The organism is Lentzea indica (genome assembly GCF_012184385.1).
Classification (GTDB): Bacteria; Actinomycetota; Actinomycetes; order Mycobacteriales; family Pseudonocardiaceae; genus Lentzea; species Lentzea indica.
In genome coordinates this window covers 1-104,735 of record NZ_VSRL01000004.1, presented here as the reverse complement: position 1 = coordinate 104,735, position 104,735 = coordinate 1, and the positions used below count along the sequence as shown (strand labels likewise).

Here is a 104,735-nt window from a genome sequence, read left to right as displayed (position 1 = left end):
ACGCAACCCGCGCAGGACCGCGATCACCGCGGCCGCGCTGATGGTCGGCATCTCGCTGATCACCGGCGTGAGCGTGGTGCTGACGTCGGCGACCAAGTCCACCGTCGCGGCGCGGCCGGTCCTCGCGCGGGCGCACCTCCGGGATCTCCTCCTCGTCCGCGGCGGCACCGGAGGCCTCGTGGGCGAGCTTCACCGCCGCCAGGGCGATGTCCATGACGTCGAACTCGTCGGCCAGGGTCTCGACCACGACGCGGAACCGGGAGAGGTCGTCCTCCATCAGCGACTCCTCCAGCGACGAGCGGGTCAGCTCCAGCTGCCTCGCGCGCAGGTCGGCGACCGTCGGCACCTTCTCCATCGGGATCTTGGTCTTGGTGACGCGCTCGATGGTCTTGAGCATCGAGTTCTCGCGCGGCTCGACCAGGGTGATCGCGACGCCCTCACGGCCGGCACGGCCCACGCGGCCGATGCGGTGCGTGTAGGCCTCCGGCGCGGACGGCACGTTGTAGTTGACGACGTGGGTGAGCTGCTCGATGTCGAGGCCTCGGGCGGCGACGTCGGTGGCCACCAGCAGGTCGGCGGTGCCGCCGCGCAGGCGGGCCATCACGCGGTCGCGCTGCTCCTGGCTGATGCCGCCGTGCAGCGACTCGGCGCGGTAGCCGCGGCCGTTCAGGGTCTCGGTGAGCTGGTCGACCTCGTCGCGCGTGCGGCAGAAGACACCGCGGCGGTCGGCGACTCGACGTCCAGCACGCGCCGAGGGCGGCGGGGCTTGTGCTCGCGGCGCACCAGGTACGCGGTCTGCCGGACGCGCGGGGCCTCGCCGGGCTCGGTCTTCTCGCGCTCGATCTGGATCAGCACCGGCGTGCGCAGGTGGCTCTTGGCCATGCGGTCGATGCGCGGCGGCATCGTGGCCGAGAACAGCACGGTCTGCCGTTCGGACGGCGTCTCGCTGAGGATCGCGTCGATGTCCTCCGCGAAGCCCATGTCGAGCATCTCGTCGGCTTCGTCCAGCACGACGACCTGCAGGTCGCTGAGCTGCAGCGTGCCGCGTTGCAGGTGGTCGATCGCGCGGCCCGGGGTCGCGACCACCACGTCGACGCCGCGGGACAGCTCGCGCAGCTGGCGGCCGATCGGCTGGCCACCGTAGATCGGCAGCACGCGCGCGCCATGTGGCGGCCGTAGCGGTGCACCGCCTCGGAGACCTGCACGGCAAGCTCACGGGTCGGGGCGAGCACGAGGGCGAGCGGTTTCTCACCCTTGCCGATCCGGTCGGCGATGCGTTCCAGCAGGGGCAACGCGAACGCCGCCGTCTTGCCCGTGCCCGTGGCGGCCTGCCCCAGCAGGTCGTTGCCGGCGAGCAGCGGCGGGATCGCTTCACTCTGGATCGGCGTCGGCTCCTCGTAGCCCAGGGTGGTGAGTGCGTTGAGGATGTCGGGCCGCAGCCCCAGGTCGGCGAAACCGTTGTCGGCGGTGGTCATGACGAGTATCTTCCCCCACCGCCCGACATCGCACTCACTCAGACCAGGTCAGGCGGCCTCCTGGAGGCTGACCCGCACGTCCGCGCTGCTCGTCGCCCCGTTCACGGTGGCCGAGATCTTGACCTGACCAGGCCTTATCGCGGTGAGGAGCCCGGTGCCGGGATCGAGCCACGCGACGTGCCACGGCCTCACCCCGGACAGGTCGCCCACGTGCAGACCGGGTGACCCTTCCCACACCGCGCCCATCGGATACTTCACCGGCAACGTCCGGGAACCTTGTTTCAAAGTCGCCGCAACCGTTTCCGGTTTGCCGAAACGCAGGTTCGCCGGTGCCTGGACGTGGAGGGAGTCCACGTGCGGCCGGATCTCGGCTTTCACGCCGCGGTCGGTGATGCCGACGAGCGTCCAGCCGGTGAACCCGCCCGCCTCGGCAGGTGCCTTGCCGGAGTTGCCGTTGATCACGTACGGCACACCGTCCACAGTGGAGGCGAAGAAACCGCCGACGTGCCCGCCGATGAACGCCGTGGGTTTGTCGCGTTCGGACAGCAGTTTTTCCAGGTAGGCCGCTTCCATCCGGTCGGAGAGCTGGCTCGTGCGCGCGGGCGTGGGATCGCGCGGTGGGTGGTGCATCATCACGACGGCCTGGCCTTCGGCGGTGTGGAGCGCGTTTCTCAGCATCTCCATCTGGTCGAAGCCGCCGCCTCTGAGCGTTCCGGTCGACGAGTCGAGCAGCACGAACCTCGTGCCCTTGTGGTCGAACGTCCGGTTGGTCGCCCCGAACTCGCGGCGGAAGTTGTCGATCGTGCCCGGTCCCATGATCTCGTGGTTGCCCGGCACGTAGTACCAGGGGAAGTCGCCGAGCTCCTCGGTCAGCACTCTTCTCGCCAGTTTCAGGTCGTCAGGAGACGCCTCGTCGACGAAGTCGCCGTTGATCACGACGAACTCGGCATCGGAAGCCTTGATCTCCCTCAGCGTGCGGCGGGCGGACTTCACCAGATCGCTGTCCGGGTTGCGCGCCACGAACTGGGCGTCCGACATGACCGCGAACTTCCAGCCCTCCGCTCGGCCGATCACGTTCTCGCGCAGGTCCGGCGCGGGTGGCAGGGTGACCGCGGGCGGGACTCGTGCGGTGATGTCGTCGACGATCACCTCGCCCTTGTACGAGCGGTCAGCCTTCGTCTCGATCGTGTAGAACCTGTTGACCTGGATGGGGAACTTGAGTTCCGGCGGCACCGCGACTTCGAGCTGCTTCCAGCCGTGCCACGTGATGTACGGGCCGTAGAGCGACCGCGACTGGCCGGTCGAGTCCGTCACGGTGAACGCCGTCCACTCGCCCTTGCCGCTGCCGTGGACCCAGGCCGCGAGCGAGAGTGGTTGCCCGTCGACCTGGAGCGGCTTCGGCGGCACGGCGTACGCGGTGCGCGTGCCGGTCGACTGGGTGAAGTCGTAGCTCAGCTTCAGCCCGCCGCCGGTGTGGCCATTGGGTTCCGGTGCCACTGAGCCGGTCGCGCGGGCCGACCCGAAAGTCCATTGTGGAGCGTCGTCGAAGGTGGCGATCGGCTGGTCGTTCACGCCGACCGTGACCGCGAGCTGGGTCTCTTTGCCCTGCGCCCTCGCCTTGACCGTGGTCGCGCCGGTCTTGAGAGCTCTGACCTGCAAATCCGGGGTGACCTCGATGATCGAACGGTCGTAGCTGAGGTCGAGGTCGGCCCGCTCGATCGGCGCGCTGAAGCCCTTGGCGTCGAACCCGTTGATCTGCAACGGCTTGCGCTCGTCCAGGCTCAGGCTGATCCGGGAACTGGCCGGCGCGAGTCGCGCGAGCTTGCCCAGCACTGTCAGTGTGGTCGTGTTGGTGGTGCGGCCGCGGAACGCGGTGAACGACGCCGGTCCCGAGTGCGGTGCCGCGTGGAAGGTGTCGCCGATCGCCCAACCACCGGTCGCGCGCGTGACGTGCTCGTTGTTGCTGGCCGGTCCGAACGTCTCGTCGTAGCCGCGCACGGTCATCCTGCGGGTCATGCCGGGGAAGACGCGCTTGTCCTTGGTGCCGACGTTGAATCCCACGAGTTTGCCGGTGCCGCTGGGTGCGTAGAGGGCGAGGCCGTTGGGAATGGGGCGCTCACCGCCGTCCGACGGCGTGTTGACGACCTTGAGCTCGGTCGTGCCGGGTTCGCGGGCGAGCATGGTCGACGAACCGCCGCCGTCGAGGTTGAGCGCGTTGTGCGCGCCGAGCTCGATCATGGCGTCGGCGAGGTCCTTGAGGTTCAGCCCGAGCAGGTACGCGCCCTGCCGTCCGTCGACGGTCAGCATGACCATCTTCTTGCCGTCCGCGGAGAACCCGACCGCCGTGCGCGGATGCAGCGGGTCTGCCGGCGCGACGTTCTTACCGTCCTTGACGAGCAGATGCCGCCCACCGATGGCCGTCTTCGGCTCGCTGCCGTTGCTGGTGCGGCTCTGGTAGGTGACGTTGACCTTGTCGCCGGGCTTGAGTGCTTTGAGCACGTCCGCGCCCTTGTCCCTGCCCACGAGTGCGTAGCCCTGGACGGGGTCGGCGCTCGGGCTACCGACTGTTTGCACGACGTCGTCGCGCACGATCACTTCGGCCGTGTTGGTCGCACCCTGCACAGCGCGCGCCCTGCTGTAGGTGCCCCACAACGGGTTGAAGACGCCGATCCCGTCCACGTCGATCCGCGAGCTGTTGAGCTGCGTCAGCTTGTGCGTGCCGTCGAGCGTGCCTTCGAAGAAGGTCTCCATGACGCTGCCGACACCTGCCGCGTCGATGCCCACCGCACGTCCCTGACCGGACTTTCTGAGCTGCCCGTCCTGGATGCCAACGCCTTCGGGTGCGTTGGAGTTGTTGATGTCGAAGAAATCACCGTTGATCGCCGCTACGGCTCTTGAAGCCTGCTGGGAGAGGGGCGCGGCCTGCGCGACGGTGCCGGGATCGACGTACCCGACCTGCGTTCTGGTGAGGTCGACGGCGAGCGCGTCACCGCGGATCCAGCCACCGGACCCGCCGGGCTCGTACCAGTCGAAGGAGCTGAGCGTGACGCCGGGAGCGACGGGTCTCTCGGTCCGTTCGGTCTCGATCCGTCTTGAGATGTCGGCGTGAGCAGGGGAAACGGGTGCAAGCAGGGTAGCGGTGATGATCACCGCAAGTGCACGTCTCATCACAGCGCGGAACCTAGACTGGCCCGGTGAAGAATCGCCTAACGGTCTGTGCCTCGCACCTGATCACCTTGCCAAGCGCACCCCACGGCCCGGTCCGCGAGGCGATCGCCACCGCCCGCGAGGCTGTTCTGGCCTTCGACCCGGAGCTCGTCGTCTTCTTCGGCACGGACCACCGCCGCGCCTTCCGCGAAGTGGTCCCCACCTTCGCGGTGGTTCTGGAGGCCACGGCTCAGGGCGACGTCGCCGGCCCCACTGGTTCGTACGACGTGCCGGCCGAGCTGGGACGAGCATTGGTGGCAGATCTTGTCGCGCACGACTTCGACATCGCCACGGCCTACCGCGCGGCGCTGGATCACGCGTTCGGCCACACGACCCGCGACCTGCTGGGCGCTGTCGATGCCAAGCCCGTGCTGCCGATCTTCATCAACTGCGCCAGCCCGCCGCACGCGTCCTTCCGCCGCGCGGCGTCGCTGGGACGCCGCGTCGGCGAGTTCTTCGCTGATAAGCGCATGTTGTACGTCGGATCCGGCGGTCTGGCGCACGACCTGCCGGGCTTCCGCGAGCCCGAGACCGGTGTGATGCTGACGGAGGAGGAGCGCCAGGCGTGGATCAAGTCGGTCAACGAGAAGGCGCGGACCGAGGGCACGATCCGCGAGCTGGTGCGCACGTGGGACGAGGCCTTCCTGGCTGGAATCGGTGGCACGTCAGGGGAGTGGCTCGACGAGATCGGCGTTGACCTGGTCGAGCGCGGCGGCAACGGCGCCGCCGAATGCCTCACCTGGACGGCTGCCTGGGCCGCCGGTGGTCAGGCCCTGACTGTTCTGGCGCACGAGTTCGACACCAACGGCCGTGCGGTCGTGATGTCTTAGCCCTTCAAGTCGGCGGTGCCTCCACGGTGCTGAGCACGTCGGCCTCGGCCAGGTACAGGCGGCCGAGGTCGATGAGAAGCGTGCCGAGCTCCCTGTAGTGCTCCGCGCGCTCGACATCGGGAATCAGACCGCACGTGCGCAACATGTTTTGCGCGAGCATCTCGCCGAACTGTGGATAAGTCTTCACCACCTCACGCGAGAGGCGTTGAAGGGATATGCGTAGAAGGTCCTCCGTCAGGATTTCCGCGGCCATGGCAGGATCCCCTCGTTCTCGCGCCAGACGCCGTCGCAGTCCCAGCAGGTCGGCCAGACGTTCTTCTCGCGCCAGAGGCTGAATTGTTGCGGCGCAACAGGGTCGCCGCATAGTGTCTCGACGAGCTGCCCCCTGGTCAACTCGTCGGGGATGGCGTGACGCCGCCCCTTGTGGGGCATCCAACGAAACTTCACAGAATTATTGTGTAGCTTGGAAGGCCTCCAAGCTAACGCCCTTTTGGGTTATGTTGCCGCCAAACGTTCTGAGACCATTGAGAATGGGTCTACCGTCCTCGCCATGCCGAAAAGATTCTCCACTGCAAGGGGTCGTGAGTTCGGGGACGGCCTCCGCGCGGCCATCGCCAGCACCGGTATGACCTCACGTGCGGTCGCCGAGCTCCTGGACTGGCAGGAAGCCAAGCTTTCGGACCTCGTCAACGGCAAGGGCGGGTCGACCGAGCTGGAGCTGGCTCTGCTGCTGGGCGTGTGCCGGACGCCGCCGCGTGAACGCGACCACCTGTTGTCGCTCTTCAACGAGGCCAATCTCAAGGGCTGGTGGCAGGACCACGGGGCATGCACGCCGATCCGGCCGCGCACGTTGATCGAGCACGAGCGCGCCGCGAAGAAACTGATCAGCTGGCAGGTTTCGCTGGTGCACGCGCTGATCCAGCTGCCGGAGTACGCGCGGGCCGTCATCGCGTCGTGTGCGAACGTTCCCGAGGACGAAGTCAATGAGCGCGTGCAGGCCCGCACCGAGCGTCAGATCGTGCTGGGCAAGGGATTGAAATGCCTCTTCTACATCCACGAATCGGCGCTGCTGTCACCGATCGGCGGACACGAGGCCATGGAAGCGCAGCTGCAGCATCTGCTGAAGATGGCGGCGCGCTCGTACGTCGAGATCCGGATCGTGCCGTTCTCGGTCGGCGCTCATGCGGGGCTCGCGGGGTCGTTCGACATGTTGACGTTCGACAAGTACGAGCCGGTTGTGTTCCTGGACAGCGAGAACTCGAGCCTGATCATCGAGGCGCCGTTCGCCGTGAAGTCGTACGAGCGGGTGTTGGAGGCGCTCGATGAGATCGCCTTGGATGCGGAACAATCGAAAGGGCTGATCAAGCGGCTGCTGACATGAGGAGACACCGATGGCCGAGTGGCGCAGGAGTGCCCGGAGCGGAAACGCAGGTAATTGCGTGGAAGTCGCCACCGGCATCGGCATCCGGGACAGCAAGGCGCCCGCCGCTCACATCGAGGTGGGCGCCGTTGCGTGGACCGCGTTCCTCGCGAACGTCACACGAGAGCGCTGAGAGGCGCAAAGGGACCTGCCCCGGCACGCTGGCGACCAGGCCCCGGACCCCAGCCGTGGCCTGGTCGTTACCATCCGAACCATGACCATGCCCGCAGCGATCGATGCCGTCCGCGAAGCGTTCGTCGGGCTCACCGCGGGGGAGTTCGACCTACCGCCGCGGCAGGCGTTCAGCGAGAGCCGGTCGCTCGTCATGGCGGTGCACCACCGGCCGACGAGGTCCACGGCGGTCAAGGTGGTCAGCATCGAGATCGAGCGGGATCCGGTGATCACCGGCACGGTCGTCTACTCGCACCCCGACGGGCAGTTCGTCACGGACGCGGTGCCGCTCACGACGTTGCGCACGGGCGCTGTCGTCGGTGTGGCAACGGATCTGCTGGCCGACGAGGACGCCTCACACCTCGCGCTGCTCGGGGCCGGCGCACAGGCGGCGGACCAGGTGCGTGCGGTGCACGCCGTGCGGCCGTTGAAGAAGCTCGTCGTGTTCAACCGGAACGCCGAGAAAGCCGAGGCGTTGCTGGAGGGCCTGAAGGACGAGCTGCCGGACACGGTCATGGACGTGGCGATAAACGCGGAGGAGGCCGTTCAGAGCGCGGACGTCGTGTGCTGTGCGACGGCGTCGACCGTGCCGCTGTTCGCCTGCGACGCGCTCAAGGAACGGGTGCACGTCAACGCCATCGGCTCGTATCGGCCGGTGATGCGGGAGCTCCCCGAGGAGTTGCTCGCGACCGCGGAAGTCGTTGTGGTGGACCAGGTCGAGGCGGCGCTGAGCGAGGCCGGCGAGATCATCCGGGCGGTGCGAAGCGGCGTGCTCAGGCTGGAGTCGCTCGTCGAACTCGGTGCGGCGCTGGGGAATCCGCCGCTGCGCGAGGGCCGGACCGTGTTCAAGTCCGTCGGCGTCGCCGTGCAGGACTGGGCCGTGGCAAGGCTTTTGGCATAGCTGGTCAGGTCTCTTCGTGGTTCGCGTCTTGCTTGTCACGCTCCTGAAAGTAGATACCGCCGTTGATGCTGTGTGCCTGGATCACGGGCCCATCGGGGCTCCCGTGGAACTCGTTCTGACCTCCCATGTCCTGCCAGGCGGTCACAAAACGTTCCACAAGTCGCACGATCGGAATCAAGTGCGACAACAACAGGCCGCCGAGCACCAGCGTGATTGCGATGCGCACGAGGTGGAAGACGTCCTGGTAGAACGCGACGTTGCTCAGCACGAGCTGGGTCAGTACAAGCAGCACTGCCTGGATCAGGAATGGCCGGACGTGTTCCTTGTCGGCCTTCACTCGTGAGACGTCGCGGCGTTCGAAGACGACGCCGCCCTCGTCGTTCTTCGGGTGGATGCCCTGCCATGCCGCCCAGTCACCACCATCGGAGACGAACTTGAACTGCACGCGCTGGCCTGGTTCGAGCTGGCCGATCCGATAGCGGCGGTTGCCAGGAGGCACGTCCTCGGTGACCTCGGTCACGTCCAACTCCGGTTCGGGGCGCGGGTCCAGGCTGACTTCGAGCATCCGCGCCTTGTCGGGGAAGGCGAACCGCAAGAACTGGTTCATCACCGCGGCGCCGCCGGTGTTGGCGACCTGGAACGTCACGGTGGTCAGGCTTTTGACGGGCTCGCCGGCGTAGTTGACTTGGACCTTCTCCTTGAGCTCGTCCTTGATCGAGACGAGCCGTGAGTTCACGTCCATGTCCCAGGACAGCTGCTTGAGGGTCTTGTTGGACTTCTTGGCTTCCAGACGTGTGCCGGTGATGTACGCAGCCAGCCCGCTGAGGATCGCGGCGAAGACCGCCAAGCCGTATTTGTTGAGGAGCAGGTCGGTCAGCTGTGTGCCCTGTGCCAGCGCCTGCATGGACCGCCTTCCGTCGACCAGGACGACGAACAGGCTATAGGCAAACGGACGCGTGGCGCATGAAAACGCGCTGGACGTGAACCCTTCCGCCGCAGGGGTTCAACGTCCAGCGCGGTGATTCTCCAGGCCCGATCATGCGCTACCAGGCCGGGAGAAGCTTCACACCTGCCACTTCTGGTTGGCCGTGCCCGCACACTCCCAGATCTGGAGTCTTGTGCCGTTGGCCGAGGAGTTCCCGGTGGCGTCCAGGCACTTGTTGGCCTGAGGGTTCACGATGTCCTGTGCACCACTGACGGCCCATTGCTGCGCGCCGGACCCGTTGCAGTCCCACAACTGGACCGCTGTGCCGTTCGCGACGCCACCGCCCGAGACGTCCATGCACTTGCCCAGCGCGCGGATGGTGCCGTCACCGGGACGGCTCCACTTCTGGGCGTTGTTGCCGTTGCAGTCGGTGATCTGGATGGGCGTGCCGTTGGCGGTGTTCGCCCCTGCCACGTCGACGCACTTGCCGCCGATGCCGCGGATCTCCGTGCCACCGGTGGGCGGCGGGCTGTCGTTGGAGACGCGGACCCAGTCGACCACGAGCTGCTGCGGGAACGTCGTGCTGCCGTCCGGGTAACCCGGCCACTCACCACCGACCGCGAGGTTGATGATGATGAAGAACGGCTTGTTGAACACCCACGTCCGGCCACCGAGGTCGGCGGGCGTCTTGCGGCCGTAGACCTGGCCGTCGACGGACCACACGATCTCACCCGGACGCCAGTCGACGGCGAAGTTGTGGAAGCCGTCGGCGAAGTTCGGGCCGTTGTACTGGTGCAGCAGGCCGCCTGAGCCGCTGTAGCCAGGGCCGTGGATCGTGCCGTACACGGTGTTCTGCTGGTGTCCCAGGAACTCCATGATGTCGATCTCGCCGGAACCCGGCCACGGGTTGCCGCTGTTGATGTCCGCGCCCAGCATCCAGAAGGCCGGCCAAATGCCCTTGCCGCGCGGCATCTTCATGCGCGCTTCGAACCGGCCGTAGGTCTGGGTGAACTTGCCGGCGGTGTTGATGCGGGCGCTCGTGTACTCGCAACGGCCGTACCAGCACTGGTAGTTGCCGGGGTTCTCGCGCTTGGCGGTGATCACGAGATTGCCGGCGCCGTCGTGCACCGCGTTCGAGGTGCCCGCCTGGTACCACTGAGACTCTTTGTTGTTGCCGTTGTTGTTACCGACTTCCATTTGCCACTTGCCACCGTCGACACCGGTGCCGGCAGGGGCGTTGAACTCGTCGGCCCAGGTCACCGCCGCGTTGGCAGGGGGAGCTTGGCTGGTGGTGGCGACGGTGAACCCCGCGGCCACCAAAGCGGCGGCAGCGAGGGCCGTCCCGATGCGTCGCTGCATCGAACCGACCTTTCCGGGATTTAGTTGTGCGCCCAGTGGTTCGGAAGTGTTGTCACCTCGTGACTCTCGGTCAATGTGTAAACCTTTTCACTCTTTGGTCACGTGGGAGCGCTCTCAGGGGAGCGCTCCCATTGATCGAGGTCAGCCGCAGCGGACGTCGACGAAAATCGTCTTCTCCTGTCCGATGTTGGACACGCGCACCTGGACCGTGCCCGGTCCGTTCAGGTGCTGGTTCTGCACGTCGACCCTCAGCACGGTGCAGCCGGGCTGGTTCGCCACCGAGATCTGGTGCACGCCCGCTTCGACGGCCTCGACGTGCGCCTCGTGCATGACCCACAGCTCAGGGGCGTAGTAGGACCACTTCTTGTTCGACGCGCCGTTGGTGTCGGTCCACGTCACGGCGTAGCCGTCCAGCGGCCCGGCGCCGTCCCAGCGGTAGAAGCGGGTGTCGATCTCGACGATCACCCGGTCGCCGACCTTGAAGTTGTCGGTCTTGCTGTGCGCCGGCACGAACCCGTGCCGGTTGCCGCCGGTGTTGCCGCAGTCGACGACGTTGAGTCCGTTCTGGACGCCGAACTCGGCGCAGCCGGCGAGGAAGTCCCCGACGGTGGTGACCCAGACCTTGTAGACGCCACCGTTGTTGGGCGTGTCGAGGTAGGGGAAGAGCTGGACGGTGGTGGCGTTGTGGTCCAGATCGGACCCGGTCACGTGTTCGCAGTCGGTGTCCACGACACCGCTGATCACACCGTTCACGACGGTGAACTGGCGGCAGCGCGCCGGATCGGTGGACAGCAGCACCTTGCCGCTGGGGTCGGTCACCTGGAACACATACGTGCCGTCGTCGAGACCGGCGGCCGTCTGCGGTGCACCGGGACCGGGGCCGCCGTCGAGGTAGACGTCCTGTTTGGACGGGAAGTGGTTGAAGTTGACTTCGCTGCCGTCCGGCAACGTCGTGAAAATCGCGCCTGATGGTGCGTGCGCGTTCGCGGTCACGGGTACCAACAGCGCTGCGCCGATGGCGACGGTGGCGACCGCCGCCCAGCGTCTGGCTACTCGCATGCCCAGCCTCCGGGTGATGAACTCCCGGCTCCGACCGGCGCCCCGCCGATCGCCCCGACGCCGCAGGTGATCACCGTACTGGCCACCGGTGCTGCCGCCAATGAGTCGAACGGCCTGCATCCGATAGGGAAATTGGATTGCGCCAGGTGGTGGTAACCGACAGCGTCGCGGCCATGACTCGGGGGATGCTCGCTCTGCCGGCGGTCGCGTGCGGTGTGGCGGTCGGCAACGTCTACTTCCCGCAGGCGATCACGCCGCTGGTCGCGGAAGGGCTGAAAATCCGCGTGGACCGGGCGGCGCTCGTGGTCACCGCCGCCCAGATCGGGTACGCGTGCGGGATCTTCCTGCTGGTGCCGCTGGGGGACCGGGTGCCGTACCGGCCGCTGATCGCCACGTTGTTCGCGGTCACCGGGCTGGGGCTGGCGACAGCGGGGCTCGCGCCGTCGTTCGGGCCGCTGTTCGCCGCTGGGGTCGCGGCAGGCGTGACCACGGTGATCGCGCCGATCATCGGGCCGATGGTGGCCGGGATGGTCGCGCCGGACCGCAGGGGTGCCGCCAGCGGGACGATGCTCGCCGGGTCGATCGGCGGGATGCTGCTCGCCAGGACGTTCGGCGGGGCGCTCGGCGAGCGGCTGGACTGGCGGGCGCCGTACCTGGCCGCGGCGGGACTGGCGTTCGTGATGGCGGTGGCGTTGTGGCGGGCCCTGCCCGCGACGGAACCGCACACCCGGCAGTCCTACCCGAGCCTGTTGCTGGAACCGTTGCGGCTGCTGCGAAATGAACCCGAGCTGCGTCGTTCCTGCTTCTACCAGGCCATGATCTTCGGGGCCTTCAGCGCGGTGTGGGGGAGTGTCGCGTTGCTCCTGTCCGGACCCCGGTACGGCTATGGCGCACAGGCCGTGGGACTGCTGGCACTGGTCAACGCCGCCACGATGGTCGCGACGCCGATCGCGGGGCGGATCGTGGACCGGCGCGGACCGGATCCGGTGAACCTGGTGAGCGTGCTCGCGGTGATCGGTTCGGCGGCGGTGCTGGCGGCCGGGGGTGCGGGTGGGGCCGGCGGACTGGTCGCGCTGGTGATCGGCACGCTCGTGCTCGACGTCGCGATGCAGTGCGGAATGGTCGCGAACTCGATCCGCATGTACGCGTTGAGCGACACCCATCGCGGCCGCCTCAACACCGCCTACATGACGTGTGCGTACCTCGGTGGCGCGCTGGGGTCGTGGTTGGGGGTGCGGGCCTACACCCACGTGGGATGGCGTGGAGTTTGCGGGCTCGTCGCCCTCATGGCGGTCGCGGCTCTGGCACGCCACGCCGTCGCGACCAAGCGTGGCCTTGACGTGCGGGGCTAATGGCATTAGCTTTTGAGCTATGACAGTTCGCCCACGTCTCACCACCACGAAGGTCGTGGACGCCGCACTGGAGCTGGTCGACGAGCAGGGTGTCGAAGGACTGACGCTCGCCGCCGTCGCCGCCCGCACCGGCGTCGCCACGCCCTCGCTGTACAAGCACGTAGCGAGCCTCGGCGAGCTGCGAGGCCACGTCGGCGTGCGGCTGCTGGAGGAGATGACCAGCCGGTTCACGAACGCCGTGCTGGGCCTCTCGGGCGACGAGGCCGTGGCAGCGCTCATGCACGCGTACCGCGCGTACGTCACAGAACACCCGAAGCGCTACGCGGCCATGCCGATGGACCCGTTGCATGACGACCTGCAGCAGGCGGCGGGCATGAAGCTCATGGAGGTCATGCTCGCGACGTTGCGCGGGTACGGCCTGGAGGGCTCGGCCGCGATCCACGCGACGCGGCGGCTGCGGGTGATCGTGCACGGCTTCGCGTCGATCGAGTCCAGTGGCGGGTTCGGCCTGCCGGAGGGGCTCGACGACACCTACGACCAGCTCGTCCGGATGTACCTCGACGATCTCAGGGGACGATCATGAGAATTCCGCTCGCCGCCGCAGGCCTGCTCTTCCTGCTGTATCCCGTGTTCCGGCCGTGGGAGGACGAAACGACCGCCGCCGGTGCCGCCGCCGCGATGGGGTCGTCGGCCTGGGTGTGGTCACACCTGTTCGCCATGATCGGCTTCATCCTCGTGCCGATCGCACTGCTGGAGATCCACCGCACCGCCGCGATCACGTTCTGGGTCGGTGCCGGGCTCACCCTGCCGTACTACGGCGCCGAGGACTTCGGTCTGCACGAGATCGCCGGGCAGCCCAACATCCTCGAGCTCGCCGAGGCCGTGCGCTACAACCCCGTCGCCGTCACGACTTTCACGCTCGGCCTGGTGACCATGGGCGTCGCGGCCGTGATGGTCGCGATCAAACTCCGCACGACCGCGGCGATCCTGTTCGCGACCGGGTTCGCGTTGTTCCTGCCGCAGTTCTTCACCCCGCCCGCCGTCCGCATCGCACACGGCGTGCTCATGGTCGTCGGCTGCGTGTGGCTCGCCTGGGAGTCAGCGCGGCGTGAGGCGAAAGACCCTCAGCTCGCGGCCGCCTGACCGCTCGACGTAGTCCTGGAACGAGGGCCAGGCCGCCACGAGCTTGCGCCAGGCGGCCTCGCGCTCGGCACCTTCCAGCAGCGACGCGCGAACGTCACTGATCCGGCCGCGGACGTTCGCCTGAGCGTCCGGGTTCTTGATGAGGTTCGCGGTCCACGCGGGGTGGTTCGATTTGCCCCAGTTCGAGCCGACGACCAGCATGCCGTCCCCGTCGGCCACGTACTGGACCTGGTTCTCACGCCGCTCTCCGCTGCGAGCGCCCACCGTGATCAGCGTGAGGCCGGTCTGCTTGCTGAACGAGACGGTGGTGACCTTGCCGCCGGTCAGCCGGTACAGGAGGCGATCGGTGCCGATCACGGCCTTCTCCAGCCACGCCTGACGCCCCAACCAGCTGGTCATCGACATTCGGCGATGGTAGCGCAGGGGTGATCCACTCTGGTGCCGACCGGCGATCACTGGAAGCGTGAGGTGCTCACGACGACAGGGAGCACACGCATGGTGCGCAAGATCGCAGGTGTCCCGCGGTGATCACCGGGGCGGCCTCGGGAATCGGCCGCAGCCTCGCGCGACGGCTGTCCCGGCACGGCTCACCGGTGATCATCGCCGACGTCGACGAGAACGGGCTCGAGGAGACCGCCGCATCGCTGAAGGGCCCGGTGCTGAGCCGGGTGCTCGACGTGCGGGACGCGGACGACGTGCAGCGGTTCGCCAAGGAAGTGCAGGCCTGGCTGGACCTGCCGCTCGCAGCGGTGTTCAACAACGCGGGCGTCGCCACGTCCACGACCGTGCTGAACTCAGTGCCCGAGGACGACTCCTGGCTGTTCGACATCAACTACTGGGGTGTGGTCAACGGGACGCGGGCGTTCCTGCCGCAGCTGGTCAAGCAGAACTACGGCGTCATCGTGAACACGTCCAGCGTGTACGGGCTGGTCGGAATGCCGAAGAACAGCGCCTACTGCGCCGCGAAGTTCGCCGTCCGCGGCTTCACCGACTCGCTGCGCCAGGAACTGCGCGGCACCGGTGTCTCCGCGGTCACCGTCCACCCCGGCGGCATCAAGACCAACATCATCCGCAACGCGCGCATCCACTCCGACCCCGACGGCCAGGGCAGGACGCTGGCTCAGATGGCGGCGGACTTCGACAAGATCGCGCTGACCACGCCCGACAAGGCGGCCGAGATCATCCATCGCGGTGTCGAACGGGGCAAGGCGCGGATCCTGGTCGGGCCGGACGCCTACGTGTTCGACGCGCTCGCCCGCATCGCCCCGACGCACTACTTCACCGTGATGGCGCGGCTCTTCGACCGTTGAGGCATGATCCACCGCATGGCTCCGGAGATGCTGGTACGGCGCACCGAACGGTGGTTCGTCCGCCAGGGTGCGCCGACCATGATCGAAGGCTATGGCTTTCGCTCACACGTGCTGCCGCGGATGCTGCCGGCGCTGACGTTCGTCGCGGTCGGCAGCCTCGCGTGGCTCGTGCTGCAACGGTCCGCCGGGTTGTCGAAGTGGGTCCTGCTCGGGGTGATCGTCGCGGTGATGGTGTCCGCGTGGATCCTGCTCTCGCTGTTCGTGCGGCGGCTGCCGAGCTTCTCGCCGCGCACGACCGTGTTGTTGCTGATCGCGTACGCGGCGATGCCGGTGATCGTGCCGGTGCTGCAGCTCGTCATCGACGAGGAGGTCACCACGCCAGGAACCCTGGATCCGCAGAACGAGTGGCTGATCCCGGTGTGGTTCGTCGCCTTCTTCGGGGTGGCGTTCGTGGCGACGATGCTGGCCACCACCTACGGGCTGGGCGCGCTGCTGAAGGCCGCCATCCGGCACGTGATCGCTGACCTGCGCAACAGCGTGCACCTGCTGGGCAGGGCGCTGCCGCCGATGCTGTTCGTGACCCTGTTCCTGTTCTTCACCGGTGAGCTGTGGCAGGCGATGAACGAGCTGCGCTGGCCACGGGTCAGCCTGGTCGTGCTGCTGTTCGCCGCGATCACCGTGCTGGCCGCGGCCGCCCGCCTGCGTGACGAGATCGGCCGCGTCGAGCAGGACCTGCGGCCGGAGGTGCTCACCGTCGCCTGCAAGGGCACGCCGCTGGCCGGGGTGGAGATCACCGAACCGTTGCCGCCCAAGCGGTTGAACGGCCGACAGGTGCGCAACCTGCTGGTGATGCTCGCGATCAGGCAGCTGGTGCAGGCGGCGGTGGTCGGGCTCGCGCTGTTCTCGTTCTTCGTGGTGCTCGGCCTGATCGTCGTCACGCCGCCGATCGCCGAGCAGTGGATCGGGTCGGCGCCGAAGATGTCGCTGATCCCCGGTGTGCCGTCGGCGATGCTGCGCAACGCGACGCTGTTCGCGGCGTTCGGCAGCATGTACTTCTCGGTGATCTCGATGAGCGACGCCGAGCACCGGCGCCAGTTCTTCGCTCCCGTGATCGAGAAGGTCGAGCGGACGCTGGAGGTCCGCGCGGTGTACCTGGACGTCAGAGAACGGGCTCGGGCCTGAACGCCACGTCCCGGCTGGGCGGAGCGCCGAACTGGCGGCGGTACTCGCGGCTGAACTGCGACGGGCTGTCGTAGCCGACCCGGTGGCTCACGCTCGTCACGTCTCTGGTGGTCGCCAGCAGCAGCCTGGCCTCCTGCAGGCGGATCTGCTTCTGGAACTGGATCGGGCTCATCGCCGTGACGGCCTGGAAGTTGCGGTAGAACGCCGACTCGCTCATGCCCGCGATCCGCGCGACGTTCTCGACCTTGAACGACTCGGCGAAGTTCTCACGGATCCATCTGACGGCTTTGGCGATGTGGCTGAGGCTGCTGTCCTGGACCCGAGGTCGCGGACGACGGCGCCCTGCTCGCCGGTCATCACCCGCCAGAGGATCTCCTGCTTGATCAACGGGGCTAGTGGTCGTGCGTCGCGCGGGTTCTCCAGCAGCCGTGCGAGCCTGGTGACGGCGTCGATCAGCTCCGGGGTGGCGTCGCTGACGGCCAGGCCTTGCGGGGTGCCGTTCGCCTTGGGGAGGTCGTTGCTCAGGAGCAGCTCCGCGACCTGGTGCGGGCGGAGGACCAGGCCGATGCCGAGCGCGGGTTCGGACGGGCTGATGCCGACGTAGTTGCCGGTGATCGGCATGTCGATCGAGGCCACCAGGTACTGGCCGGCCCGGTAGTCGTAGACGCGATCGCCCAACGCGATGCGTTTGCGGCCTTGGGCGACGAACGCGAGGATCGTGCCGGTCATCGACGGCGCGGACGGGCCGCCGACGGTGGTCTTGGAGACCAGGACGTCCTCGATGGGCGTGGTCAGGTCGGGCCGGGCGTGCTTGGCCAGCAACGCGCGAAGTTCGTCCACGCCCTCGATGCTCCTGGCGGTGGGACGATCAGGCAAGTCCGTCGGAGAGGGTTCGCTGCTACGGTGCGGGAACGAGGTCGGCGCGGACCCGCCGGCCCAGCGTGAGAAGGGTTGGCTCGATGAGCTTGCTGCGCAGTTACGTGTCGGGCCGGTGGCACACGCCGGACGCCGAGGGCGCGCCGTTGCACGACGCCGTCACGGGCGAGGAGATCGCCAGGATCTCGTCCGCGGGCGTCGACATGGGTGCGGCGCTGCGGTACGGCCGCGAGGTCGGCGGGCCCGCGTTGCGCGAGCTCACGTTCCACCAGCGCGCGCAGCTGCTGAAGGCTCTCGGCCTGTATCTGAAGGAGCACAAGGCCGAGCTGTACGCGCTGTCCGCGCGCTCCGGCGCCACCAGGTCGACTCGTGGATCGACATCGACGGCGGCTTCGGCGTGCTGCTCGGGTACGCGTCCAAGGCCAAGCGAGAGCTGCCGAACGACAAGGTCTACGTCGACGGCCCCGTGGAGCCCCTGGGACGCGGCGGCACGTTCGTGGGCCAGCACATCTGCACGCCGTTGCGCGGTGTCGCCGTTCAGATCAACGCCTTCAACTTCCCCATGTGGGGACCGCTCGAGAAGTTCGCGCCCGCGTTCATCGCCGGTGTTCCGTCACTGATCAAGCCCGCGTCCCAGACGGCGTACGTGACCGAGAAGCTGGTCGAGCTGATGCTCGCGTCCGGTCTGCTGCCGGAGGGGTCGCTGCAGCTGGTCTGCGGTTCCGCCGGCGACCTGCTGGACCACCTGACCCCGCAGGACCTGGTCGGCTTCACCGGGTCCGCGTCGACGGCCCAGCACCTGCGCACCCACCAGGCCGTGATCCGGTCGTCAGTGCGGTTCAACGCGGAGGCCGACTCGCTGAACTGCTCGATCCTGGGACCGGACGCGTCGCCGGGCACGCCCGAGTTCGACCTGTTCGTCGGTCAGCTGGTGTCCGAGATGACGACCAAGGCGGGGCAGAAGTGCACCGCGATCCGGCGTGCGCTGGTGCCCGCCTCGTTGATCGACGCGGTGGCTGAGGCGACCGCGTCGAAGCTGGCCGAGGTCGTGATCGGCAACCCGGCCGACAAGTCCGTGAAGATGGGCGCGCTGGCCGGTCTGGAGCAGCGCGAGGAGGTTCGGCGGTCGCTGAAGGCGTTGCAGGAGAGCGCTTCTGTCGTCCACGGCGACGGTGCTCTGTCTCTTGTGGACGCTGATGCCGAGCGCGGGGCGTTCATGTCGCCGATGTTGCTGCGCGCCGCCGCCGACGCCGTGCAGCCACACGAGGTCGAGGCGTTCGGACCGGTGTCCACGCTGATGCCCTACGACTCGGTGGACGACGCTGTCACGCTGGCGGCTCGCGGTGCCGGTTCGCTGGTCGGGTCGATCGTCTCGGCGGACACCGACTTCGTGCGCGACGTCGTGATCGGCGTGGCGCCGTGGCACGGCCGGTTGCTGGTGCTGGACCGCGAGGACGCCGGCGAGTCGACAGGGCACGGGTCGCCGTTGCCGATGCTGGTGCACGGTGGTCCTGGCCGTGCCGGTGGCGGCGAGGAGATGGGTGGCATGCGCGGCGTGCTGCACCACATGCAGCGCACGGCCGTGCAGGGCAGCCCGCGCACGTTGGCTGCGGTCACGAACCGCTGGTCACCGGGGCGCCTCGTCGTGAGGAGCCGGTGCACCCGTTCCGCAAGACGCTGGCCGAGCTGCGGCTGGGCGACACGGTCGTGGCCGGGCCGCGCGAGGTGACCCTGGCGGACATCGAGCACTTCGCCGAGTTCACCGGCGACACGTTCTACGCGCACATGGACGAGGAAGCCGCCGCGGCCAACCCGTTCTTCGGCGGCCGGGTCGCGCACGGCTACCTCGTGGTGTCGTTCGCGGCGGGTCTGTTCGTCTCGCCGGAGCCCGGTCCGGTGCTCGCGAACTACGGCTTGGAGAACCTGCGGTTCCTCACGCCGACGTTCCCCGGCGACACGCTCACGGTGACGCTGACGGTCAAGCAGATCACGCCGCGCGAGGACCAGGAGTACGGCGAGGTCCGCTGGGACGCCGATGTGGTGAACCAGAAGGGCGAGTCGGTGGCGCGCTACGACGTGCTGACGTTGGTTTCCAAGAGCTAGCGAGGTTTGCGCTTGGGGAGGGGCTTGGTTGCAGGCCCCTCCAGCACCGCGCCGTCGACGTCGAACCGCGAGCCGTGGCACGGGCAGTCCCAGCTGCGTTCGGCGGCGTTGAACCGCACCAGGCAGCCGAGGTGCGTACAGCGCAACGACACCGCGTGCAGCTGCCCGTCGTCGTCCCGGTAGACACCGGTCTTGCCCAGGCCGTCACGGATCACGTGGGCGTGGTCGCGCGGCAGGTTCTCGCTGGAGGTGGCGTCGGCGGGCAGCACGCGGTCGCCGACGAACTCCACCGCCACCTCGGCGTTCTTCTTCACCAGCTCCGGCAACGACTTCACCGACAGCCGATGCGGGCTGAACCGCTCGGCGAGGTCGTTCGGCTTGCCGGTCACCAGGTCCGCGAGCAGTGACGCCGCGAACGTGCCGCTGGTCAGGCCCCACTTCATGTAGCCGGTGGCGGTGAACAGCGTCGTGCTGCCCGGCGTGTAGCTGCCGATCATCGGCAGGTGGTCGTAGGAGGTCGGGTCCTGCGCCGACCAGCGGTGCGTGATCTCCTCGACCTGCCAGTGCTTTCGCGCGAAGTCCTCCAGCCTGCGGAACGGTTCCACGGCGGGCCTGCCGGTCGGGTGGCTCTGGCCGGCGACGATCAGCTTGTCCCCGTGCGCCGCCACCGACCACGACGGGCTGCCGGTGCTGATCGCGAGGGACTGCGGCGGGGTGGCGACTCTGGCCGCGATGCAGTAGGCGCGGGTGAGTTCCATGCGGGCGAAGTACAGACCCCGGTCGAGCGTCGGGTAGTGCGTGGCGATCACGATCTTCTCGGCGTCGACGCGACCGTCCGCTGTGGACAGACGATGTCCTGTCACGTCGATCACGCGGCTGTTCTCGCAGACCCTGCTACCGCCGCCGTCGATCGCCTGGGCGAGGCCCTGCAGGTACTTCACCGGGTGCAGCGCGATCTGGTCGTCCAGCCGGACCGCCGCGTGCACCTCGAACGGCAGGCCGACGTCGACGGTTCCGCGCACCGGCAGGCCGACCTGGCGGGCCGCGATCAGCTCGTGGTCGACCGCCCGCACCTCGGACTCGGTGTAGGCGTAGGTCACGGCAGGGGCGCGGCGCAGGTCGCAGGAGATTTCTTCGAGCTTCACCAGGTCCGCGACCTGGGCCACGGCCGCCAGGGACGCCGTGGCGTAGTCGATGGCGGCGGCCAGGCCGTGGGTGCGCCGGATCATCGAGTACACAGTGGACTGGAGTGCGGTGACCTTGGCGGTGTTGTTGCCGGACACGCCGGACGCCACGTGGCCGGCCTCCAGCACCACGACGTTCAGGCCGCGGCGCTTGAGCAGCAACGCGGTGGTGAGGCCGGTGATGCCACCGCCGACCACGGCCACGTCGTAGGTGTGCTCGCCGGTCAGAGGTGGCCGGGGTGCGTCGAGCGCGGCAAGCCAGAGCGACTGGTCAGCGGTGGTCGTCATGGCGGCCGGATACCCGGCGTCCGGAGTGGGTATGCGACCTGCATGGGCAAGCACCGGGTAGTCGTTGTCGGTGGCGGGTTCGGCGGGCTGGGCGTCGTGCGCGGGCTGAAGCGCGCGGACGCCGAGGTCACGTTGATCGACCGCACGAACCACCACCTGTTCCAGCCGTTGCTCTATCAGGTGGCGACCGCGTTGCTGCCCTCGGGCGACATCGCGCCGGCGTTCCGGGCGATCCTGCGCAAGCAGCGCAACGCCCGTGTGCTCCTCGGCGAGGTGACCGGGTTCGACGCGGCCAACCGGCGAGTCCACGTCACCTGCCGGACGGGACGTCACGCCAGGTCGAGTACGACACGCTGGTCGTGGCGGCAGGAGCACGCGACAGCTACTTCGGGCACGACGACTGGGCGGAGTCGGCGCCGCCGATGAAGACCCTGGAACAGGCGATCGGCCTGCGCTCGAAGCTCCTGCGGGCGTTCGAGACGGCGGTGGCGGCCGACGATCCGAAGCAGTGGCTGTCGTTCGCGGTGGTCGGAGCGGGACCGACCGGTGTCGAGCTGGCGGGGCAGCTCGCGGACCTCGCGCGGCGGGCGTTGAAGGGGCAGTTCCGCGAGATCGATCCGCGGGACATCCGGATCACGCTGCTGGACGCCGTGCCGCACGTGCTGCCGCCGTTCTCGGCGCCACTGCGGGAGCACACGCGGATGAAGCTGGAGCAGCTCGGCGTGACCGTGATGGTCGGTGCCGCGGTCGAGTCGGTGGACGCCGAAGGCCTCACCACCAAGGACGGCGACAGGGTCGAGGCGCGGACGATCATCTGGGCGGCCGGTGTGCAGGCTTCTCCGCTGGCGCGCAAGCTCGCCGAGGCCACCGGCGCTGAGGTCGATCGCAAGGGCCGGATTCTGGTGAATCCCTCGGACTGTTCCGTGACTCGCGAGGTCTACGCGATCGGCGACATGGTGAACCTGAACGACCTGCCGGGGATCGCCGAGCCCGCCATCCAGGAAGGGCACCACGTCGCCAGCGTGATCAAAGCACGCCTGAACGGGCGGGAGACCAAGCCGTTCAAGTACCTCGACCTCGGCACGATGGCGACGATCTCGCCTGGTGACGCCGTCGCCGACATCAAGAAGCTGCGGCTGAAGGGCCTGACCGGCAAGGTGGCGTGGGCCGTCGTGCACATCGCGTTCCTGGTCGGGTGGCGCAACCGGGTCGCGGTGCTGACGCAATGGGCGTGGAACATCGTCACCGGCCGTCGCACGCAGCCGATCATTCTGGAACCGATGCATGCGATAGAGCGGAAATAGCAGGCGCGTCTACCGTCCACGAAAGCCGAAGGCTGGGTCGGTGCTCTCCGTGGTGGACAAGCGGAAGTGGACGTATGTCGAACCTGGTGAACCAACTGCCCGTCGAGGTCGTGCGCTGGCCGGTGGACGCGGCGGCACGGGAGGCGTGCCAGCGCAGCGGGACGTTGTGCCTGCTGGTGCTGGAGAAGAACGTGCCCGCGCCCGTGCTGACGGACATGCGAGAGGACTGGGTCCGCGCGCCCGTGGCGCACCAGGACCTCGCCGTGCGCATCGCGATGTTGCGCGCCCGCGCGGCGCGGTACGCCGTGCCGGAGCTGGACATGTCCGGCATCCTGCGGTTCCGCTCGCGTTCCGTGGTGCTGTCGCCGACCGAACGCGCACTCGTCGCCGAGCTGCTCAGACGTTTCCGCTCGCTGACCACGCGCGAGGACCTGTTGCTGTGCCTGCCCACCAAGGACGGCGACACCAGCAACGCGCTGCACCTGCACATCATGCGGTTGCGGCGGCGGATCGCGCCGATCGGCCTGGTGATCAAAACCCTGTGGAACCAGGGATATCAGCTCGGTCCGGCAGGTTCCTAGTGACGGGGCAGGGGGTAACCAACCGGCGTGAACACGGAGCTGCTGGGCATCTACCTCAACGACCACCTCGCCGGAGCGATGGCGGGCACTGAACTCGCCCGCCGCATCAGCCGCACACACCCCGAACTGCGCGTGCTCGCGGACGACATCGAGGCCGACCGCAAGGAGCTGCTCGACGTCATGCGCTCGTTCGGCGTCGAGCCGCGCCCGCACAAGGCGGCGATCGGCTGGCTCACCGAGAAGGCGGGCAGGCTCAAGTTCAACGGCAGGGTGCTGGGCCGCTCGCCGCTGAGCGACGTGCTGGAGCTCGAGACCCTGCGCATCGGCATCGAGGGCAAGGCCGCGATGTGGCGGACGCTGCAAACGTTGCCTGGTGTCGACGCGGAACGGCTGGACCGGTTGCTGCGCCGCGCCGAGGGCCAGGCGGGTGTCGTCGACCAGCACCGGCTTCGCCTTGCGCCACAGGCCTTCAACGCGCCGCCCATTTCCGGTGTCGACGTCGAGCGCACGTTCACCGTCGCGTCCTCGCCCGAGGGCGTCGTCGAGTACCTGCGCGACTTCGCCCGCGCCGAGCAGTGGGATCCGGGCACCGTGTCGTGCACGCGTCTCGACGAAGGACCGGTGAAGGTCGGCGCGCGGTGGCACAACGTGTCGGCGTTCTTCGGCCGCAAGGCCGAGCTGGTGTACGAACTGACCCGCGACGACCCGGACGGCCTGCGGTTCGTGGGCCGCAACGACACCGCCACCTCCACGGACGACATCTCGATCACCCCGGGTTCGGCACCAGGCACGACCAGGATCAGCTACCACGCCCACGTCGAGTTCAACGGGCTGGCGAAGCTCGGGGCACCGGTGGCCAAGCTGGCGCTGGAAAAGCTCGGCAACGACACCGAGAAGAACCTGATCCGCGTGCTCGGCTCCGTGCGGTAAAGACAAAGGAAAATCGCAGGTCAGACGCGATTCCCCGTTCTGATCGTGATCTCTAGACTCCCTCGCGCCGGTTGGTGAGACAGGCCTTCCTCCTGTTCCCTCCGGCCAGAACACAGAGGGAGAACTGGGGTGTTCGAGAACAACGTCACACGGCGCGGCTTCGTCACGGGCGCGGCGGCCGTCGCCGGTCTCGCCGGTCTGTCCACCATCGCGCCGGGGCTGGCCAGTGCCGACCCGAAGATCAACGATCAGCACACCGAGGCGGAGATCCAGGCCGCCGAGGCCGGTGCGCTGGCCATGATGACGTTCCAGAAGATCGACGGCACGCCCGTCTACTACTGGCGCTCCAACCGCGGCAACACCACCGCGCGCAACTGGCAGGCCACCGACGCGTTCTACAACGCGCTCGTCGCCTGGATCCGGGACCTGCGCTCGCTGTCGTCGGGCTACGGCTCGATCAGCTACATCGTCTCCGCCGGTTTCTACGTCAACAAGCCCGGCCAGCACGGCGCCGGCACCGCGATGGACCTCGACCACGTCCGCTGGTCCGGCGGCAACACCATCTCGCCGCTCGACAAGCACCACGCATCGAGCAACGCCGCGATCCGCAAGCGTTACCTCGCGACGGAGGCCGTGTGCCGCCGCCGGTTCCGCTACGTGCTCGACGGCTGGTACAACGCCGACCACGCCGACCACATCCACTCCGACTTCGGTGGCATGCCGGTCCGCGTGCTCAAGGACTCCGAGTCCGACACCAAGTTCGTCCAGGCCGTGTGCAACAACTTCCGCGCTTCCGGTCTGGTGATCGACGGCGACTGGGGCACGAACACGCAGAACGCGTTCAACGGTCTCAAGTCGAAGCTAGGCGTGACGGGCGACCCGCACACCAGTTCGTCGGTGTGGCAGAGCATGCTGTCGAAGATCGCGACCAAGGGCTTCGCGAACCAGAACATCTGATTTGGCACAGCAGAAGGCCCCTTGGTCTCGTTCGGCAGGAGACCAAGGGGCCTGGCGGCCTTGCCTGGATGCTGTCGACCGTTCCTGCTTGCCTGTTCTTACTTGGGGCACTTCTTCCACGCGAAGTGGTAGATGGTCTCGATCGAGCCGTCAGTCGAGTCCATCGCCATGAAGCTGGTCTTCTTCGGGTCTGACGTGCCCTTGTCCACCCGCAGCTCGGTGTTGATGTTGAAGTTCCGCTTCGCGCCGCAGGGGTGGTAGATGATGGACGCGACGTCGGTCTTGTGCGTGACCTGCCAGTCGTCGCTCAGCGCGCCGTTCCAGGTCTTCGACCGCTGGTCGTTGTCCGACATTCCCTGGAAGTAGTAGCTCGCCTTTTGCGTCCCCTTCGCTCCCCTTTCCAGGTGGGCGAAGCCTCTGTAGTCGGCCTGCGCGATTCCGTAGGTGAACCCGCCCGGCACGTTCACCTTGAGGTTCAGCTGGCAGTTCTTCCTGAAGTCGGTCGGCTTCGACTGAGGACCGACCTGGGCCATGTAGTCGCTGTAGGTGACCGTGAAAGCCTTGTTGTCAGGGGAGACGGCGATGGCCGCCGTGCCGATGCGGCAGCCGGAGCCGTTGACCGTGACGACGTCGATGGTGATCTGGCCCGTCGGGGGCGGATCCGCGACCGGGGGAAAGACGATGGTGGACAGAGCCAAGCCGGCCGCAGCCAACGTGCTAATCATGGGACACCTTTCCGAATGTGCAGGACATGTCGGGCGGCGTGGTACGAGACCGTATCGGAAAGGGTGTTAACGAACGTCCGCCAACCAGAGCAACATTGCCGGGCGTTAGCGCAGGTGAATGCGCATCGACCATTTGTTACCTTTTGTGTTCGATCGGTTACTGCACCAAAGTGCAGTCTGGAGGCGTCGTCGGTTAATTGCCATCCGTACCGAAAGAACGCTATTCAGAAACCTGATGCTCCAGGCCGTGCGCGAATGTAACACGCCTCGAACGGAGTAGTGGGGGTCTGAGATGCGGAACTCAATTGGTGAAGTGTCCACACCTGTGAACCGGCGGACACGACAAGGGCGCATCCACCGATGGATGCGCCCTTGTGGGTGAAACTCGTGCTGGAGCGGTTTACCGCTGGTTGCCGTTGCCCATCGAGCCGCCGAGACCGAAGAGGATGCGCTGGATGAGCTCGGGATCGACGTCCGGCTCGTCGCCCAGCGCCTCGGCGGCGGGGGAGCGGCGCGGCTCACGCCGGGGCAGCGGCACCGCGTTGGCGTTCACGCCGGTCGGCAGCGGGAGCTCACACCAGATCAGCTTGACCCCACCACCGAGCTGCAGCTCGCCGGTGCGCAGATCGGGAGAGGTCGGCGGCATCGTGAACCTGGCCGCCTCCAGCTCGACGACGAGGTAGTCGCCGCTCAACCGCAACCGCAGCGTGATCAACCGCGAGGTCTTGGGATCCGCGGAGTCGATGGCCGCCTCGACGAGCGCACACGCGATGCCGGAGCAGTCCGCGATCATGTTGCGCAGCCGCCACTCGCTGAGCGTGAAGCGCACGAACAGATCCGCGCAGTTCACCGCGGTGGGCAGCGCGATGAGTGTCAGGTCGTCGACCTGGGCGGTCTGGGCGTTCGCCTGCATGCTGCCTCCGTTTCGCGTCCAGCGCGCGATTCCAACGACGGTCACCCGAATGGTCGTCGAGGTGTGCGGGAATCTACATGGGTATACGGAGGAAGCAATCGCCTGGTTGACTCACCCGTCAAAAGTCACGTCCGGGTCACGGTGAGAGGCCCCGGCGCTCACTTTCAGTAGAACGCCGGGCGCGCTCCGTGATCATTTTGGCTCAGCATCGCTTCCAGGCGAACTGGTAGCGGGTGTTGACGCTGCCGTCGGTGGAGTCCATCGACACGAACGCCGGCTGGTTCGAGGAGTTCGTGAACGCGCGGACCTCGGTGTTGACGTTGAGGTGCCGCACCATCCCGCAGGGCGCGAAGACGATCTCCGCGACGTCGGTGGAGTCGGTGAACTGCCAGTTGTCGCTCTTGGGGCCGGGGATGTTGTGCGTGCTCGTGCCCGTCGAGGACGAGCCGGAGAAGTAGTAGCTGGCGCGTTGCATGCCCTTCGCGCCTCTGGGTAAGTGCGCGAACCCGCGGTAGTCGGCCTTCGCGATCCCGAAGGTGAACCCCTGCGGGTAGTGCACGCGCAGGTTCAGCTGGCAGTTCTTGCGGAACTGCGTCGGTGTCGATCCCGCACCGGCCTGTGCCGTGTAGTCGCTGTAGGTGACCGTGAATGCCGTGTTGTCGTCGGCGACAGCGACCGCCGCCGTTCCGGCGGGGCAGCCGGAACCGTTCACCGTGACGACGTCGACCGTGATTTTGCCGGGCGGAACCACATCGGCTGTGCTCGGCGCCTCCGGGGCGACGAGAAGAGACAGTGCCAAACCCGTAGCTGCCATCGCACTGAGCATGAGGCGCCTTTCATTTCGGGGGATGATGGCGGCGTGGCAGGGACGTTATCTTAAATGGACTTAAGCCGTGGACAGCCGACCGGGCGAACTTAAATATATTTAAAACGGATTAATCGTCTGAACGGTGGATTGGCGACGGCGGGCGGTCGGCTAACTTCGTGTCAGGTCGCGAAAAACGATCACACAGACCTCCTGAATACGCCGGTCCCCACACCAGGCGCCGAGAGCCCCGGCTGATCCACCTCTTACACCGGTGTGGGAAGGCAAGCGCGCACTGCTCATCGGGTTCCTTCCTCCTGCTCGGAACTCGGTGGTGCGGCAGCGGTGCGGCGCAGCCGGCCGGTGCCCGCCGGCGGCGTCGGACCCGTCCCACGGTCCGCACGCCGCCGGCGGTGTTCCTTTTTCGGCCCCACAAGGGTCCTAGAGCCTCCGGAGCCTCAATTGCACGCGTGCCCCACCCAGCGGCCCGCGGTCGACGTGGAGAGAGCCACCCGTGCTTTCCGCGGCGCGGCGGGCGATGTCGAGCCCCAGCCCGGTGGAACCACCACCACTGGCGCCGCGCCGCACCGCGCGTTCGGTGTCCGCGATGCCGGAACCGGCGTCCTCGACCACGAGCGCCACCAGATCGGCCTGGTGCACCAGCGTCACGGCGAACCGCGTGCCCTCCGGGGTGTACCGGAAGACGTTGCCCAGCAACGCGTCCAGCGCGGCGGTGAGATCGGTGCGGGCGAGCGGCACGTGCGCGGGCCTGTCGGCGCCCCTGACCGTCCACGGTCGTTCCTGGTCGTCGGCGAGCGCGGACCAGAACACCAGACGATCGCGGACGACTCCCGCCGCGTCGACACCACGGCTGTCGGGCTGCAGGCCGGACCGCGCCGCCTTGATGATCTCGTCGACCTCCCTCTCAAGGCCCTGGACGGCCTCTCGGACGCGGTCAGCGCCGCTGCCCCCTCCGAGAGTGTCCGCGTCCAGGAGAAGGGCCGTGAGAGGCGTTCTGAGGCGATGCGAAAGATCGGCGACCACCTCGCGTTCGGACGCGAGCAGATGCCGGACCCGTTCGGCCATGGTGTTGAACGCCTTGCCGACCTCCGCGAGCTCCGGCGGTCCCTTGACCGGAACGCGGACGGTGAGGTCGCCCTGGCCCATCCTCCGCGCGCCGTCCGCGAGTGCTCGCGTCGCTTTGACGGCCCGCGCGCCCAGCCGGTCCGCGACGAACACCGACACGGCGACGAGGCCGACCGCGACGCCGGCCAGCGCCCACCAGGTGCCCATGACCCCGTGGGTGAGCTGTTCCCTCGGGACGAACGCCTCGACGATCGCGACCTCGTTGACCACCGCGATGGGCTGCAGGTAGGCCACGCCGTCCGGACGTTGGACGGTGGCGGCCTTCGCGAGTCGCTGCGCCTCCTTGAAGTCGTTCGCGGTGATGTGCGAGGTGCCGATCGTGGTCGGCCCGTTGAAGTGCACGGCGAGCCGCTGTTGTGCGCCGTAGCTGGTGCTCATGATCGCCTGGCGGATCACCGGCGCCTTCTTGTCGGCGATCACCAGGGCGGGCGTGAGCGCGTTGGCCTGCTTCTGGGCCTCGTTGATCGCGCGGTCGTACGCCGCCTCCTTGACGACGATCGCGAGCGGGATCAGGAAAGCCAGTGCCACCAAGCTGGTCGCCGCGAGAGCGACCAGCACCAGTGACCGCCTCATCTCGGTGCGACCAGACGCACGCCGACCCCGCGCACCGTGTGCAGATAACGCGGCTGCGCGGCCCGTTCACCGAGCTTGCGGCGCAGCCACGACAGGTGGACGTCGAGCGTCTGGTCATCGCGGGTGGACGGCCACAGGTTCGCGAGGATCTCGGCGCGCGGGACCACCTCGCCCTGACGTGCCGCGAGATAGGAGAGCAGCTCGAACTCCTTGTGCGTCAACGAGAGTTCGCGTCCGTCCACAGTGGCCCTGCGGAGGTTCACGTCGATCTCCAGCCCGCCGACCACGAGCTGCTTGCTGTCACGCGCCCTTCTGAGCACGGCCTGCACACGGGCGCCGAGGTGCTCGCTGGAGAACGGTTTGACGAGGTAGTCGTCCGCGCCCGCGTTGAGCAGCCGGATGATCTCGGCCTCGTCGTCGCGGGCGGTCGCGATCACCACCGGGGTGTTCGTGACGCCGCGGATCATCCGCAGCGCGTCGCCGCCGTCGAGGTCGGGGAGCCCGAGGTCGAGCACCACGACGTCGTAGTTGTGGGCGGTGACTTCGCGCAAAGCCTCGATCGCGAGCGCGACACCGTGCACGATGTGGCCCTGGCCGGTGAGAGCGCGCATGATCGCCGCTCGCACCACCGGGTCGTCCTCGACCAGCAGTACCGATGCCATGTTATGGGAGGGTCGTCGCAGTGAGACGGTCGATCGGATACCTGGTCGCCTGGGCGGTGGTGACCGCCGTCGCCGTCGGACTGTCGTGGTTCGGCATCCGTTCGGCGATGGAACCGGCGCCGGTGGCCGCCGTGGAGTCCACGACGGGGCCAGGTGTGCTGCCGATGCCGACCGTCACCTCGATCAGCGTCGCGGTGCCCGATCCGGGCCCCTCGCTCAGCTCGTCCCCTGTCACGCCCTCGTCCACCAGGCCTCCCGTTGTCAGCTCGTCTGTTCCGGCTCCTCCCAGTAGTACGGATGGGCGTCCCACCTCGGCTCAACTTCCCGCGGGGGAATGGCAGTCGGACGGCTCCTACGTCCACGCGTTCCACCTGCGGGGCGGTGACGCGGTCGTGCGCTACCGCCCAACGGGGGTGGAGGCGCTGTCGGCCACTCCCGCGGACGGGTGGTCGGTGGCCGTGGAACAGCCCGGCGGGCCGCTGGTGGTGAACTTCCGCAACGCCGCGGGGCGCCTCTCCCGCTTGGAGGCGACCTGGAGCAACGGCCCCACGGCGCGCGTGATCGAGAAGTGACTACAGGCCGATGGCCTTGGAGATCTGCGCGGGCTTGAGGACGCGCAGGATCGCCTCGAACAGGTAGTAGTCGCCGTAGGGCAGGGAGACCTCGACGCCGTCCTCGGACGGGCGGTTGCGGGTGCCGCGGGCCATGATCGCCTCCGCGCGCGCCGACTTGGTGGTCAGACACGTGCCGACCAGGCCGTCGAGGATCTTCAGCGCCCGGTCGCGGTAGCGGTCGGAGCCGGTGACCTTGGCCAGGTCGAGCAGACCGCACGCCATGATCGCGCCCGCCGACGAGTCCTTGATGTCGTTGGCGCCCAACGGGGAGCGGTAGTCCCACACCGGCACGTGGTCCGGGGTGAGGGCGCTCAGCGCGAAGTCGGCCATCCTGCGAGCCGTGTCGCGGAACTCGCGCAGGCCCGTGCGGCGGTACATCGTGGTGAAGCCGTAGATGCCCCACGCCTGGCCGCGCGCCCAGCACGAGGTCGGGCTGTAGCCCTGAACGGTGTTCGGGCCGATCGGCGCGCCCGTGTCGGGGTTGAAGTCGAACACGTGCGGCGTCGAACCGTCCGCGCGCAGGAAGTGCTGCTGAGTCGTTCTGGCGTGGGCGATCGCGATGTCGATGAACTTGCGGTCGCCGGTCTGCTCGGTGGCGAACGCGAGCAGGTCCAGGTTCATCATCGTGTCGATGATGACGCGGCCCGCGTTGCCCGGCGTGCCGAGCCTTCCCCACGCGCGGATGTACTTGCCGACGGGGTTCCAGCGCTGGATCAGCGTGTTCGCCGCGTCGACCGCGCCGTCACGCCACTTGGTGGCGCCGGTGAGCCGGTACGCGGTGACCCAGGACGGGTAGAACAGGAACCCCAGGTCGTGGTCGCGGGGCTCGAGCCGGCGCGGCGCCAGCCTGTCGTTCGCGGCCTCGGCCAGCGCGCGGAACCGGGCGTCGCCGCTGTCGAGGTGCGCGAGCCACAGGGTGCCGGGCCAGAAACCACCGATCCAGCCGCCGTCGGCGACGTAGGTCCACTTCTCGAACCGGGTGATCTCCGGGAACGACGTGATGCCCGGTGCGACGGCCCTCAGCTTGGCAAGGCCGTAGTCGAGTGCGCCGCGGAGTGTGGCCGGGGAGGCCGCGGCCTCCCCGGCACCGAATGCGATCCCGGCTCCGGTGAGCAGGGGAGTGGCCGCGGCAGACGCCAGAAGGGTGCGTCGAGACAGATTCACGAGACCGTCCAGTCCCTTTCATGTCCTTGCGCCCGGCGACACCCTGCCAGATCCGATCAAGGACTGTAAAGAGACGTCAAATATTGATTCTTCCACCTTGTCTCAGGCCGCTGACCGGCCAAAAGGGTCAGATATGTGAACTTCCCGCATTCCCACGTTGTAACGCGAATTGTTCACAAGGATGAACGATTTCGCGCTCAGGCCTGCCACATCGCGAAAGGCACGTCGATCTCGTCCCGGCTCAGGCCTCCGTGCTCGAACTTCGCGGAGGGGTCGGGGATCGGGAACCTCGGGGAGGCGGCCACCGCCACGACCGGGCCGGCCTCCGGCTGCGGCAGACCGAGGTCGGTGGCGTGGTGCACGGTCGCCGCGGCGCCCAGAGTCGTTGCCACGCGGTCGAAAACGGCTTCCAAGCGGTCAGGTTTCGGGTAGAGCCACCTGGTGCGCGCCGCGCCGCCGGACGGGATCACGCACTCCTCGCGCACGATCGCGTCCCAGGCCTCGACCAGCTCCGGATCGGGATCGACGGGGACCAGCCCGTGGTCGGAGTGCGCCACGACGGTCCAACCCTGTGCGGCCCAACGGGAAGCGTGCGCGTCGAGGCGCAGCATGGCCTCGTGCACGGACTCGTCGTACCCGTTGCGGTGCACGTGGTCGTCGATGTTGACGTAGGTCCAGAGGAACCTGGCGTCCGGCAGCGCCTTGTCCAGGTCGGCCACCACGTTGGCGACCAGCAGCGGCGGATCTTCCGCCTGGGCGGTGAGTTTGTGCCTCGGGGGCGCGGGTACCCGGTTGCACCCCCGCAGGAGGGCCTGAGCCCAGGTGCCTTCCAGGAGGTCGAGCTCGCGCGCGAGAACGGTGGCGCCGTGCCGTTCCAGAACGGTCGGCAGATCCGGGATCACCGGCGAGCCGTTGATGGCGTGCACGAGGCCGGATCCGTTGCGGTACACCGTTCCTGGCACTCGGTGGACGTCGGCGGGAACGCCGGTCAACGCCGTCAGCCAGGCCGTCGCGGACGTGGACGGCACGGTCGAGGAGAGCGTGGAAACGGAGGCCGACAGCCAGGATTGTTTGGCCACGTCCGATGAGAGACCGTCCACTGCCAGGACGACTACGCCGCGGTCTGCCGTTCTGAGGGCGTGTTCGAGCCGGGAAGGTATCTCCGCCAGTGACATCGGGCGACTGTAACGCATCTCATCAGCCAAGGATTGCCTGATCGGGGGCTAAGTTCCGCACAATTGGCGCCGATGGGGTAAAGAAGACTTGGTAGAAGGAAGGTGGCGGATGTCGGTCGGGGTTCTGGACGTCGGGTGCTTCAGCGCACACCTGGTTGTCGTGGAACGAGACCTGATGCGTCCGCTGGTGTCCCACAAGGTGCGGCTGCGGCTGGACCGGGAGCTGGACTCCGACGGGGTCATCAGCCGGGACGGCATCGAGTCGTTGTGCGCCGCGGTGCTCGCCGCGCGCAAGAAGGCCGGCGATGTCCCCTTCCTGCCCTTCGCCACGTCGTCCGTGCGTGACAGCTCGAACGCCGACGAGGTCATGTGCAAGGTCGCCAGACGCACCGGCGTCGAGCTGAAAGTGTTGTCAGGCAAGGAAGAAGCGCGATTCTCGTACACAGCGGCACGGCACTGGTTCGGCTGGGGCGCCGGGCCGATGGTGGTGCTGGACGTCGGCGGCGGCACCGTCGAGCTGGCGTCGGGGTCGGGCGTCGAGCCCGACTTCGCGTTGTCGTTGCCTTTGGGGGCAAGGACTTTGACCCGGACGGGGCTGAACGTGCAGGACATGCGAGCCGAGGTCGGAGAACGGATTTCCGAGGCTTTCCCGCGCGATGACAGCGCTCGCGCGATCGGGTGCTCGAAGGTGTTCGAACAGCTGGCCAGGCTCGCCGGAGCGCGCAACGGCACGTACGTGGCGCGGCAGTTGCGGCTCAAGGACCTGGAGAAGTGGATTCCACGTCTCGCGAAGCTGTCGGTGCGCGAACGCGCCGCACTGCCGGGGATTTCCCGCCACCGTGCCCAGCAGTCGCTGGCGGGCGCGGTGGTCGCGGAAGCGTTGATGAAGGTGTCAGGACACGACGTCGTGGACATCTCGCCGTGGTCCACCAAGGAAGGTCTGCTGCTCGACCTCGTGGAGCGCTCCCGCTCCAGACGCGAGTCAGCGGCCTAACAGGCGCTGAGCGCGGTGACGGCGTCGTCGACGTCGTTGAACAGGAGCAGCAGCTGGTCGACAGCCGTCATTTCCAAGGGGCGCAACACAACTCTGGAGTCGCTGACGACGCCGAACTTGACGCCGAGCTCGTCGGCCTGTGCCTGAGTCTCCACGAGGGCGCGGATTCCCTCGGATCCGAAGAACCGCACTTCCCGGAGGTCGACCACCAACGCGGGCGGCTTGCGGTCGAGCAGCTCGGCGAGTCTGCTGGTCACCGGCGCGGAGGACATCATGTCGATCTCGCCTGTGAGAGCGACGATCGGGATGGACTGGATGTAGGTCGTTCGCTGTCGAAGTTGGTTCATGTAGGACTCCCGTCCGCACCGAAGGTACGCGCCTTCGAGTGACGACCACAAGCTGAGGCGGTTTTCACCAGGCCACGGCGGGTACACGGCCAGTGACCGCAAAAACCCTGATAGACGAGGAGGAACCGTGTCGACCACGGAAACCGGTCACGTCACGGGTACGAAGGACAAGGACTACAACATCCTGTGGTTCACCGAGGCGTGTCTCGACAACGCGCTGCGTCTCGAGACGTTCATCCAGGACGCGGAACGCGAAGGCGACCGCGAGCTGGCGGAGTTCTTCAAGAAGGCGCAGACCGACAGCCGCAAGGGTGCAGAGCAGGGCAAGCGCCTGCTGGCCACGCGTCTGTCCGGCTGAGCGGGAAGACCTGTTCTGACGCCGGCGGGGTGTCTCTCTCCCGTCGCACCCCGCCACCCGTTCTCAGGACACGAGCTCGGCCCAGACCACCTTGCCGTCCTTGCCCGGTGTCGTGCCCCATCGCACGCTCAACGCCTGCACCAGCTGCATCCCCCGGCCACGCGCCGAACTGGGGTTCACGGGTCTCAGCTGTGGTTGCTTCGGCGACTCGTCGTGCACCTCGACGAGCATGCCGCTCGTCGTCCTGCTCACGGTGAGTGTGATCGGTCCCTCACCGTGGTCGATCCCGTTGGAGACGAGCTCGGTCACCACGAGCTGCGCATCGTCCGCGAGGTCCTCCGGCAGCTCCCACGAGGCAGCGGCCTCGCGCACCACCTGACGTGCGCGAGCGCACGACCCGCCCTCGGCGGACAGGGTCACCCGCACCTCAGCCAGTGGGTCGTTCAACACAAGGCGCATCGTCGCACATCCGGGGTGTCGTTCGGATCTTTCAGCCCCCCGGTGGTCGCATGCTCGGACGCCGTGCTGCACGATTTGGGTCGCACGAGTCGGGCGTGGCGGAAGGAACGGCGACGATGGAGCTCAACGTCGGCAGCGAGGTCCAGCGGGGATGGCGAGTGCTCGCCGTCGCCGGTGAGCTGGACATCGACACCGTCCCTGTGCTGTCCGCACGGCTTGACGCGGACGTCACAGGTGCTCACGCTGTGCTGGATTTGTCCGAGTTGCAGTTCATGGACTCGACAGGGCTGGCGCTGGTGCTGGAGTGGCATCGGCGGCTGGCCGAGGCTGGAGGGCAGCTTCGGATCGCCGCCACCCAGCCGCCGGTCCGGCGGCTGTTCGACCTCGCCGACGTGGCAGAGGTCCTGAGCCTGCACGAGACGGTGGACGCCGCGGTTCAGGCCTCCGCCGACACCCCCAGGTAGTAGGCGATCAGCCTGATCAGGTGTTCGGTGTCGACCGGCTTCGTGACGTAGTCGGTGGCGCCGGACGCCAGCGACTTCTCGCGGTCGCCCTTCATGGCCTTCGCCGTGACGGCGATGACCGGCAGGTCCGCGTAGCGTTCCATGGCGCGGATGGCCGAGATCGTCGCGTTGCCGTCGAGCTCCGGCATCATGATGTCCATCAGGACGATGGCCACGTCGTCGTACTGCTCCAGGGCGCGTACGCCCGTGATGCCGTTGTCGGCGTAGATGGCTTCGAGGCCGTGTAGCTCCAACACACTCGTCAGGGCGAACACGTTGCGCAGGTCGTCGTCCACGACCAGCACCTTCTCGCCGTGGAAGCGGATCGAGCCGGACGCGGCCAGAACCGGGGCCGGGGTGACGATCGGGGTCGGTTCCGGCAGGACGAAGGTCTCGGAGACGACCTTGCCGAGCGGCAGGCAGAGGGTGAACGTCGAGCCGATACCCGGTTCGGAACGCACGCGCAGGGCGCCGTTCAGCAGTTGCGCCAGCTCACGGCTGATGGACAGGCCCAGGCCGGTGCCGCCGTACTTGCGGGACGTGGTGCCGTCCGCCTGCTGGAACGCCTCGAAGATGACGGCGAGCTTCTCGGCCGGGATGCCGATACCCGTGTCGTGCACGTCGAACGCCACTGTGGACGGATCGTCCATGCGCACGTGCAGGCGGATTCCACCGTCGTGGGTGAACTTCACGGCGTTGGACAGCAGGTTGCGCAGGATCTGCTGCAGGCGGTGCTCGTCGGTGTGCAGGGTCTCCGGGACGTTCGGGTCGACCCGCACGGAGAACTCGAGGTTCTTCTCCGCGGTCAGGGGCAGGCAGAGGGTCTCGACGTAGCGGACCAGCTCGTCGAGGCGGACCGGGTCCTCGTGCAACGTCATGTGGCCGGCCTCGACCTTGGTGAGGTCGAGGATGTCGTTGATGAGCTGCAGGAGGTCGGAGCCCGACGAGTGGATCGTGCGGGCGAACTCGACCTGCTTGGGGTTGAGGTTGCCGTCGAGGTTGTCCGCGAGCAGCTTGGCCAGGATCAGCAGCGAGTTCAGCGGCGTCCGCAGCTCGTGGGACATGTTGGCCATGAACTCGGACTTGTACTTCGACGCGGTCTGGAGCTGCCGCGCGCGGTCTTCCAGCTCCTCGGAACCGGCCCTGAGCTCGGTGGTCAGGCGCTGCGACTCGACCAGCAGGGCATCGGTGCGCGAGTTCGCGAGCATCGTGTTCACGTTGACGCCGATGGCCTCCTTGAGCTGGTCGAGGAGGTCGAGGTGGACGTCGGTGAACTCGTTGAGGGACGCGAGCTCGATCACGCCGAGGGTCTCGCCCTGGAACAGGATCGGCAGTATCACCAGGTTGACCGGCGCGGACTCGCCCAGAGCGGACGACACGGTGAGATAGCCGGGGGGCACCTGGGTGACCAGGATCGTCTTCTTCTCCAGCGCGGACTGGCCGACGAGCGACTCGCCCATCGCGACACGGGTCGCGCGAGCGGCGTCCAGCCGGAAGCCGTACGAGGCGGTGAGCTCCAGCGTCTGCTTGGAGTCGTCGTCCTCCTGGATCTGGAAGAACGCGCCGTGGTGGGCGCTGACCAGCGGCGTCAGCTCGCTCATGATCAACGAGGCCAGCGCGCGCAGGTCGCGGTGGCCCTGCATCAGGCCGGACAGCCGGGCCAGGTTGGTCTTGAGCCAGTACTGCTCGCGGTTCGCGCGGGTCGTCTCCTTCAGGTTCGCGATCATCTGGTTGACGTTGTCCTTGAGCTCGGCGAGCTCGCCGGACGCGTCGACGGTGATCTGCCTGGTCAGGTCGCCCGCGGTCACGGCGGTGGCGACGGCGGCGATCGCGCGCACCTGGGTGGTCAGGTTCGAGGCCAGCTGGTTGACGTTGTCGGTCAGCTTCGACCACGTACCGGCCACGCCGTCGACCTCGGCCTGGCCGCCGAGCTTGCCTCGGTGCCGACCTCGCGGGCGACGCGGGTGACCTCGTCGGCGAAGCTCGACAGCTGGTCGACCATCGTGTTGATCGTGGTCTTGAGCTCGAGGATCTCGCCGCGGGCCGAGACGTCGATCTTCTTCGTCAGGTCGCCCTGGGCGACGGCGGTGGTGACCTGGGCGATGTTGCGGACCTGGTTCGTCAGGTTGTCCGCCATGAAGTTCACCGAGTCGGTGAGGTCCTTCCACGTGCCGGCCACACCGGACACGCGCGCCTGACCACCGAGAATGCCCTCGGTGCCGACCTCGCGGGCGACGCGGGTGACCTCGTCGCCGAACGCGCGCAGCGTGTCGACCATGCCGTTCAGGGTCTCGGCGAGCGCCGCGACCTCGCCCTTCGCCTCGACGGTGATCTTCTTCGAGAGGTCGCCGTTCGCGACCGCGGTGGCGACGGCGGCGATGTTGCGGACCTGATTGGTCAGGTTGTCCGCCATCAGGTTGACGTTGTCGGTCAGGTCCTTCCACGTGCCGGCGACGCCCTGCACGCGGGCCTGACCGCCCAGGCGGCCGTCCGTGCCGACCTCGCGGGCGACGCGGGTGACCTCCTCGGCGAACGAGCTGAGCTGGTCGACCATCGTGTTGATCGTGGACTTGAGCTCGAGGATCTCGCCGCGCGCGTCGACTGTGATCTTCTGGGTCAGGTCGCCGTTGGCCACCGCGGTCGCGACCTGGGCGATGTTGCGGACCTGGTTGGTCAGGTTGTTCGCCATGAAGTTGACGTTGTCGGTCAGGTCGCGCCACGTGCCGGCGACGCCGGGCACCTGCGCCTGACCGCCCAGGCGGCCCTCGGTGCCGACCTCGCGTGCGACGCGCGTGGCCTCGTCGGCGAAGCTCGACAGCTGGTCGACCATCGTGTTGATCGTGGTCTTGAGCTCGAGGATCTCGCCGCGCGCGTCGACTGTGATCTTCTGGGTCAGGTCGCCGCGCGCGATGGCGGTGGTGACCTGGGCGATGTTGCGGACCTGGTTCGTCAGGTTGTCCGCCATGAAGTTCACCGAGTCCGTCAGGTCGCGCCACGTGCCGGCGACTCCGGGAACCTGGGCCTGACCGCCCAGCCGTCCGTCCGAACCGACCTCGCGGGCGACGCGGGTGACCTCGTCGGCGAAGGAGGAGAGCTGGTCGACCATCGTGTTGATCGTGGACTTGAGCTCGAGGATCTCGCCGCGCGCGTCGACTGTGATCTTCTGGGTCAGGTCGCCCTGGGCGACGGCGGTGGTGACCTGGGCGATGTTGCGGACCTGAGTGGTCAGGTTCTCCGCCATGAAGTTCACGTTGTCGGTCAGGTCGCGCCACGTGCCGCCGACGCCGGGCACCTTCGCCTGGCCGCCGAGCTTGCCGTCCGTGCCGACCTCACGCGCGACACGCGTGACCTCGTCCGCGAACGAGCTGAGCTGGTCGACCATCGTGTTCAGCGTGTTCTTCAGCTCCAGCATCTCGCCGGAGACGTCGACCGTGATCTTCTGGGTCAGGTCGCCGTTGGCCACCGCGGTCGCGACCTGGGCGATGTTGCGGACCTGGTTGGTCAGGTTGTTCGCCATCGAGTTGACGTTGTCGGTCAGGTCGCGCCAGGTACCGGCGACGCCGGGCACCTTCGCCTGGCCGCCCAGGCGGCCGTCCGTACCGACCTCGCGGGCGACGCGCGTGACCTCGTCCGCGAACGAGCTGAGCTGGTCCACCAGGCCGTTCACCGTCGAACCGAGCGTGGCGAACTCACCACGCAGCGTCTGGTCCGACATGCGCTTGGTCAGGTCGCCCTCGGCGACGGCGGCGAGCACGCGGCTCAGCTCGCTCGTCGGCCGCACCAGGTCCTCGACCAGGCCGTTCACCGAGTCCGCCATCAGCGACCAGCCACCGGCGGTGCCCGCGGGCGCCACCCGTTCGGTCAGCCTGCCCTCCTGGCCGACCGCCTGCCTGACCCTGCCCAGCTCACCGGCGAGCCACTGGTTGCGTTCCGCGATCTCGTTGAAGACGTCCGCGAGCGCCGACAGAGCCCCGTTCCCCGGCACCACCAGCCTGCGGCGGAAGTTGCCGTCACGCAGATCTCTCATCGCCGAGAGAACCCGATCGAGGGTCGCGTCCGTCTCTTCGTTGGCCGTGGTCACTCCAAGCCTCCGTGCCTCGGTGGTCGCAGCCAAGACTGCCACGTTAGGTTGGGAGCGAGGTAACTTGATGCCGCGATGCACGCCAACGACCCGCAGGAGGCCGTGATGACCCGGCCGGCTGCGCAGGACAAAAGCGGATGAGCAGCACCGTGGGCATCGACCTGGACGGCTGGCAGCGCCTGGTGGACGGGCTCCGCGAAGCCGTTCTCGTCGTCGACCCCGCCGGGGTGGTGCGCGTGCGCAACGCCGCGGCCGCCGGCCGGTTCCCCCGGCTGTGCCTCGGCGAGCGCTTCGACGTGCACGTCGCTGGTCGTCAGCTTGACCTCGGCGAGGGCTGGAGTGCCTGGTACTTCACGGACTCCGCACTCGACCACGCCCATCTGCGGCTCGCGGGCGGCACGTCGCGGCAGGACACGCTGAAGACCATCGTGCAGCTCGCCGCGGAACTGCTGGGCGAGCACTGCGTCGCCGTCGTGCCCGCCACGCGTGATCGCCTCGAATGGTGGCGGTGCGGCGGTGGCGAGCCTTCGGTCGCGCGCACGCCGCGCCGGGCCTCGGCGATCACCGAGGTGCTGACGGGTACTTCGACGCTGACCAGGATCACCTCTTTGGGTGAAGGTAGCTGGGGCGTGCCGGAGGACTTCGGCTGCGCTCTGGCCGTGCCGCTGGGCGTCGGCGGCGCGCTGGTCGTGCTGCGGCGGGGTGACTTCGCGCCGAACGACGTCGAGCGCGTGCGGCTGTTCGGCAAGCACGCCGCTGTCGCCCTGGAGTCCGCGTCGAAGCTCACCGAGCAGCAGCGGACGATCGACGTGCTGCGCTCGGCGCTGCTGCCGTTGCCGCTGCCCGAGGTGCGTGGCGTGTCGCTGGCGTCGGTGTTCATCCCGGCCCACCAGCGCGCACTGGTCGGTGGCGACTTCTACGACGTGCATCCGCGCACGGACGGCTCCGCGACGTTCGCGCTGGGTGACGTCTGCGGCCACGGCCTGGAGGCGGCCGTCCACAGTGGACGTGTGCGGCAGTCGCTGCAGGCGCTGTCCCTCGTCGAGACGAACCCGGTGCGGCTGCTGCACCTGCTGAACACCTCGTTGCGTGCCACCGGCTCCAAGCTCTTCACCACGATCGTCGTGGGCGAGCTCGTGCCGCTGGCGGCCGGGGGAGCGCGGCTCTCGCTCGCCTCCGGCGGCCATCCCGCACCGCTGATCCTGCGGGCGGACGGCACCGTGCAGGACGTGAGCGCGCCCGGCGCGATCGTCGGAATCCTGTCCGACGTCCGGTTCCACGGCGAGCAGGTGACGCTGGCGCCGGGGGACACGCTGGTGCTGTATTCCGACGGGTTCACCGAGGCCCGCGCGCACACCGACCGCACTGAGCTGTTCGGGGAACAGCGGCTGCGGGCGGTGCTGAAGGAGTGCAAGGGGTTGTCGGCGGAGGAGATCGCGCGGCACTGCGAGGAGGCCGTGCTCAAGTGGCTCGACCGCGATGATCACGACGATTTGGCGCTGCTCGCCCTGCAGGCGGTGTGAGAGTCCGCGGTGTGAGTGAAATTCCCGGTACAAGGGTTCATTGACCGTTCATTGGTCTCGACAGGTTGACCGGTTGAGATCTGCGCATGTCCCACTCACACGATCACCCGCACGGTGATCACACGCACCACCACCACGAGGTGGAGCCGGTCGAGGGAAGCTGGCTCGACCCCGAGGACGACCGTCCGTCGTCGGTCGAACGCCGCAAGTTCCTCGCCGGCCTGGGCATCGCGGCCGGTGCCGCCGGCGCGGTCGCCGTCGGTGCGGGCAAGGCCGAGGCCCACGTTCCCGTCAACCCGTGGGGTGGTGGTGAGCGCTGGTACGCGGGCGACCACCACATCCACACGCAGTACTCCGACGACGGCCAGTACCCGATCGAGCACCAGGTCCGGAAGGCTCACGAGTTCGGCCTCGACTGGGTCGTGATCACCGACCACGGCGGCCCCGCCCACCAGAAGTTCTCGATCGACCAGGTCACGCCGGACATCGAGCGCGCGCGTCGTGCGCAGCGCGACGTGCTGGTCTACCAGGGGCTGGAGTGGAACATCCCCGGCGCGGAGCACGCCACCGTGTTCCTGCCGCCCGGCAAGCACACCGTGGACATCCTCAAGGCGTTCGAGCTGTCCTACGACGGTCGCGTCGCCAGCAACACCGAGCCTTTGGCTCTGGCCGCGCTGCGGTACCTGGAAGCGCAAGTCCTCTCCGGACGGACCGAGATCGCGCTGATGTTCGCGAACCACCCGGCCCGTCGCGGCCTGGACAGCCCGCACGAGCTGCGCGGCTGGCGGGACGCGGCCCCCGGCGTCGCGGTCGGCATGGAGGGCGCGCCCGGCCACCAGGCGGCGGGCATCCCGAAGTCTCTTGGTGGCCCCGGCAGGGCACGCGGCTACTACGACCTCGCGGCCCCGCTGGCGGACTCGTTCCCCGGCTACCCGATGGAGTCCTACCGCACGCACGGCGGCTTCGACTGGATGACCGCTCGCGTCGGCGGCCTGTGGGACGCGCTGCTCGCCGAGGGCAGGCCGTGGTGGATCACGGCCAACTCGGACGTGCACCAGGTCTTCGGCGACACGCTCACGCCGGGCAAGCAGGACTACGCCACCACGGGTTCGAAGGGCGCGCCGATCGACTCCGGCGTGAAGCAGGCCTACGGTGACTTCTTCCCCGGCCAGTACGGCGCGAACGTCGTTGGCGCCCGTTCGCGGTCCTATGTGGACGTCATGCGCGGCCTGCAGTCCGGCAAGGTGCTGACGGTGCACGGCCGCCTGATCGACGGCCTTTCGTTGCGCGTGCGCTCGCGCGACGACCTGCGTGGCGTCACCTTGGGTGGGCGGACGTTCGTGCGCCGCGGCGGCGACGTCGAGGTGACGATCGAGATCGACCGCGCTTCCGGCCCGAACTGGGCCGGTGCTCTGCCCGTCCTGGCGAAGGTCGACCTGATCTCCGGCCCGGTCACCGGCCCCTCGGCTGATCGCGACCGGTTCGTGGCGCCCGAGACCGTGGTGACGAAGACGTTCGAGGTGCCGCGCAAGGGCAAGATCCGCTTCACGCACACGTTCGCCGGTGTCGAGCGGTCGTTCTACCTGCGGCTGCGGGGCAGCGACGGCAAGCGCCTGACCTCGTCCGGCGACCCGATGATCGACGAGATCGCGAACTCGGACCCGTGGGCGGACCTCTGGTTCTACGCCAACCCGGTGTTCGTCGACGTGATCTGAGTCCACTGAGGACCAGGTGGTCGAGTCCGGCTGCCTGGTCCTCAGCGGACCCCGTGCGGACGGAACTGGATGCTGATCCGCGGCCCGACGACCTTCGAGGTCTTCGGCACGGCGTGCTCCCAGGTGCGTTGGCAGGAACCGCCCATCACGAGCAGATCGCCATGCCCCAGCGCGTATTTGTGCGTTTCACCGCCGCCACGAGGCCGGAGCAGCAGAGCGCGGGGAGTGCCGACGGACAGGATCGCGACCATCGTGTCCTCGGTCTGGCCGCGGCCGATCGTGTCGCCGTGCCACGCCACGCTGTCGCGGCCGTCGCGGTAGTAGCAAAGACCGGCAGTGGTGAACGGTTCGTGCAGCTCGGGCAGGTAGTGCCTCGACAGCGCCTCGCGAGCCGTGGTCAGGACCTCGAACGGCAACGCACCGCTGTAGAAGCAGAGCAGGCGGGGCACGTCGACCACGTTGTCGTACATCTGGCGGCGTTCGGCACGCCACGGCACCTCGTCAACGAGCTGGTCGAACAAGGCATCAGCGCCGGACAGCCAGGCCGGCTGGACGTCGATCCACGCGCCGTCGCCGAGCTCGGTGCGGCGCGGGGCAAGCGGGGCCAGTGCCGGCTCCGCCTCCAGGTCGAACAGTGATCCCTGGCGCATGGACCGCAGCATAATCGAACACGTGTTCTAGGGCTAACGAACTTCAGCCGTAACAGATAATCCCGGTATGACTGGGGAAGATCAGCCTGAAGAAGAGCTGGAAATCGTGCACACCGGGGAGAACGTCACGAACGTCGTCCGAGGCAGGGTGACCGGCACCGTGATGCAGTTCGACACGATCGGTCCTGGCGACGTGGTCGGTGACGGCATCATCATCCGGGCGCGGCCCGCGAAGGAAGAACAGGACTAGGGCTTCAGCACGGCCCAGACGGCGTCCGCGATGATCTCGCGGGCCTCGGCGAGGTCGAAGACCCCGAGCAGGAACCGGCGCACCGACTCGTGCGCCGGTCCCATCACCACGGGCTCCAGCGCCCACGGCGGGATCGGGCGCAGTTCGCCGGACGCCATGCGGTCGAGGAACCACGCCAGCACCGGCGCGAACTCCGCCTGCTTGACCGACGGGTCGGCGTGGCCCGGTGCTGCGTACAGGAACCGTGCGCGGCTGGGGTTCGCCATGACCCAGTCCAGGTAGTGCAGCGTCAGGGCACGCACCGTGTCGCAGGCCGGTCGAGAGTTCAGAGCGGGCAGCATCGCCGCGACGCAGCGGGCGTAGCTGTCGGCGTAGAGCTGCGCGAACACGCCAGCGCGGCTGCCGAAGTGGTGGTAGATGCTGCCGTTCGACATGCCGGAACGCTCGGTCAGCGCCGCGATCGTGACGGCGTCCAGGCCGCCTTCTTCGACGAGTGCGAGTGCCGCGTCGAGGAGAGACTTTCTTCGGTCAGCCACGAGGGTTAGAGTACCGCTCTGGAGCGACGCTCCAGAGAAGGGGGAGCAATGGCGCTGTCGATTCCCGGCCTGCTGCGCGACCGTGTTGCCCGCACGCCCGACGCCGAGGCGATGCGGTACCGCGACAACAGCGGCTGGGTCTCGCTGACGTGGGCTCAGCTGCAGGAACGTGTGGCCAAGGAGGCGTTCGGGCTCCGGGCCGAGGGGCTGCGCAAGGGCGACCGCGTGGCGCTGATGGGGCGCACCTGCATCGAGTGGATCATCACCGACCTGGCCGTGCTCGCCGCAGGTGGCGCCACCACCACGATCTACCCGAACAGCACTGCCGCGGAGGTCGCGCACATCGTCGGCGACTCCGGCAGCCGCATCGTGGTCGTGGAGACCGACGAGCACGCGAGCCTCGTGCCGGACGGCGTCGAGGTGCTGCGGTTCGGGGCGGTTCCTCAAGCCGACGGTGACTACGACGCGCTGATCGACGAGCTCAGGCCCGACGACCTGGCGACGTTGATCTACACCTCGGGCACGACCGGCACGCCCAAGGGCGTCGAACTCACCCACGACAACTGGCTGACGACGTCGGAAGCCATTGCGTCCCTGGGCATTCTCCGGGAAACAGACCTGCACTTCCTGTGGCTGCCGCTGTCGCACGCGTTCGGCAAGGTGCTGACGATGGCGATGATCGCCGCGGGCGTGCCGACCGCCGTCGACGGCTCGGTCGAGCGGATCGTCGACAACCTCGGCGAGCTGCGGCCGTCGATCGTGGCCGCCGCTCCGCGCATCTTCGAGAAGATCCACGGCCGGATCGTCGCGGGTGCTCGCGAGAAGGGCGGCCTGACCGAGAAGATCTTCCGGTGGGCCGACCGCGATCACGGCCCTGCGACGCGCTGGCTCGCGGATCGCTTGGTGTACAGCAAGTTGCGTGCCCGCGTGGGCGGGCGGATCCGGTACTTCGTGTCGGGCTCCGCGCCGCTGGCCGGCGAGATCGCGGAGTTCTTCGAACGGGCCGGCATCACGATCCTGGAGGGCTACGGGCTCACCGAGTCGTCCGCGGGGTCGTTCTTCAACCGGCCGGGCATGATCAAGATCGGCACGGTCGGGCCGCCGATCCCCGGCATGGAGGTCAAGATCGCGGGCGACGGCGAGGTCCTGCTCAGGGGTCCCGGCGTCATGCGCGGCTACCACAACCGGCCGGACGCCACCGCCGAGACGGTGGTCGACGGCTGGCTGCACACCGGTGACATCGGCGAGCTCGACGACGCGGGCCGGTTGAAGATCACCGACCGCAAGAAGGAACTGATCAAGACCTCGGGCGGCAAGTACGTCGCGCCCACGCGGATCGAGAGCATGATCAACGCGGCGTCGCCGTACATCAGCAACGTGATCGTGCACGGCGACCGCCGCAAGTACTGCGTGGCACTCGTGACGCTCGACCCAGACACCGCGCCGGGCATCACCGACGCGGAGTCCGAGGTCGCAAGCGCGATCAAGGCCGTCAACGCCCAGCTCGCGCGGCACGAGACGATCAAGCGGTTCGCCGTGCTGGAGCACGACTTCAGCGTCGAGGACGGGTTGCTGACCGCGTCGCTGAAGCCGCGCCGCCGCGAGATCGAAAAGCGCTACGCCGACGTGCTCGACGGTTTGTACTAAACGATCGGCTCGCCATCGATAGTGTGCGGCGCGTGAACAACGTGTCGCTGATCTCCGCGATCGTGTCGCTGGCGGGGGCGGTGACGACAGCCGTGCTCGGCGGTGTGTTCGAGTGGCGGCGTCGCCGCGCGGACCGCGAGCAGACGCGCCGCGACCTCGTCAGTCGGTTCGGTGAGCCGCTGGTCCAGGCGTCCGTGTTGCTGGCGTGGCGCCTGCGCAACGCGATCGATCTGTTCTCGGGCAAGCCGGTGAAGCAAACCCCGTTGGGCGCGGACCGGCAGGACGACTACAACCTCTACGAGACGCTGTACCGGCTCGCGGCCTTCCTCGGCTGGGTCGAGATCCTGTACCGGGACGCGCACTTCCTCGACCTCGGCAACCGGCGCCGCAACCGCCGCTTCCTGCACCGGCTCGCCGCCGCGGACTCCGCGATCGCCGGCGGGTCCGGCCCGGACGCGCCGTTCGTGCTGCTGAGCGGTGAACGGCGGGCGATCGGCGAGGTGATGGTCGCACCGGACACCGACCCCGCCCGATGCCTCGGCTACGTGGAGTTCCGCCGCAGGTACGAGAGCGACGAGGAGTTCCGCCGGTGGTTCGTGCCGGCGGTCGACCAGCTCAGGATCCTCGTCGAGACGAAGCCGGCCGGCGCGGTGCGACAGCTGACGCACGCGCACAACACGTTGATCGAGCTGGTGGACTTCCTGGACCCGCGCAAGGCGTGGATCAACACGCCGCGCGACAAGCTCGAGCTCACCAAGGGATGACGCCCTCGTCGTCGAAGAAGCCGCCCCGCGGCCCGTCGTCGGGCAGGGTCGCGAGCCGGATCGCGATCGCGGCACCCTCCTCGGGTGTCCGCGGAGAGCTGAAGCCGGTGAAGTCGGTCGCGACGTAGCCGGGGCAGCAGGCGTTCACGATGACGTTCGTGTCGGCGAGCCGGCGGGCGTACTGCGCCGTGACGCTGTTGAGCATCGACTTCGACGGCGCGTAGGCGGCCATGATCGGGCCGGTCTGCAACGTCAGCGAGCCCATGTTGCTCGAGACGTTGACGATGCGCGGTGAGTCCGCGCGGCGGAGCAGCGGGAGCAGTGCGTTCGTCACCCGGACGACACCGAACACGTTCGTGTCGAGGACTGTGCGGACGACGTCGAGGTCGAGCGTCGTCGGGTCCTGCGCGCCACCATCGGTCCGGCCGCCGATGCCGGCGTTGTTGACGAGCACGTCGAGCCGTCCTGCTGTCTGCTCGATGGTCGCCGTTGCCGCGGCGACGCTGTCGTCGGAGGTGACGTCGAGGGCGACCCCGAACGCGTCGACGCCCGCGGCGTGCAGACGTTCGACGGCTTCCTTGCGCCTGACGTCGTCGCGTGCGCCCACAGCGACCGTGAAGCTGAGCGTTCCGAGGCCCTGCGCGATGGCGAAGCCGATTCCCTTGTTGGCGCCGGTGACCAGCGCGGTCTTCGTGTCGTTCACTCGACCCATGCTCGGCGGACGCACGCCCGCTGTCCAAGATCGATTCAGTAAGCTCTGATACTCGCCAGGTATCAGTAGGTAGGCTCGATCTGTGGCCGATCTCGAGACCCGCGAGCTCAGATACTTCGTCGCCGTCGCGGAGGAGCTGCACTTCGGCCGCGCCGCCGATCGGCTCGGGATCGCGCAACCGCCGCTCTCGCGCGCGATCCGCCAGCTGGAGCACCGGCTCGGTGTCCAGCTCCTGGACAGGGACCGTCGAGGAGCGGCGCTCACCGACGCCGGCAGGGTGCTGCTGCGGGAGGCCAGAACGGCCCTCGACGCGGTGGCGGCCGCTGAGCGCCGGACGCGGCGTGCCGGGGATCCGAAACGGCCGCTCGTGCTCGTGACAAAGGCAGGGGCCTCCCACGAGCTGCTGCGCCGGCTCCTCGACGCGCTGGCCGCACCGGTCGAAGTCCTGCTGTGCGAGGTCGGTGAGCAGGCACGGCGGCTGCGCGACGGGCAGGCCGACGTGGCACTCATGCACCGCCCGTTCGACGATCTCGCGGGGTTCGACACCGCTGACCTCTGCGTCGAAGGCCAGGTCGCGATCGTTCCAGCGGAGCATCCGCTGGCGTCACGTGAGCAGCTCACGATGGCGGACGTTCGCGACGTGCCGGACCTGCCGATCGCCCGATGGCCCCGGCTCGACGGGTCCTACCCGGACGGGCCGGGTCCGGAGGTGCGCACCCAGTCGCAGCTCGCCCAGCTCGTGGCGCTCGGCAGGACGCTGCTCGTCATCCCCGCTTCGAGCCGTGCCTGGCAGTGGCCGGAACACGTCGCGGTGCCGGTCGTCGACGCGCCGGACGTCACCACGGTGATCGCGTGGCCGCGGAGCAGTCGGTCGCAGGAGGTTGCCTCGCTCGTCCGCTCCGCGGTCACCGTTCTGGACGGCCTGTGCTGAACGAGTCGTTCTGCTCCGCAATGCCTCGGAAGTCGAGCAGTGCGGTGCTGGCTCGCCAAGCGAGAGCGATGGGAATCAGCAGCGCGGTGTAGGCGACGACCGGGACGGTGATCCAGTACGAAAGGTGCCGGGCCGCTTTCACCAGCATGAGTGCGATGTACGCGAGGTAAATCGCCCCGACACCGGCATACGTGATGATGGTCGCGATGCGCTGTGGCGTCTGAGCGGTGTGCACGTTGGTGGAATGCTCGCTCGCGGTGACGCCGATGTCGCTAACGTTGATCCCGAACGGCGAATTCGCCGTCACAGAGGCGGTCAGCTCCCGTTCGAGCAGCAGGATCGACCGAGCACGCACTGCGGCGATGGTGAGCATGTTCGCGTGGAATGCGGCAATGCACACGAGCGGGAACGGCAGCAGCGCGATCGCCCAGCCGAGCAGATCGAGCTTGTCGTAGAACGCCATGGTTCCCACGAGGTACGTCACCGCGGCTCCCATGGTCGCGAGGCTGACGGTGAGCGTTGTGGACCGGTCGGCGCGATCCGACTGGTAGATCGCGATCAGCACCTGTGACCGATCAGCCACGACATGTCCCCCTGTTGTGCGCGAAACCCCGGCCTCTCCGCCGCTTGATCGATTTGCTCACGACAGGCGTTACCGCATTGGTGCATGCCGTGGTAACACGCGAAGGCGATCACACGACGTTCTGGTCATATCGCAGCAGATCGACGGGGGAGTGAGCGCACACATTGCAACGACTTCGGGACCTCGTCGTGGTCGTTCCCGGCATCGGCGGCAGCGTACTGAGCGGTGCGCACGGAATTATGTGGGAGCCCGCGGGAAGAGGTCTCGCCGCTGCGATGATCCGACCGTCCACACTGGATCTGAACCGCTTTCCGGAACTCGAACCGACCGGCCTCATCCACACGTTCAGCGTGTTCGGGCCCATGGCCACGATTTACGGTTACGACGTTTTGCACCAGCTGCTGACCGACAACTTCCGCGGCGTCGTCACACGCACCTACCGGCAAGGCACACCCGTTCCGGCGGACACCGATGTTCTGCTGTTTCCCTACGACTTCCGGCGGTCGGTCCGTGATGCCGCCGAACAGCTCGTTCGTGCGGTGCGCGCTGCCCTGGGCGACGAGACTCCGTCACGGCGCCGGGTGATCGTGCTCGCCCACTCGATGGGCGGGCTCGTGGCGAGGTACTGGATCGGTCCGCTCGGTGGCTGGCGAGTGTGCCGTGCCCTGCTGACCCTGGGCACGCCGCACCGAGGTGCGCCCAAGGCCTTCGAGTGGTTGTTGCGCGGGCCAGGTGTGGGCCCGCTGCGCCATCCCGGGCTGCGTGCGGTGCTGCGTGAGTGGCCGTCGATGTACGAGTTGCTCCCGCAGTACCCGGCGGTGTGGGACGAGAGCACGGGGCAGGAGATCGAGCTGACCGCTCTTCCCCCGTCCAAGTACGCGGAGAAGTTCTCCGCGATGGCGGCGGACGGACGCCGGACGCACGAGGACATCGCGGCCGCGTGGAGCGACATACCGCCGGACGGACTCCCGGACGTGGTGCCGTACTTCGGGCGGGGACACACCACACCCAACGAGGTGATCCTCAGATCCGACGGCAGCGTGGACGTCAGGAAAACGGATCCACCGTGGCGTGGAAACGTGGGCTGGGCAGGCGACGGCACGGTGCCGGTCCTGTCGGCGATCCCGCGTGAGCTGGGCGAAACCAGATCTGTGTGGCGAGCGGTGCGTGATCGTCACGGACCGATCGCGAACACGCCGTCGCTGGCCGAGCAGCTCAGGTCCTACTCCGGTGAAGCTGTGCCGACCCGCGGCGGTGAGACTCCGGACAGGCCGTGGCTGGGCCTCGACCTCGAAGAGATCGTTCCGGCCGGTGCGGAGTTCGAGATCGGGCTGACCGTCCATCCGGACAACGCCGGCGCGGCCGCGGTGCGTCTGTCACTGACGACCGTGCCACCCTCCGCGCAGCCGGTGTTCGTGGGACCGATGTCCGGTGTGGACAGAACCTGGGCGGCGACGCTTCCGCCGCTGCCGGCAGGGCGCTACCGGGTGGACTTCGAGGCTCAGCGGGTCGTGGGCCCGGAGTCGGTGTTCGCGCGAGCCGACGTCGTCGTGCTCGATGCGGACGCGGAAGCGGTGTTCGCCGAGGCGCCGTCATGACCAGGCCGATGTGGAACCGCGCGCAGGATCCCGGCCAGTTGCTGCGTTACGTCGAAGCCGGCACCGTTGCCGCGTTGCTGCCCGGTGTGCCGCCCCGAAGTGACGGGACCGGTCTTGGCGTCCTGGCACGGGTCGAAGCCCTCTACGCAGCCTTCGCCGACGCCAGAATCCGGTACGCGGACGAGCCGGTGGACAGCGGGGACGGGTGGCAGCGGATCCGCGGGCCGGAGGAGGTGCTGCGGTCCGGCCGGTTGGCGAACTGCGTCGATCTCGCGGTCACGTTCGCAGGAGGATGCCTGGACGCCGGGGTGCACCCGCTCATCCTGGTGCTCGACCAGGTGGCCGGTGGCCCCGCGCACGCGATCGTCGTGGTGTGGCTGGCCGACGGATGGCCCGGCGCGGGTGGCGCCCCCGGCTACCGCGACTTCACACCGGACACCACCACTTCCGCCCTGGTGTGGCCGGGCGACTTGCGGCAGGAACCCGGCGGGCCCGGCACGTTCCTCCCGATCGACGTCGCGCGGGTGACCGGTACGGCGGCGTCGTTCGAGGAAGCGGTGCGGTCAGGTGCGCGGCTGCTCGCGTCCGAGGCGTGGCACACCTCCATCACGCTGGACGTGGGCCTCAACTACGCCAAGCAGGGCGAGTTCACCTCCGCGCCGCGCCGGTTCACCGGCATCCGGACGCACAGCGAGGAGGTCGTCAGCCTCGAAGGCCTGCAGCGGAACCTGCTGGACAGCGAACTGCCGTTCGTGCCGCCGACGGACCCGGACGCGGTGACCGCACCGCGCAAGCTGCTGGAGCGGCTCGCCCAGGACACCGGGCTTCCCGGGATTCTCCTGATCGGTGCGGCAGGAGTCGGCAAGACGAGGACCTGCTTCGAGGTCGCGGCGCAAGCGGTGCGCGACGGCTGGGCGGTCATGCACGTGTCGGACAGCGATGCCGCGGTGACGAGTGCGGACCTGCACGAGGCGATCCTCGCTGAGCGCGCCGACCGCGTGCTGATCGTGCTGGACTACATCAACTACTACCACCGCAACCTCGGCTTGACGACGCTGAGACACCACGTGCTGCGGGATCTTGCCCGCCGCAACACGAAGGTGGCGTTGGTCGCCGCGTGTCGTCCTGGCTGGCACGCCACCACCGACGCGGACCTGGACCAGGTCTTCGAGATGATCGAGCTGGAGCCGGATCAAGCCCAGACGTCGATCGTCCGCGACCGAATCCTGCGTACCGTCGCACCGAACGCCACCACCGACGTCGGTCTGCCGGACATGCGCAAGGTGTGCGGCGACCGGCCGGTGATCGCGATGCTGATCGCCTCGGAAGTCGAGCGCCTGCACGGGCGGGGCACGCTGGACAAGGCGCTCACCGGCATTCGCCCCGCCGATCTGCTCGGCTGGCTCAAGCGCCGGCTGAGCGAGGACGATCTGCTGCCCCAGCGACCGAAGAGCCGATTCACCGACGATGACAGCGAGCCGAGCCGAGCGCTGCAGGCCTGCCTGGCGATGCTCCTGGCGACTCCTCAGCCCGAGTCCGGCCTGCTCGAGGCAGGGCGGGCGCTGACCGGTGCGGACCGCCTTCTCGGTGAGCTGCGGGCGATGAAGTGGATGGTGGCCAGTCCCGCGGGTTTGGTGCCCGCGCACGACCTGGTGACCGACCAGCTGGTCGAGGCGATCCTGCTCGAACCCGTTGGTGACGTGGTCAGACCGGCCGTCACCGACCGCGTGCTGGACGCGAGCCTGACCGCGGGCCGGACGGTGGGTCGCTTCGCGATGAACCTGAGCCGCATCATCCGGGACATGCCGCCGTCCAAAGGCGTTGCGCTCGATGCTCAGTGCACCGACTGGATGGTCAGCAGAGCGGACCGGATGGGTGAGGTGCTGGCCCGCAGTGAGGACGGCGCGTACGCGCTCGGCGCCGTGCTGGACAACCACGCCTGGTCCGCGGTGGCGTTCACCATGTGGGGTCAGGTGGTCGGCCCCTGGCTGCAACGCTTCCCGGAGTCGATCTCGGCCCGCCACCTGCTGTACAAGGGCCTGCGGTCGGAGATCGGCAGGACCGACGAACGCCTGGTGTCCGAGTCCCTGTCCTGGCTCGACGTGCACGACACCAGCCCGGAAGCACACTTCGTGCTCGCCCGGCTCCTCATCTGCGACATCGACGACGAGGCCGTCCGCAAGACGCTTGCCCACGCCAGGAAATGGCTGATTGAGCACGCAGGCACTGTTGGGGCGTACCACGTGTTGCAGGCGATGTTCTCGCACGATCTCAACGCTGATGACGCCGGTGCGACGGCCGGCTTCACCTTGACGTGGCTGCAAATCCACGAACGCACGCCTCCAGCGCGAAACCTGGTGTACAACCTTCTCTCGCGCGACCTCGATGCGGACGTCGCGGCCAAGGCCGTTGATCGGGCTCTAGGCTGGCTCGAGGAACATGGTGCGACGCCGGAGGCCGAGTACGTGCTCGGGCGGTTGCTGCCGATGAAGCTGGACGACCCGATCCGTCAAGCCGTGGTTGACCGGTCGCTCGAGTGGATCGCCGTCAACGGGGTCGGCTCGAACTTCGTGTCCAAGTTCGTCAGTCGCCAGAACGTGCTCACCGAACCGGTTGCCTCAGCGTTCGTGCAGTGGGCCCTGGAGAATCCTGACCACGAGGACGTCAGCTGGCGGTTGGCACGGGTCGCCAAGGGACTGAACCACTGGCCGCACCTGGCACCCCACCTCCTGGACGCGATGGAGGAGGTGATGGTGAGGCTGACGGCTGACCAGCCCGTCGTCAACTCACAGTCCGAGATGGACGGACTCATGCGTTACCTGTGCAAGGCGCGCAGCCTTTCTCCTGGCGTGATCGGAGCCAGGCTGGACGACTTGCTGCTGTCGTGGCTGCGCCATCCGGAAAGCCTGAGTCCGAACTGCTCGGTCGACAGCCACTTCCTCGAACTCGTCTCCCGCGCCACGAGCCTGTTCGTGGTGCCCAGGAGGGTGAACGGCGAGCACGCCGAGATTCTCGACCGTCTGGAAACCTGGATCGGCCACTGGCGGTGGCACGGCCCTGAACGCGACCTCGCGCGCACTTACGTGGCCCACGCCAGAACCTTCGTTCACTAGTCGCAGACGGCTCCACGCGAAGCCGAGCCGACGAGCTTGGCGTACTTCGCGAGCACACCTCGTTCGTAGCGCGGAGGCAGCGGCGCCCAGCCTTCGCGCCGGCTCTCCAGGTCGGCGTTCACGTCGAGCGTGCCCTCGGCGACGTTCAACGTGATCTGGTCGCCGTCGCGGACGAACGCGATGGGACCGCCGTCGACCGCCTCCGGTGCCACGTGCCCGACGCAAAGTCCCGTGGTACCGCCGGAGAACCGGCCGTCGGTGAGCAGCAGGACGTCCTTGCCGAGGCCCGCGCCCTTGATCGCCGCGGTGATGGCGAGCATCTCCCGCATGCCCGGCCCGCCCTTGGGGCCCTCGTAGCGGATCACCACGACGTCGCCCGCGGTGATCGTGCCGTCCTCCAGCGCGTCCATCGCGGCGCGCTCGCGGTCGAACACCCGCGCGGTGCCGGTGAAGACGTCCGAGTCGAAGCCCGCCGACTTGACCACGGCACCGTCCGGGGCCAGCGAGCCTTTCAGGATCGTGATGCCGCCGGTGTGGTGGATGGGCTTGTCGAGCGCACGCAGGACGTTGCCGTCAGGGTCGGGCGGCGCGATGTCGGCGAGGTTCTCGGCGACCGTGCGGCCGGTGACGGTGAGGCAGTCGCCGTGCAGCAGACCGGCGTCCAGCAGCGCCTTCATCACCACGGGCACACCGCCGATGCGGTCGACGTCCGTCATCACGTGCCGTCCGAACGGCTTCACGTCCGCCAGGTGCGGTACGCGGGCGCCGATCCGGCTGAAGTCGTCCAGGGTCAGCTCGACGCCGGCCTCGTGCGCGATCGCGAGCAGGTGCAGCACCGCGTTCGTGGAGCCGCCGAACGCCATCACGACGGCGATCGCGTTCTCGAACGCCTCCCGCGTCATGATCTGCCTGGCGGTGATGCCGCGGCGCAGCATCTCGACCACGGCCTGGCCGGACCGCCTCGCGAACCCGTCACGCCGCCGGTCCGTGGCAGGGGGAGCGGCACTGCCCGGCAGCGACATGCCCAGCGCCTCGGCCGCGCTGGCCATGGTGTTCGCCGTGTACATGCCGCCGCACGCGCCCTCACCGGGACAGATCGCGCGCTCGATCAGGTCGACGTCCTCGCGGCTCATCAGCCCGCGTGCGCAGGCGCCGACGGCCTCGAACGCGTCGATGATCGTGACTTCCTTCTCGGTGCCGTCGGTCAGCGTGACCCTGCCGGGCAGGATCGACCCCGCGTAGAGGAACACGCTCGCCAGGTCGAGCCGCGCCGCCGCCATCAGCATGCCCGGCAACGACTTGTCGCAGCCGGCCAGCAACACCGAGCCGTCCAGTCGCTCTGCCTGCATCACCGTCTCGACGCTGTCGGCGATCACCTCGCGCGAGACCAGCGAGAAGTGCATGCCCTCGTGGCCCATCGAGATGCCGTCCGACACCGAGATCGTGCCGAACTCCAGCGGATACCCGCCGGCCGCGTGCACGCCGTCCTTGGACGCCTTGGCGAGGCGGTCCAGCGACAGGTTGCACGGCGTGATCTCGTTCCACGACGAGGCGACGCCGATCTGCGGCTTCTCCCAGTCCTCGTCACCCATGCCGACGGCGCGGAGCATGCCGCGCGCGGCGGTGCGCTCCAGGCCGTCGGTCACGTCGCGGCTGCGTGGCTTCACGTCCGGTGTGTCGGTCATGAGCGCACGCTAGTCGAATCTAGGCCGGATTCGCTGCGTGAGTCAGGGTCTCCCAGGCGATGAACAGGTTGTCGGTCCCGTGTGGACGGTGTGACTCGGTGTAGAGCTGGGTGTTCGTCATCGCGATGCCCAGCCTGGTGTTCAGCGCGGTGAACGACACCTCCGGCGTCGGCCCGAGCTCGCGGCTGTACGAACCGCCGCACAGCCAGGACGGCACCGGTTCGCCGTTCTGGTACCTGGTGTGCAGGCCCCACGCGTGGCGCATCCGCTCCCGGATCTCGCCCCAGATGTCCTGGCCCTGGTGCCGTGCGGTCTCGGCGAAGTGCGAGGCGGCCGCGAGTCCGTAGCCGGTGTGCGCGAAGTCGCGGCAGGTCTCCTGGGAGAGGCCGTTCACGAAGGTCGACTGGCCGTGCCAGTAGGAAATGATCTCCGCACGCGTGTCGATGCCGCTGCCGGGCGGAGTCTTCGGCAATGCCCCGTCGGTGGTCAGGTAGATGTAGGCCTGGATGCGGGTGCGGAAGATGCCGACGGCCTTGTCGTACGCCGCGCGGTCCTCGAGGAAGACGGCGATGCCCAGAGACGCCTCCATCATGCTGAGTTCCCAGTTGCCGTTGGTGCTGGCGCGGCCGTTCTGGACCTCGGGCAGGTAGACGTTGCGGAGCATGGTGCCGAACCGCCCGCTGTTCGGCCAGTTCCCGTGGACGTGCTTGATGATCTCGGCCGCCCTGGGCCAGCTCGACGCCGACCACGCGGCTTGCAGTGGAGCGTTCGAGTTGGTGTGGTCACGGATGGTGGCCGACCACGCGTCCATGATCTCGATGGCCTTCTGCGCGTACCTGGCGTCGCGGGTCACGTACCAGGCGAGCGAGAGCGTGTAGGCGGCGAGCGCGTCTTGACGTTCGTCGGTGCAGCCGAGGTTGGGGTTGGAGTAGGGGCCACACTCGACGACGGCTCTGGGCTTCGGGAGGCGGGACAGGGAGGCGTACGGCGTCGCCATCATGCGGTCGTAGGCGGCTTTCCACGGCTGCGCGCCCGCGTTCACCTTGGTTCGCATGAAGTCCAGCTGTGGACGGGAGACCAGGACTCCCGGGTGGACGAACGTCGCCGGCGCGCCTGGGAGGCGGGACCGGTGACCGGTACTAGCAGCGTTGCCAGCAGTGCGATCAGCACCGCGCAGGAACGGGTGACCATGCGGCCAGTGTTAGTGGTCTATACCTTTGCGGTCAATGTTTCCGGCACAAGGTTCACGCAGGTGAACAACCCCTCGGTGGCACAACGAAAGTCCCCCGGTGCGAGGGAGGTGCACCGGGGGACTTCGGTTGAGCCGTCAGAGCGTCACTCGCGGCACTTCTTGCCGGTGTTCACGCAGTTGACCAGGCGGTTCATGATCTGCTGCGACATCACGTTCGCGAAGTCGTCGTGGTCGGAGAACGGGTTGTGCTCCTCCTCCGGGAACGAGTCGACCGCGTACTTGCCCTCTTGCTGGATGTTCCTGGGGATGTTGTAGGTCAGGGAGATCCGCAGCTGCGGAACGGCCTTGAAGCCCTGCTTGCACTTGCCGTTCTGGTCCGGGAACACGATGTGGTCGCGGTGGTTCGCGGAGTCGATGTTCTTGCCGTCCCAGCAGCTCGGGAAGTCGTGGATGCGCTTGACCTTCGAGCCCTGCGGGCAGATCGGGTACTTGTTGATCAGCACCTTGTCCTCGAAGCCCGTGCAGGTCCACGAGTCCTTGGCGTTCTTGTTGCCGTTGGCCGTGACCTTGGCGTCGCCGTACAGGACGCGGAGGAACTTCGGCATCGCGACGACCTTGCCGGTGGGCGAGCCGCGGAACTGGAGGTCGACGACCTCCGGACGCTGGATCTCGCCCTCGTTGCCCTCGAGCTCGTTGTTCGCGTTCTCCTCGGGGTTGTTCTGGTTCTTCTTGTCCTCGAGGCCCTCGGCCTGGGCGTTGTCGCTGTTCTCGTCGCCGTTGTCGACGCCGGCGTTGTTCTGGTCCTTGACCTTGCACGCCGCGAGCGGGTTCAGGTCGGGAGCCTGCTTGTTCTGGCGGCTGATGGCCAGCATCATGCGGTCCAGGATCGCGGCGCGCTTGTCCTTCACCGGGCCGACGACAGCGTTGTTGACGTCCTGGGCCTTGGTCTGCTCGAGCTTCTTCTCGGCCTCGGCCGTGACCTTCTCGATGTTCTCGAGCTCGCGGCCGATCTCAGCCTGGGCCTTGTCCGGCACGTCCTCCGGCAGCGCGGAAGCGACGTCGGGGCAGTCGAGGCGGGCCGCGGCCTTGTCGGCCTTGTCCTTGTCCTGCTGCGCCTTGTCGTCCTTCTTCGGCGGCGCCTGCTCTCCGGCCTCTCCGCCCTCGTCCGCACCGTCGTTGATGCGCACGACGGGCCAGAAGTAGGCCGACTTGTCACCGTTCTTGCAGGTGGTGCCGGCTGCCTGGAGCGACTTGTTGTTCGAGTCCGCGTCCGTGGACAGGTTGCCGACGTAGTCGTGCAGGTGCTCGGCACCGTTGCGGACACCGGGCTGCGCGATGAAGTTGTCCGGGTTGAAGTGCCCGTTCTCGTTCCGGCCGCAGTCGACGGTGAACGTACCCGTGGTGGCGTCGTTCTCCGCTTTTGGTTTCTTGACGTTCGGCTTCACCTTGGTGATGTCGACGAACTGCGATTTGTCCGCCCCGTCGGCGAGCGCGGCGCCATCAGAAGAACTGATGGCCACCACCGCGGCACCGCCAGCGACCAGCGCCATCGCCGCGGCGGCGGCGGTCAGCCAGATCGTGGATTTCCTACGGTGAAAAGCCATTTGCCACCTCGTGTAGTCCGATAAAACGGCATGGTGAAGCTGACGGCGGTTAGCCGTGTGTTCGGGTTGAACTGCGGTGTGCGGTTAGTAAGACCGAGATTTACGTCTCGTGTTCTTCTTGGACCGGGATATCATTCGCATTCCGACCAGTGCGAGTGCGAGCACCGCTATGGCGCCGAAGAAGACACCGTTGTTGTCACCGAACACGCCTTGCTCGGCGGTGCGGGTGAACTTGGTGCCCTCCGGCACGGTCGGGATCACGCCCTCGGTCGGGTTGGCCGAAGCGTTCGCGTTGTCCCCGGTCGGTTCCGGTTCCCCGGAAGCCGCCGTGGGGGGTGCGAGCGGCTGGGGGGACTCCAGTCCGGCGAAGTCGACGCGACCGGTCTCCTCGAGCACCTTCATGTGGTCGAAGACGGTGATCATCGCCTGCGTGGAGAGGATGCGGATGAGCTCGTTCTTGGTGCCCGCCCGGATCTGCGCGGAATACGCGTACACCTTCCCGTGCGCCGCGCGGAGCCGGTTGGCGAAGATGGCGTCGAACTCGTCGCCGTTCGCCGCGTCCATCTCGGCGAGCCAGCCCTTCTGCTCCTCGGAGGCCTCCGTGGGCAACGTGTGGCCGAGCAGAACGCCCGCCCGGTTCACCACGTTGTCCAGAAGCGTGTGCCCTTCGATGAGGTGCTTGCAGGCCTCTTGGATCTTGGGCTGGTCCGCCCGCTTGGCCTTGCCCTTCTCTCCCGCGGGTTTCTCCCACAACCCGGCCTGCTTGACCCGGTTCATGAAGTCCCGGTCAGCAGGTCCCAGTGGGCCCCACTGCGTTTGAACGACCTCGTCGCCCGTCCCGCCACTGCCGGGCGGCGGGGTGGAGACAGGGGTTGAAGGGTTCGAAGGCTGGCCGATCGCGCTCCCGGTGTTGAGCAGCAAGGCCAGCGCACAGCCCGCCAACGCGACCATCAGTCGCGTCGGCATCGCCAAGTCCATGGGGAGTCGCACGATCGGGACTACGGCCAGGAAAGGGAGCGCGCCTCAGTTCGAGACCCCAGCGTTATCGAAACGTTATCCAGCCCCGCGCAACCCCGCTCTTATTGCACGACCTAGGGTCGTGAGCATGAGCAAGCGTTTTGTGGCGTTGGGGGACTCGTTCACCGAGGGAGTGGGCGACGACGACGCCAGTCGTCCGAACGGTGTGCGCGGGTGGGCGGACCGCGTCGCCGATGTGCTGGGTGCCGCCGACCCGGAGTTCACCTACGCGAACCTGGCCGTGCGCGGCCGGTTGCTGCCGCAGGTGCTCAACGAACAGCTCGAGCGCGCCCTCGCGATGAAGCCGGACCTCGTCTCGCTCTACGCGGGCGGGAACGACCTCATGCGGCCGAAGGTGGACATCGACGCGTTGATGCGCCGGTATCGCGCGGCCGTCGCGCGCGCGGTCAAAGCTGGAGCCCAGGTCATCCTCTTCACCGGTGTCGACGGCGTGGACGACCCGGTGTTCCGCAAGATGCGTGGTCGCGTGGCCATCTACAACGAGCACGTGCGCGCGATCGCCGCTGAGCACTCGTGCGTGCTCGTCGACATGTGGGCGATGCGGCAGCTGCGCGACCGCCGCATGTGGTCTCCCGACCGGCTGCACCTCAACTCGCTCGGGCACGCCGAGGTCGCGATCTCGGTTCTCGACGGTCTGGGTGTCCCGCACTCGTTGCAGCGCAACGCGCTCGGCGTCGCTCCTATGGTCGACAGGAGGGCCAGGCGTGCGGAGGACCTGAAGTGGGCGCGCGAGCACGTCGTTCCGTGGGTGATGCGGCGGCTGCGCGGTGAGTCGTCCGGGGACGTGATCCGGCCGCGCCGGCCGGAGCTGCTGCCGCCGTCGTGAGTAGAACGTGTTCCTCGGAGCGCCCCAGTCAAACGACGTAACCTTGATTTGGTGACGGCTTTTCGCGCGATTGTTTGCACATAGAACGTGTTCTAGAAATCGTGTCGGCCAGATGGGTGAAACCGCTGATGGGCGCCCCGGACTGGATTGATGCAGTGCCCTAGCGTTCCTCCGCATGCATCGCAGGGCTGCGCTGATCGCTTTGGTGGTCTGCGCGTTGATCGCGGGCTGCGGAAGCAGGCTCACCGACGAGCAACGCGCAGCACTCGTCGTGCCTCAGGGCGGAGGGGGAACCCAGGAGGGCACGGCGCAGGGCGAGGACGGCGCGGTGCCCGGCACCGACGGCACCGCCGGTCAGCCCGGCGCGAACAACCCGCAGCAGCCCAACAAGCAGCCGAACCCTCCCGGAAGCATCGCGGGAGCCTGCCAGGGCACCGGTGGCGCCACCGACAAGGGCGTCACCTCCGGCGAGATCACGATCGCCAACATCTCCGACATCAGCGGCCCGGTGCCCGGCCTGTTCCAGTCGGCGCAGCAGGCGACCAAGGCGTTCGTCGAGTACTTCAACGCCACCCAGGGCTCGGTCTGCGGCCGCAAGCTCAAGCTCGTGTCGTTCGACTCGCGCACCGACAGCGGCGGCGACCAGCAGGCCACCTCGCAGGCCTGTGAGCAGGCGTTCGCCATGGTCGGGTCGATGTCGGCGTTCGACCAGGGCGGTGGACCGGCGGCGACCGCGTGCGGCATCCCGGATCTGCGGGCCTCGACCGTCACCGCACAACGACAGCGCACGCCGGTCAGCTTCGGTGCCGCGTCCAACGTCGTGAACCTCGTGTCGTCCGCCGGTCCCGACCTGGTCAAGTCGAGCTTTCCCGGCGCCATCAACCACGCGGCGTACCTCTACCTCAACGCCGACGCGAGCGCGCAGAACGCCCGCAGCATGCAGAAGGCGGCAGAGGCACGAGGGATCAAGTTCGTCTACTCGCAGGCCATCGACATCACGGACGTCAACTACGCGCCGTACGTGGCGAAGCTCAAGGAGACCGGCGCCAAGATCGTCTACTGGATCGGGTCGGCGCAGTACGCGGTCCGGTTGCAACAGGCGATGAGGCAGCAGGGGTACACGCCGGAAGCCTTCATCACGGACCCGACCGCGTACGACCCGCAGTACATCCGGCAGGGCGGAGCGGCCGTCGACGGCACCGTCGTCTACACGAACGGCGCGCTGTTCGAGGAGAACAACGCTCAGGTCGCGCTGTACAAGCAGTGGCTCGGGCGGGTGGCGCCCGGCGCGGCGCCCTCGTACTTCGGCATGTTCGCGTGGGCGGCGGCCCGGTTGTTCGTCACGACCGCCGCGAAGGTCGGGCCGCAGCTCACCCGCAAGGCGATGCTCGACGCCGTTCGAGGGGTGCACGACTTCACGGCCGAGGGGATGGTCGCGCCGCAGGACGTCGGCGGGAAGCGAACGTCGGCCTGCATGACGCTGGTGCGGTTGAAGGGCAGTACGTGGGGCAGGTTGGCTCCCGCGTCCGGGTACTCGTGCGGAACGTTGATCGACACAGGGGTGGGCGGATGACCGCTCTGCTCGCCTACACGATCTTCGGGCTGGTCACGGGCGGTGCCTACGCGGTCGTCGCCAGTGGCCTGGTGCTGACCTACAGCACCTCCAAGGTGTTCAACGTCGGGCACGGCGCGATCGGCATGGTCATGGCGTTCCTCTACTGGGAGCTCGCCGAGAACCGCGGCCTGCCGCAGTGGCTCGCGCTGCTGATCGTGGTCGGCGGCTGCGCGCCGCTGTTCGGGTTGCTGATCGAACGGTTCGTGATGCGCAGGCTCGCCGGCGCGCCGGTCGGCATCACGCTCGTCGCGGGCGTCGGCGTGCTGGTCGGGCTCATCGGCGCGGCCCAGGCGATCTGGCCACCGCAGGCCCGTCCGGTGCGGCCGTTCCTCGACCAGCTCGGAGTCCACATCGGGCAGTCGTTCGTGAGCGGGCACGACCTGGTGACGCTGGTCTGCGCGGTGCTGGTCGCGGGCGGGCTGTACCTGCTGCTGAACCGGACGCGGACCGGGCTCGCGATGCGGGCGTGCGTGGACGCGCCGGAGCTCGCCGCTTTGTACGGCACCCGCCCCGATCGGCTTTCCGCTCTGAGCTGGGCGATCGGGTCTGCTTTGGCGGCGCTGGGCGGCATCCTGCTCACGCCGGTGGTGCAGCTCGACTACGTGACGATGACTTTGCTCGTGATCACCGCCTACACCGCGGCGCTGGTCGGGCGGCTGCGCAGTCTGCCGTGGACGTTCGTGGGCGCGCTCGGGCTCGGGCTGGTGCAGTCCTACGCGGTCGCGTACCTGCCGTCGTCGCAGTTCTGGATCTCGTTCCGCGCGGCGATTCCTGCGCTGCTGCTGTTCGTCGTGCTGCTCGCGATGCCGCAGTCGCCGTTGCGGATCGGTGGCGTGCGGGGCTCGCGCGGAGTGGCGGTGCCGACGGCTCGCGCGACCGGCGTCGGCGCCGCGCTGTTCCTGGGCGTGGTGGTCGTGCTGGCGCTGCTGGTGGGCTCTGTGGTGGCCGGGCAGCTCGCGCTGGGACTGGTGTTCGGGATCGTGCTGCTGTCGATGGTGCTGCTCACCGGGTACGGCGGGGTGGTGTCGCTGGGGCAGTTCACGTTCGTCGGTGTGGGCGCGGTGACGGTGGCGAGGCTCGGCAGTTCGTCGCCTTTCGCGTTGCTGCTCGGCGCATTGGTCGCGGCAGCGATCGGCGCGCTGATCGCATTGACGGTGCTGCGGGTGAGCGGGCTTTACCTGGCGCTGGCGACGCTGGGGTTCGCGCAGCTGATGGACAAGCTCGTGCTGCAGTCTCCGATCGCGTTCGGGGTGCGGGCAGCCTGCAGGTGCCCAAGCTGGTCGAGTCCGCGACCGCGCAGCTGCTGCTGGCCGCCGGGGTGTTCGCGCTCGTCGGGGTGGGTGTGCTGGCGGTGCGGCGCGGACGGCTCGGGCGCAAGATGATCGCGGTCAAGGACAGCTCGGCGGCGTGCGCGACGCTGGGCATGAACGTGCGCTGGATCCGGGTGGGCGTGTTCGCGCTGTCGGCGGCGATCGCGGGGCTCGCAGGCGGGCTCTTCGCCCAGCTGCGCGAAAACCGTCGCGGCGAGCGACTTCCAGCTGTTCAACAACCTCCCGCTGCTGCTCTTCGCGGTGATCGCCGGTGTGACGTCGGTGTCCGGCGCGGCGCTCGGCGGACTGCTGCTGATGCTGCTTCCTGTGCTGCAGAGCGGGTTCCCTGCGTTCGCCGGCGCGGCGGTCGTGCTGCTCGGTGTCGCGGCGGCCGGGCTCGCCCGTGATCCCAACGGCCTGGTCAGCTGGTTCTTCCGGGCATGGTCCTGGCGGCGCGCATGAGCACGTTGCGGGTGGAGGGTGTGACGGTCCGCTTCGGCGAGGTGACCGCGGTCAACGACGTGTCGCTGGTGGTCGACCCCGGCGTCACCGGGCTGATCGGGCCCAACGGCGCGGGCAAGACGACGTTGTTCGACGTGATCAGCGGGCTGCGCAGGCCTTCCGCCGGGCGGGTGCTGCTGGACGACGCGGACATCACCACGAAGGGGCCGCACCAGCGGTCCAGGATGGGGGTGGCGCGGACGTTCCAGCGGCTCGAGGTGTTCGGGTCGCTGACGGTGTGGGAGAACGTCGTGGTGGCGCTGGAAAGCCGGCACCGGCCGGCCCGGCTCGCCACGGGGCTGCTGGAACGGGTCGGGATCGCGGAATTCGCCTCGAACCAGGCCGACACCGTGCCGACCGGCGCCGCGCGGCTGCTGGAACTGGCCCGCGCGCTGGCCACCGATCCGTGTCTGCTGCTGCTCGACGAGCCGTCGTCCGGGCTGGACCGTGCCGAGACCGACGCGTTCGGCGTGTTGCTGCGCGAGCTGAGCGCGGAGGGCCGCTCGGTCGTGCTGGTCGAGCACGACATGGACCTCGTGATGGGCTACTGCGACAACGTGCACGTGCTGAACCTGGGGCGGCTGCTGGTGTCCGGAACACCGGATGTCGTTCGCGCCCACGAGGGAGTCCGGGAGGCGTATCTCGGATGATCGACCTTACTGACGTCCACGCCGGGTACGGCCGGATCGAGGTGCTGCGCGGCGTCTCGCTGAACGTGCCGCGCGGCACCGTGACCGCGTTGCTGGGCCCGAACGGCGCAGGCAAGTCGACGCTGGTCAAAGTCCTCAGTGGACAGTTGCGGGCTTCCGGCGGGCACGTGCATCTCGGTGGAGTGCACGTCAACGACGCCGCGCCCGACGAGCTGGCTCGCGCCGGCCTGTGCACGATCCCGGAAGGCCGCGCGATCTTCCCGAACCTCACCGTGGCGGAGAACCTGCGGCTCATGCGCGGCGACCCCGCTGTGGTCTACGAGCGGTTCCCGAAGCTGAAGGCGAGACATCGGCAGCTCGCGGGCTCGATGTCCGGCGGTGAACAGCAGATGCTCGCGTTCTCCCGCGCGTTGATCACCGACCCGGCCGTGCTGGTGATCGACGAGCTGTCGATGGGACTCGCACCGGTGATCGTCGCCGAGCTGTACGAGGTCGTGGGGGAGCTGGCCACCTCCGGCGTCACGATGCTGATCGTGGAGCAGTTCGCCGAAACGGCCTCCGCCGTGGCCGATCAGGTCGTCGTGATGAAGCACGGCGAAATCGCTGCCGACAACGATCTGGCTTCCGTCTACTTCGGAGGGACATCATGAGGTACGCGCTCGTCGTGCTGCTGATCCTGCTGTCCCCGGCGTCCCGCGCGGCCGGCCGCCGACATCGGCGGGTTCACGCTGTCCGCCCGTGCGGCACCGGTTTCCGTGCTGCTGCACACCGACCTGATCCCGGTGCCCGCGGAACCGCAGGGCGAGGTGCATCTCTCGTACACCCAGACCGAGCTGGGCTCCGGTCCGATCGGCCGGTCGGTCGCCAGCTCGCTGTGGCCGGGCGCCGCCGTCGGCACCGGGCTGCCGCAGCTGCTCGGTTTCGCCTATCCGGTGCAGGCCAACGCCGCGCACCCCGGCGGCCCGGCGGACGAGTCGAAGTCGGGCATGCGTGCCGCGGCGGGTGCGTCGAAAGCGGAGTCCTACGCGGGTGCCAAGCAGGAGGTGCCGTTCCTGCTCACGACCGACGGCCTGGCGTCGACGAGTGTGAGCTCGGCTTCGGGGTCGGAGGCACGTTCTTCCGCCGTGACGTCCGCGCAGTCGATCTCGCTGCTGGCCGGCATGGTCGTGCTGTCGGGAGTGCGCTTCGAGTCCGTCGCGGTGAGCGACGGCAGCAAGGGGAGCGGCACGAGCACGTTCTCGGTCGCCGAGTTCACCGTGCTCGGCCAGAAGTTCCCGGTCAAGGCGCCGGATGCACCGCCGGACGGCTTGCTGAAGGCGTTGGAGCCACTGGGGATCACGCTGGCCTGGCCATCGGCGGCCACGAAACTCGAAGGGACTCAGGCCACTTCTGCGAGCCGTGGCCTGACGTTGACCGTCGACGTGCTGGCGTTGCGCACCAAGCTGGGTCTCGGCGGGATCCTGGACGGGGTGGTGGCGCCGTTGTTGCCCAAGGAACTGGTGCCGCTGCTGAACCCGTTGCGCAAGATGGTGGTGATCGTCGGCGACACCGAGGCCGTCGCGAACGCCTCTGCGGCAGCGCCTCTCACGCCGCCTGATGTCCCTGCGCCGCAAGCACCTCTGGTACCTCCGCCCGCTGCTGGGGACGCGCCTCCGCTGCCCGGTTCGCCGCCGGTGGCCGGGGTGGCGCCGCCCAAGGCCGTCACGCCGGTGGCGTCGGCTCGCGCGAAGCCCCGCTCGCTGCTCGACTTCCCCGGTGTACCAGCGCTTCTGGTCCTCGCCGGGCTCGGTGTCGCGGCGGCTTCCGCGTTCGGCATGAAGTCGTTCGGCACCTTCCTGCTCGGCGGCGCTCCCTGTCCGTCCGGACACCCGACCGGTGTCCCAGACCTGCGCAACGGGTGAACCATGACCATCCAGGACCGGCGCCGCGCACGAATGCGCAGCGGGCTCGGCTTAGTCGGCACGATGCTGATGACGGCAGGCATCGCCGCGATCCTCTTCGCCTGGTGGGGCGTCGCGCACACCGGGTACGTGTGGGAGCAGATCCCTTACGTGGTCTCGGGCGGGATTCTCGGGGTCGGGCTGATCGGGGTGGGTGGCTTCCTGTACTTCGGTTCCTGGCTGACCAAGCTGGTGGAGGAGCAGCGGCAGACCACTTACGCCTTGCTGCAGTTGCTGGACGAGAGGGTTGCGGAGCGGGTGGATCAGCTGGAGCGGGTGGATCAGCTTTAGCGCGCTGTGAGGGCATAGGCGGGCAACGGCACGTTGCCGCGTTCGCGTGCGGTCTGGCGCAGGAGGTCCTTCGCCAGACCCTCCGGCGCCTGCTGCAGTGCCATGAAGATCTCCCAGTCCGCGTCCTGCAACGCGCCCGTGTCCACGTCCGTGACCTGCTCGACCTGCCAGCCGGCGCGGCCGAGCGCGGCGAGCAGGGTGGCGCGGGTGAGCGGGGCCCGGATGTTGCCGCCGGTCTCGGCCATGCGGTCCTGGGCGAGCACGGCCAGCAGGTGCGGGACCTGGTCAGGGCGCGCGGGTTCCGGGTCCCATTCGGCGAAGCAGAGCCGGGAGCCGAGCTCACGGACCTTCTTCAACGTCCGTTCGAGCAGGTCGGCGGACGCGAAGTACCACGAGCAGTGGGCGAGCACGACGAGGTCGTAACCGGTTCCGACGTCGTCGGCCAGAACGTCCGTCTCGTAGCGCATCTCGATGCGGTCGCCGAGCGGCCCGTCGAGCAGGCGCCGCGCGGACTGGCCGACGGTGACCGGCGTGCCGTAGTCAGGTGGCGCGACGTCGATGCCGACGACCGTCCCGTTCGGACCCACGAGATCCGCGAGCACGGCGGTCATGTCGCCTTGGCCGCAGCCGATCTCCAGCACCCTCGCGCCCTCGGGGATCTGCCAGGTTTCTGCCAGGTCGAGGCGATATCCGGTCTGGGTGACCTGGACGTCCGGATCTGCGGCCCAAGCGGCCATGTGGCGTGCGATCTCCTGAGCGTTCATCGCGTCGGAGGGTAGCGGCGTTCACACCCTTGAACCATTGGTTTAGACCAGTTAACGTGCTCGGCATCACGTTCCCCCTGCACGTGAATGGAGCACCATGAAGAAGTTCCGCTGGCAGATCCTGACCATCGGTCTGGCGATAGCGACAGTGGTCGGAGGCGTTCTCGCCGCTCCCGCGAGCGGCGCGACGGGCGTGACGGCGGCGTTCACCAAGACGTCGGACTGGGGCAGCGGCTACGAGGCCAAGTACACGATCTCCAACAGCGGCGCGTCCGCGCTCACGTCGTGGACCGTCGAGTTCACGCTCCCGAGCGGACAGTCGATCGCGTCGCTGTGGGACGGCAGCTATGCCGCGAACGGGCAGAACATCACTGTCCGCAACACCTGGAACGGCACCGTCCCAGTCGGAGGTTCCGCGAGCTTCGGTTTCACCGTGCGCGGCTCCGGCGGGAGCCCGTCCAACTGCAAGGTCAACGGTGGTTCGTGTGACGGCACCGGGCAGCCGCCCACGACCACGACCACCACTACGACGACGACTTCGAACCCGCCGTTGCCCGGCACCGGCCGCGGCGCGCCCTACCTGTACCTGGGCTGGGGCAACCCGCAGAGCGCCACGCAGGTCATGAGCTCGACCGGCGTCAAGTGGTTCACCCTCGCGTTCGTCCTGTCCGGCGGCGGGTGCACCCCGTCGTGGGACAGCCAGCGCCCGCTCACCGGAGGCGTCGACCAGCAGACGATCAACGCCATCCGCGCGGCCGGCGGTGACATCGTGCCGTCGTTCGGCGGCTGGAGCGGCAACAAGCTCGGCCCGAACTGCTCAACGCCGGAAGCACTGGCCGGCGCATACCAGCAGGTGATCAACGCCTACGGGTTGAAGGCGATCGACATCGACATCGAGAACTCCGACGAGTTCGAGAACACCACGGTCCAGGACCGGATCATCACCGCGCTGAAGATCGTCAAGCAGAACAACCCCGGCATCCAGACGATCGTCACGTTCGGCACCGGCACCACCGGCCCGAACTTCTACGGTGCTCGGCTGATCGACCAGGCCAAGGCGCTGAACGCGAACATCGACGTCTTCACGATCATGCCGTTCGACTTCGGCAGCTCCAACATCCGCACCGACACCATCGGCGCGGCCACGGGGCTGAAGAACAAGCTGAAGTCGACCTTCGGCTGGAGCGACGCCGAGGCGTTCAAGCACGTCGGCATCTCCGGCATGAACGGACTGTCCGACCAGCGCGAGCTGACCACCGTCGACGACTGGACGGCGATCCGCGACTGGTCGAAGTCGAACGGGCTGGGGCGTCTCGCCTTCTGGTCGGTGAACCGCGACCGCGGAGGCTGCGACGGCCAGGTGGCCGCCCACTGCTCGGGCATCCAGCAGACCGAGCTCGCGTTCACCCGCATCACCGCTGGTTTCTAGGTCGTCACTCGCCGTCAGCGCCATTTAATCGGTGGCGCTGGCGGCATAACCTTGTCCCATGCGACGACGACGGTGATCTTCAACTGATCTCTCCCGAACCGCGACGGCGTGGGCGTGGTGTTCGCACCTCATCCCGATCTACGCGCTGTACGCGTTGCTCTTCGCCGACAGCGGGCTGTCGGACACGTCCATCTCCGTGCTGTTCGCGATCTGGTCCACGACCGCGATCGTGTTCGAGGTGCCTTCCGGTGCCATCGCGGACCGGTTCTCGCGGCGGAGCTCCCTGGTCGCAGCCGGTGTGCTGCAGGCATCGGGATATGCCGCCTGGGTGCTGTTCCCGTCGTTCTGGGGCTTCGCGGCCGGCTTCGTGCTGTGGGGCCTCGGCGGAACGCTGACCTCGGGCGCGTTCGAGGCGCTGCTGTACGACGGGCTGGCGGCCAACGGCGACGAGTCGTCGTACGGGCGGCTCAACGCTCGCATCGACACCATCGGTCTGATCGCCCAGGTCCCGATCGCGGTCGTTGCCACCGCGTTGTTCTCGTTCGGCGGCTACCAGCTGGCCGGATGGGTCTCCGTCGCGATGTGCCTGGCGTCGTCAGTGATCGCGTCGCGCTTCCCGGAACCGCCGCGTGGCTCTGACGATGACGAGATCGGGTACTTCGCGACCCTGCGGACCGGCGTGCGCGAGGCCGTGCCGATCAAACGCGCCGTGCTGGCGGTGGCGTTGGTCTACGCGATCGACGCGTTCGAGGAGTACTTCACGCTGCTGGCCCAGGACTGGCGCGTTCCGACGGTGTGGGTGCCCATGGCGACGATCGGCGTGCCGTTGCTGGGTGCGGCCGGTGCGTCTCTCGCCGGTCGGTTGCCGTTCCGCGGCTGGGTTCTGTTCGCGTCGGGTGTGCTGCTGATCGTAGCGGCTGTGCTGGCCGTCCCGTTTGCGATCGTCCTGTTGGGACTGTTCTACGGGCTGTACCGGTTCGTGTTGGTGCACGTGGAAACCGAGTTGCAGCACCGGATCGAGTCCGACGCTCGTGCGACTGTCACGTCTGTTGCCGCCATCGGGTCGGAGATCTTGGCGTTCGCGGTCTACGGCCTGTGGGTGCTCGGATCCGCGGCGGCGGTCGGCGTGCTGATCCTGGTGGTGGCCTTGGTGATCTGGCGGAGGTGATCACCGTGCTCGGCTCAGGATGAGTGTCCACAGGCAGCCTGCCGCGGCCAGCGCGCCTCCGGTGGCGAGGGCGGCCGGGATGCCGGCGTTCGCGATGACGCCGAGCAGGATCGGGCCGCCGCCGAGTCCGATGTCGATGAACGCGCTGGCCGTCCCGGACGCCGCTCCTCGCTGATGTGGTTCAGCGGTGGCGAAGATGGCGGCGAAGAACGCCGGGGTGCTGAACGTGACGCCGGCTCCCAGGACGATGCTGCCCGCGATGAGCGTGTGCGGGGTGGCGGTGAGGATCAGTCCTGTCGCGATGACGGCCAGGGCGATGGCGCCGAGTTTCAGGGGCGGCATGCGGTCTGGCACCTTGGCGAACACCGCTCTGGACACCACGACCGTGGCGCCGTAGAGGAAGAGCGGGAGGCTGGTGTTCTCGAATCCCTCTTCCTGGGCTCGGAGTGCCGCGAACGCGAGGAAGCCGCCGCTCGCCGCCAGCGCCGCGCAGAGGCCGATGCTCGGTGGGATCGCGGGGCGGTGGATCAGCTTGGCGTTCCTCGTCCGTGAGGGTGTGCCGGTTTCGCCGATGAACGCTGCTGCTGCGGTGGCTGCCGCGCAGAGTGCCGCGGCTGTCAGCCAGGCGGTGGGGAACGACCTCTGCGTCAGGACTTCACCGAGTGGCGGGCCCGCGGCCAGGCCCAGGTACAGACCCAGGGAGTTGAGGCTGAGGGCTTCGCCGAGGCGGTCGGGCGGGGCGATGTCCACGAGGGCGGCGAATCCTGCGACGAAGAACGCGGCTTCGGCGACGCCCAGCAGAAGTCGCAGGGCGATGATCGTGGTCAGGTCGGTGGCGAGCGCGGTCAGGGCGAGGCTGGTGGCGGCCAGTGCAGTGCCGGCGAGGAGGAGTGGCCTTCTGCCGATGCGGTCGGTGAGGTGGCCGGCGTAGGGGCGTAGCAGGAGTGCGGAGACCGCGAAGGCGCCGAACGCGAGGCTGCTGCGGCGTTGGTGCTGTGGAGCGGGCCGGTGACGTACAGCGGCAGCGTGTAGACCGCGATGCCCATCGCGGTGAAGTAGCCCAGGTCAGCGGCGGTGAGCAGGGCGAAGCGCGGGGTCAGCAGGCGCGCCATCGCAACAGGGTGCGCCTGGGTCGCGGATTTCGCGACTGGTGGATCGACGCAGCGTGAAGTCTGGAGCGCGTGCGTCATCGCGGCTTCCTCTACCGGTGGTGCGTCAGGTGGCGTGGACGAGCCTGTGTTGCCAGTGGCGCCAGGCGGCGTGGATGAGCTTGCGTTGCCGGTGGTGTCAGGCGGTGTGGGGGAGGTTGCGTTTGCTGGTGGCGTGTCGGGCGGCGTGGATGAGCTTGAGTTGCCGTGGCGCGTCAGACGGCGTGGAGGAGGTTGCGTTGAGGGGTTCGGTTCGGATCCAGCCAGGTGGGCTTGGTGAAGATCGGGATGTTGGCGACCATCGTGACCTGCCAGCCGCTGTGGTGGATCAGGGTGTGGTGGTGGCGGCAGAGCAGGACGGCGTTGTCGACTGAGGTGTCGCCGCCGTCGGCCCAGTGTCTGATGTGGTGGGCGTCGCAGTGTTTGGGCGGTCTGGTGCAGCCGGGGAAGGCGCAGCCCTTGTCCCTGGCGACCAGCAGGCGGCGGATCGCGGCGGGGAAGGTGCGGGACTTGCGCCCGATGTTCGTCTGTTCGGAACGGCTGCCGAGGACGATCGGGATGACGCCGGCGTTGCAGGCCAGTCGGCGGGCTGGTTCGCCGCCGTGCTCCGGCAGCTGGTCGGCGCGGGCCATCATGTCGATCAGGTCGGCGAAGGCGTCGCCCTCGCGTTCGGCGCGGAATCGCAGGTCCGGGCCTTCGTCGGCGGTGTCGGGGCGAGGCTTGGCCAGTGGGTCGATCATGGCTTCGAACTTGGCGCCGGTGACCTTGTCCAGCTTGGCCCACACCTCCAGCTGGTCGTCGGTCCAGCGCAGGCGCAGCTGGTTCGTCGGCCGCTTCGGCTCGGGCTCGCGTGGTTCCGCGTCCTGTTGGTGCAGACGGTAGGCCAGCTCCTTGCCGAAGGAACGGACGGCGCTGGGCTCGTGCTCGCGGGCGAACTCCACCACGGGCTGTTCTGCCTCGGGCGGGAGATCCTTCATCACCTCGGCGACCGCGGTGATGTGCTCGCCGGACAGGGCGCCTTCGGCCACGGCGTCGGCGGTGACGGGCAGCTCGGGGTCGAGCCGAGTGCCGGTCGGGGTGATCTCGCGGCTCAGCAGCCGGGCGCGTTCGTGCCACTGCCGGGCGGTCTTCAGATCCCACCGAACGGCATGTCGCAATACCTGAGGCAGATTCTTGTAACCCAGTTCGGCCGCTGCACCGCGGTGTTCCAGTTCGGCGATCTTGTGCATCATGGCGTTTTCGAGAACGCGAATTTCCAGCACGTCTCCGACGACTGCTGCCAGCAGTTCGTCGGTGGGCAGGAGGCGGAAGTCCGGTTCGTTCACGTGTTCGAACCTACCGCAAGATCACGACGTAACCGCACGTCAAGCACTACACGATCAGGTGAACCGAGTGGTCAAACTTCATAGGGTCCGTTATGTGCCATCTCTCTAGACATACGCAACCACTAGCAACCACGCACGCAACAGGAAGCTTTCTGCACGCACGTTGACCACGACCCGCAACCACCTACGGAAATCGGCCACAGAAATTCGTTCCGGCGCACGCCCGACGAAGGAGGGCATGTGCCGGGTCGGCGAAAGGCGAAGCCGTGCCGCCCTACGCAACCGGAACGGCCCTACGCAACCCGACTCGTCTCCCCAACGCAACGGGACCGGCCACACGCAACCCCGCAACCGGAACGACCGCGCGCTGACGCAGGCGTCCCCCGCGTCGTGGGATCCCCCGCTTTCCAACGATACTCACGGGGTCTGACACTCGACTGCTGCCGCCACCTGGCCGATTCCATCGGGCCCGGCGTAACGCCAGGATCTGCGCAACAGATCAAACTTCACAAGCCGGACATCCGCGGAGGCCGCCGTGCTCGTCGCCCAGATCTTCCTGCCAGTGGCGCTGGCCCTGGTCATGTTCGGCCTCGGCCTCACGCTCACCGTCGCGGACTTCGCCAGGGTCGCGAAGTACCCCAAAGCCGCGGTGATCGCACTGGTCTGCCAGGTCTTCGTCCTGCCGGCGATCTGTCTGGGCCTGGTTCTCGCGTTCGGGCTCAAGGGCGTGCTGGCGGTCGGGATGATGTTGCTGGTCGCCTCGCCCGGCGGCACGTCGGCGAACCTCTTCAGCCACCTCGCGGGTGGTGACGTCGCGCTCAACATCACGCTGACGGCGATCAACTCCGTGCTGGCGGTGTTCACGCTGCCGGTGGTGGTCGGCCTCAGCATGGCGCACTTCATGCAGGACGACGGCGCTGTCGGGTTGCAGCCGGCCAAGTTCGTGCAGGTGTTCGCGATCGTGCTCGTGCCGGTGGCGATCGGCATGTGGGTGCGGAAGCGGTTCGAGGCGTGGGCGCTCAAGATGGAGCGGGCCGTGCGGATCGCGTCGGTGGTCGTGCTGGTGCTGGTGATCCTGGCGGCGATCGCCTCGGCGTTCCAGCAGCTCGTCGACAACATCGGCACGCTCGGGCCGGTGGCGCTGCTCCTGTCGATCCTCAGCCTGCTGATCGGCTACTACGTGCCGAAGGCCTTCAAGGTGGGGGAGAAGGAGTCGATCGCCAGTGCCATGGAGATCGGGATCCACAACGCCACGATCGCGATCACTTTGGCGCTGACGGTGCTGGACAACGAGACGATGGCGATTCCGCCTGCCGTCTACGGGGTTCTCATGTACGTGCCTGCGGCGGTGGCGGCACGGTTGTTGTCGCGCAAGAAGGCTGTGGTCTAAAGCAGTTGCGCGTGCGGCTAGGTTGATCAGCGACATGCGTTCAACCACAACCTTGATAGCGGCCGTTCTCGTTGCCGCAACCGCAGTTCCCGCCCATGCCGCGGGAACGACCGTCCGCACCGACACCGGATTCGTGTCGGGAACCATCACCAACGCCCAGCGCGCCTTCCAGGGCATCCCTTTCGCCGCGCCGCCGACCGGGGACAACCGGTGGCGTGACCCGCAGCCCGTGAAGCCCTGGCAAGGCGTCCTCAAAACTGACGCGCCTGGGCCGAGGTGCGCGCAGGACGAAGGGCTCGGCAGTCCTGCCAGCGACAGCGAAGACTGCCTGTACCTCAACGTCACCGCACCGCTCCAGGCCGCCAACCGGCCGGTCATGGTCTGGATCCACGGTGGCGGCTTCACCAGTGGCGCCGGGTCGGACTACGGCGTGGACCAGTTGGTGCGCAACGGTTCTGTCGTCGTCACGGTCAACTACCGGCTCGGCGCGTTCGGATACTTCGGGTTCCCCGGTCTCGAGGGATCGGGCGCGTTCGGACTGAAGGATCAGCAAAAAGCCCTGGAGTGGGTGCAGCGCAACATCAGGCAGTTCGGCGGCAACCCGCACAACGTCACGTTGTTCGGGGCGTCGGCGGGCGGGTTGTCGACGTGCGCGCAGCTGACCTCGCCACGAACACAAGGCCTCTTCCACCGGGCGATCATCCAGAGCGGACCGTGCCAGCTCGGGATTCCGGCGGGGGAGAACCAGGTCCACCACACCTGGGCGAAACGCGAGGACGTCGAGCAGGCCGGCGTGAAGGCACCACACGGCTGCACGGACCTGAAGTGCCTGCGGCAACTGAACGTCCAGCAGGTCAAAGCGCTGACACCGAAGTTCTCGGCGCCCGCGTACGACACGGAAGCGTTGCCGTACAACCCGATCACGGCACTCCAGCAGGGTCACTTCCACAAGATCCCCGTGCTCGCCGGCACCACGCGCGACGAGCTGACGGTGTTCGTGGCGATGTTCTACCCGCGGCTCGACGCCAACGGGTACGAGCAAGCGCTCACCGACGGCTTCGGTGCGGCCAAGGCCGAGCGGATCCTGGAGCGATACCCGCCGAAGGGCGGCGACGAACGGGTCCAGCTGTCCGCGGCACTGACCGCGATGACCTCGGCCTGCACGACCGGCGAGCTCAGGAACCAGACACGGGCGTTCGGCTACGAGTTCGCTGAACCCGAGCCGCCGATGATCTTCCAGGGCATGCCGGAGTTCCCGTACGGCGCCTACCACGGGTCGGAGCTGCCGTTCCTCCTGAGGTACGGCAACACCAAGCTCACCGACAGGCAGCAGGAGCTGTCGGACGAGATGGTCGAGGTGTGGACCAGGTTCGCGAAGACCGGACATCCCGGCTGGTCACGCCAGGACGTCCGGCTGTTCGCGACCGAGCAGGTCGCACCGGCGGACTACCGGTGCGACCTCTGGTCCTCCTAGGACAAGGAGCGCCCGTGGCGGCACTCGCCCGTCGCACGGCTGGTGGTAACACGGGTCGCAAGCGACACCGGCGGTTCCGCCACGGGCGTTGGTCACCTCGGCAGAGGAGTTCCTTCACTGGCCGATGTGTCGTGTGTTAGACCATTGCCACTGGAGGTGGGTGTTGTTTCCGTTGCTGCAGACCGCCGTCCGCGTCGAACCGCTGGAAGGGGAAGGTCTCACCAACGTCCTGCACCTCGTGACGCTGGCCGACGGGCGCAAGGCCGTGCTGCGGCAACCGAAGGTGGCACGCGACCTGCCGAAGTTCGTCGTGCCCGGCGCACCGGAGGTCCTGGCGCACAACGGCCGCGGTGACGTGCTCGTCGAGTACGTCGAGGGCCGGACGCTCGCGGACGCGCTGCCGGTGTCCGAAGAGGTCTGGCGGAGCATCGGCCGGGCGTTCCGGAAGATCCACCGCATCGGCCTGCTGCACAACGACGTGAACCTCTACAACATCATCGTCGGCGACGGGAAAGCCACGCTGATCGACTGGGACAACCCGGGACAGGGCAACCCGCTCGACGAGCTCGCCGCGTTCGAGGAACACCTCTACCTGCACGGAACCGTGCTGCCCCCTGCGTTCTGGGCCGGCTACGGCCACACGCCGGACCTGAACCTGCTGCGCGTGCACCGGATAGCGGGCTGCATCGGCTGGCTCTCCGGCGAGGACTGGCAGGAGTGGGAGGACGACACGACGCTCAAGCCGGAGATGCTGGCCAGGGTCCGGAACTGGCGGCGGCTCCTCGCGAGCTGGCTCGCCGACCAGTTCCGGACAGCCATCCTGGAATCTGACGGTCTAACGGCTGAGGTTGCGGTACTTCAGCACCGACAGCGGCCAGAAGATCGCCACGAACACCGCAGGCCACAACACAGCCAGTAGCAGCGAGTTCTGCGCCGCCCACGAGTCGCCGCCGACGCCGGGGTTGCCGAACAGCTCACGCGCCGCCGCCACGGTCGACGACAGCGGGTTCCACTCGGACACCGCCCGCAGCCAGCCCGGCATCAGCTCCGGTGAGACGAACGTGTTCGCGAACATCGTCAGCGGGAACAGGAACATCCACGACGCCTGCGCCGCCTCCGGCTTCACCAGCAGGCCGAGGTAGATGCCGACCCAGACCAGCGCGAACCGCAGCCACAGGAACAACGCGAACGCGACCAGCGCGTTGAGCAGCCCGTCGTGGAACGACCAGCCGATCACCAGGCCGCACAGCGCCAGCACCAGCAGCTCCAGCGAGGAGTTCACCAGGTCGGCGATGCTGCGCCCGGCCACCACACCGGTCTGCGACATCGGGGACGCCCGGAACCGGTCCGTCACGCCGCGGTCGGCGTCCATCGACACCATCATCAGCGTGGTGCCGACACCGAACGCGATGGTCTGGCCGAACATGCCCGGCAGCAGGAACTCGATGTAGTCGCCGCCGCCGAACACGTTCATCGCGCTGCCGAACACCAACCCGAAGATCAGCACCGAGATGATCGGGTAGGCCAGGTTCGCGAACACCCTGACCGGCTCGCGCACCCAGTGGATCAGGTCCCGCTTGGCGACGACCCACGAGTCGATCGCTGCAAATCGCACCGCGTTCACGCGCGTTCCTCCGCCTTGTGTCCCGTGATCGCCAGGAAGACCTCGTCCAGAGTGGGCCTGCGCAGTGCGATGTCCTCCGCTTCCACGCCCTTGGCCGCCAGCGCCGACGTCAGCCGGGTCAGCGCCGCCACCCGGTCGGCCACCGCCACGCTCACCCTGAACGCGTCGGGGTCCACCTCGGCGTCCGGCCCGAGCACGTCACGAACGACCGGCAGCTCCTCGGAGGTCCTGACCACGACCTCGATCCGGTCGCCGCCGAGCTTGGACTTGAGCTGGTCCGGCGTGCCCTGCGCGACCACCCGGCCGGTGTCCAGCACCACGATCTGGTCGGCAAGCTGGTCGGCCTCGTCCAGGTACTGGGTGGTGAGCAGCACCGTCGTCCCCTCCGCGACGACCCGCTTCACCTCCCGCCACACCTCGCCGCGGTTGCGCGGGTCGAGGCCGGTCGTGGGCTCGTCCAGGAACAGCACCGACGGCCGCGTGATGAAGCTCGACGCCAGGTCCAGGCGCCGCCGCATGCCGCCCGAGTAGTGCTTGGCCCGTTTGCCCGCCGCGTCGGTGAGCCCGAACTGCTCCAGCAGCTCGTCCGCCCGAGCCTCGGCCTGCCGCTTGGAGAAGTGGTAGAGCCGCCCCCACATCACCAGGTTCTCCCTGCCGGTCAGCACGTCGTCCACGGTGGACTGCTGGCCGTTCAGCGCCACCTGACGGCGCACCGCGGGCGCCTCCCGCACCACGTCGTGGCCCGCCACCTCGGCGCGGCCGCCGTCCAGTCGCAGCAACGTGGCCAGGATGCGCACCGCCGTCGTCTTGCCCGCGCCGTTCGGGCCGAGCAGCCCGCACACCGTTCCCGCCGGCACTGCCAGGTCGAAGCCGTCCAGCGCCGCCTTCTTGTCGAATCTCTTGTGCAGGCCTTCCGCGAGCACCGCGTGTCCCACGTTCACCCCCATGCGCTGTTTACGTCGTACACCAGGTGTACGTTGTACACGGTACTAGGATTCACAGGCAAGCTGGTTGTGAAAGAGGGGGCTGGGTGAAGCAGAGCGACCGGGACCGGAGCGTGCGTCTGCTGTGGGAACCCGACGCCCAGACGGCGAGAGAGCCCAAGGCGGCGCTGACCAGGGCGCGGGTCGTCGACGCGGCCATCAAGGTGGCCGACGCCGAGGGCGTCGACGCGCTCACCATGCGCCGGGTCGCCGAGACGCTGGGCTTCACCACGATGTCGCTGTACCGGCACGTGCCCGGCAAGTCCGAGCTGCTCGACCTGATGGTCGACGCGGTGTGGGGCGAGACCGAGCACGCTCCGGCTGGGCCGTGGCGGGAGGGGCTGGAGTTCTTCGCGCGGCAGATGTGGTCGATGTACCGCGCGCACCCGTGGATGCTGCAGCTGACCACCTCGCGGCGGATGCCCGGCCCGCACGCGATGACGCGTCAGGACGCGGCCTACGCCGCAGTCTCCGAACTGGGGCTGCGGTCGGAGGAGATCGTGGCGGTGGTGACGACGGTTGCCCACTTCGTCGACGGCGTCGGCCGGACGATGGCCGACCGCGTGCGGTCCGAACGGGAGACCGGGGTGTCGGAGGAGGACTGGTGGAACGGCAGGGAGGCGCTCTGGGAGCACTTCACGCCGGATCGCCTGCCGATGATGACGCACATATGGAACTCGGGCGGCTTCGAACGCCCACTGGACGAGTTCGAGTTCGGTCTCGCGCGGGTGCTGGACGGACTCGCGGTGTTCATCGACGCCGAGGACCGACCGCTGGTTCGTCGAGAGACGTGCCTGTAGCCATACAAGACGACTTGAGTCGTCCGATCGAGTGAAAAGCCCAGCTCAGACAGCCCATGAACCGTAGTTGCGCGGTTACGTAATGCCATTGTTATGAGCAATCAGAATGAACTCGTTCTCGGGATGAACCGACCACTCCTATCTGCGCGTTTTCCTTATGACACCGTTTCGCCGCGGGGGTCGAATCGGGACGACGAGGAGGTCGTATGACAGCTGGCGCGCACGACGCGGTCACCCTTGGCTGCTACGCGCTCGGCGTTCTGGACGCGCACGAGAGTCGTGGCGTGGAGCAGCACCTGAGGGGCTGTCCGTCCTGCCGTGCGCAGGTCGCCGACTTCCATCGGATCCGCAAGGTGCTCGACGAGGTGCCCCGTGAGGTGTTCCTGCACGAGCTCGAAGCCGACCTGCCCAAGCCGTCGGATCTGGTGCTGCAGCGTGCGCTGCGGCAGATCCGGAACGAGTCCGTCATCCCGCAGCCGCGGGTGGCGGATCAACGTCCCAGAGCCAGTCCGGTGCCGGTGGAGGACCTTCCCGATCCGCAGCACGCCAAGCCCCGGCGCTGGCCGGGCTACCTCGCCGCCGCGGCTGTAGCCGCGGTGGTGGCGTTCGGTGGCGCTGCGGTGTTCATGCAGAACCAGACGCCGGGAACGTCCATCGCCGGACCTCGCACGGGCGAGGCGACGGCGGGCGGGATCAAGATGGTGGCGGAGATCTCGCCGTCATCGCAGGACCGCTACCTGGTGGCCGCCGACATCGACGGTCTGCCTGCCGCGCAGAAGTGCAAGCTGATCGTGGTCGGCACGGACGGCACGAGGACCGAGGCCCACGCGTGGACCACGACCGAGAAGCAGCGGGTCGACGGCTCCAAGGTGCGGGTCATGGTCAGCGTGCCACCGGACAAGGTGAAGTCGATCTTGGTGGAGAACGCGGAGGGCAAGACGTTCGTGGTGGCGAACCTGTAAGGACGGAAACGGACGAAGGGCCCGCATTCATCAGAATGCGGGCCCTTCTACTTACATTGATGTAATTCAGACGGCCTGCAATGTGAGCCATGCTCCGACGAGGATCACCATCGCGGCTGTGCCGACGGGTGCGTAATGCGAGAGCGCACGGGTGGCACGGCCGTCCAGGATTCTCTCGACGCGTTCACGGGCCTTCACGAGCAGCAGTCCGACCGCGGTGAGAGTGGCGGCCATGCCGAATCCGTAACCGAGGACCAGCAGCACGCCGAACCACGTTCGGCCCAAGGCCATCGCCCCGAGGAGGACGACGAGCGCGGAGGGTGACGGGACCAGGCCGTTGGCCGCGCCCATGCCGATCAGGCTCGCGCGGCTGTACCCGTGGCCGTGCCCATGACCGTGTCCGTGGCCATGACCGTGCCCATGTCCGTGGCCGTGCCCGTGTCCGACGCCGGCGAGCGCGGGTTCACGGGTGACGGCGGAGCGCAGCAGCATCACGCCGATCACCGCGATCAGCACACCGCTGATCAGGCCGAGCCAGCGCAGCACCTGCTCGCCGGCCAGTGCGCTGGAGGCGCTGATGATCAGGCCCAGGACCAGCACGCCACCGGTATGCGTGGCCGTGACCGAGGCACCGACGATGAACGCGTCCTTCGGCGTGCCCTGACGGCCGGCGAGATAAGCGGCGATGAGCGTCTTGCCGTGACCGGGCAACGCCGCGTGCGACGCGCCGAGCACCAACGACAGCAGCAAAGCCAGGAACCCGAGCCACGGCGTGAGGTCGTCGCTGCCCAGGATGTCGTTCAACGCGGCCGCCGTGACGCTCAACGACTGGATGGGGGAGCCGGAGGCCTCCTTCGGCTCTGACCCGCTGCCCGGTTCGGCGTTGAACGTGACCGCCCGGACGTCCATCGGGTTGCTGAGCAGGTCCTCCGGGTACGCGCGGAGCTCGTTGCTGATGCTCTCGGTGGGAACTGACGAGTCCGTCAGCCTGATCCCCGTGCCGGCCGCGGTGATCTCGCGCCAGCCGACCCTGTCGACGTTCGACTCGTCGCGGAACTCCAGCCTGGCCGGCCGGTCGAGGTCGACCTTGGCGGTGAAGTCGCAGACCAGCCTGGTCGTGATGAGGTCGGCCTGGCCGACGGGATGTTCCTTGGTGGCGCTGGAGAGCGACCAGGTGATCCGCCGGCCGTCCACTGTGGACCGATCGGTCCTGGAGACCTCGTCGCACCACTGCTTCGCGTCACGGGTCTTCAGGTTCTCCTGCAGCGTCGGGATCTCCGCCACGTCGACCACGGATCTGAGGTCGATGCGATCCGGGTGCAGGTGCAGCCCGTGGTAGTGGTTGACGCTGAAGTTGCCCAGCGGGTGGCCGAACGCCTCGCCGTTGATGAAGAAGACGCCCGCGAACAGCAGGGCGGCCACCAGGACGGGGCGCACGACCCAGCCGGAAAGACTCACCGGCCGCCTCGCAGCTCGGCGAGCTTGCGACCCGCCTTCAGCGCCTGGAGCGGGGAGAAGTTCGCGTTGAGCCGCAACGCCTGCACCAGCGCCTCCTGAGCCTCCGCTATCCGGCCCAACGCCGCGAGGATCATGCCGCGGTGGTAGGAGAACGTGGCGTTCTGCCAGCCCAGGGCCACAGCACGGTCCGAGTAGCTCAACGCCTCGGCGTCACGGCCGTTCACGTGCAGCGCCCACGCCATCGCGTCGGCCACGAACACGCTCTGACGGCGGTTCCACTCGGCCTCTGCCCTCCGCAGCGCCTGCATGGCGTCACCGCGGTCCGCGGCCACCAGCGCCGCGGCCAGGTCGTCGGAAGCTCCCTGCGACTCCATCAGCCGCTGCTGCTCGGACAGCACGTCGTACTGCTTGGCGGCCTCGTCCTGCTTGCCGCCGGCCTCCAGCAGCTCCGCGTACTCCTGCAGGTACTGGGGCAGGGGCGCGCGAGCCACCAGCCTGCGGTAGGTCTCCAGCGCCACCGGGGTCTCACCCCGTGCCGCCGCGACCTTGGCCTTGCCCTGAGTGAGAGTCATGTCGTCTCCTCTCGCCGCCAGTCCCTGCTCGTAGTGCTGTGCGGCTTCGTCGAGCCGGTTGTGGTCGAACGCGAGTTCGCCCAGCCGGTAGCGGCAGAACGCGACCTCCTCCGGTGTCGCCGCCGCGGTGAGCGCGCGCTGCATCGCGTCGCGGGCGCCGTCGACGTCGCCGTGGAGCTCGAAGTGGAAGGAAGCGCGGGCGAAGGATGCGGTGTTGGGCTTGATGTCCAGCATCTTCTGCACCGCGTCCTGGGCACCCGCGTCGTCGCCGAGCTGCGTCAACGCGTCTGCCAGAACGCCATAAGCCTCCGCTGACCGCGGAAGCTGGGTGAGAGCCTTCGTCGCCCAGTCGCGGGCGGCGTGGAAGTCGTGGCGGGCGTTGGCCAGCGTGCCCATGCCGATGGCGGCGAGGCCCGTGTCGCCCGCGTTCTTCAGCGCGCCCTCGGCCTTGGCGTAGTACGCCGGGTCGGCCGTGACGCGCGCCAGTTCCACATAGGACGCACCGAGCTGCGCCCAGGAAGTCGTGTCCTGGGGAACACTGTGCAGTCGCTGCTGCAGCTGGTGCACCACGCGGTGCATCTGGTTCTGCTGCGCCACAGCCGGAACAGGGGGCTCGCCCCCGGCCCTGCTGTCGGCAGGACCGGAGGCGGCTAGGTAGGCAAGCGCCGCGGTGACCAGGAGAACCACCGCGACGGCCTGCCGTTGTTGGTACTTCACTTCGAGTGCGACCCGTACTTGCGGATCTGCTGCTGACGCTTGCGCCACAAGAAGAAGCCCGCACCGAACACGAACGCGGAGCCGACCGCGGTGGTCATCGCCATCGGGTCCAGGTTGCCGATCTTGCCGACCGGGTTGACCGCGACGTTCGCCGTGTTGCCGGAAGCGTTGACGGCGGTGCCGTTGCGGGGCAGAGCCACGTACGGGAACGCCGCCTCGAACGGCTGGTCGTTCGCGTCGACCTTGTCACCGGTGGCGAGCGCGTCGACGAGCTTGCCGGAGGCCGCGGCACCCTCCATCGCCTGGACGGCGATGTCCACCACGTCGTCGGTGAGGCGGCGGCCGTTGGGGAAGCCCTGTGTGTCACCGGCGAGCAGACCGAGGCGGTTCGGGTTGGCGTTCGGGTTGATCGACATGTTCAGCCGCAGCATCTCCGCCGGGCGGAACCGCTTCTGGTCCACGTCGGCGTTGTTGACCTGCGAGTTCAGATCGGCGTTGATCTGTCCGCCGAGCTTCTTCGTGATACCGGTCAGGAAGATCTCGGCCAGGTCGTCGCGCGGACCCTTCGGAGCCGGGATCTTGTAGATGCCCTCGATCAGCTTCGGCAGCTCGGGGTTGTTGACCCGGTCCACGAGCTCCTTCACGCCGGCGTCCTGGTCGGGGCGCAGGCCGTTGAACGCGTCCTTGAGGCCCGCGGGAGCCACGACCTCGTTGACCAGCGGGTTGCCCAGCCGCGAGACCTGCACGAAGTCGCCCTGCGCCTCCGCCTTGCCCGGCGAGAGCTTGAGCGACCGGCGCTGCGTGGTGCTCCAGATGCCGATGTTCGGGTTGCGGTTCGCGTCGTTCTTCAGCGCGAGCGCCTGCTTGGGCAGCTGGAGCGCGATGGTGTTGACGTTGTAGCCGCGCAGCGTGTCCTGGCCGACCTCGCTCAGGTTGCCGCCGTAGAGCAGGTCGAACACCCTCAGGTCGGCGAAGAACGCGTCCTCGGACGGGCCGACGTAGACCTTGCCGCCGCCGGGGATCTGCACGGTCGCCTGGTCGCGCAGCTTCTTGAAGTCCGGCATCGACGCGGGACCGTTCGGGGACGGCGCCACCGGGGCGTCCTTGACGAGCTGGACCTTCTGGCCGTTCTCGTAGATGGCCTCGATGCTGTAGCGCTGCCGGAACAACAGGTTCTCGTCGTCCAGCGAGTCCACGACACCGTTGGCGTACAGGAACGTGGTGTTCTTGCGCCGGTCGTCGTTGTGGAACTGCCAGCGCAGGACGATGTCCGCCTTCGCGTCACCGTCGTTGTCGATGTTGAAGTCGTACTGCGCGTCCTGGGCCCACGGGAAGAAGTTGGGGCCGCCGTTGGGTTCCTGGAACCCGGACCAGTTGCCGACCAGCGTGACGGTGTCCTTGTGGTCGGGACTCACGAACGCGTAGAGGTCCGTGTTGTCCACGGCCGGATCGCCCGCGATGAGCGGGGCCTCGCGGTGTGACGAGGCGGTGGCGTTGGTACCGCCGAACATGGCCGCGTTGAGCAGTGTGGCGGCCACCAGCGCGGCCGCAGCCACCTGGCCGCGCCGACCGCTGAGGACGTGCGGTGATGACATCTCTGGGCAACCTTTCGGGAAACGTGACATCAGGCGCTGTGCATGAGCAGCGACGGTTCGCTGGCATGGCTCGTGTGGCTTGCGTGGTCTGTCGTCCACCTCGCTTGGGTGAAGTCGCGGATGCCTTCGACAAGGCGGTCGACGTCCTGCTCCGGCCGCACCACCAGGCGCGCGAACCGGCTGCTCATGCCGAGCTTGTTGCCGCATTCGCGGATGAAGACCTGGTGACGGGACAGCAGGTGGTCGCGAAGCTCGCGGCCGTCCATGCCGCCGCCGAGCTTGACCAGCAGGAAGTTGGCCTGCGACGAGTACACGGTCAGATCAGGGATGCGCGACAGCTCCATGCCCATGCGGTAGCGGTCACGGCTGAGCAGTCGCAGGCTCTCGGCGTACTCGCCCTCGTGCTCGGCCAGCATGAACACGACGGATTCCGCGAGAGAGTTGAGATTCCACTTCGGCAGCGTCTGCCGCATCTTGCCGGCGAGCCCCGGATTCGCGACCAGGTAGCCGAACCGGATGCCGTGCAGGCCGAAGTTCTTGCCGAGGCTCTTCAGCACGACCACGTTGGGCCGGATGGACGCCTCGGCTGCGACGGAGGGATTGCGCTCGACCTCGACGAAGTCGATGAACGACTCGTCGATCACGATGAGGTCCAGGTCGGCGAGCTCGTCCATGAACCGGACGATCTCCCGGCGCGGCAGATAGCCGCCGTCGGGATTGTTCGGGTTGCAGATCACGGCCGTCCGCGACCCGCGCGTGCGGATGAACTTGATGTACTCGTCGATGTCGAGCTCGAAGTTGTTGCTCTCCTGGAGCAGGAACATGTCGACGCGCTTGTTGCTCTCCATCGGCTGGTCGGTCCAGCGTCCGAAGGTGGGGATCGGGATGGCGATGCTCTCGTGGATCCACATGTGGTCCATCCACGTGATGAGCTCGGTCGATCCGTTCGACATCGCGATCGTGGCCGGGTTGAGCCCCAGCACGGTGGAAAGCTGCTGCGCGATCTTGGACGCGTCGCTGGGATAGAACTTCAGGACCGATTCCAGGTTCTTCGAGAGCAGCTCGAACATCTCGGGCGTCGGAAAATACGGATTGCACGGGATGCAGAAGTCCACGAGCTCCCCGGCACCGGTCCGCGACAGCTCGAAATAGGACGGGCTGTGCGCGGTCTGCTGGAAGAGACCCGAGTCCACACCATGCCGCACGCGATCACTCCGTCCCTCGGTCAGATTCCGACAACGGGGCATACGTGCAGGTGTCGATCGCGGTTCACGGGTCCGTCTCGGGAAGGTCTCGACCAGGTCACGCGCGCAACCTCGGGCACGCCGGTCCGTCGGGGCTCCGACTGTCCACAACGGACAGATGCGCGGGTGGCCCCTGGCAGGTCCACGGGGTCGTTCACGGTCGAACGGGCGCACGGCTGCCCCGACGCGTGCGTGAGTTTCGCCAACTCGCCGCCGGCCGGCACGACATCGCCCGCCGGTCGCTCTGCGTGCCCGTTTCGGCGGTTTCCGGACGCCGCCGCTGGTCAGCAGGGCCCTGCGCGGTCACTGGACCAGGACTCCAGCGCGTTCGGCAACCGTTCCCGGTGAGATTCACGTGCCGTGACGGCCGCCACGACGGGCATCCTGCAAATAATTGTCGGTGTGTACGGATACCCTGCTGGCAGTCCGCACACGACCTGGGAGAAATACCCGTGACCGCAGAGACCCTGTACGGGGCCGACGACCTTACGCATCTCGAGGGTCTGGAGGCCGTCCGCAAGCGGCCCGGCATGTACATCGGGTCGACCGACAGCCGGGGCATCAACCACCTCTTCAGCGAGATCGTCGACAACTCGACCGACGAGGGTGTGGCGGGCCACGCCTCGAAGGTCGTGGTCACACTGCACGCCGACGGCAGCGTTCAGGTCGACGACAACGGCAGGGGCATCCCGACCGACGTGCACGCGAAGTCCGGTCTGTCCGGTGTGGAGCTCGTCCTCACCAAGCTGCACGCCGGCGGCAAGTTCGGCGGCTCCGGCTACAAGACCTCCGGCGGCCTGCACGGCGTCGGCGCGTCCGCGGTCAACGCACTCTCACACCGTTTCGACGTCACGGTGCGGCGTGGCGGCAAGGTGCACGAGATGTCGTTCGCCCACGGCGTTCCCGGCGTCTTCGACGGCCCCGGCCCCAAGGCGAAGTTCACGCGCCAGGGCGGGTTGAACGTCGTCGGCAAGATGAAGCGCAACGAGTCGACCGGCACCTCGATCCGCTACTGGTACGACGCCCGCTACTTCGAGAACAACGCCGCCCTGGACGTGGAAGCCGTCCGCATGAAGATGCGCAACACGGCGTTCCTCGTGCCCGGCGTGACCTATGTTCTGAAGACCGCGCTGGAAGACTCGATCTCCGAAGAGGTCTTCCACTACCCCCACGGCCTGACCGACATGGTGGAGTTCCTCGCGCCGTCCGGCGACCGGGCCGTCTCGGGGACCTTGGTGATCACCGGTACCGGCACCTACTTCGAGAACGCCGCCGACGAGAACGGCGTGATGCGGTCCAAAGTGGAGCGTCAGGCCGAGGTCGAGGTGGCACTGCGCTGGGGCACCGGCTACGAGCGCACCGTCGAGTGCTTCACCAACACCATCCGCAACATGCACGGCGGTACCCACCGCCGCGGCTTCGACCGCGCGGTGCTGAAGTCCGTGCAGGACGCCATCTCCAAGACCCGCGGGCTGTTGAAGCCCAAGGAGGAGATGCCGACCCTGGACGACGTGCTGGAGGGCATGACCGCCGTCATCCACGTCCGCATCCCCGAGCCGCAGTTCACCTCGCAGACCAAGGACGAGCTGTCGACCGCCGGCATCACCAAGGTGCTGCAGGGCATCGTCGACCAGCAGATCCGCGCGTGGACCGAGGACCGCAAGACCAAGGTCGAGGCCAAGACCGTGCTGCAGAAGGTCGTCGACGCCTCGCGCGTCCGGCTGACGCAGAAACAGCAGAAGGACGCTGCTCGGCGCAAGACCGCGCTTGAGGGTGCGGCGATGCCGGCCAAGCTGGTCGACTGCCGCACGACAGGTGTTTCGCGTAGCGAACTTTTTCTCGTGGAAGGCGACAGCGCACTCGGCTCGGCTCGTATGGCGCGCGTCTCCGAGTACCAGGCGCTGCTTCCGTTGCGCGGCAAGATTCTCAACGTCCAGAAGGCCTCGCTCGCCGACACGCTGCGCAACGCTGAGATCGCTTCCATCGTCCAGGTGCTGGGCGCCGGCACCGGCCGCACGTTCGACATCTCGCAGATGCGGTACGGCCGGGTGATCCTGATGGCCGACGCGGACGTCGACGGCAGCCACATCCGGACGTTGCTGATCACGTTGTTCGCCAAGTACATGCGGCCGGTGATCGAGGACGGGCGCTTGTACGCCGCGATGCCGCCGTTGCACAAGGTGATGACCCGAGGCCGTAACCCGGAGACCCACTTCACCTTCACCCAGCGCCAGATGGAGCAGACCGTCGCGAAGCTGGAGAAGGCGGGCAAGCAGGTCGTCACGCCGGTGCCGCGGTTCAAGGGTCTCGGTGAGATGGACGCGGACGAGTTGTGGGAGACCACGATGAACCCGTCCACGCGCTCGGTCCGCCGCATCACCATGGACGACGTCGACGCCGCCGAGAACGCGCTCGAGCTGCTGATGGGTGAGAAGGTCGAGCCGCGCCGCAACTGGCTCGTCGAGTCCGCCGCACGGGTCGACCAGTCGGCCATCGACCTCTGAGACAGAAAGAGCAACGACAGTCATGGCACGCCGCAAGGGACCCACGACCAAGGTCGACCCCGCCGCGTTCGACCGGGCCGGCGCCCAGGTGCTCGACAACTCGCTGAAGACGGAGATCGAGGACTCGTACCTGGAGTACGCGTACTCGGTCATCCACTCGCGGGCTCTGCCGGACGCGCGGGACGGCCTCAAGCCGGTGCACCGCCGCATCCTCTTCTCGATGCACGAGCAGGGGTACCGGCCGAACCACGCGTACGTGAAGTCGTCGCGTGTGGTCGGCGACTGCTTCGTGAAGGGCGCCCTCGTCTCCACACCGGAGGGGCTGCGGCCGATCGAGGAGATCGAGATCGGTGATCTCGTGCTCGACGGCCACGGCACGCCGGTGCGGGTGAGCGAGGTGTACGAGAACCCGGTTTCCGACCTCGTGCGAGTCACCTGGTCGAACGGCCGCACGATGCTCGTCACGCCGGGGCAGCGGTTCCGGACCGTCGAGTCCGACCTCTCGATCGGCTGGACCGCGGCGACGGACCTGGCCGGCCGACGGACGATCGCGTACGGCGCGGACCGGCAGGCGGTGCTTCCGTCGGATGCCGTTGATGTCGGAGCCTACGTGCAGGGTCTGATCGTTGCCGAGGGGTTCGCCGTCGACCGCAAGCGTGCCGCCGATGGACGGGTGCGCATCCACATGTGCGACGTCGAGCCGCTCGACGTGGCGCACGGGTGGGCGATCCTCAACGGGGTCGACGTCTCGCGTGGAAAACGCGTCGCGAAGAACCCGAAGCACAAGGACCAGCACATCCTCACCTTCGCGCGCCACGAGGCGTTGCTGGAGGTCGCGACGCCGCGCAGCGACCAGAAGGTCGTGCCGCCGAGCGTGCTGGCCGATCGGTCCGCGTGGGCGCCGTTCATCGCCGGGTTCTTCGACGGCGACGGGTACGTGCGCAAGCAGAACCGTGAGATCGTGCTGGTCAGCACGAGTCCGCGGCTCATCGGTCAGCTGCACGGCATGCTGGCGGACTCCGGCATCCACGGACACCACTGGTCACGCGTCAGCAAGACCGGGCACAAGACCCTGCTGGGCCTGTCGATCTCGGGCCGTGACGCCGCCACCCTCGCGCTCGCTCTGCTGCCGTGGACGAAGATCGGTTACAAGCAGGACGGCCTGCGTCAGGTGCTGTCCATCGGCTACCGCTACGGCGGCAAGCAGGGCAACGACCGGCTTCCGTGCGCACCGGTGATGGCGGAGTTCTCCGCGGCACACCAGGGTGGCGGCTGGTTCCGTGACACCGACGGCGTGGCCTTCCGCGCGTCGCTGGGAATGGATGTCCGGTACGGCAAGAACCGGCACGGCAAGACGCTCGCCGAGCGTTCCTTCCCGCTGTGGCGGGCTCAGGAACAAGGCTGGGTCGAGAAGCTGCGCCGGATCGGTTCGCCGCTGGCCGCACGCCTGGAAGCCTTGTCCGGCTTCAGCTTCCTCGAAGTGACGTCGGTCGAGCCGGTCGCGCCGGACACGACCTACGACATCCAGGTCGCGACGGACGAACACGCGTTCGTCGTCGACGGCCAGGTCGTGCACAACTGCATGGGCAAGTACCACCCGCACGGTGACACGGCGATCTACGACGCGTTGGTCCGCCTCGCGCAGGACTTCAGCCTCAACGAGCCGCTGATCGACGGTCACGGCAACTTCGGCAGCCCTGACGACGGCCCTGCGGCGAGCCGGTACACCGAGTGCCGCATGTCGCCGGTCGCGATGCAGCTGGTCAGCGAGCTGAACGAGGAGACGGTCGACTTCCGGCCGAACTACGACGGCTCGCTGCAGGAGCCGGTGGTGCTGCCGGCGGCGTTCCCGAACCTGCTGGTCAACGGCACGTCCGGCATCGCGGTCGGCATGGCAACGAACATGATCCCGCACAACCTCCGCGAGGTGATCGGGGCGGCGCGGTGGCTGATCACGCACCCCGAGGCGAGCCTCGACAAGCTGATGGAGTTCGTGCCGGGGCCCGACCTGCCGACCGGCGGCATTCTGCTCGGCCTCGACGAGGTCAGGAAGGCCTACGAGACCGGCCGCGGCGTCGTCCGGATGCGCGCGAAGGTCGAGATCGGGCCGCTGGAGGGATCCCGCGGCCGGCAGGCCATCACCGTCACGGAGCTGCCGTACGGCGTCGGTTCGGAGCGGATCGTCGAGAAGATCACCGACGAGGTGAACAAGTCCAAGCGCCTCACCGGCATCGCGGACGTCAAGGACCTCACGGACCGCGAGAACGGCATCCGGCTGGTCATCGAGTGCAAGGTGGGTGTGAACCCGCAGGCGTTGCTCGCCGACCTGTACCGGTTGACGCCGATGGAGCAGTCGTTCGGCATCAACAACCTGGTGCTGGTCGACGGGCAGCCGCAGACGCTCGGTCTCAAGGAGCTGCTGGAGGTCTTCCTCAAGCACCGCTACGAGGTCGTCACGCGGCGCACGAAGTTCCGCCGCCGCAAGCGCGAGGAGCGGTTGCACCTGGTCGAGGGTCTGCTTCTGGCGCTGCTCGACATCGACAAGGTCATCAAGCTGATCCGGGGCAGCGAGAACGCCGCTGCCGCCAAGGACGGCCTGATGAAGCAGTTCAAGCTGTCGGAGATCCAGGCGTCCTACATCCTCGACACGCCGCTGCGCCGCCTCACCAAGTACGACAAGCTCGAGCTCGAGAACGAGCAGGACAAGCTCAACCAGGAGATCGCGGAGCTGAGCGCGATCCTGGACGACGAGGGTGTGCTGCGCAAGCTCGTCTCGACCGAGCTGGCCGCCGTCGCGAAGGACCTCGGCGGCGAGCGCAGGACCAGCCTCATCGACGGTGACCTCAAAGAGGTGCTGGCGGCGTCCAAGCCCGCCGGGCCGCTGGAGGTCACGGACGACCCGTGTCAGGTCATCCTCAGCGCCACCGGGCTCGTCGCGCGCACCGCGGCCGAGTCGGAGGAGGTGTCCGAGGGCAAGCGGCGGGCTGGCAGGGTGAAGCACGACGCCGTCGCCGCGACGGTCCACTCCACGGCACGCGGCCAGGTCGTGCTGATCACGAACCTCGGCCGGGCGTTCAAGACCGACGTGCTGCCGTTGCCGGTACTGCCTGAACAGAGCGGGACCGTGAGCCTCAGGGGTGGCATGGCGGCGAGCGAGCTCGTACCGCTGGAGAAGGGCGAGAAGGTCGTCGGCATCGCGCCGCTCGACCCGAAGGACTCTCCCGGCATCGCGCTCGGCACGAAGTTCGGCGCGGTCAAGGTGTGCGTGCCGGAGTGGCCGGTGCGGTCGGACGAGTTCGAGGTCATCACGCTCAAGGACGGCGACGAGATCGTCGGCGCGACCTGGCTCACGGACGGCAGTGAGACGCTCGCGTTCGTCAGCTCGGACTCGTCGCTGCTGCGCTACGACGCGAAGCTGGTGCGGCCGCAGGGGCTGAAGGGCGGCGGCATGGCGGGCATCAACCTGAGCGGTGACGCGTACGTGGTGTTCTTCGGTGCGATCCGCACGGACGACGACGAGCACGGCGAGCCGATGGTCGTCACCTCGTCCGGGCAGAGCGTCAAGGTCACGCCGTTCAGCGAGTATCCGGCGAAGGGGCGCGCCACGGGCGGTGTGCGGTCGCAGCGGTTCCTCAAGGGCGAGTCGCACCTGGTGCTGGCGTGGATCGGCAGCAGGCCGGCGGGTGCGGACGACAAGGGCACTCCGGTCGAGTTGCCGGACATCGATCCGCGGCGCGACGGATCCGGTCACGCGCATCCGGGCCCTGACGTGATCGGGCACCTGATCGAACGGGACTGAGTCCGGCTGGTTCGGCGCCGGCCAGGGATCAGCTGACTCTCTCGCCGGCGCAACCGGACGGTGTCGTTCAGCCTCGGCTGTGCCACCGTGACTCGGTCCTTCGCAGGACGCGGTCGAGCACTTCGGCTTCTTCACGTCGCTCCTCGTCGGAGGACGTGAGTGCGAGCAGGAAGACGATGATCACGCTGAACCCGGCACTGCCGATGATCAGACTCGTGATCAGGTCCTCCGAGTTGCCCACGATGACCGAGGCGCGCTGGTTGACCGTGATGTTCATGGCGTGCATGCCGGTGTAGTGCATGCCGGTGACGGCGAATCCCATCACCAGGGAGGCGCAGAGGACGGCGAGCGGGCCGCTGACCTTCGTCGTGAACCACAGTGCGGCGGTCGCGGCGACCACGGCGATCACGACGGAGAGCACCACGGTGACGGGGTCGTAGGTGACCTCGGCGCTGATCACGATTGCCGACATGCCGGTGTAATGCATCGCGGCGACGCCGACGCCGGTGACGAGTCCGCCTGCCGCGAGTGGCCAGATGCGCTCGTCGTCGCTGTCGCCCTGCCGGAGGACCAGGAACAGTCCAATGCCGACGACCACGATGGCGACCACCATGCTCAGCAATGTGGTGGGGATGTCGTAGGCGACGTTCGCACCCATCCACGTGCCGAGCATCGCGGTGAAATGCATGCCCCAGATGCCGAGCCCGCCGATCGACACCGCGGCCACCGTCAGCCACCAGTTGCGTGACGCGCCGATCGAATTTCGTGCGCGCTCGCTGGACAAAAGGCCGAGGGCGGAGCCAAGGCATGCAACGAGATACGCCGTGATCGGTGTGAACGTCCCCATATCCATACGAGATGAAAACATTTCAAATCTATGGGTGCAAGACCTTTGTGGACGGTCGCCGGTGGCATTCACTCGATAGCACCAAGCGGCGATAAGAGAATCGAATAGGTCATGCGTCGCAACGCACCGAGCACGTTCGTACGGCAAAAGACGGGCTGGATTTTTCGGGAGTTCCAGCCCGGCCTTCACCGCCGAATCGGACGATCTGTCAGGTGAGTCCGGGGAATTGTCTAGTCGATTCCTGCGCCACGCACCCTCGCTTCTGCGATAATGCGTTCCGCTTCGTCCAGGGCGACACTGCGCAGCTCCGCCAGGGCGCGCATGGCCTCGGCGCGACGGGCGGACATGGCGAGCCGGAAGTCCTCGCGGATCGACTCGCGCTTGTCCGCGGCCTCCTCGTCGAGCTTGCGGGCGCGTTGCTCCGCCTCGCCGACGATCATCAAGGCCTTGAGCTGGGCGTCCCTGATGACCTCCCGGCGTTCTTCCTCGGCCAGGGCGACCATGCGGGCGAGCCGTTCCGGCAGGCCCTTCAGGTCGATCGGGGTCAGGCAGATGCGGTGCAGGCCGTCCTGCAGGGCGGCGTTCTCCTCCTGGACCGCGATCAACCTGCTGGCCAGGGCTTCGGCACGGGCTTCTGACGCGTCGCGGTCCGCGGTGACCAAGCGCAGCTCGGCCTCCAGCTCCGCGACGTAGTCGTCCACCTCGTCGCGGTCGTAGCCGCGCCACCGCAGCCCGAACCACGTGCGTAGCGGTACGAGCTCAGTCCTGCTGTCGACACTCACTGCCGTCTCCTCTGCCTCCCGCGAGTCAGTCTTGACTGGGTGTACGTACGTGGTGCGGCATCGGTTCTAACGGGTTCACCAGGCACAATGTGTGCGTGAACAACAAACTGTGCCCCTGTGGTACCGGTCGGTCCTATGTGGACTGTTGCGGTGCGCTGCACTCCGGTGCCCGTACCGCGGCCACCGCCGAGCAGCTGATGCGTTCGCGCTACAGCGCTTTCGCGGTGTCCGATGAGGACTACCTGTTGCGCACGTGGGCCTCGAAACACCGCCCAGCGAGCGCGGGAGTCGACGCCTCCGACCGCTGGCTGAAGCTCGAAATACTGGCAACTGAAAACGGCGGACTGCTTCAGAACGAGGGCGTTGTGGAGTTCCGGGCGCACTATGTCGGGGGCGTCGTGCACGAGCGCAGCAGGTTTGTCAGGGAGAACGGCCAGTGGGTTTACGTGGAGGCGCAGTCGTGAGCACCGTGAAGGTCGAGAGCCGGTTCAACGGCCCGCCGGGGATGGCAACGGCGGTTACTCGGCCGGCCTGCTCGCGGCGCACGTCGACTCGCCGGCGGTCAGTGTCCGATTGCGCAAACCCGTGCCGCTGGATCGCGAGATGGAGGTCCGCGACGGTCAGCTGCTCGACGGCGACCCTGATGGCGAGCACACCGTGATCGCGTCCGCCGAGCCCGCCGTGCTCGACCTCGACGTTCCCGCTGTTCCCACGCTCGACGAGGCGCGGAAGGCCGCCGCGAAGGTGCCGTGGCGCGACAAGCACCCGTTCCCGACGTGTTTCGGTTGCGGTCCCGGTCGTGAGGACGGCATCGCCGCGCTGCTCGGCCCGCTGGACGGAAGGGCCGAATGGGCCGGGGTCTGGCGGCCCACCGGCCTGCTGCCGAACGACGGCACGAACGTGCTGCCGGAGGTCGTCTGGGCGGCGCTCGACTGCCCGTCGGCACAGCCCGTCGCCCCGGACGGCGGGCCGGCGTTCGTTCTCGGCACTTTTGTCGCCCAGGTGGAGCAGCCGGTGGAACTGGGCGTGGACCACGTGCTCCTTGCGTGGGAACTTGGCCGGGACGGACGCAAGGCCTACTCCGCATCAGCCATCATCGGCCCTCACGGTGTGTGCGGACGAGCACGCGCGGTGTGGGTCTCGATCGGATGAAACCAAATAACCCGACTGGGTGACACGGGTGCGCGGCGTCTTGGTAGCGTGCACGACCGTTGCCCGATTAAGCCGAAAGGGCGAGTGAACGGGATGGCACGGAGGTGATCAGGCGCTTGATGGGCCGACGTGCCGCCGCCCATGGCGACCAGCAAACGCAGACTCAGAGTTCAGCGACGACACAGAACACTGAGCTGTACCCCGTCGAGCAGCCCCCGGCAGCAGCGCCGCAGCCGGAGCCATTGCCGCAGAGGACGCCGTTCGCGGCGAACTTCGTCGGCGCGACGCTCGTTGTTTCCGCACCTGAAGGCCCTGGCCAGGCGGCTACGGGCCTCGCGCGCACGCTTCCGGTCGACAGAGGCCGGACCGTGGTCGTGGTCGACTTCCCCGGCGGAGACCAAAGCACGTTCTGGCCGCACGTCGTGACGGCGCTCAGCGGTCGCGGGCCCATCCGGCTCGCGGTCTCGCACGCGGGCACGATGCGCCCGACGGCGCCGGCGCAGTGGCTGGCCGAGCAGCTCCAGGCCGAGGTCGTGGCCCCGGACGGAGTGCTGACCACGGTTCCGGGTGCCGCGTTCGTCGTGGGCACCCAGGGCTACGGCAGCTGGGTGCGGTTCCAGCCGAACGCGTCACCGATGCCGTTCGGCCGCCGCTTCCCGGTGCCGCAGTGGGAGGCGATGGACCCGAACTCGCCGTGGCCGACGGGCGAGATCGGCGTCTCGGAGCCCATTCCCGCCGGACTCTGGCTGCGTGCTCAGCAGCCGCCGTTCGACCCCGCCGCCCAGGACGCGCGCCCGATCGTCGCGCTGCCTTGCCGGGAGAACGTGCTGACCGTCGTCGTCGGTGGCCCCGGCCAGTCGGCGATCCCGACCGACGAGGTGTGCCGTCTGCTGACCGCGCTGCCTCAGGCGGCTCGGTCGCGCGTTCGGCTCGTTCCGTACGGCATCGACACTGCTCTCGGCCGGCTGGTCGCCGATCAGCTCGGCGAGCCGATCGCGATGTTCACCGGTCTACCGGTCGGCAACCTGCGTACCGGCGGGCCCGCGGTGATCGCGGTCGACCCGCGCGGGCAGCAGACGTGGCGGCCGTTCGTGACCGAAGTGCTGTGCATGCCGGACGAGAGCGTTCCCGCTGTCTCCGGCTACCGCGCTCCCGTGCCGGGGCTCGCCGAGGTCTCACCCGGTGTGTTCTCTCTCGGCGACGGCGTTGTGCTCGAAGTCGTGCCGTCAGGTCTGTGGGTGCGCGAGCACGACGAGCCGTACAACGCGGCCGAGGTGCGTTCTCAGCCCGTTGACCCGGAGTGGGCACGTCTGACCGTTGGCACGCCTGGGCGCACCACGCCAGGTGCGGTCGCGGTGCACGGCGCTGCTCTCGTGGAACGGCTTGAGCCCGAGGTGCGCAAGCTGCTGCGTCTCGTGTTCTGCGACGCCACGGTGTCCGCACCTCCGCCGCCCCCGCCACCTGCACCGCCCGCTCCTGCCAGCAGCCCCGCGCAGGTCGCATCGGCTTTGAGCGCGGCCTCGCAGGCTCTGTCGTCGCGTGACTCGGCGGACACCGGCTCCGGCTTCTTCACGCCCGTCATCCCCGCCGAGCCCGAGCCGGAGCGGCCCGCGTTCGCCAGCATCGAACCCGGTCCCGCGATGGCGGCCGTGACCTCGCACGCGCTGGAGGATCCTGACGAGGCCGCGTTCCCGTCGTCGGACCCCGACGCGGCCGCCGTCCGGTTCCGCGTGGACGGCCCGTTGCCCCTCCAGCCGCTGGCCCTGTGGGAGATTCCGGCGCAGAGCAACGGCGAACGCGAGACGGTTCTCCCGGACCACAACAGCTCGGACGTGGAACGCGACGCCGTCCGCCGCGCTCTCGGCGAGCGTTACGGCGTGCACGCGGCAACGGTCTGCCGTCTGCTGGCTCAGCGTCCCGACGCGGAGGAGGACCCTGCCGCGTTCGAGGCCATGGTCACCGACCTGACGGCGCTGCTCGCCTGCGTGTCGCAGGACGAGGAGATGGTCGTCGAGACGCTCCGCATGGGACGCCTCGGCCGCCTGCGCCCCTACGTCGCGTGCATCGTCTCTGGCCTGAACCGCCTGCCCGTGCACAACGGCGTGGCAACGGTGTGGGGTGCCAGCGGCCCGACCGGCCCGCGCCGGTACCGCTCCGGCGACGTCCTGGTGGACCACGGTCTGCTGGACGCCGTCGCGAACCCGGCGCAGCGCATCGAGGGCGCCACCGAGTACCTGCTGTGGTCGGTCACCGGCCGCAGGGTCGAGGTGGCGGACCGGGTCGCGTGGCCACGGAGGAACGGGTGCTCTTCGCGCCCGGCACGCCCTTCCGCGTGCTCGCGGTGGCCGAGGCCGAGGGCGATCACCCGCAGCAGGTGCTGCTGCAGGAGATGGCGGGCGCGGCGGCGGACCAGGAGATCGCGGGGCTGCGGCCGAGCGTGCTCTCGCAGCTGGAACGGGCGGCGGCGAACCTGCGCGTGCTGCCGGTCTCGCACCAGGTGACGGTGCAGGCCTGAACGTCCACCTCGGTATCTCGTACGCCGAACCGCCGATCGGCCCGCTGCGCCTCCACCCACCGATGGACCGCGACGGCGAGCCGGCCGGCGAGTTCGGCGACGCGCACACCCTGAACGTCTGGTCCGTGGCGGATGGGCCGGCGCCGGTGATCCTCTGGATCCACGGCGGAGCGAACACCGTCGGCTCGTCAGCACAACCCGAGTACGCCGGTGACGTGCTCGCTGGTCACGGTGTGGTGTTCGTGAGCTGCAACTACCGGCTGGCGGTCGACGGATACGGTGCGCTGGAAGGGATTCCGCACAACCGCGGGCTGCTCGACGTCGTGTCGGCGCTGCGGTGGATCCAGCGCAACATCGCGCGCTACGGCGGAGATCCCGGGAACGTCACCGTGGCCGGGCAGTCGTCAGGGGCGCAGACGGTCGCGAGCCTGATGGTCATGCCCGCGGCGAAGGGGTTGTTCCACCGGGCGATCGCGCACAGCCTGGCCGGGCGGTTCTTCACGCCAGAGGAAGCCGTCGAGGTCCAGCGCGCCGCAGAGCCGGGAGTCGTGCTGTATCAGCCGATCGTGGACGGCGACACGCTGCCGCGAACGCCGTTGCAAGGCCCGTACGACGTGGATCTGCTGGTGTGCCACACGGCGGACGAGGACGCCGAGCTGTTCCAGCGGCCGACGATGCGACTGGCCGACGAGCACGGGCGCGCGTTCCGGTCGATCTACGCCAGGACACCGGCCCATCACGGCGCCGACGTGCCGGACATGTTCCGCGGCGACATCGCGGAGGCGTGGGCGAGGTTCGCTCGCGACGGCGACCCCGGCTGGCCTTCCGGCGAGCTGAAGCGCTGGGTCAGTTCTCCGTCGTGAGGCCGAGCGAGCGGTCCAGCCGCGGCACGCACGCGCCGTCGCGCTTGTCGGTCGCCAGGAACTCGGTGAGGCACCGGCCGATCTGCTCGTGACCGCGGGCGTTCGGGTGGAAGGACTCCTGCAACGCGTGCGAGGAGCGCTTCTCGTTCTTCAGGCCGTCCCAGTCGACCGTCAGCCGGGTGAACCACTCCGACGACGGATCCGGCCCGCCCGCGCACGCCTCGTGGCCCTCACCGGCGCGGGAGAGGTCCAGGAACCGGGCGTTGACCTTGTCGGCGGCGGTGCGCAGTCCGTTCGAGAGTTCCGGCACCGCTTCCTCTACGACCCATTCCAGGTCGGTGGTGCGCAACGGGCAGCCGGACAGGTTCTGCAGCGAACGGGGCATCTTCGGCGTGACCGGCGCCGCGTAGGACTGCACGACCAGCTGGTAGCTCGAGTCCAGGTAGTTGGAGTCGCGCATGGTCTGGCGGATGCCGTTGAGCGTGTTCTCGACCTTGGGGATCATCCGCCGCACGCGCTTGGACCACTCCGGCGCCGCGGCCGACGTGCAGTCGCTGCGCTTGCCCCACGCCTCGAAGCACTTGTTGAGGATCTCGGAGAACCGCGGGTCGTCGTTCGCCCCGACGGCCACCACGATCGCGACGACCCGGTGCGAACCGGCGATCTTGCGGAGTGCGGGCAGCTGCTCGTTGCGCAGCTTGTCCGAGTTTGCGCCGGAGCACGCCAGGTTGAACTTCTGGTCGGCCTCGATCACGGTCTTCATGATCGACGCCCCGCGCGAACGGTGGCACCAGTTGCCGCCGTCTTCGCCGTTGGTGCCGGGCTCGTAGTCGCCGGCTCCCTCGCCGGACATCGTGCTGTCGCCGAGCGCCACGACCGCGGTCCTGGACTCGCGATCCGGGTCTGACGGCGGCGGAAACGGGTGGTCGCTCACGATCACCAGGATCGCGAGCAGACCGATCACCGCGAGGGGCAGGACTCTGCGCATCGCGCGTCAGTCTACGGGGGTGGCCGAATGCGAGGCAGATATGGCGTTGCCGCCACGACGGGTCATGAGGAAAGTGGAGGTGTGGGGAATCTGAGGGAAATAGTCGTGGTCGGCTACGACCGCACGGCGTTGCTGGATCTGGCGGGACCGATAGAGGTGTTCCAGGCAGCGAACTACGGCGAACAGCGGTACGAGGTCACGGTCGCCACGCTCGGGGGAGCACCGTTCACCGCGACCGCGGGGGTGCGGATCGAGGCCGGGGCCGATCTGCGCACGCTGGACCGTCCGATCGACACGTTGCTCGTGGTCGGCGGCTGGGGGTACGACGCGGCCGCGGCCGATTCGGTGCTCACGACGAACCTGCGGCGGCTGGCGCAGAAGTACGCGTCGCGTCGCGGGCGTGTGCACGGGTGCCGTGGTGCTGGCCGGCGCCGGGTTGCTCGAGGGCAAGAAGGCGACCACGCACTGGGCGTTCACCGGCGAGCTCGCCGAACGCGGCATCGAGGTGGAGCCGGACGCGATCTTCGTCTGCGACGGTCACGTGGCCACGTCGGCAGGGGTGACGGCGGGCATCGACCTCGCGCTGGCCATGGTCGAGCAGGACCACGGCCCCGCGCTCGCCAGGAGGATCGCGCAGTACCTGGTGGTCTTCCTGCAGCGCTCGGGCGGTCAGTCGCAGTTCAGCGTGCACACCCGCGCGCGACCGGTGGCGGACGGCTCGCTGCGCGCGTTGCTCGACGACATCCACGCCGACCCTGCCCGCGAGTGGACGGTGCCGGTCATGGCGCGCAAGGCGATGATGAGCGTGCGGCACTTCGCGCGCGTCTTCTCGCGCAGTGTGGGCGTCTCGCCCGCGCAATACGTCGAACGAGCCCGTGTCGAGGCCGCCGCCGACCGGCTGGCGAGCACCGGTGACTCGTTGGACCTCGTCGCCCGCGACTCGGGGTTCGGCTCTGCCGAGACCCTGCGCCGGGCCTTCCTGCGCGTGCTCGGCGTGTCGCCGGGCAGCTACCGCGCCCGTTTCCGGACAACTGGGGTTGCCTGATGGAAGCCACGTTCGTGCTCTACCCGAACATGACCGCGCTCGACTTCGTCGGCCCGTTCGAGGTGCTCGGCAGCGTGCCGGTGGTCTCGACGCGGTTCGTCGCCGCGACGCTGGACCCGGTGAAGTCCGATGGCGGGCTGGTCGTCATGCCGACCGACACGTTCTCCTCGCTGAAGTCGACCGACATCGTGGTGGTGCCGGGGTCCGGGCACTGGCGGGAGCTGCTGAAGGACTCCGGCGGCGTGGTCGAGTGGCTGCGGGAGGTGCATCGGACGACGAAGTGGACGACGTCGGTGTGCACCGGGTCGACGTTGCTGGCAGAAGCCGGGCTGGTCTCGAAGGCGACGACGCACTGGGCCGCCCGAGAGGACCTGGAGGTGCGCGGCGTCGAGGTGTCGACCGACCGCGTGGTGTTCGACGGCAAGGTCGTCACCGGCGCGGGCGTGTCGGCCGGCATCGACATGGCGTTGCGGCTGGTCGAGGCCGAGTTCGGCGAGATGGTGGCGCAGGCGGTGCAGGTCGGCATCGAGTACGACCCGCAGCCGCCGCGGTCCTACGACTCGATCCCGCCGGAGATCGCGCGGGGCCTCAAGGCCGCGTTCGACTCACGTCAGGCCTGACTGGACGGCGAACACGACGAGCTGGGCGCGATCGCGTGCGCCCAGCTTCACCATCGCCCGTGACACGTGCGTCCGCACGGTCGCGGGCGAGATCACCAGCCTGGCGGCGATCTCGTCGTTGGACGCGCCGGACGCGACGTGCCGCATGATCTCCCGCTCGCGTTCGGTCAGCTTGTCCAGGTGCGGCACGGGCCTGGCCGACGCGCCGGACGCGAACCTGTCGATCACCCGGCGGGTGACTGACGGTGAGAGCAGCGAGCCGCCGTCGGCCACCACGTGCACGGCGCGCAGCAGGTCGGTCGGGTCGGAGTCCTTCACCAGGAACCCGGACGCGCCCGTCCGCAGTGCCTCGAACACGTACTCGTCGAGGTCGAACGTCGTCAGCATGACGATCCGGACCTCCGCGCAAGCGGGATCGGCCGAGACTCGGCGCAGCACCTCCAGGCCGTCCATCAGCGGCATCCGGATGTCGAGGAACACCACGTCGGGCTTCGTGGACTGGATCAGCGACAGCGCCTCGCGGCCGTCGGCGGCCTCACCGGCGAACTGGACGCCGTCCTCGGTCTCGATCAACGTCCGCAGTCCCATCCGGACCAGCGGCTGGTCGTCGGCCACCACCACGCGAATCATGACGGCAACGGTATCCGGGCGATCACCGCGAAGCCGTGCGATGCGTCGACTTCGAGCGTGCCTCCGAGCGCCTCGGCCCGTGAGCGCATGCCCGTGATCCCGTGGCCCTCGACGTGCGGGCCGGGCGTGCCGGTGTCGGTCACGTGGACGACGAGTTCGCCACGCACGGCGTAGACCTTCACGGACGCCGTGACTCCGGGGGAGGAGTGCCGCAGCACGTTGGTCAGCGACTCCTGCACGATCCGGTAGACGGCGAGCTGATAGTTGTCCGGCAGCTCGACCTCGTCCACCTCGACCGAGACCTCGAGCCCGGCTTCCCGCATGCGCCCCGCCAGCGCCGGGATGTCGGCGAGCGAGATCGCCGGCCGCAGCGGAGCCGAGCCGCGCAGTGTGTCCAATTCGGACCGCAGGCCGTCGAGTGCCTCCTTGCTGGTGTCGCGGATGGCCTCCAGCGAGGCGCGTGCCTTCGCGGGATCCTTGTCCAGCACGTACAACGCGACCCCGGCCTGCATCGCGATCACCGACAGGCCGTGGCCCACGACGTCGTGGACCTCCTGGGCGAGCCGCAGCCGTTCGGAGACGACAGCGTGTTCGCGAGCGTCCACAGCGGACCGCCGGCGCAACCTCATCAGCACGCCGGCGGCGGCGGGCAACAGGATCCAGCCGGCCGACCAGGTGATCCACGACGTCACCGAGCCGTTCCACCAGGGCAGGATCACCAGCGCGTAGAGCAGGGCGCACACGGCGGCGTATTCGATGCGCGCGTACACGGCCACTGCGTACATCGCGGCGACACCGCTCATCAGGATCGGCCCGAACGGGTAGGCCATTGCCAGGTAGACCGCGATGGCGATGGTGGTGAGTCCGAACGTCCACAGCGGACGGACCGAGCGGAACAGCAGGCCCGCGGCCGCCACGGTGATGAGCAGGTAGGCGACCACGTCGAGGGGCACTCCGGTCTGGAGGCGTGCGGCGAACCGCGTGCCCGCGAGGCCGAAGAACAGCAGCGCCACCGTCAACGCCACGTCCTGCCATTTGATCCTGCCCGAGCTGAACCGCATGGTGCCGACGATACGACCGGAGACGTACGCAGATGTGCGTATCTTGATGACGCTCCGCAGCGGACGACCCCATCGGTTCACGGGAACACGATTGGTCCCATGATCGTGACGACGGAGAAGCTGACGAAGCGCTACGGCGACCGCGCCGTGGTGGACGAGGTCAGTCTGTCCGTGCGGCGGGGCGAGGTCTACGGGTTCCTCGGTCCCAACGGCGCGGGCAAGACGACCACGATCCGCATGCTGCTGGGGCTCGTGAAGCCCACCAGCGGAACAGCCAGGGTCCTCGGCGAAGCACCGGGCACCCCCAAGGCGTTGCTCAAGGTCGGGTCGCTGATCGAAGGGCCGGGCTTCTACCCGTACCTGTCGGGCCGCGACAACCTGCGCGTCCACGCTCATCGCCGTGGCGTGGGCAAGACGCACGTGGAAGCCGCGCTGGAGCAGGTGGATCTCGTTGGGGCGGCGAACGAGAAGTTCCGCCGGTACTCGCTCGGCATGAAGCAACGGCTCGGCGTGGCCGCGGCCCTGCTCGGTCAGCCAGAACTGCTGATCCTCGACGAGCCGACCAACGGCCTCGACCCGGCGGGCATGGCCGACATGCGCGACCTGGTGCGGGCGCTGGCGGCGCAGGGCCAGACCGTGCTGCTGTCGAGCCACCTGCTCGGCGAGGTCGAGGAGATCTGCGACCGCGTCGGCGTGATCTCCAACGGCAAGCTGGTCGCCGAGAGCACGGTCGAGCAACTGCGCGGTGACACCGTGCTGCTGATCAAGGCGGATCCGATCGAGAAGGCGCACGTGCTGATCGAAGGCAGCTCGTTGCACGGCGACGTGCTGCACGTGCGAGAGACGGACGCAGGTGCGTTGGTGCGGACGTTGGTGCACGCCGACGTGGACGTGCAGGAGGTCCGGCCGCTGCGCCGGACGTTGGAAGAGGTCTTCTTCGAGATGACGGGAGTGGCGTGATGGGCAGCGTCAAAGCGGAGCTGCTGCGACTGTGGAAGTGGCCGGCGACCTGGGTGCTGATCGGCGTCTGGCTGGTGATGTCGCTGACGTTCGGCTACCTGTTCAACTACCTCGCGTTGAACGGCGGCACCAACACGCGTGACCTCTCGCAGCAGCAGTTGATCAGCGCGATGCAGCCGGAGAACGTGGGCGCGGCCGTCGTGCGCGGCCTGCCGATGTTCGGCGGCGCGATCATCCTGGTGCTGGCCGCACTGGCCATCGGCAGTGGTTACGGCTGGGGCACCTGGAAGACCACGCTCACCGCCGGTCCGCGCCGGATCTCGGCGATGGCCGGCACGCTGGGCGCACTGGCGATCATCGTGGTCATCCTGGTGACGCTCACGCTGGTCGTGAACTTCGGTGCGGCGGTCACGGTGGCGTCGCTGGAGGGCTGGGACTGGAGCCTGCCGGGGACCGTTCTGTTCGAGCAACTGGCCGCGTCACTGCTGGTCGCCGCGATGTGGACGGGGTTCGGTGTGTTCCTCGGCGTCGTCACCAAGGGACCCGCGCTGGCCGTCGGTCTCGGGCTGATGTGGGCGATCGTCACCGAGAACCTGTTGCGGGGAGTGGGTTCCCTGCTCGGGCCGGTCGAGTCGCTGACCAAGGTCCTGCCCGGTGGCTCCGCCGGGAACCTGGCCGGTGCCGTCGGCGGATCCGGTGCGCCCGGCGTGCTGAACGACCTGAGCGGCACCACGGCGGCTCTGTTCCTCGTCGGGTACGTGGTGTTCTTCCTCGGCGCGGCGACGCTTCTGAAGGTGCGCCGCGACCTCGTATAGGGCGACGGCGGCCCAGGTCAGGCCGAGCACGACCGCGACCCCGGTGGGGTAGTCGCGGTCGTGCAGTCCTGGGTTGACCGGCCCGTCGTTCGCCCGCCAGAGCAACGGGATCGCGAGGAGCGTGATGATTCCGGAGACTGTCAGGCCGATGCCGATCGACGCTCGTTTGATCACGAGGCCGGAGGCGCCGACCAGCGGGGCGATCAGGAAGTCGTGCAGTACAACGCCGCCGCCGAGCCAGATCAGCAGTTCGACGGTGATCTGGGGGAGCAGCAGCCACGCACCCCAGGCCGCGAGTGCCACTCCCGCGATGCCGAGAGCGATCCTCATGCCCGCACCTCCAACGACGTGACCCACTTGGTCTGCAACACACCCGGCCGGTTCGGCGCGATGAGCCGGCAGGGGTAGCCGTGGTCGAGGCTGAGCTCCTCGCCGTTGAGCTGAAGTGCCAGCAACGTCAGCGGGTCTTGGGCGAACGCCTCAGGCAACGTGGTGGCCCGGTAGAGCCCGTCCTTCTCCAGCGACTCGACCCGCACGTCCCCTCTGTTCACCAGCTCGGAGATCCGAACGCCGGTCCAGGTCGCGTTCTGGCTCCATCCCTCGACGCACGCGATGGGCAGCTCGACGGTTGTTTGAGGCAATGCCTTCAGCTCCGCCAGCGAGTAGCTCTTCTGGCCGACCTTCAGCCGCCAGTCCGGTGGCACCACGATGTTGGCCGCCTTGGCCGTCCGGTTCACCGGCAGGTCGCCGTCCGACCGCCACGCCAGCACCGAGATCTTGCGCAGCCACGGCACCGTGACACCCGCTGTCGCCACAACGGCCACACCCGTGATGAGCGCGGTCGTGCGCAGGAAAGCCCTGCGGGACAACACGGTCTTCTCGGTTGACGCCGGTTCGAGGGAGCGCCGGATGAGCGGGATCTTCACCGCGATGTGCAGCAGCAGCGCGCCGATCACGATCCACGCCACCGCGTAGTGGGCGGTGGGGAAGTAGAACGACCACGGGTAGTTCTGCGCCGCGTTGAACAGCCCGGTCACCAGCTCGAAGAACGACGCCGCGATCAGCACGAAGATCGAGCCGCGTTCCAGGGCGTGCGGCACCGACTTGACCAGCGGCCGCTCGAACAGCTTCGGGTAGACGCTCCACAACTTGGCCAGCAGCAACGGGATCGACGCGACCCCGGAGATCACGTGCACCCCTTGGGTGACGCGGTAGAGGTCGACGGGGCGGGTCGGCCACGGCCAGTCGTGCTGCACGCCGTGGCTGAGCAGCCCGGTGACGAAGCACAGCCCGAACGTGATGCCGAGCCACGTGCCGACCCGGCTGGTCACGCCCGTGTGGTGGGCGGGGGCCTTGAAGGCCGGGGTCTTCACAGCCGCTCCCAGCACGCGAACCAGCGTCCGGCGCGTTCGATCTGCCACAGCAGGAAGAACCCGTCCGCGGGCACCGACTCGGCGTCGCTCCACGCCCACGGGAACCACTTGCCGAGCGTGCCTTCCGTCCGCACGCGAGCCTGGCCGATCGTCAGTCCGGAGCCCGGTTGCTCGACCTCGACGACGACGGTTCCGCTGGGGCGAAGGAGTTCCCTGATGCGGCGGAGGAGTGCGGCGGGGTCGCCGCCGATGCCGATGTTGCCGTCGGCGAGCAGCACGTGGTGCCAGCGCCCTTCACCGGGCAGGAGGTCGAACACGTCGCGACGGATCGCGATGCCGCCGCGTTCGGTGGTGCGCCGGATCGCGACGGGGGAGACG

General features: G+C 68.2%; 93 protein-coding genes and 6 pseudogenes. 52 read left to right on the top strand and 47 right to left on the bottom strand.

All coding sequences use genetic code 11. The features are described 5' to 3' along the window. A pseudogene (locus FXN61_RS02290) lies at positions 1–1,475 on the bottom strand (DEAD/DEAH box helicase); the annotation flags it as partial. Between the two features lie 48 nt (positions 1,476–1,523). Next, positions 1,524–4,643: a phosphodiester glycosidase family protein gene (locus tag FXN61_RS02285; protein WP_167969719.1), complete on the bottom strand. Its 3,120-nt coding sequence runs from the start codon at positions 4,641–4,643 to the stop codon at positions 1,524–1,526. A 26-nt stretch (positions 4,644–4,669) separates the two neighbouring features. Between FXN61_RS02285 and FXN61_RS02280 the strand changes: the two genes are divergently transcribed. Beyond that, a complete protein-coding gene (locus tag FXN61_RS02280; RefSeq protein WP_167969717.1) occupies positions 4,670–5,512 on the top strand; it encodes a DODA-type extradiol aromatic ring-opening family dioxygenase in 843 nt (280 codons plus the stop codon). 4 nt (positions 5,513–5,516) lie between these two features. On the opposite strand, the gene FXN61_RS02275 is transcribed toward FXN61_RS02280, so the two are convergent. After that, on the bottom strand, positions 5,517–5,765 hold the full coding sequence (locus FXN61_RS02275) for a hypothetical protein (protein WP_167969715.1): 249 nt from the start codon (positions 5,763–5,765) through the stop codon (positions 5,517–5,519). Next, entirely contained in the window at positions 5,747–5,944 is a 198-nt protein-coding gene (locus tag FXN61_RS02270; RefSeq protein ID WP_167969743.1) for an HC3 family zinc finger protein, read from the bottom strand. The genes FXN61_RS02275 and FXN61_RS02270 overlap by 19 nt, the downstream gene beginning before the upstream one ends. Positions 5,945–5,975: 31 nt before the next feature. On the opposite strand from FXN61_RS02270, the gene FXN61_RS02265 reads away from it, so the two are divergent. From FXN61_RS02265 to FXN61_RS02255, 3 genes are all read left to right on the top strand, one after another. After that, entirely contained in the window at positions 5,976–6,893 is a 918-nt protein-coding gene (locus FXN61_RS02265; protein WP_167969713.1) for a helix-turn-helix domain-containing protein, read from the top strand. A gap of 10 nt (positions 6,894–6,903) precedes the next feature. Continuing rightward, positions 6,904–7,065, top strand: a complete 162-nt coding sequence (locus FXN61_RS02260) for a DUF397 domain-containing protein (protein WP_167969711.1) — start codon at positions 6,904–6,906, stop codon at positions 7,063–7,065. Between the two features lie 81 nt (positions 7,066–7,146). Further along, positions 7,147–8,004, top strand: a complete 858-nt coding sequence (locus FXN61_RS02255; RefSeq protein WP_167969709.1) for an ornithine cyclodeaminase family protein — start codon at positions 7,147–7,149, stop codon at positions 8,002–8,004. A 4-nt stretch (positions 8,005–8,008) separates the two neighbouring features. Here the strand turns inward: FXN61_RS02255 and FXN61_RS02250 are convergent, their stop codons facing one another. From FXN61_RS02250 to FXN61_RS02240, 3 genes are all read right to left on the bottom strand, one after another. Continuing rightward, positions 8,009–8,908, bottom strand: coding sequence for a hypothetical protein (locus FXN61_RS02250; RefSeq protein ID WP_167969707.1), 900 nt, complete (start codon positions 8,906–8,908; stop codon positions 8,009–8,011). A gap of 159 nt (positions 8,909–9,067) precedes the next feature. Next, positions 9,068–10,288 carry a glycoside hydrolase family 16 protein gene (locus FXN61_RS02245; protein WP_167969704.1) on the bottom strand — a complete coding sequence of 407 codons (1,221 nt, stop codon included), beginning with the start codon at positions 10,286–10,288 and terminating at the stop codon, positions 9,068–9,070. A 141-nt stretch (positions 10,289–10,429) separates the two neighbouring features. Next, on the bottom strand, positions 10,430–11,347 hold the full coding sequence (locus tag FXN61_RS02240) for a hypothetical protein (RefSeq protein ID WP_167969702.1): 918 nt from the start codon (positions 11,345–11,347) through the stop codon (positions 10,430–10,432). Positions 11,348–11,520: 173 nt separating this feature from the next. Between FXN61_RS02240 and FXN61_RS02235 the strand changes: the two genes are divergently transcribed. From FXN61_RS02235 to FXN61_RS02225, 3 genes are read left to right on the top strand one after another with little or no spacing between them, the layout of a single operon-like run. Then, positions 11,521–12,699, top strand: coding sequence for an MFS transporter (locus tag FXN61_RS02235; protein WP_223165286.1), 1,179 nt, complete (start codon positions 11,521–11,523; stop codon positions 12,697–12,699). Between the two features lie 19 nt (positions 12,700–12,718). Beyond that, the gene (locus tag FXN61_RS02230) at positions 12,719–13,282 is read left to right on the top strand and encodes a TetR/AcrR family transcriptional regulator (RefSeq protein WP_167969700.1); all 564 of its coding nucleotides are present in this window, start codon (positions 12,719–12,721) and stop codon (positions 13,280–13,282) included. Continuing rightward, positions 13,279–13,842, top strand: coding sequence for a hypothetical protein (locus FXN61_RS02225; protein WP_167969698.1), 564 nt, complete (start codon positions 13,279–13,281; stop codon positions 13,840–13,842). Before FXN61_RS02230 ends, FXN61_RS02225 begins: the two co-directional genes overlap by 4 nt. Here FXN61_RS02225 and FXN61_RS02220 read toward each other — a convergent pair. Beyond that, a complete protein-coding gene (locus FXN61_RS02220) occupies positions 13,798–14,247 on the bottom strand; it encodes a nitroreductase family deazaflavin-dependent oxidoreductase (RefSeq protein ID WP_223165285.1) in 450 nt (149 codons plus the stop codon). The genes FXN61_RS02225 and FXN61_RS02220 overlap by 45 nt on opposite strands. 119 nt (positions 14,248–14,366) lie before the next feature. Between FXN61_RS02220 and FXN61_RS02215 the strand changes: the two genes are divergently transcribed. Both FXN61_RS02215 and FXN61_RS02210 read left to right on the top strand, forming a co-directional pair. Continuing rightward, entirely contained in the window at positions 14,367–15,152 is a 786-nt protein-coding gene (locus FXN61_RS02215; protein ID WP_167969694.1) for an SDR family NAD(P)-dependent oxidoreductase, read from the top strand. 3 nt (positions 15,153–15,155) lie between these two features. After that, on the top strand, positions 15,156–16,334 hold the full coding sequence (locus tag FXN61_RS02210; protein WP_167969692.1) for a hypothetical protein: 1,179 nt from the start codon (positions 15,156–15,158) through the stop codon (positions 16,332–16,334). On the opposite strand, the gene FXN61_RS51420 is transcribed toward FXN61_RS02210, so the two are convergent. Both FXN61_RS51420 and FXN61_RS51415 read right to left on the bottom strand, forming a co-directional pair. After that, on the bottom strand, positions 16,312–16,551 hold the full coding sequence (locus tag FXN61_RS51420) for a helix-turn-helix transcriptional regulator (protein WP_246290575.1): 240 nt from the start codon (positions 16,549–16,551) through the stop codon (positions 16,312–16,314). The genes FXN61_RS02210 and FXN61_RS51420 overlap by 23 nt on opposite strands. Continuing rightward, positions 16,548–17,174 (bottom strand): AraC family transcriptional regulator, encoded by a 627-nt coding sequence (locus tag FXN61_RS51415; RefSeq protein WP_312877499.1) that lies wholly within the window; start codon positions 17,172–17,174, stop codon positions 16,548–16,550. Before FXN61_RS51415 ends, FXN61_RS51420 begins: the two co-directional genes overlap by 4 nt. Before the next feature lie 119 nt (positions 17,175–17,293). On the opposite strand from FXN61_RS51415, the pseudogene paaZ reads away from it, so the two are divergent. Then, positions 17,294–19,313: pseudogene (paaZ, locus tag FXN61_RS02200) on the top strand (phenylacetic acid degradation bifunctional protein PaaZ). Here paaZ and FXN61_RS02195 read toward each other — a convergent pair. After that, positions 19,310–20,785, bottom strand: coding sequence for an FAD-dependent oxidoreductase (locus tag FXN61_RS02195; protein ID WP_167969690.1), 1,476 nt, complete (start codon positions 20,783–20,785; stop codon positions 19,310–19,312). The pseudogene paaZ and the gene FXN61_RS02195 overlap by 4 nt on opposite strands. A gap of 42 nt (positions 20,786–20,827) precedes the next feature. Here FXN61_RS02195 and FXN61_RS02190 point away from each other — a divergent pair. The 4 genes and pseudogenes from FXN61_RS02190 (at position 20,828) to FXN61_RS51410 (ending at position 24,557) form a co-directional block, all read left to right on the top strand. Continuing rightward, positions 20,828–22,089, top strand: a pseudogene (locus FXN61_RS02190) (NAD(P)/FAD-dependent oxidoreductase). Positions 22,090–22,175: 86 nt separating this feature from the next. After that, on the top strand, positions 22,176–22,670 hold the full coding sequence (locus tag FXN61_RS02185) for a helix-turn-helix domain-containing protein (protein WP_223165281.1): 495 nt from the start codon (positions 22,176–22,178) through the stop codon (positions 22,668–22,670). 27 nt (positions 22,671–22,697) lie between these two features. Beyond that, positions 22,698–23,600, top strand: a complete 903-nt coding sequence (locus FXN61_RS55035; RefSeq protein ID WP_312877498.1) for an SRPBCC family protein — start codon at positions 22,698–22,700, stop codon at positions 23,598–23,600. A gap of 129 nt (positions 23,601–23,729) precedes the next feature. Further along, a complete protein-coding gene (locus FXN61_RS51410) occupies positions 23,730–24,557 on the top strand; it encodes an extensin family protein (RefSeq protein WP_167969686.1) in 828 nt (275 codons plus the stop codon). A gap of 98 nt (positions 24,558–24,655) precedes the next feature. Here the strand turns inward: FXN61_RS51410 and FXN61_RS02165 are convergent, their stop codons facing one another. The 5 genes from FXN61_RS02165 to FXN61_RS02145 all read right to left on the bottom strand — a co-directional run bounded on the left by FXN61_RS02165 (position 24,656) and on the right by FXN61_RS02145 (position 29,381). Then, positions 24,656–25,282: a DUF4360 domain-containing protein gene (locus tag FXN61_RS02165; protein ID WP_167969684.1), complete on the bottom strand. Its 627-nt coding sequence runs from the start codon at positions 25,280–25,282 to the stop codon at positions 24,656–24,658. Between the two features lie 400 nt (positions 25,283–25,682). Continuing rightward, positions 25,683–26,195, bottom strand: a complete 513-nt coding sequence (locus tag FXN61_RS02160) for an ATP-binding protein (protein WP_167969682.1) — start codon at positions 26,193–26,195, stop codon at positions 25,683–25,685. Between the two features lie 202 nt (positions 26,196–26,397). Next, positions 26,398–27,021 carry a DUF4360 domain-containing protein gene (locus FXN61_RS02155; RefSeq protein ID WP_167969680.1) on the bottom strand — a complete coding sequence of 208 codons (624 nt, stop codon included), beginning with the start codon at positions 27,019–27,021 and terminating at the stop codon, positions 26,398–26,400. A gap of 420 nt (positions 27,022–27,441) precedes the next feature. Then, a complete protein-coding gene (locus FXN61_RS02150; RefSeq protein WP_167969678.1) occupies positions 27,442–28,719 on the bottom strand; it encodes a HAMP domain-containing sensor histidine kinase in 1,278 nt (425 codons plus the stop codon). After that, a complete protein-coding gene (locus tag FXN61_RS02145) occupies positions 28,716–29,381 on the bottom strand; it encodes a response regulator transcription factor (protein ID WP_167969676.1) in 666 nt (221 codons plus the stop codon). The genes FXN61_RS02150 and FXN61_RS02145 overlap by 4 nt, the downstream gene beginning before the upstream one ends. Positions 29,382–29,401: 20 nt before the next feature. On the opposite strand from FXN61_RS02145, the gene FXN61_RS02140 reads away from it, so the two are divergent. Beyond that, positions 29,402–29,953 (top strand): hypothetical protein, encoded by a 552-nt coding sequence (locus FXN61_RS02140; protein WP_167969675.1) that lies wholly within the window; start codon positions 29,402–29,404, stop codon positions 29,951–29,953. Here the strand turns inward: FXN61_RS02140 and FXN61_RS02135 are convergent, their stop codons facing one another. Together FXN61_RS02135 and FXN61_RS02130 are read right to left on the bottom strand one after the other, a co-directional pair. Then, a complete protein-coding gene (locus FXN61_RS02135; protein WP_167969673.1) occupies positions 29,954–31,159 on the bottom strand; it encodes a YyaL domain-containing protein in 1,206 nt (401 codons plus the stop codon). It abuts the gene before it with no gap. 197 nt (positions 31,160–31,356) lie between these two features. Further along, positions 31,357–32,334 carry an alkaline phosphatase family protein gene (locus FXN61_RS02130; protein ID WP_167969671.1) on the bottom strand — a complete coding sequence of 326 codons (978 nt, stop codon included), beginning with the start codon at positions 32,332–32,334 and terminating at the stop codon, positions 31,357–31,359. A 109-nt stretch (positions 32,335–32,443) separates the two neighbouring features. On the opposite strand from FXN61_RS02130, the gene FXN61_RS02125 reads away from it, so the two are divergent. After that, on the top strand, positions 32,444–33,328 hold the full coding sequence (locus FXN61_RS02125) for a Ppx/GppA phosphatase family protein (protein ID WP_167969670.1): 885 nt from the start codon (positions 32,444–32,446) through the stop codon (positions 33,326–33,328). Here the strand turns inward: FXN61_RS02125 and FXN61_RS02120 are convergent. Further along, positions 33,325–33,675: an STAS domain-containing protein gene (locus FXN61_RS02120; protein ID WP_167969668.1), complete on the bottom strand. Its 351-nt coding sequence runs from the start codon at positions 33,673–33,675 to the stop codon at positions 33,325–33,327. The genes FXN61_RS02125 and FXN61_RS02120 overlap by 4 nt on opposite strands. 127 nt (positions 33,676–33,802) lie before the next feature. On the opposite strand from FXN61_RS02120, the gene FXN61_RS02115 reads away from it, so the two are divergent. Next, positions 33,803–34,033, top strand: coding sequence for a hypothetical protein (locus FXN61_RS02115; protein ID WP_167969666.1), 231 nt, complete (start codon positions 33,803–33,805; stop codon positions 34,031–34,033). A gap of 63 nt (positions 34,034–34,096) precedes the next feature. Here the strand turns inward: FXN61_RS02115 and FXN61_RS02110 are convergent, their stop codons facing one another. Beyond that, positions 34,097–34,492, bottom strand: a complete 396-nt coding sequence (locus FXN61_RS02110; protein ID WP_188134573.1) for an ATP-binding protein — start codon at positions 34,490–34,492, stop codon at positions 34,097–34,099. A gap of 95 nt (positions 34,493–34,587) precedes the next feature. Here FXN61_RS02110 and FXN61_RS02105 point away from each other — a divergent pair, with 95 nt between their 5' ends. After that, positions 34,588–34,956 (top strand): STAS domain-containing protein, encoded by a 369-nt coding sequence (locus FXN61_RS02105; RefSeq protein WP_312877497.1) that lies wholly within the window; start codon positions 34,588–34,590, stop codon positions 34,954–34,956. Here the strand turns inward: FXN61_RS02105 and FXN61_RS02100 are convergent. Next, positions 34,929–39,022, bottom strand: a pseudogene (locus tag FXN61_RS02100) (hybrid sensor histidine kinase/response regulator). The gene FXN61_RS02105 and the pseudogene FXN61_RS02100 sit on opposite strands and share 28 nt — an antisense overlap. Positions 39,023–39,213: 191 nt before the next feature. Here FXN61_RS02100 and FXN61_RS02095 point away from each other — a divergent pair. Continuing rightward, positions 39,214–40,599, top strand: coding sequence for a PP2C family protein-serine/threonine phosphatase (locus FXN61_RS02095; protein WP_167969664.1), 1,386 nt, complete (start codon positions 39,214–39,216; stop codon positions 40,597–40,599). Between the two features lie 86 nt (positions 40,600–40,685). Further along, positions 40,686–42,314, top strand: coding sequence for a PHP domain-containing protein (locus tag FXN61_RS02090; protein WP_167969662.1), 1,629 nt, complete (start codon positions 40,686–40,688; stop codon positions 42,312–42,314). A gap of 41 nt (positions 42,315–42,355) precedes the next feature. Here FXN61_RS02090 and FXN61_RS02085 read toward each other — a convergent pair whose 3' ends face one another. Then, the gene (locus tag FXN61_RS02085) at positions 42,356–42,964 is read right to left on the bottom strand and encodes an alpha-ketoglutarate-dependent dioxygenase AlkB (RefSeq protein ID WP_246290573.1); all 609 of its coding nucleotides are present in this window, start codon (positions 42,962–42,964) and stop codon (positions 42,356–42,358) included. A gap of 67 nt (positions 42,965–43,031) precedes the next feature. On the opposite strand from FXN61_RS02085, the gene FXN61_RS02080 reads away from it, so the two are divergent. After that, entirely contained in the window at positions 43,032–43,214 is a 183-nt protein-coding gene (locus FXN61_RS02080) for a hypothetical protein (RefSeq protein WP_167969658.1), read from the top strand. On the opposite strand, the gene FXN61_RS02075 is transcribed toward FXN61_RS02080, so the two are convergent. Beyond that, positions 43,211–43,750, bottom strand: a complete 540-nt coding sequence (locus FXN61_RS02075) for a TetR/AcrR family transcriptional regulator (RefSeq protein WP_167969656.1) — start codon at positions 43,748–43,750, stop codon at positions 43,211–43,213. The two genes, FXN61_RS02080 and FXN61_RS02075, sit on opposite strands and share 4 nt — an antisense overlap. Before the next feature lie 48 nt (positions 43,751–43,798). Between FXN61_RS02075 and FXN61_RS02070 the strand changes: the two genes are divergently transcribed. Continuing rightward, positions 43,799–45,397: an AMP-dependent synthetase/ligase gene (locus FXN61_RS02070; RefSeq protein WP_167969654.1), complete on the top strand. Its 1,599-nt coding sequence runs from the start codon at positions 43,799–43,801 to the stop codon at positions 45,395–45,397. Positions 45,398–45,429: 32 nt separating this feature from the next. Beyond that, on the top strand, positions 45,430–46,161 hold the full coding sequence (locus FXN61_RS02065; protein ID WP_167969652.1) for a hypothetical protein: 732 nt from the start codon (positions 45,430–45,432) through the stop codon (positions 46,159–46,161). On the opposite strand, the gene FXN61_RS02060 is transcribed toward FXN61_RS02065, so the two are convergent. Further along, complete coding sequence (locus FXN61_RS02060) at positions 46,148–46,873, bottom strand: SDR family oxidoreductase (protein ID WP_167969650.1); 726 nt, start codon at positions 46,871–46,873, stop codon at positions 46,148–46,150. The two genes, FXN61_RS02065 and FXN61_RS02060, sit on opposite strands and share 14 nt — an antisense overlap. An 82-nt stretch (positions 46,874–46,955) precedes the next feature. Here FXN61_RS02060 and FXN61_RS02055 point away from each other — a divergent pair, with 82 nt between their 5' ends. Further along, the gene (locus FXN61_RS02055; RefSeq protein ID WP_167969648.1) at positions 46,956–47,804 is read left to right on the top strand and encodes a LysR family transcriptional regulator; all 849 of its coding nucleotides are present in this window, start codon (positions 46,956–46,958) and stop codon (positions 47,802–47,804) included. Here FXN61_RS02055 and FXN61_RS02050 read toward each other — a convergent pair. Further along, positions 47,779–48,387, bottom strand: a complete 609-nt coding sequence (locus FXN61_RS02050; RefSeq protein ID WP_167969646.1) for a hypothetical protein — start codon at positions 48,385–48,387, stop codon at positions 47,779–47,781. The two genes, FXN61_RS02055 and FXN61_RS02050, sit on opposite strands and share 26 nt — an antisense overlap. 275 nt (positions 48,388–48,662) lie before the next feature. On the opposite strand from FXN61_RS02050, the gene FXN61_RS02045 reads away from it, so the two are divergent. Together FXN61_RS02045 and FXN61_RS02040 are read left to right on the top strand one after the other, a co-directional pair. Continuing rightward, on the top strand, positions 48,663–49,985 hold the full coding sequence (locus tag FXN61_RS02045; RefSeq protein ID WP_167969644.1) for an esterase/lipase family protein: 1,323 nt from the start codon (positions 48,663–48,665) through the stop codon (positions 49,983–49,985). Then, entirely contained in the window at positions 49,982–53,098 is a 3,117-nt protein-coding gene (locus FXN61_RS02040) for a P-loop NTPase family protein (RefSeq protein ID WP_167969642.1), read from the top strand. The genes FXN61_RS02045 and FXN61_RS02040 overlap by 4 nt, the downstream gene beginning before the upstream one ends. Here FXN61_RS02040 and ilvD read toward each other — a convergent pair. The 4 genes from ilvD to FXN61_RS02020 form a co-directional block, all read right to left on the bottom strand. Beyond that, positions 53,095–54,783 carry a dihydroxy-acid dehydratase gene (gene ilvD, locus FXN61_RS02035; RefSeq protein WP_167969640.1) on the bottom strand — a complete coding sequence of 563 codons (1,689 nt, stop codon included), beginning with the start codon at positions 54,781–54,783 and terminating at the stop codon, positions 53,095–53,097. The two genes, FXN61_RS02040 and ilvD, sit on opposite strands and share 4 nt — an antisense overlap. A gap of 19 nt (positions 54,784–54,802) precedes the next feature. After that, complete coding sequence (locus FXN61_RS02030) at positions 54,803–55,837, bottom strand: alginate lyase family protein (RefSeq protein WP_167969638.1); 1,035 nt, start codon at positions 55,835–55,837, stop codon at positions 54,803–54,805. A 281-nt stretch (positions 55,838–56,118) separates the two neighbouring features. Next, on the bottom strand, positions 56,119–57,579 hold the full coding sequence (locus FXN61_RS02025; protein ID WP_167969636.1) for a DUF1996 domain-containing protein: 1,461 nt from the start codon (positions 57,577–57,579) through the stop codon (positions 56,119–56,121). A gap of 84 nt (positions 57,580–57,663) precedes the next feature. After that, a complete protein-coding gene (locus FXN61_RS02020) occupies positions 57,664–58,545 on the bottom strand; it encodes a DUF4142 domain-containing protein (RefSeq protein ID WP_167969634.1) in 882 nt (293 codons plus the stop codon). A gap of 139 nt (positions 58,546–58,684) precedes the next feature. Here FXN61_RS02020 and FXN61_RS02015 point away from each other — a divergent pair, with 139 nt between their 5' ends. The 9 genes and pseudogenes from FXN61_RS02015 (at position 58,685) to FXN61_RS01980 (ending at position 65,750) form a co-directional block, all read left to right on the top strand. After that, entirely contained in the window at positions 58,685–59,443 is a 759-nt protein-coding gene (locus FXN61_RS02015) for an SGNH/GDSL hydrolase family protein (RefSeq protein ID WP_188134572.1), read from the top strand. 175 nt (positions 59,444–59,618) lie between these two features. Continuing rightward, positions 59,619–61,016, top strand: coding sequence for an ABC transporter substrate-binding protein (locus tag FXN61_RS02010; RefSeq protein WP_167969632.1), 1,398 nt, complete (start codon positions 59,619–59,621; stop codon positions 61,014–61,016). Next, positions 61,013–62,440 (top strand): ABC transporter permease subunit, encoded by a 1,428-nt coding sequence (locus FXN61_RS02005; protein WP_167969630.1) that lies wholly within the window; start codon positions 61,013–61,015, stop codon positions 62,438–62,440. The genes FXN61_RS02010 and FXN61_RS02005 overlap by 4 nt, the downstream gene beginning before the upstream one ends. Next, a pseudogene (locus FXN61_RS56135) lies at positions 62,377–62,514 on the top strand (hypothetical protein); the annotation flags it as partial. The gene FXN61_RS02005 and the pseudogene FXN61_RS56135, both read left to right, overlap by 64 nt. Before the next feature lie 115 nt (positions 62,515–62,629). After that, positions 62,630–62,830: a hypothetical protein gene (locus FXN61_RS51405; protein WP_246290572.1), complete on the top strand. Its 201-nt coding sequence runs from the start codon at positions 62,630–62,632 to the stop codon at positions 62,828–62,830. After that, positions 62,827–63,519 (top strand): ABC transporter ATP-binding protein, encoded by a 693-nt coding sequence (locus FXN61_RS01995; RefSeq protein ID WP_167969626.1) that lies wholly within the window; start codon positions 62,827–62,829, stop codon positions 63,517–63,519. Before FXN61_RS51405 ends, FXN61_RS01995 begins: the two co-directional genes overlap by 4 nt. Continuing rightward, positions 63,516–64,169: an ABC transporter ATP-binding protein gene (locus FXN61_RS01990; protein ID WP_167969624.1), complete on the top strand. Its 654-nt coding sequence runs from the start codon at positions 63,516–63,518 to the stop codon at positions 64,167–64,169. Before FXN61_RS01995 ends, FXN61_RS01990 begins: the two co-directional genes overlap by 4 nt. A 105-nt stretch (positions 64,170–64,274) precedes the next feature. Then, the gene (locus FXN61_RS01985; RefSeq protein WP_167969622.1) at positions 64,275–65,420 is read left to right on the top strand and encodes a choice-of-anchor P domain-containing protein; all 1,146 of its coding nucleotides are present in this window, start codon (positions 64,275–64,277) and stop codon (positions 65,418–65,420) included. 3 nt (positions 65,421–65,423) lie between these two features. Beyond that, positions 65,424–65,750 (top strand): hypothetical protein, encoded by a 327-nt coding sequence (locus FXN61_RS01980; RefSeq protein ID WP_167969620.1) that lies wholly within the window; start codon positions 65,424–65,426, stop codon positions 65,748–65,750. Here the strand turns inward: FXN61_RS01980 and FXN61_RS01975 are convergent. Continuing rightward, on the bottom strand, positions 65,747–66,514 hold the full coding sequence (locus tag FXN61_RS01975; protein ID WP_167969618.1) for a methyltransferase domain-containing protein: 768 nt from the start codon (positions 66,512–66,514) through the stop codon (positions 65,747–65,749). The genes FXN61_RS01980 and FXN61_RS01975 overlap by 4 nt on opposite strands. Before the next feature lie 97 nt (positions 66,515–66,611). On the opposite strand from FXN61_RS01975, the gene FXN61_RS01970 reads away from it, so the two are divergent. Together FXN61_RS01970 and FXN61_RS01965 are read left to right on the top strand one after the other, a co-directional pair. Next, positions 66,612–67,943, top strand: a complete 1,332-nt coding sequence (locus tag FXN61_RS01970; protein ID WP_167969616.1) for a cellulose binding domain-containing protein — start codon at positions 66,612–66,614, stop codon at positions 67,941–67,943. A gap of 154 nt (positions 67,944–68,097) precedes the next feature. Then, positions 68,098–69,111: an MFS transporter gene (locus tag FXN61_RS01965; protein ID WP_246290571.1), complete on the top strand. Its 1,014-nt coding sequence runs from the start codon at positions 68,098–68,100 to the stop codon at positions 69,109–69,111. Here FXN61_RS01965 and FXN61_RS01960 read toward each other — a convergent pair whose 3' ends face one another. The 3 genes from FXN61_RS01960 to FXN61_RS01950 all read right to left on the bottom strand — a co-directional run bounded on the left by FXN61_RS01960 (position 69,112) and on the right by FXN61_RS01950 (position 71,584). Next, positions 69,112–70,053, bottom strand: a complete 942-nt coding sequence (locus FXN61_RS01960) for an MFS transporter (RefSeq protein ID WP_167969734.1) — start codon at positions 70,051–70,053, stop codon at positions 69,112–69,114. Next, on the bottom strand, positions 69,957–70,223 hold the full coding sequence (locus FXN61_RS01955) for a hypothetical protein (RefSeq protein ID WP_167969614.1): 267 nt from the start codon (positions 70,221–70,223) through the stop codon (positions 69,957–69,959). The genes FXN61_RS01960 and FXN61_RS01955 overlap by 97 nt, the downstream gene beginning before the upstream one ends. Before the next feature lie 251 nt (positions 70,224–70,474). After that, positions 70,475–71,584 carry an HNH endonuclease signature motif containing protein gene (locus tag FXN61_RS01950; RefSeq protein WP_167969612.1) on the bottom strand — a complete coding sequence of 370 codons (1,110 nt, stop codon included), beginning with the start codon at positions 71,582–71,584 and terminating at the stop codon, positions 70,475–70,477. A 535-nt stretch (positions 71,585–72,119) separates the two neighbouring features. On the opposite strand from FXN61_RS01950, the gene FXN61_RS01945 reads away from it, so the two are divergent. The 3 genes from FXN61_RS01945 (at position 72,120) to FXN61_RS01935 (ending at position 75,367) form a co-directional block, all read left to right on the top strand. Beyond that, positions 72,120–72,974, top strand: coding sequence for a bile acid:sodium symporter family protein (locus tag FXN61_RS01945; protein ID WP_312877496.1), 855 nt, complete (start codon positions 72,120–72,122; stop codon positions 72,972–72,974). A gap of 34 nt (positions 72,975–73,008) precedes the next feature. Continuing rightward, positions 73,009–74,448: a carboxylesterase/lipase family protein gene (locus FXN61_RS01940; RefSeq protein WP_167969610.1), complete on the top strand. Its 1,440-nt coding sequence runs from the start codon at positions 73,009–73,011 to the stop codon at positions 74,446–74,448. Between the two features lie 160 nt (positions 74,449–74,608). Next, entirely contained in the window at positions 74,609–75,367 is a 759-nt protein-coding gene (locus FXN61_RS01935; protein ID WP_167969608.1) for a lipopolysaccharide kinase InaA family protein, read from the top strand. On the opposite strand, the gene FXN61_RS01930 is transcribed toward FXN61_RS01935, so the two are convergent. Next, positions 75,284–76,072, bottom strand: coding sequence for an ABC transporter permease (locus tag FXN61_RS01930; protein WP_167969606.1), 789 nt, complete (start codon positions 76,070–76,072; stop codon positions 75,284–75,286). The two genes, FXN61_RS01935 and FXN61_RS01930, sit on opposite strands and share 84 nt — an antisense overlap. Next, complete coding sequence (locus tag FXN61_RS01925) at positions 76,069–77,019, bottom strand: ATP-binding cassette domain-containing protein (protein ID WP_167969604.1); 951 nt, start codon at positions 77,017–77,019, stop codon at positions 76,069–76,071. The genes FXN61_RS01930 and FXN61_RS01925 overlap by 4 nt, the downstream gene beginning before the upstream one ends. An 83-nt stretch (positions 77,020–77,102) precedes the next feature. Here FXN61_RS01925 and FXN61_RS01920 point away from each other — a divergent pair, with 83 nt between their 5' ends. Together FXN61_RS01920 and FXN61_RS01915 are read left to right on the top strand one after the other, a co-directional pair. Further along, positions 77,103–77,855, top strand: coding sequence for a TetR/AcrR family transcriptional regulator (locus FXN61_RS01920; RefSeq protein ID WP_167969602.1), 753 nt, complete (start codon positions 77,103–77,105; stop codon positions 77,853–77,855). A gap of 206 nt (positions 77,856–78,061) precedes the next feature. After that, complete coding sequence (locus FXN61_RS01915; protein ID WP_167969600.1) at positions 78,062–78,817, top strand: anti-sigma factor family protein; 756 nt, start codon at positions 78,062–78,064, stop codon at positions 78,815–78,817. 66 nt (positions 78,818–78,883) lie between these two features. On the opposite strand, the gene FXN61_RS01910 is transcribed toward FXN61_RS01915, so the two are convergent. The 4 genes from FXN61_RS01910 to FXN61_RS01895 are packed head-to-tail and all read right to left on the bottom strand — an operon-like array spanning position 78,884 to position 84,364. Beyond that, positions 78,884–80,275 (bottom strand): nickel/cobalt transporter, encoded by a 1,392-nt coding sequence (locus FXN61_RS01910; RefSeq protein ID WP_312877495.1) that lies wholly within the window; start codon positions 80,273–80,275, stop codon positions 78,884–78,886. Further along, positions 80,272–81,564 carry a tetratricopeptide repeat protein gene (locus FXN61_RS01905; RefSeq protein ID WP_312877494.1) on the bottom strand — a complete coding sequence of 431 codons (1,293 nt, stop codon included), beginning with the start codon at positions 81,562–81,564 and terminating at the stop codon, positions 80,272–80,274. Before FXN61_RS01905 ends, FXN61_RS01910 begins: the two co-directional genes overlap by 4 nt. Next, positions 81,561–83,159 carry a DUF4331 domain-containing protein gene (locus tag FXN61_RS01900; RefSeq protein WP_167969598.1) on the bottom strand — a complete coding sequence of 533 codons (1,599 nt, stop codon included), beginning with the start codon at positions 83,157–83,159 and terminating at the stop codon, positions 81,561–81,563. Before FXN61_RS01900 ends, FXN61_RS01905 begins: the two co-directional genes overlap by 4 nt. 29 nt (positions 83,160–83,188) lie before the next feature. After that, positions 83,189–84,364, bottom strand: coding sequence for a pyridoxal phosphate-dependent aminotransferase (locus FXN61_RS01895; protein ID WP_312877493.1), 1,176 nt, complete (start codon positions 84,362–84,364; stop codon positions 83,189–83,191). 491 nt (positions 84,365–84,855) lie between these two features. Between FXN61_RS01895 and FXN61_RS01890 the strand changes: the two genes are divergently transcribed. Both FXN61_RS01890 and FXN61_RS01885 read left to right on the top strand, forming a co-directional pair. After that, positions 84,856–86,907 carry a DNA gyrase/topoisomerase IV subunit B gene (locus FXN61_RS01890; protein WP_312877492.1) on the top strand — a complete coding sequence of 684 codons (2,052 nt, stop codon included), beginning with the start codon at positions 84,856–84,858 and terminating at the stop codon, positions 86,905–86,907. A gap of 22 nt (positions 86,908–86,929) precedes the next feature. After that, complete coding sequence (locus FXN61_RS01885) at positions 86,930–90,706, top strand: DNA topoisomerase (ATP-hydrolyzing) (protein WP_167969594.1); 3,777 nt, start codon at positions 86,930–86,932, stop codon at positions 90,704–90,706. A 67-nt stretch (positions 90,707–90,773) separates the two neighbouring features. On the opposite strand, the gene FXN61_RS01880 is transcribed toward FXN61_RS01885, so the two are convergent. After that, positions 90,774–91,490, bottom strand: a complete 717-nt coding sequence (locus FXN61_RS01880; protein ID WP_223165280.1) for an MHYT domain-containing protein — start codon at positions 91,488–91,490, stop codon at positions 90,774–90,776. A gap of 293 nt (positions 91,491–91,783) precedes the next feature. Beyond that, positions 91,784–92,335: a DivIVA domain-containing protein gene (locus FXN61_RS01875; protein WP_167969592.1), complete on the bottom strand. Its 552-nt coding sequence runs from the start codon at positions 92,333–92,335 to the stop codon at positions 91,784–91,786. A 95-nt stretch (positions 92,336–92,430) separates the two neighbouring features. Here FXN61_RS01875 and FXN61_RS01870 point away from each other — a divergent pair, with 95 nt between their 5' ends. The 4 genes from FXN61_RS01870 to FXN61_RS01855 all read left to right on the top strand — a co-directional run bounded on the left by FXN61_RS01870 (position 92,431) and on the right by FXN61_RS01855 (position 96,865). Continuing rightward, on the top strand, positions 92,431–92,799 hold the full coding sequence (locus FXN61_RS01870) for a YchJ family protein (RefSeq protein ID WP_167969590.1): 369 nt from the start codon (positions 92,431–92,433) through the stop codon (positions 92,797–92,799). Between the two features lie 121 nt (positions 92,800–92,920). Beyond that, entirely contained in the window at positions 92,921–93,487 is a 567-nt protein-coding gene (locus FXN61_RS01865) for a hypothetical protein (protein ID WP_167969589.1), read from the top strand. 242 nt (positions 93,488–93,729) lie between these two features. Beyond that, the gene (locus FXN61_RS50070) at positions 93,730–95,988 is read left to right on the top strand and encodes a hypothetical protein (RefSeq protein WP_188134571.1); all 2,259 of its coding nucleotides are present in this window, start codon (positions 93,730–93,732) and stop codon (positions 95,986–95,988) included. A gap of 76 nt (positions 95,989–96,064) precedes the next feature. After that, complete coding sequence (locus tag FXN61_RS01855) at positions 96,065–96,865, top strand: carboxylesterase family protein (RefSeq protein ID WP_167969587.1); 801 nt, start codon at positions 96,065–96,067, stop codon at positions 96,863–96,865. Here FXN61_RS01855 and FXN61_RS01850 read toward each other — a convergent pair. After that, positions 96,849–97,853 (bottom strand): GDSL-type esterase/lipase family protein, encoded by a 1,005-nt coding sequence (locus FXN61_RS01850; RefSeq protein ID WP_167969586.1) that lies wholly within the window; start codon positions 97,851–97,853, stop codon positions 96,849–96,851. The genes FXN61_RS01855 and FXN61_RS01850 overlap by 17 nt on opposite strands. A 173-nt stretch (positions 97,854–98,026) precedes the next feature. Further along, positions 98,027–98,206, bottom strand: coding sequence for a hypothetical protein (locus tag FXN61_RS51400; protein ID WP_246290570.1), 180 nt, complete (start codon positions 98,204–98,206; stop codon positions 98,027–98,029). 47 nt (positions 98,207–98,253) lie between these two features. Here FXN61_RS51400 and FXN61_RS51395 point away from each other — a divergent pair, with 47 nt between their 5' ends. Next, positions 98,254–98,898, top strand: coding sequence for a GlxA family transcriptional regulator (locus tag FXN61_RS51395; RefSeq protein WP_312877491.1), 645 nt, complete (start codon positions 98,254–98,256; stop codon positions 98,896–98,898). Beyond that, positions 98,898–99,518: a DJ-1/PfpI family protein gene (locus FXN61_RS01840; protein ID WP_167969585.1), complete on the top strand. Its 621-nt coding sequence runs from the start codon at positions 98,898–98,900 to the stop codon at positions 99,516–99,518. Before FXN61_RS51395 ends, FXN61_RS01840 begins: the two co-directional genes overlap by 1 nt. Here the strand turns inward: FXN61_RS01840 and FXN61_RS01835 are convergent. Beyond that, positions 99,504–100,148 (bottom strand): response regulator, encoded by a 645-nt coding sequence (locus FXN61_RS01835; RefSeq protein WP_167969584.1) that lies wholly within the window; start codon positions 100,146–100,148, stop codon positions 99,504–99,506. The genes FXN61_RS01840 and FXN61_RS01835 overlap by 15 nt on opposite strands. Beyond that, the gene (locus FXN61_RS50065; protein WP_188134570.1) at positions 100,145–101,209 is read right to left on the bottom strand and encodes a sensor histidine kinase; all 1,065 of its coding nucleotides are present in this window, start codon (positions 101,207–101,209) and stop codon (positions 100,145–100,147) included. Before FXN61_RS50065 ends, FXN61_RS01835 begins: the two co-directional genes overlap by 4 nt. A 99-nt stretch (positions 101,210–101,308) precedes the next feature. Between FXN61_RS50065 and FXN61_RS01825 the strand changes: the two genes are divergently transcribed. Then, a complete protein-coding gene (locus FXN61_RS01825) occupies positions 101,309–102,169 on the top strand; it encodes an ABC transporter ATP-binding protein (RefSeq protein WP_188134569.1) in 861 nt (286 codons plus the stop codon). Then, complete coding sequence (locus tag FXN61_RS01820; RefSeq protein ID WP_167969582.1) at positions 102,169–102,984, top strand: ABC transporter permease subunit; 816 nt, start codon at positions 102,169–102,171, stop codon at positions 102,982–102,984. The genes FXN61_RS01825 and FXN61_RS01820 overlap by 1 nt, the downstream gene beginning before the upstream one ends. A gap of 326 nt (positions 102,985–103,310) precedes the next feature. On the opposite strand, the gene FXN61_RS01815 is transcribed toward FXN61_RS01820, so the two are convergent. Together FXN61_RS01815 and FXN61_RS01810 are read right to left on the bottom strand one after the other, a co-directional pair. After that, positions 103,311–104,357 carry a molybdopterin-dependent oxidoreductase gene (locus FXN61_RS01815; protein WP_312877490.1) on the bottom strand — a complete coding sequence of 349 codons (1,047 nt, stop codon included), beginning with the start codon at positions 104,355–104,357 and terminating at the stop codon, positions 103,311–103,313. Further along, positions 104,354–104,735 (bottom strand): annotated as a pseudogene (locus tag FXN61_RS01810) (SAM-dependent methyltransferase); the annotation flags it as partial. The gene FXN61_RS01815 and the pseudogene FXN61_RS01810, both read right to left, overlap by 4 nt.

Excerpts from the sequence above, each read along its gene's own strand:
- FXN61_RS02285 (WP_167969719.1), bottom strand. The coding sequence starts at position 4,643 with ATGAGACGTGCACTTGCGGTGATCATCACCGCTACCCTGCTTGCACCC.
- FXN61_RS02275 (WP_167969715.1), bottom strand. The coding sequence starts at position 5,765 with ATGGCCGCGGAAATCCTGACGGAGGACCTTCTACGCATATCCCTTCAA.
- FXN61_RS02270 (WP_167969743.1), bottom strand. The coding sequence starts at position 5,944 with ATGCCCCACAAGGGGCGGCGTCACGCCATCCCCGACGAGTTGACCAGG.
- FXN61_RS02260 (WP_167969711.1), top strand. The coding sequence starts at position 6,904 with ATGGCCGAGTGGCGCAGGAGTGCCCGGAGCGGAAACGCAGGTAATTGC.
- FXN61_RS02255 (WP_167969709.1), top strand. The coding sequence starts at position 7,147 with ATGACCATGCCCGCAGCGATCGATGCCGTCCGCGAAGCGTTCGTCGGG.
- FXN61_RS02250 (WP_167969707.1), bottom strand. The coding sequence starts at position 8,908 with ATGCAGGCGCTGGCACAGGGCACACAGCTGACCGACCTGCTCCTCAAC.
- FXN61_RS02245 (WP_167969704.1), bottom strand. The coding sequence starts at position 10,288 with ATGCAGCGACGCATCGGGACGGCCCTCGCTGCCGCCGCTTTGGTGGCC.
- FXN61_RS02240 (WP_167969702.1), bottom strand. The coding sequence starts at position 11,347 with ATGCGAGTAGCCAGACGCTGGGCGGCGGTCGCCACCGTCGCCATCGGC.
- FXN61_RS02235 (WP_223165286.1), top strand. The coding sequence starts at position 11,521 with ATGACTCGGGGGATGCTCGCTCTGCCGGCGGTCGCGTGCGGTGTGGCG.
- FXN61_RS02230 (WP_167969700.1), top strand. The coding sequence starts at position 12,719 with ATGACAGTTCGCCCACGTCTCACCACCACGAAGGTCGTGGACGCCGCA.
- FXN61_RS02225 (WP_167969698.1), top strand. The coding sequence starts at position 13,279 with ATGAGAATTCCGCTCGCCGCCGCAGGCCTGCTCTTCCTGCTGTATCCC.
- FXN61_RS02220 (WP_223165285.1), bottom strand. The coding sequence starts at position 14,247 with ATGTCGATGACCAGCTGGTTGGGGCGTCAGGCGTGGCTGGAGAAGGCC.
- FXN61_RS02210 (WP_167969692.1), top strand. The coding sequence starts at position 15,156 with ATGATCCACCGCATGGCTCCGGAGATGCTGGTACGGCGCACCGAACGG.
- FXN61_RS51420 (WP_246290575.1), bottom strand. The coding sequence starts at position 16,551 with ATGAGCGAGTCGGCGTTCTACCGCAACTTCCAGGCCGTCACGGCGATG.
- FXN61_RS02195 (WP_167969690.1), bottom strand. The coding sequence starts at position 20,785 with ATGACGACCACCGCTGACCAGTCGCTCTGGCTTGCCGCGCTCGACGCA.
- FXN61_RS02165 (WP_167969684.1), bottom strand. The coding sequence starts at position 25,282 with ATGATTAGCACGTTGGCTGCGGCCGGCTTGGCTCTGTCCACCATCGTC.
- FXN61_RS02160 (WP_167969682.1), bottom strand. The coding sequence starts at position 26,195 with ATGCAGGCGAACGCCCAGACCGCCCAGGTCGACGACCTGACACTCATC.
- FXN61_RS02155 (WP_167969680.1), bottom strand. The coding sequence starts at position 27,021 with ATGCTCAGTGCGATGGCAGCTACGGGTTTGGCACTGTCTCTTCTCGTC.
- FXN61_RS02150 (WP_167969678.1), bottom strand. The coding sequence starts at position 28,719 with ATGAGGCGGTCACTGGTGCTGGTCGCTCTCGCGGCGACCAGCTTGGTG.
- FXN61_RS02145 (WP_167969676.1), bottom strand. The coding sequence starts at position 29,381 with ATGGCATCGGTACTGCTGGTCGAGGACGACCCGGTGGTGCGAGCGGCG.
- FXN61_RS02130 (WP_167969671.1), bottom strand. The coding sequence starts at position 32,334 with ATGTCACTGGCGGAGATACCTTCCCGGCTCGAACACGCCCTCAGAACG.
- FXN61_RS02125 (WP_167969670.1), top strand. The coding sequence starts at position 32,444 with ATGTCGGTCGGGGTTCTGGACGTCGGGTGCTTCAGCGCACACCTGGTT.
- FXN61_RS02120 (WP_167969668.1), bottom strand. The coding sequence starts at position 33,675 with ATGAACCAACTTCGACAGCGAACGACCTACATCCAGTCCATCCCGATC.
- FXN61_RS02110 (WP_188134573.1), bottom strand. The coding sequence starts at position 34,492 with ATGCGCCTTGTGTTGAACGACCCACTGGCTGAGGTGCGGGTGACCCTG.
- FXN61_RS02095 (WP_167969664.1), top strand. The coding sequence starts at position 39,214 with ATGAGCAGCACCGTGGGCATCGACCTGGACGGCTGGCAGCGCCTGGTG.
- FXN61_RS02090 (WP_167969662.1), top strand. The coding sequence starts at position 40,686 with ATGTCCCACTCACACGATCACCCGCACGGTGATCACACGCACCACCAC.
- FXN61_RS02085 (WP_246290573.1), bottom strand. The coding sequence starts at position 42,964 with ATGCGCCAGGGATCACTGTTCGACCTGGAGGCGGAGCCGGCACTGGCC.
- FXN61_RS02080 (WP_167969658.1), top strand. The coding sequence starts at position 43,032 with ATGACTGGGGAAGATCAGCCTGAAGAAGAGCTGGAAATCGTGCACACC.
- FXN61_RS02070 (WP_167969654.1), top strand. The coding sequence starts at position 43,799 with ATGGCGCTGTCGATTCCCGGCCTGCTGCGCGACCGTGTTGCCCGCACG.
- FXN61_RS02060 (WP_167969650.1), bottom strand. The coding sequence starts at position 46,873 with ATGGGTCGAGTGAACGACACGAAGACCGCGCTGGTCACCGGCGCCAAC.
- FXN61_RS02045 (WP_167969644.1), top strand. The coding sequence starts at position 48,663 with ATGATCCGACCGTCCACACTGGATCTGAACCGCTTTCCGGAACTCGAA.
- FXN61_RS02040 (WP_167969642.1), top strand. The coding sequence starts at position 49,982 with ATGACCAGGCCGATGTGGAACCGCGCGCAGGATCCCGGCCAGTTGCTG.
- ilvD (WP_167969640.1), bottom strand. The coding sequence starts at position 54,783 with ATGACCGACACACCGGACGTGAAGCCACGCAGCCGCGACGTGACCGAC.
- FXN61_RS02030 (WP_167969638.1), bottom strand. The coding sequence starts at position 55,837 with ATGCGAACCAAGGTGAACGCGGGCGCGCAGCCGTGGAAAGCCGCCTAC.
- FXN61_RS02025 (WP_167969636.1), bottom strand. The coding sequence starts at position 57,579 with ATGGCTTTTCACCGTAGGAAATCCACGATCTGGCTGACCGCCGCCGCC.
- FXN61_RS02020 (WP_167969634.1), bottom strand. The coding sequence starts at position 58,545 with ATGCCGACGCGACTGATGGTCGCGTTGGCGGGCTGTGCGCTGGCCTTG.
- FXN61_RS02015 (WP_188134572.1), top strand. The coding sequence starts at position 58,685 with ATGAGCAAGCGTTTTGTGGCGTTGGGGGACTCGTTCACCGAGGGAGTG.
- FXN61_RS02010 (WP_167969632.1), top strand. The coding sequence starts at position 59,619 with ATGCATCGCAGGGCTGCGCTGATCGCTTTGGTGGTCTGCGCGTTGATC.
- FXN61_RS02005 (WP_167969630.1), top strand. The coding sequence starts at position 61,013 with ATGACCGCTCTGCTCGCCTACACGATCTTCGGGCTGGTCACGGGCGGT.
- FXN61_RS01995 (WP_167969626.1), top strand. The coding sequence starts at position 62,827 with ATGAGCACGTTGCGGGTGGAGGGTGTGACGGTCCGCTTCGGCGAGGTG.
- FXN61_RS01990 (WP_167969624.1), top strand. The coding sequence starts at position 63,516 with ATGATCGACCTTACTGACGTCCACGCCGGGTACGGCCGGATCGAGGTG.
- FXN61_RS01980 (WP_167969620.1), top strand. The coding sequence starts at position 65,424 with ATGACCATCCAGGACCGGCGCCGCGCACGAATGCGCAGCGGGCTCGGC.
- FXN61_RS01975 (WP_167969618.1), bottom strand. The coding sequence starts at position 66,514 with ATGAACGCTCAGGAGATCGCACGCCACATGGCCGCTTGGGCCGCAGAT.
- FXN61_RS01970 (WP_167969616.1), top strand. The coding sequence starts at position 66,612 with ATGAAGAAGTTCCGCTGGCAGATCCTGACCATCGGTCTGGCGATAGCG.
- FXN61_RS01955 (WP_167969614.1), bottom strand. The coding sequence starts at position 70,223 with ATGGCGCGCCTGCTGACCCCGCGCTTCGCCCTGCTCACCGCCGCTGAC.
- FXN61_RS01940 (WP_167969610.1), top strand. The coding sequence starts at position 73,009 with ATGCGTTCAACCACAACCTTGATAGCGGCCGTTCTCGTTGCCGCAACC.
- FXN61_RS01925 (WP_167969604.1), bottom strand. The coding sequence starts at position 77,019 with ATGGGGGTGAACGTGGGACACGCGGTGCTCGCGGAAGGCCTGCACAAG.
- FXN61_RS01915 (WP_167969600.1), top strand. The coding sequence starts at position 78,062 with ATGACAGCTGGCGCGCACGACGCGGTCACCCTTGGCTGCTACGCGCTC.
- FXN61_RS01900 (WP_167969598.1), bottom strand. The coding sequence starts at position 83,159 with ATGTCATCACCGCACGTCCTCAGCGGTCGGCGCGGCCAGGTGGCTGCG.
- FXN61_RS01885 (WP_167969594.1), top strand. The coding sequence starts at position 86,930 with ATGGCACGCCGCAAGGGACCCACGACCAAGGTCGACCCCGCCGCGTTC.
- FXN61_RS01855 (WP_167969587.1), top strand. The coding sequence starts at position 96,065 with ATGGACCGCGACGGCGAGCCGGCCGGCGAGTTCGGCGACGCGCACACC.
- FXN61_RS01850 (WP_167969586.1), bottom strand. The coding sequence starts at position 97,853 with ATGCGCAGAGTCCTGCCCCTCGCGGTGATCGGTCTGCTCGCGATCCTG.
- FXN61_RS01840 (WP_167969585.1), top strand. The coding sequence starts at position 98,898 with ATGGAAGCCACGTTCGTGCTCTACCCGAACATGACCGCGCTCGACTTC.
- FXN61_RS01835 (WP_167969584.1), bottom strand. The coding sequence starts at position 100,148 with ATGATTCGCGTGGTGGTGGCCGACGACCAGCCGCTGGTCCGGATGGGA.
- FXN61_RS50065 (WP_188134570.1), bottom strand. The coding sequence starts at position 101,209 with ATGCGGTTCAGCTCGGGCAGGATCAAATGGCAGGACGTGGCGTTGACG.
- FXN61_RS01825 (WP_188134569.1), top strand. The coding sequence starts at position 101,309 with ATGATCGTGACGACGGAGAAGCTGACGAAGCGCTACGGCGACCGCGCC.
- FXN61_RS01820 (WP_167969582.1), top strand. The coding sequence starts at position 102,169 with ATGGGCAGCGTCAAAGCGGAGCTGCTGCGACTGTGGAAGTGGCCGGCG.